The following is a 114,404-nucleotide window of genomic DNA, read 5'->3' as shown; positions in this document are numbered from 1 at the left end:
GCAAGCCAACGGTGATCGCTGAGCCTGACAGCCAGATTGCAATGGTTTACCAGGAACTGGCCCGCCATGTCGGCGCGCGGATTGTGTTGCAGGAAGCGGCGACGCCGGCGATGCCGAACATCACCGTCAGCGACGATTGATGCCTGTCAGATAGCATGCTGAACCTGTGGGAGCGGGCTTGCTCGCGAAGGCGCTAGATCAGTCAACTTATCTGTTGAATGACACACCGCATTCGCGAGCAAGCCCGCTCCCGCATTGGGTTTACGCCAACCTTAAATGCGCAACCCGCCATCCAGCTCCAGAATCCGACCGGTGTAATAGTCGTTCTCGAAAATGTAGGCCGCCGACTGGGCAATCTCTTCGGGTTTGCCCATGCGCTTGAGGGGAATTCCGGACGTCATCTTTTCCAGCGCCTCCGGCTTCATGCTCAGGGTCATTTCAGTTTCGATGAAACCCGGTGCGATACCCGCCACGCGAATGCCGTAGCGTGCCAGTTCCTTGGCCCAGGTCACAGTCGCCGCGGCAACACCGGCCTTGGCGGCGGAGTAGTTGGTCTGGCCGATGTTGCCGGCGCGGGAGATCGACGAGATATTGATGATCGCGCCGCTGTTGTTCAGCTCGACCATTTTTGCCGCGACTTCACGGGTGCACAGGAACACACCGGTCAGGTTGACGTCGATCACCGCTTGCCATTGGGCCAGGCTCATCTTGGTCATTTCGCCGTCCTTGACCTTCAGCAACAGGCCGTCACGCAGAATGCCGGCGTTGTTGATCAGGCCATGGATCGCGCCGAAATCGTCGGCCACCTGGCTGACCATGTGGGTCACTTGCTCTTCATCGGCGACGTTGCACAGGTAGGCGCGGGCGTCGACGCCCCTGGCCTTGCAGGCCGCGACGGCGGCGTCGAGTTTTTCCTGGTTCAGGTCCACCAGCGCCAGCTTCGCGCCTTTGCCGGCTAAATACTCGGCCATGGAGCGGCCTAAACCCTGGCAACCGCCGGTGATAATGATTACTTTGTCAGTGAGTTGCATTCGCATAGCCCCATAGCAGATCGGAGTGGTTTCTCCTTCTAGAGGGCCTCTCGATCTGAGCCTGATGAGGCCTGGCTGCACATGAGAACTGCCCCTATGGCATGCTGGGACTAATACCCAGGCGCCTGTCCGTTTTTTTGACGGATTCTATATAAGGAGTCATAAATTGAGCGTTGTAGTGGCTAAGCATGCCCGAGAATTGCTTCTCAAGGAATACCGTGGATTGCTCTCGACGCATTCCAAAGCGATGCCCGGTTTCCCGTTTGGCTCCGTGGTTCCTTACTGCCTGGACGAGCAGGGCCGGCCGCTGATCCTTATCAGCCGCATCGCTCAGCACACTCACAACCTGCAGAAGGATCCGAAATGCTCGCTGCTGGTGGGCGAGCGCGAGGCCGAAGACGTACAAGCCGTTGGTCGGCTGACCTACCTCGCCGAAGGGGAAAGGCTCGAGGACGTCGCAGCCATCGAAGCGGCAGCCGAGCGTTACTACCGCTATTTCCCTGACTCGCAGAACTATCACAAGGCCCACGATTTCGATTTCTGGGTGCTCAAGCCGGTACGACATCGCTACATCGGCGGCTTCGGCGCGATTCACTGGGTTGATCAACTGACCCTCGCCAACCCGTTCGCCGGCAAGGCCGAAGTGAGCATGGTCGAGCACATGAATGCCGATCACGCCAAAGCCATCGCCCACTATGTCGAGCTGGCGGGCCTGCCGAAAACCGCGCCGGCGCAAATGGTCGGTATCGACTCCGAAGGCATGCACTTGCGCATCGGTCAGGGGCTCTACTGGCTGCCGTTTCAAACCCCCTGTAATACGCCGACACAAGTCCGGGAGGCCTTGGTTTTCCTGGCTCACGCCGAGTTTTGGCCGAAAAATGAAGTGGCCGACGCTTGAATTCACGAAACGGCGACGTCATCTAAGGAACACTGGCAAGGCATTCTTGCGTTGAGGAACCATTTGATGCGCCCTTTTTTGTTGCTCTTTGTACTGTTCCCGGTGTTGGAGCTGTTCGTATTCGTCAAAGTCAGTGGGGCGATCGGGTTTTTCCCGGCCCTGCTACTGATCATTCTCGGCTCGATGCTCGGCGTGTTCGTGCTGCGTATCGCCGGTCTGGCTACTGCGCTGCGCGCCCGTGAAAGTCTTAACCGCGGCGAGTTGCCGGCTCAGACCATGCTCGAAGGCCTGATGCTGGCCCTGGCTGGCGGTCTGTTGATCCTGCCGGGCTTCGTCACCGACGTGCTGGGTCTGATCATGTTGCTGCCGATCTCTCGTCGACTGCTGGCCAACAAAATGCGCCTGCGTGCCGAGGAACAAGCGATGCGTCAGCGTGCGTTCGCCGATGACCTTCAGCCACGGGGCGGTCCTGCTCCACGGCAGCCTCTGGGCCGTGAGCCCAACGTGATCGAAGGCGAATTCGAACACCGCGACTCCAAGTAACACGTCCATCGACACGGCACCTTCGGGTGCCGTGTTCGTTTTCAGGGCATTGACGTAAAAAATTTCGCTCCCCGCCCTTGAAATAAGCTTGCGCGCCCTTATGTAACGGTCACCGCAAGGTTTCTGGCAATTGCGCCAGACAGACTTCCGCGGTTCGCTTGACGAACCGCACCCGGCGCCGCCGGATTTGTTAAACCCGCCGGGACTACACCGGCCGATGAAAACCACAATTAGGAGAGATCGACAATGAAGCTTCGTCCTCTGCATGACCGCGTCGTCGTCCGTCGCAGCGAAGAAGAAAAGAAAACCGCTGGCGGTATCGTCCTGCCAGGTTCGGCTGCTGAAAAGCCTAACCAGGGTGAAGTCCTCGCCGTAGGCCCAGGTAAAGCACTGGACAGCGGTGAAGTGCGTGCGCTGGCCGTGAAAGTGGGTGACAAGGTTGTGTTCGGCCCTTACTCCGGCAGCAACACTGTGAAAGTTGACGGCGAAGACCTGCTGGTCATCGGCGAGAGCGAAATCCTCGCTGTCATCGAAGGCTGATTCCCCGCTCATTTTCCCGCTACTACAAAGTATTTAAGGAATATCGATCATGGCTGCTAAAGAAGTTAAATTCGGCGATTCCGCCCGTAAGAAAATGCTCGCCGGTGTCAACGTCCTGGCTGACGCAGTAAAAGCGACCCTGGGCCCGAAAGGCCGTAACGTGATCATCGAGAAGAGCTTCGGCGCTCCGACCATCACCAAGGACGGCGTCTCTGTTGCCAAAGAAATCGAGCTGAAAGATCGCTTCGAAAACATGGGCGCGCAGCTGGTCAAAGACGTTGCCTCCCGTGCCAACGATGACGCAGGCGACGGCACCACCACCGCTACCGTTCTGGCTCAGTCGATCGTCAACGAAGGCCTGAAAGCCGTCGCTGCCGGCATGAACCCGATGGACCTGAAGCGCGGTATCGACAAAGCGACCATCGCGATCGTCAAGGAACTGAAAGCCCTGTCCAAGCCTTGCGCTGACACCAAGGCTATCGCTCAGGTCGGTACCATCTCGGCCAACTCCGACAACTCCATCGGCGACATCATTGCCGAAGCCATGGAAAAAGTCGGTAAAGAAGGCGTGATCACCGTTGAAGAAGGCTCTGGCCTGGAAAACGAACTGTCGGTTGTTGAAGGCATGCAGTTCGACCGTGGCTACCTGTCTCCGTACTTCGTCAACAAGCCAGAGACCATGACCGCCGAGCTGGATGGTCCGCTGATCCTGCTGGTCGACAAAAAGATCTCCAACATCCGCGAAATGCTGCCAGTACTGGAAGCCGTTGCCAAAGCCGGCCGTCCACTGCTGATCGTGGCCGAAGACGTTGAAGGCGAAGCCCTGGCGACTCTGGTTGTGAACAACATGCGTGGCATCGTTAAAGTCGCAGCCGTCAAGGCTCCAGGCTTCGGCGACCGTCGCAAGGCCATGCTGCAGGACATCGCTGTTCTGACCGGCGGTACCGTGATCTCCGAAGAGATCGGTCTGAGCCTGGAAAGCACTACCCTGGAACACCTGGGTAATGCCAAGCGCGTGATCCTGTCCAAAGAAAACACCACCGTGATCGACGGCGCCGGCGTTGAGGCTGACATTCAGGCTCGCGTGACCCAGATCCGTCAGCAAGTGGCCGACACTTCGTCCGACTACGACCGTGAAAAACTGCAAGAGCGCCTGGCCAAGCTGTCTGGCGGCGTTGCAGTGATCAAGGTTGGCGCTGGTTCCGAAGTTGAAATGAAAGAGAAGAAAGCCCGCGTTGAAGACGCCCTGCACGCTACCCGCGCAGCCGTTGAAGAAGGCGTGGTACCTGGCGGTGGCGTGGCACTGGTTCGCGCTCTGCAGGCTATCTCCGAGCTGAAAGGCGACAACGATGACCAGAACGTTGGCATCCAGTTGCTGCGCCGTGCTGTTGAAGCGCCACTGCGCCAGATCGTTGCCAACTCCGGCGACGAGCCAAGCGTAGTAGTCGACAAGGTCAAGCAGGGTTCGGGTAACTACGGTTACAACGCTGCTACCGGCGAATACGGCGACATGATCGAAATGGGTATCCTGGACCCGGCCAAAGTGACTCGTTCGGCTCTGCAAGCGGCTTCGTCGATTGCCAGCCTGATGATCACCACCGAAGCCATGATCGCCGAGATCAAGGAAGACGCACCAGCTGGCGGCGGTATGCCAGACATGGGCGGTATGGGCGGCATGGGCGGCATGATGTAAGCCAGCCTTACCCCGTACATAAAAACCCCGCCTGCGTTGAGCAGGCGGGGTTTTTTATGGCCTTCAGTTTGGTAGGCCTGGAGACCGAGTCGTGGCCATCGCGGGCAAGCCACGTTCCCACAGGGGATTGCGTAAAACCCGTGGGAGCGGGCTTGCCCGCGATGGCGTCGGTTCAGGCGCTGACCGGTTCTGCCCCGTTCGCCCGCTCGGCCTTGGAGGCCGGCCGATACAGGATGAAGTAATACGACCCCAGACAAAACAGCCAGCAGAAAATCGCCGTCCACACGTTGTGCGAGAAGAAGTGCGCACCCTGCATCATCCGGCCGATGGAAAACACCGAGCCCAACGCGAAAGCGAAGACAAACGCACTGCGTGCCAGCCGCGGGCGTCGGTCACGCAACACAAAGAACAACGCAAACAGGGTGAAACCGGTCGCCGCATGACCACCGGGCCAGCAGCGGCCTGGTTTGTCGGTGTGCGGGCGAGGGCTGAGCAGTTCGCTGTAGGTTTCGTGCCCGCCGAATTGTTCCAGGCTCCATGGGCATTGCACCGCCGTTACCGCTTTGAGCGGGGTGACAAAGGAGGTTGCCAGCGCCAGAGACAACACCAGGCAACCCATTTCACGCTTGAACGGTTTGAGCCTTTCAATGAAAAAGGAGCCGACAAAGCCCAGGATGGAGAACACCGAAAAGGCAATGACCACTTGCTTGGCCCGGTCATGCAGGATGTCTTCCAGGAAGTAACTGTGCCGCCCGATGAACGCACCGGCGACCGGGTCATAGAACAGCTTGGCAAGGTCCATGTCCAGGGACGTCAGCTCGAGCAATAAAAGGGTGATCGCCGCAACGGCGGGTACGCCCAGGCACAGCCAGAAGTTGAGCGGGCGGGAGACGGGACGGACAGCGGTTGATGACATGGTGGATCCTGAAGAATGGAAAAACCCCGGGGCATCAGCCCGGGGCCATTCGGTTAACGTTCGCTGACTTGGCGGGTGCCCTCCGTGGGCGCTTTCCAGCCGAGCAGCTGTTGCTTGAAGCCATGACTGGCAGTTTGGTAATAAGTGATCGCACGGGTGATCAACGGATCATCGAGGGTGGCCCGTGATTCGCGACTGTCGGTCAGTGCATCATCGTGGCGACGCAGCCCCTGACGCGGGCTCAGGATCGCTAAATCCTTGCCATCGAACAAGCCCAGATGTTGATAGTTGCCAACCACCACTCGCGGCGGCAGTGGATTGTCCTGCAACAGATTGCGACCGAAGAACGTCGACTGGTAATCCAGATTCAGCAGTCCGAGCAGCGTTGGCGCAAGGTCGATCTGACTGGCCAGCTGTGCGCTTTCCCGAGCATCGATCAGCTTTGGTGCATAGATGAACAGCGGAATCTGATAGTTGCTGATCGGCAAGTCTTCTTTACCGGCGCTGCCGGCCGTGTGGTCGGCGACGAAGACGAACAGGGTGTTATCGAACCAGGGTTTCTTGCGTGCCTGATCGAGGAACTGACCAATGGCGAAGTCGGTGTACTTCACCGCACCGTCGCGTCCGTTGCCGGATTTGATGTCGATCCGGTTATCCGGGTAGGTGTAGGGGCGATGGTTGGAGGTGGTCATCAGTTGCAGCAGAAATGGCTGTTGCCTGGCGTAGTCGGCATCGGCCAGTTTCAGGGTCTGGTTATAGAGGTCTTCGTCAGCCATTCCCCAGGCATTCTTGAAGTGAATCTCTGATTCATCAACGCTGCTCTGGTCGACGACGCGATAGCCGTTGCCGCTGAAGAACGCGTTCATGTTGTCGAAGTAACCGCGCCCGCCATACACGAACACGCTGTCGTAACCCACGGCGCTGAGTTGCTGGCCGAGGCTGGCGAAACCGCTTTCACGCCCCACGCGCTTGACGATCGAACGCCCCGGCGTTGGAGGAATGGCCAGGGTGATGGCTTCCAGGCCACGATCGGTGCGGGTGCCGGTGGCGTAGAAGTTATTGAAGTACAGGCTTTGTTTGCGCAGGGCATCGAGGTTCGGCGTCAGGTTACGATCGTCGCCATTGCTGCCCATGTACTTGGCACTGAAGCTTTCGATGGTGACCAGCACGATGTTGGGTTTTCGTTCCGTGCCGGGATTATCGATCATCCGGCGGATGTCCTGCGGATCCTCGCCGATGAAGCGGGCGTTGGGCTCGGTCAGTTCAGCGCGAATCTGTTGCGCGACGACTGAGTTCGGCAGGCTACTGTAAAACTGTGGGTAATCCAGTTCGTTGTTACGGAAAGCGGCGAAGAACTGATACGGGCCATTGCTCGCCAGTTCGTTCTGATAAGCATTGCCACCCTGGGCGCGTGGCGCATCCTGGCTGAGCAGTTGCAGGCTCAGGCCCGCGACGACCAGCAGGCCCAGCGCATTCAGCAGGCGCCCGCGCATGGCAGGCAAGGGGGCGTTCAGCGCAATAGTGAAGGGTTTGCGCAAGGCAAAACTCAGGACCACCGCCAGCACGGCAAGCATGCTCAGCAACTTGCCGATCGGGTACGACTCCAGCAGGTTATTCAGCACTTCGTCGGAATACACCAGGTAGTCGACGGCGATGAAGTTGAAACGCACACCGAACTCATCCCAGAACAGCCACTCGGCCACTGAAGTGAATAGCATGGCAAACAGACTGACGGTCAACAGCCCCTGAAGGAACCAGCGATGGCCAGGGCGACGCCACAAGGCTGGCGGGCATAGCAGCAGGTAGAGGCCCATGGGCAGCGCCGCGTAGGCGATGAAACCCAGGTCGTAGAGCAGACCGATGCCAAACACGGAGAGGAATCCGCTGCCGGCCTCATCCAGGTGAGCCAGCAGCAGAACCGTTCGAGTCAGGAAGAAGATCACCAGCCAGACGCTGGTCACGAGCAGCAGAAAGCGCATTGGCGCAATCTTGAAAAAGTCCATTGTGTCTACATTCCTTATAAAGCGCGGGAGTTTAGCCCGACCACTGTAGTCAGGTTGTGAACCGATAGTGAAAAACTTGTTAGCCACATAATTTGGTTGAGCGCATCGATTCTACAACCGGCCGCCCTATCCCTGAGTCACACTTGGCCTTAAGCTGCGCGGGCCAAGACGGCCGCTGCTGTGTACGGAGGAGGTGCCGATGCGAATTCTATTGGTTGAAGACAACCGCGATATCCTGGCCAACCTGGCCGATTATCTGGGGCTCAAAGGTTACACCGTGGATTGCGCGCAGGACGGTTTATCTGGCCTGCACTTGGCGGCTACCGAGCATTACGACTTGATCGTGCTCGACATCATGCTGCCCGGCATCGACGGCTATACCCTGTGCAAACGCCTGCGCGAAGACGCCCGCCGCGACACGCCGGTGATCATGCTCACTGCGCGTGATCAACTGGACGATCGCTTGCAAGGCTTCAAGTCCGGCGCCGACGATTACCTGATCAAACCCTTTGCCCTGTCCGAACTGGCTGCGCGCATTGAGGCCGTCATGCGCCGTACCCAGGGTGGCGGTCGCCGTGCCTTGCAGGTCGGTGACCTGAGCTACGACCTCGATACCCTGGAGGTGACGCGCGAAGGCCGACTGCTGAAACTCAACCCGGTGGGCCTGAAGCTGCTGGCCGTATTAATGCAGAAAAGCCCGCACGTGCTGCGCCGGGAAATTCTCGAAGAGGCCCTTTGGGGTGATGACTGCCCGGACAGCGACAGCCTGCGCAGCCACGTCCATCAACTGCGCCAGGTGATCGACAAGCCGTTCGACAAGCCCTTGCTGCACACGGTGCACGGCGTCGGTTATCGCTTGGCCGAGGGTCGTGATGGAGTTTAAGCAGAGCCTTGCCCAACGGATCATCATCGCCTTTGCGTTGATGAGCGCACTGGTCGCGGGAGCTTTCGCCATCGGCATCATAGCGACCGTGCACCTGGTGGAAGAGAAACTGATTTCGGCAGGTCTGGGCGGCGATTTGCAGCGTCTGTTGCTGATGGACAGCGTGTCGGACTGGAGCCACCGCCCCGAGCCGGATCAGCTGTTCTACTTCAGCGGCGGGCCGGGCGATTTTGAGTTGCCCAAGGATTTACGGCACCTGGACTCGGGTTTTCATGAGGTCTTTCGCGAACATTTGTCTTATCACGCAATGGTCGAGATTGTTGACGGCCGGCGTTATGTGCTGCTGCAGGATCAGAGTGATTTCGAAGAGCGTGAACGGGTGCTGTTTGCCGTGGTGCTGGTGGGGTTCGTCCTAAGCCTGGCATTGGCGGTGTTTCTGGGTTGGGTGCTGGCGCGCAAGGTGATGGCACCGGTGGTGCGACTGGCCCGCCAGGTGCGTCATAGAGATCAGTTGCTGGGGCTGGCGCCGCCACTGGCTCCGGATTATGCCGCCGATGAAGTGGGCGAACTGGCCGTGGCCTTCGACGCCACCCTCGGGCGCTTGCGTCAGGCGTTGACCCGTGAGCGATTATTCACCAGTGACGTCAGCCACGAACTGCGCACGCCGTTGATGGTGTTGGCCAGTTCCTGTGAACTGTTGCTGGAAAACCCCGGCATCGATCAGCGCGGGCGTGCCCAGGTCGAGCGGATCGCCCGGGCTTGCGCAGAGATGCGCGAGCTGGTGCAGACCTTCCTCATGCTGGCCCGTGCTCAACATGAAGACGCCAGCATGGCGCCCCAGCAGAGCCTCAGTCAGGTGGCCGACGGGTTGCTTGGCCAATGGCGTGAACCGATCGAAGCCAAGGGCCTGACGTTGATCGTTGAGTTGGGCAATCCACCGGACACCCGCTATAACGCGACGCTTCTGCACGCGGTAATGGGCAATCTGTTGCGTAATGCGCTGCATTATACCGAGCATGGATTTATCCGCTTGGCCCTGACCGATACGGGGTTCGTGGTCGAGGACAGTGGTGTAGGCATTCCCGAGGAAAAACGCGAGGCGATGTTCGAGCCTTTCGTGCGCGGCAGCGAAAAGCGTGGCGAAGGCCTGGGGCTGGGACTATCGCTGGTGCAGCGGATTTGCGAGAACCAGGGCTGGAGCGTGAGCCTGACGAACATGGAACCCAATGGTTGTCGCTTTCAGGTGGAGTTGGGGGCGTCCCGGGTTTGATCGGACTGGACCGGATCAGGAGCGAAAAGCTCCCAGCCCTGTAATACCCCGAAATGATTCCGGGTTTTACATGACGAAATTTTCACCAAGGCATGACCTGACGCTGACACCACGCTACCTAAGGTAGTTGTCCCAGACGTTCAGGAGATTGCCGTCATGGCTGGCCCGATCAAGCTCGACTTTTCTGAAAAGTACGATGATCAACACGCGCAGAAAAATATGCGCAAGCACCAGCTGGGGCTCGGCCGTCGACTGTCCCACTGGCGTGACGAACACCTGGCGCGAAAGGCCCTGGCGCTGGCGGGTGAACCTGGGCTGATCCTCGATTTGCCTTGCGGCGCGGGGCGTTTTTGGCCGCTGCTCGCGGAAAAACACAATCGTGTGATCATCGGGGCCGACAACTCGGTGTCCATGCTCAAGACCGCCATGCGTACGCAATCCGCCGACGTGGTCAAAAGGGTACAACCCTTGCACACTTCTGCATTCGACATTGCCTTGCCCGATAACGCCGTCGACAGCATTTTCTGCATGCGTCTGCTCCATCACATCGGTGAGGCCGAGCAACGACTGACCATCCTGCGCGAATTCGAACGTGTCACCCGCGACAGTGTGATTATTTCGCTGTGGGTAGACGGCAATTTCAAGGCCTGGAAACGCAAGCGTGCCGAGAAACGACGTGGGCAGCAGGGTTACCGGACTCGATTTGTGTTACCGGCTGCCACGATTGAAAAGGAGTTCGAGCAGGCGGGTTTCCGTATTCAGGGGCAACTGGATTTTTTACCGCTCTATGCCATGTGGCGGGTCTATGTATTACGCAAGGGGTAACAGAATGACAGTGCACTATGCAGCCGCACCCCATGGCCTGAATCAATGGCGTCGCCACTCGTCGTTCAGTGATACAGACGGTGAAAAACTCGTCTATTTTTATGAAACGGCGTTTGGCAGCGCTATCAAAGGCTTATAGCGATGAAACTCGAAATTGCACGAGGTTTGTTTTTAGCCGGAGCCTTGGCAGTTGCTTCTTTGGCAGTCGCTGCCTGGGAGCAGCCCCGTACGCAGGTCCTCAGTTCAGTGCACGGTGACGCGCACTGTCCGTTGCCCAGGGTTGCCAAAGCCCCGGTAGCTACTCAACCCGATCATGACTTGTTACTGTTCATGTTCGGACTTTCTCAGGGACTGAGGCCACAGAGTTGAATAGATTGAAGCCCAAATAAAAAGGCCTCGCGGTTGCGAGGCCTTTTATTTGGCTCTCCATAAACCCAATGTGGGAGCGGGCTTGCTCGCGAATACGGTCTGACATTCACCAGTGATGTCGACTGGGACACCGATTTCGCGAGCAAGCCCGCTCCCACAGGTTATGGGCGTTTTTCAGGTTTATCGGGCTTGGCCAGCAGGGTGTAGATGCACGGCAGCACGAACAAGGTGAACAGCGTCCCGATCGACATCCCCGTTGCGATCACCGTGCCGATGTCGAACCGGCTGACGGCACCCGCGCCCGTGGCGATGATCAATGGCACCATGCCGAACACCATCGCCGCCGTGGTCATCAATACCGGACGCAGGCGAATGGCCGCCGCTTCCTCCACCGCTTCCCGAGGCGACAGCCCCTTTTCCTTGCGTAACTGATTGGCGAACTCGACGATCAGGATCCCGTGCTTGCTGATCAACCCGATCAACGTCACCAATCCCACCTGGGTATAGATGTTCATGCTCGACCAGCCGAGGAACAACGGAATCAGAGCGCCGCAGATCGACAGTGGCACGGTGACCAGAATCACCAGCGGATCGCGGAAGCTTTCGAACTGGGCCGCCAGCACCAGGAAAATGATCGCCAGCGCCAGGGCAAAGGTGACCCACAGCGCACTGCCTTCCTGAACGTATTGCCGAGACGCACCGGCATAGTCGACGGCATAACCCGTCGGTGCTTCTTCCCGGGCGATCTGGCGCACGGTGTCGATGGCTTCACCGATGCTGACCAGTGGCACCCCGGAAAGAATCGCCGAGTTGAGTTGCTGGAACTGATTCAACTGACGCGGTCGTGCCCGGTCGGTCACGGTGATCAGGGTCGACAGGGGCAGCAACTCGCCCTTGGTGTTCTTGACGTAATAATGGTTCAACCAGTCGGGGTTATCCCGGAAGGGCCGTTCCACCTGGGCGATGACTTTGTAGCTGCGACCTTCGATGGTGAACCGGTTGATCTCCGCTTCCCCCAGCATTGTCGCAAGAGTTCCGCCCAGGTCTTGCATGGACACACCCATTTGCGCAGCCTTGGCGCGATCGATATCCACCACGACTTCCGGCTTGTCGAAGGCTAGGTCGACGTCGACAAAAGCAAACTTGCCGGATTGCATCGCTCTTTTTTTCACCCGGTCCATCACTTCCAGCAATGACTCATAGGTGTTGGCCGAGTTGATCACGAATTGGAACGGCAAGCCTTCGCCGGTGCCCGGCAGGGAAGGCAGGTTGAAACCGAAGATCTGCAAGCCCGGAATGCTCGCCAGTTTGCCCTGGACCTCGGGCAGGATCTGCATTTGGGTCCGGTGGCGTTCGTTCCAGGGTTTGAGCAGGAAGCCACCGATCCCTGATTGCACGCCATTGAAGCCGTTGATCTGGAACGAGGAGTAGTACTCGGGGAACTCCTTGAAAATCGCGACGAACTCGTCGGTGTAGGCGTTCACGTAGTCGAGGTTGGCTGGTTGAGGGGCGTTGGCCATCATGAAGATCACGCCCTGGTCCTCGTCCGGCGCCAGTTCCGACTGGGTGAATTTGAGCAGCACCGGAATCAGGCACAACACGATCACTGCGAACACCAGTACCACCGGCCGGGTGTTGAGGGTGCCGTGAAGCATGCTCTGGTAGCGGCGCTTGAGGCCTTCGAAGATCACGTCCAGGCGATGGGCCAGGCCGGTGGGGTTTTCATCGTGGCGCAGCAGCAGGGCGCACATCATCGGCGACAACGTCAGGGCGACGACCCCGGAGATCACCACCGCCCCAGCCAGCGTCAAGGCGAACTCCTTGAACAGCGCCCCCGTCAGGCCGGTCAGGAAACCGATCGGTGCATACACTGCCGCCAGGGTGATGGTCATCGACACCACCGGCATCGCAATTTCCCGGGCGCCCTCGATGGCCGCATCCAGCGGTGTCTTGCCTTCTTCGATGTGCCGGTGGATGTTTTCCACCACCACAATGGCGTCGTCCACCACCAGCCCGATGGCCAATACCATTGCCAGCAAGGTCAGCAGGTTGATCGAGTAGCCCATCATCTGCATGAAGAACATCACGCCGATCATCGACAGCGGAATGGTGACCACCGGGATCACCACCGAACGCAGGGCGCCGAGGAACAGGAACACCACCACGATCACGATCAGCACCGCTTCGAACAGGGTTTTCAACACTTCGTCGATGGAGGCCTGGATGAACAGTGTGGCGTCGTAGGCGATTTCGCCCTTGAGATTGGGTGGCAGCTGGGCTTCCAGGTCCGGCATGATCTTGCGCACTTCCTTGATCACGTCTAGCGGGTTGGCGCCAGGGGTGGCCTTGATGCCGATGTACACCGAGGGCGTGCCGCCGAAGGAACTGACGGAGTTGTAGTTTTCCGCGCCCATCTCGACCCGCGCCACGTCCCGCAACAGCACACGACTGTCACCGTCGACCTTGAGCGGAATTGCGCCAAAGGCCTCGGCGGATTTGAGTTCGGTGTTGGCGTTGATGCTGGTGACCACGTACTCGCCTTTCACTTCGCCGGCGGCGGAGAGGAAGTTGTACTGGCGCACGGCGTTGGTCACATCGCTGGCACTCAGGCCGAAACCGGCGAGCTTCACCGGGTCCAGCCACAGGCGCATCGCGAACACCTGGTTGCCGAGAATCTCGGCTTCGGCCATGCCCGGCAGGGTCGCCAGTTTCGGCTGGATGACCCGGGACAGGTAATCGGTGATCTGCGGGTTACTCAGTTCCTTGCTGAAGAAGCTGATGTACATCAGCGCCGAGGCGCCGGCGGCTTCCTTGCTCAGTACCGGGTCTTCGGCGTCCTGGGGCAGCTTGTTCTTGACCTCGTTGGCCTTGGCCAGCAGCTCGGTGAACAGCCGGTCGCTGTTGGAGCCGATGCGCGCGTAGATCGAGATCACCGAAAAGTTCTGGCGACTGACCGACGTCATGTAGTCGATGCCCTCGGCGCTGGCCAGGCTCTGCTGCATCGGTTGGGTGATGTAACCCTGGATGGTTTCGGCGTTGGCTCCGGGGTAAGCGGTGGTCACCGTGATCAGGGCGTTTTCCATTTGCGGGTATTGGCGTAGCGGCAACTTGCTCCAGGCCTGGAAGCCCAGCAGCACAATCAACAGGCTGATCACGGTGGCGAGCACCGGGCGACGGATGAACGGGTCGGTAAAAGCCATGGGGATTCCTTGATCAGTCAGCGCGGCTGACTGTTCTTCTCGGCTAGGGTCTTGTCGTCGCTGATCGCGATGTGCACCCCGTTATCCAGTTTGATCTGGCCGGCGGTGACCACTTTTTCGCCGTTCTGCACACCTTTGACAATCATGACCATCCCCTCTCGACGCTCGCCGGTTTCGATGAAGCGGCGTTCGGCGATCAGAACCGGCTCGCCCTTGTCGTCTTTTTCGAGGCTGCCGTCTTCGGCCTTTTTCTGCGCGACGACGTACAGCGAGTTGCCATAAAGGGTGTAGGTGATCGCGCTCTCAGGCACGACGATGTGCGGCTGCGGATCAGGCAACAGCACCTGCAGGCTGGCGAACATTCCCGGCAGCAGTTTGCCATCGGGGTTGGCCAGGGTCGCGCGCACCAGCACGTTGCGGGTACTGCTCTCGACCTTGGGGTTGATCGCGCTGACGGTGCCGGGGAAAGTCTCTGTCGGATAGGCCGAGACGATGACCTGTACCGATTGGCCGAGGGTGATCTTCGGGACGGCCTGCTCGGGTACAAAGAAGTCGACGTAGAGGCTGCTGAGGTCTTGCAGGGTGGCGATCATCGTGCCGCTGGCCACGTAGTCGCCGACGTCTACCTGACGAATACCGATGGTCCCGCTGAACGGTGCGAGGATACGTTTTTTCTCCAGCGCCGCCTTGAGCTGATTGACCGTGGCCCGGCTCTTTTGCAATACCGCCGAGAGTCGGTCGAACTCACCTTTGGAAATAGCCTGGCTGCCCACCAGTTGGCTGCCGCGACCGTAATCCAGTTGCGCCAGTCCCAGGTCGGCCTGGGCGGTTGCCAGCAGGGCGGTTTCCACGGCGCTGTCGAGTTGCAGCAGCGGCTGGCCGGCCTTGACCTTCTGTCCTGACTCGAACTGAACTTCCTTGACGGTGCCGTCGACCTCCAGGCTCAGGTCGACCCCTTGCAGCGCCGTGAGGGTGCCGACCGTGGGCAAACGGCTTTGCCACGGACGTTCGGTGGCGGTGGCCACGGCGACGCTGATCGGCGGTTTCGGCACGGAGAATCCCTTCATCATCGTGTAGATGGAGAAGGCTTTGTAACCGGCCAGGGCCAGCACGATCAGCAGAACAACACCCAACATGATCAGCATGCGGCGACGCAGCATATTTCCATTTCCTTGGAGAAAATCAGGTGAGACAGGCGGGAACATTACTCCGAGTATGAGGGGGATTCCAGCTGCTACAGGTTGCGTGTTCAGATCAGGTGAAGGTGGTTGTCCCAGAGCCCCGCAGGCAATTCCAGCGGTTTTGCGACAAGGTTTGTCTGGCGACAATCGTAGAACCGGCAACGGCCTTGACCGGAGGTCACGACAAATCCGTCGGCCACGGCCCCGACACCGGCGCAATCGGGCAGTGGCGCATCCAGGCGTACTTCACCGCTGTCCAGGTCCCAGATAAAAAACCGGTTGCCTCGCGGCGCGGTCAGGGCGACCAGGCGCAATTCGCTGTGCACGGCCACGCTGGCGGTGTAATGCCCCATGGCCTGCAGCTGATGTTCGGGCACCGGGAAGGCCACGAACGGTTGACCGGGACGCTTGATTGCCAGTAGCTCCGATGATTCGTGTGCATCGCCCATGAACTGCTGACCGGCGACGATGGTGCCATCGCTGGCAATCCCCAAGTGCCGCACGCTATTCATCTGCTGGGCCAGCGTTTCCTTGCTCAGCAGCGTGCCGTCGCGTTGCATCAGCACCAGGCTGGGTTCCATGGCGTTGAGGTTCATCTCGACCCGGCTTTCGGCTTCGGTGCGAATGCCGCCGTTGGCCACCACCAGCGTCTCGCCGTCGGGCATCCACGACACCTGATGCGGGCCGACGCCGTGGGTGGAAATCTCGCCGCTGTGCACCAGACGCTCACCTTCGAACTTATACACACCGAGCAGGCCACGGCCCGGATCGGTAGTGTCGTTCTCGGTGGCGTACAGCCAGTCGCCGCTCTGGTGAATTACCGCGTGCCCGTAGAAGTGTCGGTTCGGCTGCGACGTCACGGTTTGCAGCAGCGTGCCGTCGCGCAGGTCGATCAGATAGCTCTCGGTGCCCGGACGCCGGGCGACGAACAGCGCGATCGGCAGCGTCGGGTGGTTGATGATGTCGTGGCAGCGCTGGCCGACCCGGGTGGCAAACACTCGGGTGCCGTCCAGCCGATAACCGACGGCATAGTGCTTGCCGTCAGCGTCGTCCCGCGCCGAGAGCAGCAGCGGGCTTTTGTCCTTGTGCTTGAACAGCGTCCAGCCGCCCAGTGTCACCGCACCCAGCAGCAAACTCCCTAACGTCAGAGCCTGGCGTCGCAGCATGGCACTTGCCCTCATCAGTCACCGTCGTTGGCGTTGAAGCCCAGTTGGATGCCCAGCGCCTTGGCCAGTTCGCCTTCGTGCAGGCGATGGACCGCGTTGAGGCTGTCATAGATGGCGCTGAGCTGTTGGCGGCCGGCATCGTCGGTGAGCATGTCGGTCAGCGAGCGCTGGTTGCCGGCAAGCAGTTTCAGGGACGCTGCGTAGGCCGCGTCGATCTTGTCGGCCAACGGTTTTTGTTCACTCGGCAACAGACCGCGCAGGCCTTTGTTGTCGACACCGACCCAGACGGTTTGCGCCGCGCTCAGGCTGGCTTCCAGGCTTTTGAGCGACGATTGGCTGCGCCAGGCATCGGCCTGGAATGGCTGTGGCATGCCCTTGCTCTGACGGCCCATCGGCGTGCCGAGTTTTTTCTTCAGGGTGTCGAGCGCGGTGACCTGCACACGCAGCAGATCGGCGATCGCTTCGTGGGAGTCGGCGTAGCGCTGGTTGGGGAACTTGCTCATCTGCGCGAGCATGCCGTCGTTGGTGTTCCAGCGTGACAGGATCTCTTCGGCCAGTTGCTTCTGACGTTCGCCGATGGCGGTCAGCAGCGGGCAGTATTTGGCTTTCTGAGCGCTGTCGGCCATGTCGATCTTGCTGTCGAACAGGATGTATTCATAAGCCGAGAGGCCCTGAACCACGACGCTGGACTTGGCCAGGGCGGCGGCATCGATCTGCGGCTGCGCGGTAACCAGTTGCTCGACCTGACGGCCCACGAGGTTTTTTTTGTCCGGCCAGAACTGCACCTGCCACGAACGGTTACCCTCGGCCAGTGGCCCGATCAGCAGCGGTTGCAGCTCGGCCCAGGCTTTCTGCGCGTGCAGGAAGTCGGCACGGGCGGTGTCCAGGGTTTCCTTGCCCTGGCAAAACGCCAAGGCGCTGACCGCCAATTGCCGGTCGGCTTCCACCCAACGACTGTAGCTCGGCAGGATCACTTGCTTGGCGATGGCCGCCGAGGTGACCGCTTGCGGATCCTGGGGCGAACAGGCGCCCAGGGCGAGGGCGGCAAGGCTGGTGAACAACAATTTGGGACGGAACATGTCGGGCTCCCGCTGAAGGAATACGTATTAAAGGGAATTCAAAAACGCCAGCAACGCCGCGCGCTGCTCGGCGTTGAAAGACAAAACCTGTTGCTGCGCCGCTTTTGCCTCGCCGCCATGCCAGAGCACGGCTTCGAGCAGGTTGCGGGCGCGACCGTCATGCAAAAACTGGGTGTGGCCGCTGACCGTCTGCGTCAGGCCGATGCCCCACAACGGCGGCGTGCGCCAGTCGCGGCCGCTGGCCTGGAATTCGCTGCGGTTGTCGGCCAGACCGTCGCCCATGTCGTGCAGCAGCAGGTCGCTGTAAGGGCGAATCACTTGATTGGCCAATTCAGGTTCCGCGGCGTTGGTGGCGGTGGTGTATTGAGGGGTGTGACAGGACTGGCATCCGGCCTGGAAAAACAGATTCTTGCCGGCCAGCACCTGCGGTGCGCCGACGTCGCGACGGGCCGGCACGGCGAGGTTACGGCTGTAGAACAGTACCAGACGCAGAATGTTGTCGCTGACTTCCGGCTCGCCATCCGGGCCATTGCCGTTGGGCGCCTGCTTGCAAGCAGTTTGGGCGTCGGTGCAGTCATCAATAGGCCTCAGGCTGGTCGTCAGGCCCATATCGCCAGAGAACGCATGAACGTTCTGCTGATTGAGGTTCGGTTGCCCGGCCTTCCAGCCAAAGCGCCCGAGAACAGTCTTCTGCTGAGCGTCATCCCAGACCCGGTTCGGCCGCCCGGCGATGCCGTTTTTCTCCCGGGCCTGGGCCTGGGCATTGGCGAGGATGGCTTCGTCGGGGATCGCTTCAAGCAAGCCCAGGCCGATCATTGGCGGTGCGATACGTGCCGAGAAGCGTGTGTCGGGGTGCATCGGGCCATAGCCGAGTTGGGTGATCTGCAAGGTCGGCTTGCGCAACTCGATTTCGCTGCCGTCCTTGAAGCGTACCGGGACCGGCGTGTAATCGACGCGCACCTTGCCTTCCGGGGCGACGCCGGGCACCGACATGTCCTGGAGCTGGCCGCCGTAGACTGGCTCCGGCACCACGCCCAGTTGTTCGATGACCTTGGCGTAGGCTGGCGCATCAGGAATCGACAGGCGTACCAGCATCGACACCGCGTTCGGCGCATCGGGCGTCGGTGGATGACCGCGCCCGTCCTTGATGTGGCAGTTCTGGCAGGCGTTGGTATTGAACAGCGGGCCGAGGCCATCGCGGGCGGTGGTGGTCGACGGCGCAATCACCCAGGGGCTGCGAAAGAAGCTATTGCCGACGCTGAAATCGACGCGCCGTGACGGCGGCAGATTGGCTGAAGGCAAGGAGAATGCGTTCTGATCGGTCTTGCGCACGGTCGCGCTGCCACCAGACCGGGCTTCCCCGGGTTCGGCCTGGGTGAAACGCGGGGCATCATCGCAGGCACTCAGGCCCAGGGCCAGCAACAGTGCAGACAAACGAAGAGGCAGCGAGGGCATCGGACATCCTGCAAGGCGAGCAAAACAAGGGCGCAAAGTCTAACAGGGCAGGGGAGTTTGAATAAGAGGAATTATCGTTTGCTTGATGTGAGGCAATAACTCTCAGCGCGATCCAATGTGGGAGCGGGCTTGCTCGCGAAGAGGGAGTGTCAGTCGACATCAATGTTGCCTGACACACCGCCTTCGCGAGCAAGCCCGCTCCCACATTTTGATCTGCGGTAGGGCAGACCAAAAAAGGCGACCCGAAGGTCGCCTTTCTATTCACTCAGCCAGCGTTGATCAGAACTCGTGATCAGCATTGTCCGGGTTCAGGTCACTGATACCCAGTTTGCCGGCTGCGGCTTCGATCGAACCGGTCTGCTTGACCAGCGAGGCAATGGCGTCGCGCACGATCTGGTTGCCAGCGGTGTTACCAGCGGCGATCAGTTGGTCGTAGTGTTCACCCTTGTTGGCGTGGTCGACCATGACCTGGATCTTGGCTTCGGTCGCCGCCAGGTCGGCTTTCAGCGTGGTGTCGGCAGCCGGGTCGGCCTTGGCCACCAGGGACGACAGGCTGGCGCCGGTCATTTTGGTGCCGTCGACGCGGGTGTATTCGCCCAGGTACACGTTACGCACGCCTTTGGCGTCGTAGAAATGCGAGTTGTGGGTGTTGTCGCTGAAGCAATCCTGTTCGTCTTCCGGGGAGTTGGCTTCCAGGGAAACCTTCATGCGCTCGCCCGCCAGTTCGCCCAAGGACAGGCTGCCCATGCCGAACAGCATTTTGCGCAGGCCGGATTCAGCCGGTTCCGCTTCCAGGGTGGCGCGGTAGTTGTCGGCCACGTTCGGCTTCCAGTTGCCGACCATTTCTTCCAGGTCGTTGACCAGCAGTTGGGTCACGGATTTCAAGTAGGCGCGACGACGATCATTGTGACCGCCGGTGGCACCTTTGCCTTCCAGGTAGTCGGAGGCTGGACGGTTGCCGGCACCAGGGCCGGTGCCGTTCAGGTCCTGGCCCCAGAGCAGGAATTCGATGGCGTGGTAGCCGGTGGCAACGTTGGCCTCGGAACCGCCCAGCTCGTTAAGGCTGGCGAGTTTTTCCGGGGTGATGTCTTGCACGTCGACCTTGTCTTCGCCGACCTGAACCTGGGTGTTGGCGATGATGTTGGCGGTGGCGCCCGGGTTACCCAGTGCGTGTTCGTAGGATTTGTCGACGTAGTCGATCAGGCCCTCGTCCAGTGGCCAGGCGTTCACCTGGCCTTCCCAGTCGTCGATGATGGTGTTGCCGAAGCGGAACACTTCGCTCTGCAGGTAAGGCACGCGGGCCGCGACCCAGGCAGCCCTTGCGGCTTTGAGTGTGTCGGCGTTCGGCTTGGCGAGGAATGCGTCGACGGCGGTTTGCAGGGTTTTTGCGGTGGATTCGGCATCGCTGTAAACGGCAAAGACCATGTCGGCGTAGTGCGCGACCACAGCCTTGGCGGCGGCTTCGTCGACTTTACCGGTGGCAGCAGGTGCAGCCGGGGCAGCGGTGCTGGCGGCCGGAGTCGGCGCTTGTTGAGCGACAGCCTTGTCTTTGCCTTCGCCGCAACCGGCGAGGGAAATAGCGATGGCCAGCAGACTGGCGGTGGCCAGAGGCATACGAATCATGGCAAACATCCTGCTTCGGTGATGGATTGGGCGCGCACGGGCGGCGCGCAAAACTGCGACATAATGCAAATCTTTCGCATTATCTGTAAAGGGTTGCGCCTGTAAATATTTCTTATTCACGGGCGTGTCAGGCCGCAGATCAAAAGATCGCAGCCTTGTAGCAGCAGGCTGCGCCAGCTGCTACAAAGGCTGCATTGTTTCAGAGGATGGCCGCGTTACTGCGCTGGGCCTGCTTGAGGTAGGCACTCAATTCCCGTGCCGGCAGCGGTTTGCTGTAGTGATAGCCCTGACCTTCGTGGCAGCCTTCGGAGATGATGTAGGCCTCTTGCTCGGCGGTTTCCACGCCTTCGGCAATCACCTGCATGCCCAGGCTCTTGCCCAGCTGGATGATGGCCCGGACGATGGTCGCATCGTCGTCGTCATCGAGCAGGTCCTGAACGAAGCTTTTGTCGATCTTGATCTTGTCCAGCGGCAGGCTTTTCAGATAGCTCAATGACGAATAGCCGGTGCCGAAGTCGTCGATGGCAATCAGTGCGCCGGAGCGACGCAGGCTCAGCAGATGCTGGGCGGCGGTGCTGATGTCTTCCATCAGGCCGGTTTCGGTGACTTCCAGCTCCAGGCTGCGTGGTGGCAGGCGGTATATCTGCAGCAGGTTGTTGACCACCCGCGGCAACTCGGCGTGGTGCAATTGCACGGTGGACAGGTTCACCGCCATGCGCAGGTCGACGAAGCCCTGATCGTGCCACTCGCGCAGTTGTTTGCAGGCCTGGTCCAGCACCCATTCGCCAATGGCAATGATGGTGCCGTTCTGCTCGGCCAGCGGGATGAACAGGTCCGGTGGCACCAGCCCATGCTCGGGATGCTGCCAGCGAATCAACGCCTCGACACCTACCACGCGATGATCGCGGTAGCTGATCTGCGGCTGGTAGACGAGGTAGAACTGGTCGCGGATCAAGGCGTCGCGCAGGTCTTTTTCCAGCTCGCGACGCCGCCGCATTTCCGTGTCGACGCTGGCGATATAGAACTGATAGCGGTTGCGCGAGCGCGTCTTGGCCAAGGTCATGGTCTGCTCGGCTTTCTGCAGCAGCTTCTCGGTGCTGTCACCGTCTTCGGGGAACAGGGTGATGCCGATGGTGGCGCGCAGGCGGATTTCCTGATGATCGAGGGCGAACGCCGCTTCCAGATCATCGAGAATGCTTTGGGCCAGTTCGGCGGCTTCGTAGGGTTGTTCGATGTCGGCCTGGACCAGCGCGAACTGGTCGCCGCCTAAACGGGCGAGGGCGCCGAGGCGGCCGCTGTGAGCGCGCAGGCGATCGGCCAGGGCCAGCAGCAATTGGTCGCCGGTCTGGTAGCTGAACTGTTCGTTGACACCTTTGAAATCATCGAGCCCGACACACAACACCGCGACCCGGCGCTGCAATTTGCCGGCATCGACAAGAATCTTGTCCAGCTGTTGCTGCAATTGCTGACGGTTCGGCAGACCAGTGAGAAAGTCGTACTGGGCCATGCGCAGCAGGCTGTTTTCCGCTTCGTGGCGCAGGTGAGTGTTGCGCTCGATGGATTCGAGCAACTGATTGGCGGTGTTGATCCAGATGCCCAGCTCGTTTCTCTCATGGCCCTTGAGTTGCGGAATCTTGTGGGCGCTGGGGCGGTCCGGGTTGATTTCGGTCAGGTGCTCGATGATCCGCGACAGCGGCTTGGTCAGCAGCCAGTGATAGACCAGATACAGCACCAGGGACATGGCCATGGCGCGCAATACGCCAGAGATGAAGATGATCACCGAGCTGACAATGAAGCTCTGCCCGTAGGTGGCGGTGTCGAGGGTAATGCTCAGGTCGCCGTAGTATTCGCTGTAGGGGCCGCGCCCCACCAGTTGGGTGGTGAAGGTGCGTTCCTGGCCGAGGATCAGGTCGGTCAGCCAGCGGCTGTGGGAATGCTGCAACTCGCGGGATTTTTGCGCCAGCATCGCTTCATTGGGGTGGCCGATGGAGGCCTTGCGCACGGCGGCGTCCTGGAACAGGCCTTCGATCACCTGCATGCCCATTTCCCGGTCCAGGCTGTAGACGGCCTGGGTCGAGGGGTCGCGAAACATGTCGAGGATGCGCTGGGCATCGTTGGCAACCGCCTGACGTGTTTTATAGGCATCGAAAACAATCTGTGCGCAGCTCAAGACCACGCCGACGATCAATGCCGACAGGAGCACGACCCGAAGCAACTTCACCGACAAGCTGTTCTTGAGTTCCAGCTTCAAAGGGTTATTCCTTGTTCCGTGCGGGTAGCGTCAAGTTGCCATGAGTATTGGCAATCCCGTGATGGCAGTCAAAGGGACAATCCAACCCGGGGGATATTGCCGGTAGCCCTGGCCGATAGGCTTCTGTTTGGAGTATTTGCCCTATTAACACTGTGTCGGTTGTCGGGGCCTTCAACTTGAGGAGGTTGAGGCAATTTTTCCTTGTGTTGATGTTAGACCGCTGTGCTGTGGGGGCAAGAGGACGAATGCGGCTCGCGTTGTGGGAAAGCACACCCCACGTACGGATTTTCGATGGCATAAAAAACCCGGCATAAAAGCCGGGTTTCTTGACTGGCGCGAAGCTTAAGCGGTGAAGGTTTTGCCTTCGAACTGCTCAGCCACGAATTTCCAGTTGACCAGGTTCCAGAACGCTTCGACGTACTTCGGACGCAGGTTGCGGTAGTCGATGTAGTAAGCGTGTTCCCAGACGTCGCAGGTCAGCAGCGGGGTGTCGCCGCTGGTCAGCGGGTTGCCGGCGCCGATGGTGCTGGCCAGGGCCAGGGAACCGTCAGCCTTTTTCACCAGCCAGCCCCAGCCGGAACCGAAGGTGCCGATGGACGTCTTGCTGAACTCTTCCTTGAACTTGTCGAACGAACCGAAGGCTGCGTTGATGGCATCAGCCAGCGCGCCGGTTGGTTGACCGCCGGCGTTTGGCGCCAGGCAGTTCCAGTAGAAAGTGTGATTCCAGACCTGAGCGGCGTTGTTGAAGATACCGCCCGAGGAAGTCTTGACGATTTCTTCCAGGGTCTTGCCTTCGAACTCGGTGCCTGGCACCAGGTTGTTCAGGTTCACGACATAGGTGTTGTGATGCTTGTCGTGGTGGTATTGCAGAGTTTCCTCTGAAATGTGCGGCTGCAGGGCATTGTGCGCGTAAGGCAGCGGCGGCAATTCGAAAGCCATGATGATTCTCCTAATCAGGTCAGTTGCGGTGAGCGCAAGGCCGATCACGGGCGGCCAGACATGCGCCGGGGAGTTTGTACTCTTTGCGGCGCAGGGATCGGATCATAGCACCGGGGGTGCGGCATAACCACGCAACAACTGTGTGGGATAGAGGTTCCAGAGCCTTTTGGAATAAATCACCCGGCGATGACTAGTTGAATCGCTACGGTGAACATCATCACGGCCACCAACAGGTCGAGAATTCGCCAGGTACTGGGGCGTGCCAACCACGGCGCCAGCCACGCTGCGCCAAGGGCCAGGGTAAAAAACCACAGCAACGAAGCACTGGCCGCGCCCACGACATAAGCACCGGGTTCGGTCTGTTGTGCGCCAAGGGAGCCAATCAGCAACACGGTGTCCAGATAAACGTGCGGGTTGAGCAGGGTCACCGCCAAAGCGCTGAGCAGTACCGCCCGTAGTGAGCGCACGGTCTGGTTCTCGCCTTGTTGCAGGCTTTGTTTCGAGCACGCCCGACGCAGGGCCAGGCTGCCATACCACAGCAGAAACGCCGCGCCACCCCAACGGGCGATGGCCAGCAGGGTCGGGTTCTGCGCCAGCAACGTGGCCAGGCCGAACACACCGGCGGCCACCAGCAACGCATCGCAGGTGACACAGAGCGCCGCCACCGGCAGGTGATGTTCACGCCTCAGGCTCTGAGCCAGCACAAACGCATTCTGGGTGCCGATCGCCATGATCAGCCCGGCGGCCACCAACAGGCCGTTCACATAGCTTTGCCACATAACGTTTACTCCGCGTTGGTTGCCAGATCCCGCAGCACCTGCAGGGCGCGTTCGGCATCGGCCTGGCCGACGAACAAATGGTCGTGGTAGTAGCCGGCGATCACGTTGCAACTGATGCCGGCCTGGCCCAGTGCCGTGGCGAACGCGGCGGTCAGGCCGACGGCTTCGAGCGCCGAGTGCACGTTCAAGGTGATCCAGGCCGCGACGTAGTCGAAGCTGAAACCGGCCTTTTCGGCGTGGGAACGTTGCAGAATCACCGTCAGCCCTTCCTGTTCGCGAAAGCTGCCGACAATCTCAAGGCCAGTGGGCAGCTTGCCGTCGGGCAAGGTGCAGAACACGTATTCGCCGTCGTTGAGTTGCGGGCTCATGCTGCGCAGCAGGGTTGCCAATGAGGTTTCGCCAGCCATGTCGGTGATCCTTGTTCAAGAGTTCTTGCTGGCCATTCTCCGGTGGGAAGCTGTATAAGAAAAACCAATAGTCCTGATCGCTCATTAGGAAAACTGATGTTCGACTACAAATTGCTGTCGGCGCTCGCCGCCGTGATCGAGCAGGCCGGATTCGAACGCGCCGCGCAGGTGTTGGGCTTGTCCCAATCGGCCATCTCCCAGCGCATCAAACTGCTGGAGGCGCGGGTCGGCCAACCGGTACTGGTGCGCGTAACGCCACCGGCCCCGACGGAAATCGGCCGGCGATTGCTCAACCATGTGCAGCAGGTGCGATTGCTGGAGCGCGATCTGCAAAGCCTGGTGCCGGCACTGGACGAAGAAGGCCTGCCGGAACGCCTGCGCATTGCGCTCAATGCTGACAGTCTGGCCACCTGGTGGGCGGCGGCTGTGGGGGACTTCTGCGCGGAACAACATTTGTTGCTCGACCTGGTGGTGGAAGACCAGACCGTCGGCCTCAAACGCATGCGCGCGGGTGAAGTGGCGGGATGTCTGTGCGCCAGTGAGCGGCCGGTGGCTGGGGCGCGCAGTGTGTTGTTGGGGGCGATGCGCTACCGTGCGCTGGCCAGCCCGGCGTTCATTGCCCGGCATTTTCCCCAAGGTGTGCGCGCCGATCAGTTGGCCAGAACCCCGGCCCTGGTGTTTGGCCCGGACGATTTTCTGCAGCATCGTTATCTCGCCTCATTAGGCGTGGACGGCGGTTTCGAACACCATTTATGCCCCTCGTCCGAAGGGTTTCTGCGTCTCACGGAAGCGGGGCTGGGCTGGGGCCTGGTGCCTGAATTGCAGGTGCGCGAGCAACTGGCGCGCGGCCAATTGGTGGAGCTTTTGCCAGATAAGCCGATCGATGTGCCGCTGTACTGGCATCATTGGCGCAATGGCGGTCAGCTATTGGGGTTACTCACCGATCAATTGGTGCGCTCATCCAGGCAATGGCTGGTGCCGTTGGACTGACGGCTGGCGTCAAGACTTCACGCCCTACGCAATATGCAAAGCGCAAAACGCAAAACGAAATATTCGGAGCAATACATGAAGATTCTGGTCACCGGCGCAAGCGGCTTCATTGGCGGGCGCTTTGCGCGTTTCGCCCTGGAGCAGGGCCTGGATGTGCGGGTCAACGGTCGCCGGGCCGAGAGCGTCGAGCATTTGGTTCGCCGTGGCGCCGAGTTCATTCAGGGTGACTTGAGCGACCCGCAGTTGGCGCGCGACCTGTGTTCAGACGTCGAAGCCGTGGTCCATTGCGCCGGCGCTGTCGGTTTGTGGGGGCGCTATCAGGATTTCCATCAAGGCAACGTCGAGGTCACCGAGAACGTGGTCGAGGCCTGCCTGAAACAACGGGTGCGGCGCCTGGTGCACTTGTCGTCGCCGTCGATTTACTTCGATGGCCGCGATCATCTGGGGTTGACCGAAGACCAGGTGCCCAAGCGCTTCAAACATCCCTACGCCGCGACCAAATACCTGGCCGAGCAAAAAGTCTTCGGTGCGCAGGAGTTCGGCCTCGAAACCCTGGCCCTGCGCCCGCGTTTCGTGACGGGCGCAGGCGACATGAGCATTTTCCCCAGGCTGCTGAAAATGCAGCGCAAGGGGCGGTTGGCGATCATCGGCAACGGCCTGAACAAGGTCGACTTCACCAGCGTGCAAAACCTCAATGAAGCATTGCTCAGTAGCTTGCTGGCCACGGGTTCGGCGTTGGGCAAGGCCTACAACATCAGCAATGGGGCGCCGGTGCCGTTGTGGGATGTGGTCAATTACGTGATGCGTAAAATGGATGTCCCACAGGTGACCCGTTACCGTTCCTACGGCTTGGCTTATAGCCTTGCCGCACTCAACGAGGGCGTGTGCAAGCTGTGGCCGGGTCGTCCCGAGCCGACGCTGTCGCGGTTGGGCATGCAAGTCATGAACAAAAATTTCACCCTGGACATCAGTCGTGCCCGGCATTATCTGGACTACGATCCGAAAGTCAGCCTCTGGACCGCCCTCGATGAATTCTGCGCCTGGTGGAAGGCTCAGGACATTCGCTGACACACAAGGGCCGCCCCCAACTGAACCGAGTTCGGGGTTCAGGGTCAACCGGTGCGCCAGCGAGGGTTATACTTCGCCGCATCAAGCCATCACCGCGTTTCACAAAGGTTGACTCCATGTCCATGCGTAACGATGCCAATGACGACTTCGACGATGTCCCGAGCCTGCGTGCCGACAGCCTCGACGACGATGATTTTCCGACCACCGCGCGCACGTCCGTGCATTCGCGCACCACACCGGTGGTCAAGGTCAAAGGCCCGAGCACCGGCCCGCTGTGGGCCTTGGTCGGCGCGTTGTTCTTCGCCTTCGCCGGCCTTGCCTGGTGGAGTTTTCAGCAGATCTCGCTGATGGAACAGCAACTGGTGGCGACCCAGGAAAGTTTCGCCCGTATCAGTGAGGAAGCGGCGGGGCGCCTGCAGGACATTTCCGGCAAGGTCGTGGCCAGCCAATCCACCGTCAACACCGGCAGTGAAGCGCTGAAGCTGCAAATCAAACAGCTGGAAGGCAAGCTCCAGGACCAGAGTAAACAGCTGGAAAGCAAACTTCAGGACCAGAGCAAACAGCAGCAAGGCGTGCTGGGCCAGACCTCCGAGCTGGACAAGCGCCTGGCGCAAATGACCGCGCAAACCACCGAACAACAAGCCGCCAATGTTCAGTTGCAGGCCCAGGTCAAAGCCTTGAGCGGCGAACTGGCCGCGTTGAAGAACGCGTCGGACGACACCAGCAAATTCGACGCCCAACTCAAAAGCCTGGGCGCCGACATCGCCGCGCTGAAGCGCCAAGGCAATCCGAGCGCCGCCATCGAGCGTCTGGAGCAAGACATGATCGTGCTCAAAAGCCAACAGGACAATCGCCCGGCCGCCGCAGCGCAAGGTGGCAACAATACCGCTGAATTCGATGCCTTCCGCGGCCAGGTCACCCGCAACATCAACACCCTGCAGGCGCAGATCCAGAACCTGCAACAACAGCTGCGCACCCGGCCTTAAGTCACACAAGCATGCCGGGGTATTACAGCCCTTGAATGGCGGTGACTGACAGCCCGCTTTCGCGAGCAAGCCCGCTCCCACGTTCGACCGCATTTCATCTGGAAAAACTCGGTCTACTGTGGGAGCAGGCTTGCTCGCGAATGCAGGCGACTCGGTCTTTCTACCGAACCTTGTCTTCCCGCCCCCGCAACACCCTGTTCGGCATGGCCATCGCCGCCGCCAGCCCCAGCAGCGACACCGCCGCGCTGACCATCAGCAAATGCCGGAAGGTCAGCAGCAACTCGGCGCGCAAGGCGTTTTGCGCATCCCCCGGCGCGGCGTTCAAACCATCGAGCAAGACATTCCCTGAATGACCCTCGGCCATCAGCGCCGAGCCGGCCATGTGCGCGAAACCCGAATCCTGTAACAACGCCAGCAACAGCGCCGACATCAACGCCACACCCACTGCGCCGCCCAGAGCGCGGAACAGATTGGTGGTGCTGGTGGCGACGCCGATGTCTCGTTGATCCACCGAGTTTTGCGTGCCCACCAACGACGTCGGGAACTGCATTCCGCCAGCAATGCCGCAGAGCAGCATAAACAGGCTACTCAGCAAAAACGCTTGAGGCGCACTGAACGCCATGCCGAGAATCGCGACTGGCATAAGCAGGGCACCGGTCAGGATCATCGGTTTGTAACGACCCGTCACCGAGGTCCGGCGCCCGGCGAAATACGCGCCTATCGGTAAACCCATGGCCAGCGGCAACAGGTGCATCGCGGCGCTGTCAGCCCCGGCGCCGGTGACACTCTGAAAGCGCAGCGGCATCAGCACGATCAAGGAGATGGCCTGGAAACTGGTGAAGAAAATCGTGCACCAGCAAAGGACTGCATTGCGGTTGGCGAACAAGTGCATCGGCAGCAACGGCTCCCGTGCCCGCCGTTCATGCCAGACGAACACCGCCAGCACCACTACCGCACAACCGAGCAAACCCGCGACTTCGGCACTGCGCCACGAATGCCCCTGGCCAACCTGCGTGATGCCCAGCAACAACGCCGTCAGACCAATGATCATTAACAACGTACCGAGGTAATCGATGATCGGCTTGCGTTGCGGCACCGGTAGCCCGACCAGCGTGCGGTAGGCCACCAGCCAGGCACCCAGGCCCAACGGCAGATTGATCAGAAACACCCAGCGCCAGGACAGGTATTCAGTCATGTAGCCACCGAGTACCGGCCCGGCCACGCTGGCCACTGCGTACATGCTGCTGAAGTAGCCCTGATAGCGACCGCGTTCGCGGGGTGGAATGATGTCGCCGATGATCGCCTGGCTCACCGAAATCATCCCGCCGGCGCCGATGCCTTGAAAGATCCGCGCCAGCACCAGTTGCTCCATGCTTTGCGCCATCCCGCAAAACAATGACGCCAGGGTGAACAAGCCCATGCCGAACAGCATCAACCGGCGGCGGCCATACAGGTCGCCGAGCTTGCCGTAGATCGGCACTGCCACGGTCATCGCTACCATATACCCGGAAATCACCCAGGCCAGCAGGCTGACATCCTTGAACTGCGCGGAAATCGCCGGCATCGACACGGCGACAATGGTCTGATCCAGCGCACCCAGAAAGATCGCCAGCATCAGGGCGATCAGCACACTGCGAATGGCCGGTTTGGGTGTTTCAGGCCGGTTGAGATTGGTCACGGTAAAACCTGCGGGCAGTGATGGACCCGCAAGAGGCAAGGCGAGCGGGGATGCTCGCCAGTGTAAGTCGGTAGCAGGCTATTCGATAGCCTCATAAGGAAGGCCGACGTAATTTTCCGCAATGGTTTTTCGGCCCGCCTCGGAGTCAACGAAATAGGCCAGCTCCGACTCGCTGATGCGCTGGCTGAATGCATCGTGCTCGTCGAAGCGATGCAACATCGAGGTCATCCACCAGGAAAACCGTTCGGCTTTCCACACCCGTCGCAGGCAGACTTCGGAATACTTCTCCAGCAAATCAACACGGCCTTCGCGGTAAACCTTCAGCAGAATATTGAACAACGTACTGACGTCGCTGGCCGCCAGGTTCAGGCCCTTGGCGCCGGTGGGCGGGACGATGTGCGCGGCGTCGCCGACCAGGAACATTCGCCCGTACTGCATCGGCTCGACCACGAAACTGCGCAGCGGCGCGATGCTTTTCTCGATCGACGGACCAGTCACCAGCCTGTCGGCGAGGTCGGCCGGCAGACGGGATTTGAGCTCATCCCAGAAGCGTTGGTCGGACCAGTCATCGACCTGATCCTGAGCCGGCACCTGGAGGTAATAACGGGTGCGTGTCGGCGAACGCATGCTGCACAACGCGAAGCCCCGTTCATGCCGTGCATAAACCAACTCTTCGTGAACCGGCGGAGTGTCGGCGAGAATCCCCAGCCAGCCGAACGGATACACCCGCTCGAACACCTTGAGGCAGTCGGCAGGGATCGACTGCCGCGCCACGCCATGGAAACCGTCGCAACCGGCGATGTAGTCACAATCGAGTCGATACGTTTCGCCGTCCTTGTCGAAGGTCACATAGGGTTCAGCGCTTTTCATGCCGTGGGGGACGACGTTGCCGGCCGAATAAATTGTCTGCGCGCCAGCGTCCCGACGAGCGGCCATCAGGTCGCGGGTGACCTCGGTCTGGCCATACACCATCACGGTTTTGCCACCGGTCAATGTCTGCAGATCGATGTGTACCCGGCGCCCGTCCAGGGCCAGTTCGAAGCCGGTGTGAACCAGCCCTTCGGCGTCCATGCGCTGGCCCACTCCGGCCTGGCGCAACAGCTCTACCATGCCTTGTTCGAGGACACCGGCACGGATGCGTCCCAGCACATAATCCGGGGTCTGGCGTTCGAGAATCAGGGTGTCGATGCCGGCGTTATGCAGCAATTGGCCGAGTAGCAAACCAGAGGGGCCGGCGCCGATGATGGCGACTTGGGTTTTTAGTGTTTTCATTGTTTTTATGACTCGCAAGCTCCACGCGACCAACGCCGGTGGATGATTTTTATGGATCGAGTGCTTGCATTTTTCACTTGCGGGTCTGTCAATTGAAGGTGAAAACTGAGCCGATACCTGTACATTCTGCCAATCGGTGCGATTATCGCCCCGTTACCCTCGAGGCCTGGATTGAAGTGATGAACAAGCCCGCCCTGCCATCGATTCCGGTGTTCAAACTCTACGGTGAAAGCCTGGATTGGCCGACCCCCGATTTGCTCCACTGTGAAACCATTTCCAAACGCAGCCGCGAACATCAATGGGAAATAAAACCCCATCGCCACGCTGATTTGTGTCAGTTGCTCTTCGTCTTCAAAGGTCAGGCAGAGCTTGAGATCGAAGGCAAACGCTCACAATTGGCTGAGCCGGCAATCATCATTCTGCCGCCGTTATCGGTGCATGGTTATCGGTTTTCCGAGGACGTCGAAGGGTTCGTCGTCACCCTGGCCGCGCCGCTGGTCGCCCATCTTCAGGCGCAGTTGGGCAATTCGGTAAATGCCCTGGCCCAAGCCGAAAGCTACCCGGCGGGCAAGGACAGCGAGTACCTCAACAGCCTGTTTTCAGCGCTGCAAAGCGAATACACCGGTCATCAACCGGCGCGGGAAATGCTCATGCATTCGCTGGTCAGCGTGATCATGGTGTGGGTCAGCCGTCAGGTGATTCAGCGCCGCGCGGCCAGTCAGCGTCCGCAGCGTGCCCGGGAATACCTCAACGGTTTTATTCAGTTGGTGGAAGAAACCTATCGCCAGCACGTCAAGGTCGAGGACCTGGCCCATCGGCTGGGGATCTCCGTGTCCCACCTCAACGGCACATGCCGTGAACTGGCGGGGCAACCGGCGTTGCAGATCATGCACGAACGTCAATTGCTGGAGGCCAAGCGCTTGCTGACCTACACCAGCATGACCATTTATGAAATGTCCGACGTGTTGGGGTTTTCCGATCCGACCAACTTCACACGCCTGTTCCGGCGTCGGGTGGGGATCTCGCCCAAGGCTTTTCGCGACCGCTTGAAGGCCGATCAGGGCAGCGAGGCCTGAATCCCTTCGTTAACGCAGAGCGTTGAGGCTTGCGCTGTGGGGGATGCAGCGCTCGAAGTTGCAGCTCGCGAAGTCACGGGGCACTTTGCGCAACTGTTCGACACGCCAGGCAGCCGTGCCATACAGCGCCAGTGTCGCCGCGCAAGTGATGAAAATGGCGAGGTATCTTCTTGTTTTGATGTTCATGGCGTTGACCTCTGAACGAATACCTTTCGGTACTGTTTTGAGCATAGGTCAGCGGGGATGAGTTGCCAGCAAAACCACCCCCGCGTTTAACGCGATATTCAGAACACTGATGACCCAATGTGGGAGCGGGCTTGCTCGCGAATGCGGTGAATCAGTCGACATCATTGTTGAATGTCACACCGCTTTCGCGAGCAAGCCCGCTCCCACATTTTGATCCGGTTATAAGCCGATATCCCACGCCGGTTCTTCGGGAAACCTGAGCACCAGGAAATCCAGCATGCTGCGCAACGCCGCCGGCATGTGCTTGCGTGAGGCATACACCGCGTAGATGTTCATCTGTCGGGGCTCGGCCTGGGGCAGCAGGCGGATCAGTTCGCCGCTGTGGATATGCACGCCGGCCTGGTAACTGGGCAGCATCGCCACACCGGCCCCGGCCATTGCCGCGCGCAGCAGGGTGCTGGCTTCGTTGGCGCTGATGTTGCCCTGTACCGGCACCGAGACCGGTTCGCCATCCTGCTCGAAATGCCAGAGGCTTTTGCCGAAGTAGGAGTGGGTCAGGCAATTGTGCAGGCTCAGGTCTTCGACCCGCTGCGGCGCCGGGTGCTCGCGCAGGTAAGCGGGGGAGGCGCAGATCACCGAGCGGCAGACGGTCAGTCGTCGGGCGATCAGGTTCGGGTCCAGGTCGTTGCTGGTGCGGATGGCCAGGTCGATGCGCTCATCCACCAGGTTCACCGTGCGGTCGAGCATCTGCAGGTCGATGCTCACGCCGGGGTAGCGTTTGACGTAAGCCGCCATGGCGTCCGCCAGTTGCGCCTGGCCGAACGAGGTGCTGACGCTGATCCGCAGCAGGCCGCGCGGTGCTTCGTCCGGCTCGCTGACGGCGGCTTGCATGTCGCTGGACAAATCGAGCATCTGCCGGCAGCGGGGCAGGATTTCGCTGCCGGCGGCGGTCAGGCTCAATTTGCGCGTGGTGCGATGCATCAGGCGCGCGCCGACCCAATCCTCCAGCTCCGCCAGATACCGGGAAACCACCGGCCGTGACAGGTCCAGGTGATCGGCGGCGGCCGATTGGCTGCCCAGGTCCACCACCGTGACGAACACCCGCATTGCTTGTAGACGATCCATGATTTGCCCGCTTTCAGAAACAAACTATGTTCAAGCATCGCATTTTTTGTATCGAACCAGGCAACTAAGCTCTGTCCCATCGCCAAGCACGGCATTCGGACAACGGAGCAACAGATGATCGGCTTCACTTCACTCAAACGCATTCTCCTGGCAACCGCCACACTCGGCTTCGCGGCCCACGCCGCTGCGGCATCCACCCTGACCCTGGACGTCTACAACCCTGGCACCAACGCGATATTTCCGGTGACCTCGGTACTGGTCAGCGGTGAGAAAGAAGCGATTCTGGTGGATGCGCAATTCGGCAAGGCCCAGGCCGAACAGGTGGTGGAAAAAATCCGCGCCAGCGGCAAGCAATTGACCACCATCTACATCAGCCACGGTGACCCGGATTACTACTTCGGCCTCGACACCGTGACCAAAGCGTTCCCGAAAGCCAAGGTACTGGCCTCGCAACCGACGGTTGATCACATCAAGAAAACCGTCGACGGCAAACTGGCGTTCTGGGGGCCGAAAATGGGCGCCGACGTGCCGAACAAAACCATCGTGCCGCACGTGCTCAAGGGCGACAGCCTGATGCTGGAAGGGCAGAAACTGCAGGTGCTCGGCCTGGACGGCAAACAGCCGGATCGCAGCTTTGTGTGGATTCCGTCGATCAAGGCCGTGGTCGGTGGCGTGGTCGTCGCCGAAAACATTCATGTATGGATGGCTGACACCCAGCCCCCGCAATCCCATGCCGATTGGCTGACCACGCTGCATACGATCGAAGCCTTGAAGCCGAACACCATCGTGCCGGGTCACTACCTCGGTGAGAGCGCTCGCTCTCTGGCGGCTGTGCAGTTCACCGCCGATTACATCAAGGCGTTCGACGAAGAAACCGCCAAGGCGAAAGATTCAGCCGAACTGATCGGCGCGATGAAAAAACGCTACCCGACCCTGGGCGAAGAAAGCTCGCTCGAGCTGAGCGCCAAAGTCGCCAAGGGCGAGATGAAGTGGTAACCCGCTGAGCAGTGGCGAGGGAGCGACGAAAATCCTGTGGGAGCGTGGCTTGCCCGCGAAGAACGATGACGCGCACTACCTGAAAAACCGCAGTGCCTTCTTCGCGGGCAAGCCACGCTCCCACAGGTTCTGCGTCGCCCCGCGCCACACAAATCAATACAGATTCACCCAAGCCAACTGGAGAAACGTCATGAGCAAAATCGCAATCATCGGTGCCACCGGTCGTGCCGGTAGCCAGCTGTTGGAAGAAGCCCTGCGTCGCGGTCACAGCGTCACCGCCATCGCCCGCGATACCTCGAAAATCGGCCAGCGCGCCGGTGTCGTCAGCAAAAACGTCGACGTGCTCGATGCTGCCGCTTTGCAAGCCGCCGTCGCTGGCCATGATGCAGTAATTAGTGCTGCACATTTCTCCACCATCCCCGCCAGCGCCATCATCGAGCCGGTGAAGCAGGCCGGGGTCAAGCGTCTGCTGGTGGTGGGCGGTGCCGGTTCGCTGTTGCTGCCCGGCGGCACGCGGGTGATCGACAGCGAAGGTTTCCCGGAGGAATACAAGGCCGAGGCCAGTGCCGGTGCCGACTTCCTCAATACCTTGCGTCAGGAACAGGACCTGGACTGGACCTTTCTGTCGCCGTCGGCGGAGTTTGTCGAAGGTGAGCGTACCGGCACGTTCCGTATCGGCAAGGATGACTTGCTGGTGAGTGCGCAAAGCCGCAGCTGGATCACCTTTGCTGACTTCGCGATTGCGCTGCTCGATGAAGTGGAAACGCCGAAGCATTCCCGTCAGCGGTTTACTGTCGGATATTGATGGCGTTGCTTAAATCATTCGCGAGCAAGCCCGCTCCCACACTGGATCTCCTGAGAGCACAGATTTTGTGAACACCTCAGATCAAATGTGGGAGCGGGCTTGCTCGCGAAGCTTTTCGACGTTCACCGCGCCTGCGCCTGTTCCACCAACCACCCCATCAATTCGCGCAACTTCGGCGAAGGCGCAGGTTTCTCGGGGAACACCAGGTAATACGCCAACCCGGTTTTCACCTTCAAATCAAAGGGCATGACCAGCCGCCCGGCGCTCAGGTCATCGCCGATCAACGACCAGTCGCCGATCGCCACGCCCGTGCCCTGGGACGCCATCGACATCGCCAGGTCCAGGGTTTCGAAATGCTGGCCCTTGCCGACATTGCTCAGATGAATATCCGCCGCTTTCAACCAGGCTTTCCAGTCCCGTTCATCCCGGGTCGGATGCAGCAACAAGTGCTGTTGCAGGTCGGCCGGGGTCTGCAAGGCCAGTGGCCCTTCAAGCATCGGCCGGGAACACACGGGCGTCAGTTGCTCATCGAACAAATGATGGGAGGCCAGTGAGCTCTCCGGCGGCGGGCCATACATCACCGCCGCGTCGAACTGTTCACGATGAAAGTCCACGCCGTGTTTCACCGTGGTGGTCAATTCCACCGGTACGTCCGGGCGTTCCTTTTGCCACTGCAACAGGCGCGGCAACAGCCAGCGCATCACGCAAGTCGGCGCCTTGAGTTGCAAGGTTTCGCGCTTCTCGCCGATCTGCTCCACGGCCTCGTCGATCAGGCCGAAAATCTGCTGCACCCGTGGCAACCACTCACGTCCTTCGGCGGTCAGGCTCAAGCCCCGCGCCTGGCGGATGAACAGCTCATAACCCAGATGATCTTCCAGCCCGGCGATCTGCCGGCTCACCGCGCCTTGGGTGATGTGCAGCTGTTCGGCGGCCCGGGTGAAGTTGCAGCACTGCGCGGTGATCAGAAAAGTGTGCAGCGCCGGCAGGGGAGGCAGTCGTTTCATGGGGATCCAAGGTATGACGTGAGGACATGGCTAGTATGACTTTTTATCCATTGTTGCGGCTACGTGTCGCCCGTTCCAATGAGGCCATTCCCGGGCCTGCCATTCCATCATAAACACTGGGCAGGCCCGGCGTCTCAAACGAACAAAAAGGGCAAACACATGGCGACGTGCGGCGAAGTATTGGTCAAGTTACTCGAAGATTACGGGGTCGAGCAGGTGTTCGGCATCCCTGGGGTGCATACCGTGGAGCTGTATCGCGGGCTGGCCCGTTCGAGCATCAACCACGTCACTCCACGTCACGAACAGGGCGCCGGTTTCATGGCCGACGGTTACGCTCGCACCAGCGGCAAACCGGGTGTGTGCTTCATCATCACCGGCCCTGGCATGACCAACATCACCACCGCCATGGGCCAGGCTTACGCCGACTCGATCCCGATGCTGGTGATCTCCAGCGTGCAATCGCGCAGCCAATTGGGCGGTGGGCGCGGCAAGCTGCATGAGCTGCCGAACCAGAGCGCACTGGTCGGCGGCGTGGCGGCGTTCTCCCATACCTTGATGTCGGCGGCGGAATTGCCGGGCGTCCTGGCGCGGGCCTTCGCGCTGTTCCAGGCCGGGCGTCCGCGTCCGGTGCACATCGAAATCCCGTTGGACGTACTGGTCGAAGAGGCCGATGACCTGCTCGCCAGCGTGCCGGTGAACATCGACCGTGCCGGTGCTTCGCCCAGCGCGATCAGCCGCATGACCGACCTGCTGGCCGGTGCCAAGCGCCCATTGATTCTCGCCGGTGGCGGCGCCATCGATGCGGCGGCCGAGCTGACTGAACTGGCCGAGCTGCTGGATGCGCCAGTGGCCTTGACCATCAATGCCAAAGGCATGCTCGAATCCAGCCACCCGTTGCTGATCGGTTCGACCCAAAGCCTGGTGGCTACCCGTGCACTGGTGGCCGAGGCCGACGTAGTGCTGGCCATCGGCACCGAACTGGCCGAAACCGATTACGACATCACCTTCGCCGGCGGCTTCGAAATCCCCGGCATGCTGCTGCGCGTGGACATCGACCCAGACCAGACCGTGCGTAATTACCCGCCGAAGGTGGCGTTGGTGGCCGACTCGCGCAATGCCGCCCAGGCCCTGTTGAGTGCGTTGTCCCACAAGTCGCTGGCCGAGCGCCGCAACGACTGGGGTCAGGTGCGCGCCGCTCGCTTGCGAGAAGAACTCGCCGCCACCTGGGATGTCCCGACCCTGGCCCAGACCCGTTTCCTGGAAACCGTGCTGCACGAATTGCCGAATGCGGTGTTCGTCGGCGATTCGACCCAACCGGTGTACACCGGCAACCTGACCTTCAACCCGGAACGTCCGCGTCGCTGGTTCAACTCGTCCACCGGTTACGGCACCCTCGGTTACGCCTTGCCGGCGGCGATTGGCGCCTGGCTCGGTGGCAGCGTTGAAGGCGGCGCGCGCCCGCCGGTGGTGTGCCTGATCGGCGACGGCGGCCTGCAATTCACCTTGCCGGAACTGGCCAGCGCGGTGGAAGCCCGCACGCCGGTGATCGTATTGCTGTGGAATAACCAGGGCTACGAAGAGATCAAGAAATACATGGTCAACCGCGCCATCGAGCCGGTGGGCGTGGACATCTATACCCCGGACTTTATCGGTGTGGCCAAGGCCCTGGGCTGTGCGGCCGAAGCGGTCAACAGTGTTGACGGGTTGCGTGAGGCGCTGCGCCTGGCCACCGATCGCCAGGGCCCGACACTGATTGAAATCGACCAGGCCCAGTGGATGAAGGCGGTGTCGAAATGAGTTTTCCAACTACTTTGGACGGCTTGTACATCAATGGCCAATGGTCCGCCGGAGGCGAACATCTGCGCGTGATCAACCCGGCGACCGAAGCCCTGCTGACCACCGTTAATGGTGGCGATGCACACGCTGTCGATCAGGCCGTCACCGCTGCAGCCAGCGCTTTCAAGCAATGGTCGCAAACCACCGGTGCCGAGCGTGGGGCGATCCTGCGCAGAATCGCCGCGGGCGTGCAGGCCGGGCGCGAACAGTTGATGAAGTTGCAGTCGAGCAACAATGGCAAACCGCTGTTCGAAGCAGCCATCGACGTCGACGACGTGATCGCCACCTTCGAGTATTACGCCGGTCTGGCTGAAGGCCTGGACGCGAAACAAGACAGCGCCGTGGCATTGCCGAGCGACGATTTCAGCGCCCGTTTGCGCCGCGAACCGTGCGGCGTGGTCGGCCTGATCGTGCCGTGGAATTTCCCGATGGTCACCACCGCCTGGAAACTCGCCCCGGCCCTGGCCGCCGGTTGCTGCGTGGTGCTCAAACCGTCTGAAGTGACGCCGCTGCCGGAGCTGGAACTGGCGACGATCATTGCCGAGGCCGGCCTGCCAGACGGCGTGTTCAACCTGGTCTGCGGCACCGGCCTTGCGGTCGGCGCACCGCTGTCGGCTGACCCGCGCATCGCCAAGATTTCCTTCACCGGCAGCAACGCGGTGGGCGTGCAGGTGATGCAGCGGGCGGCGGAAACCGTGAAAGGCGTGAGCCTGGAACTGGGCGGTAAATCCTCGCTGCTGGTGCTCGCCGATGCCGACATCGAATTGGCTGTGGAAGTGGCCTGTGGCGGCGGTTTCTTCAACGCCGGGCAGATGTGTTCCGCGACCAGTCGCGTGCTCGTCGCCGATGAACTGGCGGATGAATTTGTCGCGCGATTGAAGGCCCGTGCCCAAGCCATCCGCGTGGCCGACCCGTTCGACCCGAACGTGGAGATGGGCGCACTGGTCAACCAGACGCAATACCAGCGGGTGCTGGGCCACATCGATCGCGGTTTGAGCGCGGGTGCGAAGCTGATCTGCGGCGGCAATCGCCCGGCGGACCTTTCACGCGGATATTTTTTGCAGCCGACCGTTTTCATCGACGCGCCCCTCGACAGTGCGTTGTGGTGTGAAGAGATTTTCGGCCCGGTGATCTGCGTGCGCAGTTTCAGCTCTGAAGCCGAGGCCATTGCCCTGGCCAACGACAGCCCGTTCGGCCTGGTGGCCAGTGTGGTCTCGCGCGACAGCGAGGCCGCCGATCGGGTCGCCAACGCTTTGCAGGCGGGGCTTGTGTGGATCAACGCGCCGCAAGTGATCTTCCCGCAGACCGCCTGGGGTGGCTACAAACAGAGCAGCATCGGCCGCGAATTGGGGCCGTGGGGCTTGCAGGCGTTCCAGGAAATCAAACACGTGATTCGGGCCGTCTGACAGCACGAAAACGGTGAGCGCATGCCTCGAAAGGAGGCATGCACTTACGTCATGGCTTCAATGAGTTTTTATCGATAGTCAGGTGTTTTGCACGACCTCAGGATGAACCCGCCGGTCAAGCTCAAGTCCTTTGAAACCGGGGACTTCAAGCCGATCTGGCCGCGCGGATGCAACGGTTGCGACCAACCTCATACTTAAAAAAACAAAGGGAGTCCTTCATGGGCAAGCATGATCTGAACAGACGTCAATTCATCAAAACCGTGGGTGTGGCGTCGGTAGCCGCGGCAGCCATGAGCATGCCGTTCATCCGGGCCAATGCCAGCGACACGCGCTTTCAGGGCAAGACCCTGCGCCTGCTGACCTGGTCCGATGACACGGGCCTTGCAGCACTGCGCAACATCGCGGCCACCTTTGAAGACAAGTACGGCTGCAAGGTCATCGCTGACCGCACCGGCAGTACCTCGGAAATGGTCGCCAAACTCAAGGCCGGCGGTGATCGTCCACAGTACGACATCATCACCCTGGCCGGCGTCGGTGCCGAAGGTCTGGCCGCCGCCAACCTGCTGGAAAAACCCGACCTCAATCGCATCCCCAACCTGGTGGACGTGCCGGAGAAATACCGCACCGGCGCCAATGGTCACGGTATCGGTTACCTGCTGTGGTGCAACAGCCTGGTCTACAGCACCCGCACCCAGAAAGAAGCCCCGGACAGCTACGCCGCGATGTGGGACGCCGACCTGGCCCCGAACATTTTCCTGCCGCCGCCGAACTGGACCGAGGCCATGGACCTGATCATCATCGCCGCCAAACTGGCCGGTGGTGACGAACACAACATCGAGCCAGGCTTCAAGAAACTCGCCGAGCTCAAGAGCCGCGTAGTGACCCTGGGTGAAAACCCGAACCAGATCGCCGAGCTGTTCCGCACCGGCTCCCTGGACATGGGCGGCTTGTACGCGCCGGCGTTTTTCCCCAAACAGATCCGCGACCCGGCCTACGGTCTGGGCGCCACCTTCGGGATGAAGGAAGGCTTCTACACCGACCTGATGCTGTCGGTGATGCCGAAGAATCGTCCGGGCGATACCGACTTGGCCTACGCCTTCATCAACCACTCTCTGGACCCGCTGGTGCAGGGCAAGATGGCCGAAGACATCTACAACGGCCCGGTCAACGCCAAGGCGATCATCTCCGCCGAAGCGCGCAAGAGCCCGTACATCCTCACGCCGGAGCAGATTGCCGAGAAAGCGATCATGCACGACAACGCCTTCCTGGCCACCGTGCATGACCAATGGATTCGTCGTTACACGGAAATCTTTTCTTCCTGATCGAGTGGCGTACGCAAGCCCTGAGAGCACCACAAATCAAATGTGGGAGCGGGCTTTTGTGGCGAGGGGGCTTGCCCCCGTTGGGGCGCGAAGCGGCCCTGAATCCTGTCATCGCGGTGCATCAGGTGTACCGCATGAGATGGTTTACGACTGCTTCGCAGTCGAACGGGGGCAAGCCCCCTCGCCACAAAGCCCGCTCCCACAGGGTTCGCGGTGGTTTTGAGGACTGTGTTTGCCAGCTGCTTTCCATTGACGAGACCCTTGCTATGGAACACCAACCTCTGACTCATCCGGTAAGCGCGGCCCCCACGCGCGTCACTCGGGGTGTCTCACCGACAGCGCGCGCGTGGCTTTTCCTGTCGCCGTCGATGCTGTTTCTCGGCGTGCTGATTGCCGCCAGCCTCCTGGTGCTGCGCATGAGCGTGGGCACCAAAGGCGCGGAGTGGTCCGGCTTCAGCCTGGCCAGTTACGCGCAATTGCTGGAACCGTACTACCTCAAATCCTTGCTGCTGACCCTGCGCCTGGCGCTGATCAGCGCGGTGATCGCGGTGCTGCTGGCGATCCCGGTGGCCTACACCATGTCGCGGCTGACCTCACCGTTCGTGCGGCGGATTTTCCTGGCGGCGGTGCTGTTGCCGTTGCTGGTCAACCTGTTACTGCAAAGCTACGGCTGGCTGGTGATTCTCGGCCCGGGCGGGATGCTCAATCAGGCGCTGATGGGCCTGGGCCTGATCAAGCGCCCGATCATGCTGCTGTACAACCAGAACGGCGTGTTGATGGGCCTGGTGCAAACCGCGTTCCCGTTGGCCGTGCTGCCGATTGCCAGCGCCATGCGCGGAGTCGCCCGCACTTACGAAGAAGCCGCTGCAACCTTGGGCGCCAGTCGCCTGCAGGTGTTTCGCCAAGTGGTGTTGCCGATGAGTTTTCCGGGGATCATCACCGGCGCGACGCTGGTGTTCGCCTACAACGCCAGCAGCTTCGTGGTGCCTTTGCTGCTCGGCGGTCGGCGCGTGCCGATGCTGGCGGTGATGGTCCATGACCAGATCGCCCCGCTGATGAACTGGCCCGCCGCGTCCGCCGCCGGTGTGGTGCTGATCGTTACCACGCTCGCCATCATGACCTTGTCCGAATACATCACCGGCCGTCGTCGGCGCATGCTGGAGGCTTCCCAATGAGCACCTTGATCAAGAAGCGTCAGTCGCTGCTGCCGGGCGATACCGGCAAGTTCGCCGGCATCCTCTCGGGCTTCATTTTGCTGTTGGCGGTGCTGCCGATCCTGACCATGATCGTCATGTCGTTCAGCGGCGCGTCGAACCTCGACTTTCCGCCCAGCAGCTACAGCCTGCAATGGTACAAGGCCGCCTGGCACACCTTCGTCTCGCCGGACGCCAGCGACGTGCTGAGCCTGGGCAAAGCCATGAGCACCAGTTTGCTGGTGGCCTGCCTGACCATGATCTTCGCCACGATCATCGCGGTGCCGGCCGCTTACGCGCTGACCCGTTGCGAGTTCCGTGGCAAGGCCGTGGCGCTGCAATTGATGTCGCTGCCACTGGTGTTCCCGATGGTGGTGTTGGGCCTGGCCTTGCTGCTGGTGTTCGACAGCCTGCCATTCCAGATCACCACCTCGCGGCTGGTGATTGCCCATGTGATTCTGGCGCTGCCGTTCGTGGTGAAGAATTGCACCGCAGCGATGCTTTCCATCGGCAGCGAAGTCGAAGAGGCCGCGCAAATGCTCGGCGCTTCACCGCTGCGGGCGATTGTCGATGTGGTGGTGCCGTTGATGAAGTCGGGGATTCTGGCGGGCATGCTGCTGGCGTTCATCGTCTCGTTCAACGAATTCACCGTGACCTATTTCCTCTACACCATCGACGTCATGACCGTGCCGATCTGGATGTACAGCCGCACCGTGTCGTCGCTCGACCCTACCGTTTTCTCGTTTGCCGTGCTGATCGTGCTGATCGACTTCGTGCTCATTTGGGCGCTGGAAAAGTTGGTTGGCGAAGGCGGCGTTTCGTTCTGATTTCTTGAGGTGATTCAAATGACTGGTCTGATTCTGGAAAACGTCGAGAAACATTACGGCTCGGCCTGCGCGGTAAAGGATGTGAACCTGCATTTGCCCGAGGGCAAACTGGTGTGTTTCCTCGGCCCGTCGGGCTGCGGCAAAACCACCTTGCTGCGGATGATCGCCGGGCTCGAAACCCTGACCGGCGGCGAGATTCGCCTGGACGGTGAAGACATCGGCCATACCCCTGCGCACCAGCGCAATTTCGGCATGGTGTTTCAATCCCTGGCGCTGTTCCCGCACATGACGGTGGGGGAGAACATTGCCTATCCGCTGAAACTGCGTGGGGTCAGCAAGGCCGATCAGCAGGCGCGGGTGGTGGAGTTGCTGGAACTGATTCAGCTGCAGGAAATGATTGATCGCCCGGTGGCGAAACTCTCCGGCGGTCAGCGTCAGCGGGTGGCGATTGCCCGGGCGATTGCCTCGCGGCCGAAAATCCTCCTGCTCGACGAACCGCTGTCGGCGCTGGACGCCAAGCTGCGCGAGTCGATGCAGGTGGAAATCCGTCAGCTGCAACAGCGCTTGAACATCACCACCATCATGGTCACCCACGACCAGCGCGAAGCCATGACCATGGCCGACATCGTGGTGGTGCTGGGTGAGCATCGGGTGCAGCAGGTGGGTACACCGATCGAGATTTATCGGCACCCGGCCAATGAATTCGTCGCGGACTTTATCGGTTCGGGCAACATTTTCCCGGCCACCGCGCTGGGTAACGGCAAGGTCAGCTTGCCCGGTGGCGATGCGCTGCAAGTGCCGATCTGCAGCAGCATTGTGGTGGGGGAGAAGGTGAAAATGCTGATTCGCCCCGAAGACCTGCAACTGTCGCAACCCCAGGCCACGGCGGGGAATCGCTTGCTGGGTAAGGTGACGTTTGTGCGGGATATCGGTGCCACGATTGAAACCACCGTCGAGTGTTCCGGGGTGTCGTTTACCGCGTTGAGCACGCCGTGTCAGGACGTTGGGTTGAGCATTGGCAATCCGGTGTCGGTGACCTTGCCGGCGGAGGCGTGCCGAGTACTGAGCGCCTGACTTTAGTCTTGGGGTGTTGCTAGCGGCCTCTTCGCGAGCAAGCCCGCTCCCACAGGGGATCTGGGGGGCACAAATTTTGTGTCCACCACATATCCCCTGTGGGAGCGGGCTTGCTCGCGAAGGCGTCAGTAGCCGCACCGAAAAAGTCGGATCAAACCGACAACCGCAACCGCGCCAGATCCCGCAGCGGTGGCGCGCCAAACAATCGGCTGTACTCCCGGCTGAACTGCGAAGGGCTTTCATACCCCACCCGATAACCCGCCGCCGACGCTTCCAGCCCTTCGGCCAGCATCAAGCGCCGCGCCTCTTGCAGGCGCAGCTGTTTCTGATACTGCAGCGGACTCATCGCCGTCATCGCCTTGAACCGGTGATGCAGCGTCGACACGCTCAGGTTCACTTCCCGCGCCAGATCGTCGATGCGCAGCGGTTGTTCATAGTTGCCATTGAGCCATTTGATCGCCTGGCTGATGCGATGGCTCTGGCTGTTGGCGATGGCAATCTCATACAGCCGGTGGCCCTGCTGGCTGCGCAACAACCGATACAGAATCTCCCGGCGAATCAGCGGCGCCAGCATGGCGATGTCTTTGGGAGTGTCCAGCAAACGCACCAGGCGCAGCACGGCGTCGAGCATGGCCGCGTCGATCCGCTCGACATACAGGCCGCGTCCCGTAGGCCGTGTGGGCACGCCGAGGGGGCCGGCGTCGGCAATCAGCGCGGTGATTTCCGCCGGGTCGATGTCCAGCCGCACGGCGAGGATCGGTTCATCAGGCGAGACATTCACTACCCGCCCACTCAAAGGCATCGAGACCGACACCACCAGGTAATTCAGCGGGTCGTAATTGAAGTATTCATCCGCCAGCCGCACTTCCTTGCGCCCCTGGGCCATGATGCACAGCGCAGGTTGGGCCAGCACCGGGGCAAAATTATGGTTCTGGCTATGGCGCGACATGAACAGCGAATCGACGGCAGTGGCATAGGAGCCATCCTCCATCGTGTTGCGGCGTATGAGGGCGGCCAGCTCCGCGCGCTGTTTTTCCATGTCGGCGGGAAGCGGGGCCTGAAAGTGATCGAGCGACGACATGCAGGGCATCCTCGGTGAAGCGTGGGTCATGAGCCGAGCTTAAATTTGTGCAAGCCTCAGCGGTAGACACATCCTGCCCAAAGCTTGCCTGATTCTGCACGGGGTGAATATACGATGCGGTTATGACAGAGCAACAGGGATGAAACTTGCTTGAAAGTCGTGTGACACCGGTGTGACAGCGTTTTACGCACTGTTACAGCGGTTTTCCGCAGTCGCGCAGGATTGTGCAATAAGCCGGCAGAAATCGACTAACGGCGACGGTGACGCGCCGCCTAATCTTGGATCCTGTCGCAGCCCGTCCCACGGCTGCCACTCGACTCCCTGGGAGGGTTGAACATGTCTACGCAGATCCCCGTCAGTCATATGGCCTTCGTTCGCGCCCGCGCCGGGCGTTCGGCGGAACTCGGCGCGCGCCTGAGCGCCCTGATCGAGCCGTCGCGCAACGCGCCGGGTTGCCTGAGCTTCGCCCTGCAGCACTCGCAATGTGATCCCGAGCTGTGGCTGGTGTCCGGTTTCTGGGCCAGCCAACAGGCGATGACCGCTTACTTCGGCAGCCCGGCGATGCAGATTTTTGCCGAGCTGGTGCAGGATCTGGTGGTCAACAGCCTGGATTTCCATACCTTCAAGGAGGTCTCGGCGGCCCAGGCCCTCGGCCAGCCCCAGGCAGCGGTACACAAACTGGCCGGTTGAGGGTTTAATGGCGCAACTCTCCATTAGCCAGGATCCGCGACATGGCACGTAAAGCCTTTGAACACTTCGAAGCCGTTTCAGCAGTAGTACCGGGCGAGGGCGGTTACCACGCCGCGATTGCCGTCAAAGCCCTTGGTGGTGCCGGTGCCCCGCGTTTTCACAAAGTGCTGGAAGGCCAGACGTTCAAGACCGCTCATGAAGCCGACGAGGCAGCCGCCAAAGAGCTGACCCGCCTCAAAGACGTCAAAGAAGACACCGACCTGCTCTGGTAATCACTTGACCGCCCCTGGGCGGAACATCTTGAACAATGCCTCCGGCCCCAGCTGAAAGTAGTCCGCCGGCCCGCCGCCGCGCAGAATCGGTTCTGCCGCGGCGGTGTCGTACACCCCATCCTTCAACAGCCATTTGGCGATATGCACGGCGACCACTTCGCCGAGAATCAGCCAGCTCGGCACCACTTCCTTGTTGGCGCGTTGCAACTGAATGATCTGCGTGACCTTGCACTCGAAGGACACCGGGCTTTCGGCGACCCGTGGCACCTGAATGATTTTCGACGCGGCGGTGGTCAGCCCGGACAGTTCGAACTCATTGACTTCCGGCCCGACCATGGCGCAGCTCTGGTTCATCTGCTCGGCCAGCGGACGCGTCGCCAGGTTCCAGGCGAACTCGCCGGTCTGCTCAATGTTGTTCAGGCTGTCTTTGCGCCCGACACTGGAGAACCCGATGATCGGCGGGATGTAGTTGAAGGCGTTGAAGAAGCTGTAGGGCGCCAGATTCAGGCGACCGTTGGCGTCCTGGGAGGAAATCCAGCCAATGGGACGCGGGCCGACGATGGCATTGAACGGGTCATGGGGCAGGCCGTGGCCGTTGGCGGGTTCGTAGAAATGGATATCGTCGGGCATGAACGGGGTTCCTGGGGCTTTGTTTCGGGATCGATCATAGTGCAAGGACGAGCGGGTTATTTCCAGCGATGAGCTTCAATGTGGGAGCGGGCTTGCTCGCGAAGGCGGTGTATCAGTCAGCATCTCTGTTGAATGTTAAGCCGCTTTCGCGAGCAAGCCCGCTCCCACAGGTTCTTCGTTCTGTCCGATATTTTCTTTGCTCCAGAAAAAGACTAAGCCCGGCCAAAGCCGGGCTGTGGTGTTGCGTTCAGGGATCAGTTGGTGCGGGCGGTGTCGGTGCGATCGGCGCCGTTGGTAGCGACTTTGGCCACGCCGCTGCGGTCGTCGCCAGCAGAAGCGACAAGGGCACTGTTGTCAGTGGTGAAAGCGGCGGAACCGGTGCGGTCGTAACCGTCGGCGGCGAAGGTATTGGCGGCCAGCACGGAGAGGGTCAGGGCGAGCATCAGTTTGGTTTTCATGGTGGTAACTCCAGTGTGCATATCGCAATGAATTGATCAGGCGGGGGCAGGATGCGTACCGGGCATTAACCAGCGATTAATCGGTTCTTTTACCTGAGTGACAGAATTTTCATCCTGCACTTACCTATTTTTCACTGCTCCACCGCCAGTCTGCGCACCGGTAAATAACCCGAAGAAACGGCCGCCATGAACACTGGAGCTCACCTTGCATGAATAAACTTCCTCAGGTCACCCTCGCGTTTTGGATCATGAAAATCTGCGCGACGACCCTGGGTGAAACCGCGGGGGATTTGCTGTCGATGACCCTCAATGTCGGTTACGCCATCAGCTCGCTGATCCTGATCAGTGTGTTTGTACTGACGCTGGTCACGCAGTTGATGTCCAAAACCTACAAACCGGTGCTGTACTGGATCGTGATCCTGGCGACCAGCACGGCCGGCACCACCATGTCCGACTTCATGGACCGCACCCTTGAATTGGGCTACGCCACCGGTTCGATGATCCTGATTGCGATTCTGCTGGGGATTTTCGCGGCTTGGCGCTTGAGCGGCGATTCGCTGAACGTCACCAAGGTCCAGACCTTCCGGGGCGAGATGTTCTATTGGATGGCGATTCTGTTTTCCAACACCCTGGGCACGGCACTTGGCGATTACCTGGCCGACGACTCGGGCCTGGGTTTTGCCGGTGGTGCGCTGCTGATCGGTTCGACCATTGCGCTGGTGGTGCTGTTGAAATACTTCACGAAGATTTCGTCGGTGCTGTTGTTCTGGGTGGCGTTCGTGCTGACGCGGCCGTTCGGCGCGACCTTGGGCGACTTCCTGACCAAACCCCATGCAAAGGGTGGCCTGGATTTCGGCACTGTCGGTTCGTCGCTGGTATTGGCGGGGATTCTGGTGGTGATGATTGCGGGGGCTTCTTACGTGCAGAACAAGTACACGAAGCAGGAAGTTGCCGAGTTGTCTTGAGACCGAGTCGCGGCCTTCGCGAGCAAGCCCGCTCCCACAGGTTGACCGGGTTCTTTCAGAAGAATGCGGTCTGATGTGGGAGCGGGCTTGCTCGCGAAGAGGCCGGTACTGCCTTCCTCGATGTGCCTGTCAGTCCGTCTCGATCCGCGAATGCTTGCGGGTGTCTTTCATGGTCACGTACACCAGCAACGACACCGCGATGCACGCGGTGACATACCAGTAGTAACCGGTTTCCATGCCGATGCTCTTGAACCACAGCGCGATGTATTCAGCGGTGCCGCCGAAGATCGACACGGTCAGTGCGTACGGCAGGCCAACGCCCAGGGCGCGGATTTCGGTGGGGAACAGTTCGGCTTTGACCACCGCGTTGATCGAGGTGTAGCCACTGACGATGATCAGCGCCGCCATGATCAGGAAGAACGCGCCCCACCAGCTCTGGATGGTGTGCAGGGTGGTCAGGATCGGTACGGTGAACAGCGTCCCGAGAATACCGAAGGCGATCAGGATCGGCCGACGACCGACTTTATCCGACAGCCCGCCGATGATCGGTTGCAGGCACATGAACAGGAACAGCGTGGCGGCGGAAATCGTGGTGGAGTCGGAGATGCTCATGCCGACGGTATTCACCAGGTATTTCTGCATGTACGTGGTGTAGGTGTAGAACGCCAGCGTGCCGCCCATGGTCAGGCCGACCACGGTCATCAGTTCCTTGGGATGGCGCAGCAAGGTGCGCATCGCGCTTTCCTTGGCTTTCTCTTTCTTGGTGAACGACTCGGTTTCTTCCATGCCACGACGCAGATACAGCGCGACCACGGCACACAGCGCGCCGATGGCGAACGGAATACGCCAGCCCCAGGCGTACAGCTCTTCGGTGGTCAGGAAGTTTTGCAGCACGATCAGCACACCCAGGGCGATGAGCTGGCCGGAGATCAGCGTCACGTACTGGAAGCTGGAGTAGAAACCCCGACGTTCCTTGGTCGCCATCTCGCTGAGGTACGTGGCCGAGGTGCCGTACTCACCCCCCACCGACAAACCTTGCAGCAGGCGGGCGAACACCAGCAGGATCGGCGCGCCGATGCCGATGGTTTCATAGCCCGGGCTCAGGGCGATCAGCAGCGAGCCGAAGCACATCAGGTACACCGAGGCCATCAAGGCACGTTTGCGACCGGCCTTGTCGGCGTAGAGGCCCATCAGCCAACCGCCGATCGGGCGCATCAAAAAGCCCACGGCGAAGATCGCGGCGGTGTTCAGCAGTTGGGCGGTGGTGTCGCCTTTGGGGAAGAAGACTTTGGCGAAGTACAGGGAGAAGGCGGCGTAGACGTACCAGTCGTACCACTCGACCATGTTGCCGACAGAGCCGCTGAAGATCGATTTGATCCGGCTGGCGGTGCTTCTTTCTTTAGCCGGCACGGCAGCCGACCCAAGGGGCAGGGCGTTGGAGTTATCCATTGAAGGATCCTTCGTTTAATTGTTTTTGTGGAGCGCGTGTAAACGCAGCCTGCAGGGGCTATAGCAGGAGCTGTGCCAAGGGAAGGAGGGCCGGTTTAGAGGGGGTGGCGGGTTTTGTTGAGCGGAAATCCGCTTATTCAGGATCGGGGGCGAGCGGAAATCCGCTTATTCAGGCATAGGGCTGCGTAGTCAGTGCTGGCCCCTTCGCGAGCAAGCCCGCTCCCACAGTTGATTCGGGGTGCAGGGAAAATCTGTGTTCGCCATAGATCCAATGTGGGAGCGGGCTTGCTCGCGAAGAGGCCAGTTCAGGCACCACCCAATCAGCTGTCCTGCACAAACATCTCCCGGCTCAAGCCATGGCGCTGCATCTTTTCATTGAAGGTCCGGCGCGGCAGTTGCAGTTCTTCAAGCACCGCTTTCACGTCGCCCTTGTGCCGGGTCAACGCCGCGCGCAGGCAATGGGCTTCGAAGGCTTCCGCCTGCGCCGCCAGCGACTGGCCGGGATCGATCCCCGCCGGTTCCGGCTCACCAAGTCCCAGCACCTGGCGTTCGGCGACGTTCGCCAGTTCGCGCACATTGCCCGGCCAGTCGTGGCTCAGCAGATGGCTCAACTGCGGCCCGCTCAACGGTGGAAAGGTGCGGCCAAGGCGTTCGGCGGCACTTTGCGCGAAGAACTCGAACAGCAGTGGAATGTCTTCACGCCGCTCGCGCAACGGCGGCAGGCGCAGCTCGGCGACGTTCAGGCGATAAGCCAGGTCTTCGCGAAAACGCCCGGCCCGTGCTTCATCCAGCAAGTCGGGTTTGGTCGCGGCGATGACCCGCAAATCCACACGGATGCTTTGATTGGAGCCCAATCGCTCAAGCTTCTGTTCCTGCAACACCCGCAGCAGTTTCACCTGCTGGGCCAGCGGCATGCTTTCGATTTCATCAAGAAACAGCGTGCCGCCATCGGCGTATTCGAGCTTGCCGATGCGTTTGCCCTGGGCGCCGGTGAACGCGCCACTCTCGTGACCAAACAGTTCGGCCTCGAACAACTGCTCGGGAATCGCCGCGCAGTTCAAGGCTACGAAGGGTTTGTCGGCGCGGGGACCGAAGTCGTGCAGGCAACGGGCAACCAGTTCCTTGCCGCTGCCGGTTTCGCCACGGATCAACACATTGACCGGCAACGTCGCCAGGTCCAGCACCTGCCGGCGCAGCGTCTGCAAACCACGGGATACACCCAGCAGGGTGGCATCGAGTTTGGCGCGATTGTCGGCCTGTTCGTGCAGGGCACGGTTTTCCAGCACCAGACGGCGCTTGTCCAGCGCCCGGCGCAGGCTGCTCAGCAAGGTTTCCGGGCTGAAGGGCTTTTCAAGGAAATCGTAAGCGCCGTCGCGCATCGCTTCGACGGCCATCGGCACATCGCCGTGACCGGTCAGCAAAATCACCGGCAAATCGGCGTCGCGCCGCTGCACTTCGGCCAGCAGCTCCAGCCCGGTCATGCCGGGCATGCGCACGTCGCTGAGGATCACCCCGGGGAAATGCCTGGGCAGTTGCGCCAGGCACTCATCGGCGCGGCTGAACAGCTGCACCTCGAACCCCGACAGACTCAGCCACTGTTCGACGGCGCTGCGGATGCTGCTTTCGTCATCGACCACCATCACCGAATTGAGCATCAGGCAGCTACCTCCAGATCAATGGGCAACGTCAGGGTGAACACCGCGCCTTTTTCGCCATTATCGGCGCTCAGGCGTCCGCCCGCTTCGTGGACGATGGCAAAGGATACGGCCAGCCCGAGGCCCAGGCCATCACCCACCGGTTTGGTGGTGAAGAACGGATCGAACACCTGGCTCAAATGTTCTTCGGCAATGCCGCCGCCATTGTCGATGACGCTCAGGCGCCACAGTTGTTCATCGGCTTCAAGGCGGATCTCCAGGCGCTTGCAGGGTTTGCCCTGCATGGCGTCCAGGGCGTTGCGCAACAGGTTGATCAGCACCTGTTCCAGACGAATCGCATCACCACGCACCCAGGCCGGACGGGTCAGGTGCAGTACCAGGCTGACCTGTTCATCGCGCAGGCGGGCGTCGAGCAATTGCAGGGCCTGATCCACCACCGCCGCCAGATCCAGCCGTTCGCGCAAACCGCTGGGGCTTTTGCGCGCAAAGGTTTTCAGGTGACCGGTGAGGGCGGCCATGCGCGTGAGCATGTCGTCCACCGGTTTCAACGCCTTGTAGGCCTCGTCGACCCGGCCGTGATCGAGCAGCAGCCTCAGCGTAGCAAGCTGCATGCGCTGGGCGGTCAGGGGCTGATTGATTTCATGGGCGAGGGCGGCCGACATCTGGCCGAGGGCCGCGAGTTTGGCCGATTGCACCAGACCGTCCTGAGCGGTGCGCAGGTCACGGGTGCGTTCTTCCACCAGTTGTTCGAGTTCTTCGCGGCTGCGTTGGCGCATTTTGGCCAGGCGCCAGCGTTGATTGAGGAACAGCAACAGAAACACCAGCGCCAGCCACAAACCGGCAGCGGCGAGCGCGGCGTTACGGCTGTCTTCGAAGGCGACTTGCGGGCGGCGCAGCAGGTGCAAGGTCCAGCCTTCAGTGCTCAGCGGCAGCGATTCCCACAGGTAGTTTGCCGTGCCGTCAGGACCGACGACGCGCGCCAGATCACTGTTGTCGTCAAAACGCTGCAGTGATTGGTAATCCAGCGGTGTCAGCGGTTGTTTGTCGTATTGCCGGGTGGCCTTGAGCTCGGCGTGATCGCTGTCGTTCAACGGTTTCAACAAGCGATAGCGCCAGCCCGGCTGATTGGCAATGAAGATGATCCCGCGCGCATCGCTGACCAGCAGTGTGTCGCTGCCCTGACGCCATTCGCGCTCCAGTTCCGGGAACTCGAGTTTGACCACCATGGCGCCGAGGAACTCGCCGCTGTCGCGGGTCACCGCACTGGAGAGAAAGTAACCGGGAATGCCACTGGTCACCCCCACCGCGTAAAAACGCCCGGTGCCCTGGGTACGGGTCTGGCTGAAGTAAGGGCGAAAACCGTAGTTGTGGCCGACGTAACTGCTGGGCAAACGCCAATTGCTGGCGGCCACGGCCAGGCCGGTGCGGTCGAGCAGTTCCAGGGTCGAGGACTGGGCGGCACCGTTGATTTTTTCCAGTTTGCGGTTCAGTGCGTCCTGTTGCTCAAGCGTTACCGGGCCATCGAGCGCGGCGCGCAACTCCGGGTCCAGCGCCAGCACGGCGGGCAGGGCGCGGTAGCGGTCGATCAGGGTATGCAGGGAATTGGCGTACAGCGCCAGTTGCTGGTTGGCGCGGGCGGCGTCTTCTTCCAGCGCCTGGCGTTCGGCGTGACGCAAGGCGAAACCGGCCGCCAGTGCGGCTCCGGCGAGGATCAGCAAGGTATAAAGGGAAATACGCACTGTACGAGAAGTCGGCAGCATACTGTGGAAAACAGGAAGTGATACGGGCGCGCACCATAACATGCGCGCCCTGTATGGGCAGCGCCACATGGCGTAAACACGATGGTTTACGCCGCGACCCGATGACCTTTTCCATGGGCCCGAACCTTCTGCAGCAGATCGCCCAGCAGGCCAACGCTCTCGTTGGTCTTATCCTTCAAGGCCTCTATTTCGATGCCGCCTATCTGGGTGATGGAAAGGGCATTCGCCTTTTCAATAATGTTGTTCATGCCTGAGGTAATAGCGCCTTGCAGCTCAATGATCCCCTGTTCGAACTGATCCATTTTTTCGTCGGATTTTCCTCTGAGAGCACCGCGTGTTTCATTGACGATTTCCGGTATTCCCATCGCAATGCCTACGCCACTGCTCATTGCGCTCACCGCTTCCGAAGGCATGTGCGCCAGGGTCGCCTTCAATATTTCGCTGGCCGCCATAGTGGTGGCCTCTTTCGTGAGTTTCAATTGCGACTTTTGAGAGCTGAGGTTCATGTTCCTGTATTTCGCTGCGATGTAGTCAGTCAGTTCCATCGTTTTATATTCAGCTTTTTTAATGATTTTATCCGCGGTCAGTTTGCTGGTTTTCAGGTTGACCGAGGCACTGAGCCCTGTGCGTTCAGCCACAAAATCGACTGCCGCACTCACGGCGATTTTGGCGGAAAGTCCGATCGCTACGCCCACCGCGTTGCCGACACCCGGAGCTGCGACGCCCAATGCTTGAGCGCCGAGACCGACAAGGATTCCGGCGCCATAACTGAGGGCTTTCCCTGCCACCAGAACCCCCGTTCTGCGGGCAGTCGATAGCGCAACGGCTGAACCTGAGCCCATCGTCTCAAGTTGCTGGCTGGCGTCCTGAGTGCGGCGTTGGGTAAGCCCTAATATATTGATTTGACGAAGGACATCGCTGGCGATCTGACTTTTCAGATGATGTACCGCACGAGATTGCCTTCTTCGGGCATAGCTTGCGTTTTCCGAAGTGATAAGCCTGTCCATTGCCGCATTGAAATCTGCCACTGTGGGCAATTTGATTTCGCCGTTTATGTCGACAAAACAGACAGGGTTGTTGCCGACGAACACATACAGATTCAACCCGTCCACATCGCCCGCCGGGTCGGGACAGATCCAGCGCCACAACCAAGGCGCGTAATACCGGGCGCCATAGTAATAAAGCCCGCAGCGGTCCATTTCCTTCCCTGAATACCGGATGGTCTTGTAATCGGCCTCCACCTCCGAGCGCGCCGCCCACCACGCCGTACCGCCAAACGGGTAATAAAATTCAAGACTGATCAACGCGCCATGGCGATCCAGTTCCCGTGTGCAGGAACCCAGGTGATCGTCGAGGCCGTAGCGCAGCTGATCCGGTTCCAGATCTAACGGCAGGCCTTTGTCCCAGTGCAGACATCGCACGCTGCCGAAGGCCAGTGGCAACGTGATGACATGCAGCACGCGGCCGTCGTCCCGGGTGTGAATGTCCAGCCCTGGCAGGTAAAGAATCTCATGGCTGTGCGTCAGCGACGGGGTATGGGTGATGTGGCGTTTGCACACCCGTTCGCCCTGGCTGTAGAGGTAGGTTTCTTCATCGTCGGCCAGGCCGTTGCTGTGGCTCAGCAGAGTGACCTTGGCCAATTGATCCCGGGCATTCCAGCTCAGGGGTTGTGCGCCGTCCTGCAGGTAGAGCTGGTTGCCATTGGGGTCGAAGCACTTGTCGAATTCCGGCTCCGGGTCGCCCGGTTTCAAGCGCACGCCACGGTTGCTGCCGGGATCGATACGCAGGTGCAGAGTGAAATGATTGCCGTCGCGCTGATGGCAAAGTTTGACCAGATTGTTACCCGCATCGTAGGTGTAGTGTTCGCGGTAGCCATAGCGGCGACCGGGGTCGATGGGATGGACGAGTTCCGGTAAACCGGGTTGCAGGTGGGGGACTTCTGCCTCGAAACCATTGGCGCTGATCAGGCGGTACAGCGAGTCGTAGGCATATTCCCGCAGGCCCTCGACCCGCTGGTTGGCGAAGTAAACGGTGGGTAACGTGTGATCTTCGATACGCAGGATATTGCCCATCCGGTCATAGCTGTACTGCAGATCTTGCTGCAACGCTTGCTGGGGTTTTCCGGACTTGAGGGTGCAGAGACGACCATCGGCCGGATCGTAAGTCCATTGGCTGCACACACCGTTGCCGGCAATTTGCACCTCGATCTGGCCGGCGGCGTTGTACTGCGCATCCTGCAGAACCGATTGTGGCTGACCGTTCTTGAGTTGCAACATCACTCGGTTGAGTTGCCCGGCGATGTCATAGCGCAAGTGTTGCTGATGCTCCCCGGCGTCGGTCTGGGTCAGTAGGGCGCCCAGCGCGCTGTACGTTCGGTGGCTGACAAAAGTGCCCGAATCGGCAATCGTTCGGCGTTCAGCTAGCGACTGGCCTTGCAGGTTGAAACTGTTGAACTCGATCGCCCCGGACACATCGACTTGTCTGATCAGCTGGCCACGCAGATTGTGAGCCGAATCGGCCGAGGCATCGGCATAGGTGAAGGTGTCGACGTCAGGTTGGCCGTTTTCTTCCATGCTCAGCGGGCGCAATTGATCGTCGTAGGTGTTGCGCCAATGATTACCGCGCAGGTCCCAATGGCGCAGCACTTCGCCGGCCAGCCCGAACAGACTCACCCGCGAGCCCGAGTCCACGCTGGCGATCTGCACGGTTTTGCCTGAAAGGCTGTGGATGTGACGCGTGTGGGGTGTGGGCAGCCGCGCATCCCATTGCTCGGTCAATTGTCCGGCAGTGTTGTAGACGTGTCGGGTGATGAGTGATTCAACGTCGCCACCGGCCTCCGTGCGCAGGTAAGCCACTTGCCTGATCGTCAAGCCTTGACAATCGTTGACTATCAGAGTGGGCGTGCGGAGCGAGATGCTCTGGCTCATTCTGTTCCTCGCCTGTTCAAGCGGCTTTTTTTCGTTGGAGATGCTCGGTTGCCCTAGGACGCAGATCCACGACACGCTGCATCTTCCCTTTTATGACTGTTTCAGTTTTCTCCAGCCGATGACGAGTTCCAGCTGCTAGCGCTATGTGCTCGCCACCGAGACTTTCAAGCTCTTCCAAAGCCGAATCGGATTTCTCTTTTTCAGTATTCAGAAAGTCACTCAGCAAATAGACGCCCTGTTCTACCAACTCAAGATCTCTTGGTCCAAGTGTGTCATTAAGCGCCTCGGTCATTTCGATGCTCAGGCGATATAACGCAAGAAATTTTTCCAGGTGAGTACTTTGTTGTGTCAGCGTATCAGCGGCCCCAATCGCCCCTGCCATCAATATTTCTTTGTTTCCGTCCGTTTGCCGTGGGTTGTACTTTCCTAGAATTTTTTTTATTTCGGTTTTTATGCTAAATGGCTTTGCATCTTCTTCTATATTGCGCAAATCGTAGTCGTCGCCTTTCGGTAGGAGCGAGTATCCGAAAGCGTTCTTCTGGCCGACGCTGTCAATTGCATTACCTGATATATCTGCTGCCACGGCAGCCGCCCCGACACCAATTACAAGGCCTACAGGCACATTGCCTAAGGTCACGAACGTGCCGGCAGTTGTCGCTAAACCACCAACGAGGCCTGCGATGAATGCAGACGCCAAGACATTGACCAATGTAAGCGCAGCCCTTTTACCACTGGATTTGTAGATATCCCTGGTACGGTTAAGGTTGTTGAATTGATAAATCGACTTGTCCAGTCTGGGTTCGACCGCTGTAAGCAGATTTGAGTAGCGATCAATGACAGCTTTCAGTTCATCCGGCGTTCGCTGTTGCCCGTCATCATCGAAATAGTTCGTCGGATTATTCCCCACAAACGCATAAAGATTCAGTCCGTCCACAGCCCCGGCCGGATCCGCGCTTACCCAGCACCACAACCATGGCGCATAGTAACGACTGCCGTAGTAGTAAAGCCCGCATTCATCCATTTCCTTGCCTGAATAGCGGATGGTTTTATAACTGACCTCCAGCGCAGAGCTTGCTATCAGCCAGGCGGTGCCGCCGAACGGGTAATAGCCCTCGTGACTGACTATCCGCGCGTTTTGATCCAGTTCCATCACACTGGAGCCCAAGTGATCATCGAGGCTGTAGCGCAGCTGATCCTTATCGATCGCTTCGGGTTTGCCGCTGACCCAATGCAGGCAACGCACGCTGCCTCGTCCGCCCGGTACGGTAATGACGTGCAGTTCCTCGCCGTTGTCGCGGGTGCGGATTTCCAGCCCCGGGAAGTAGAGCACTCGATGAAAATGGGTGAGGGTCGAGGCTTGCCATTCATGGCGTTTGAACACCCGCACACCCTGGCTGTAGCGAAAGTCTTCTACATCGTTGGGGCCGTCACGTTCAACCAGCGTTGCGCTGGCCAGTTGATCGCGGCTGTTCCAGTGCAAGGGTCTTCCCGGGGCCGAGGCCAGGAGATTGCCATGGCGGTCGAACAACTTGTCGAATTCCGGTGGCGGATCACCCGGTTTCCAGCGCACGCCACGATTGCTGTTCGGGTCGATGTACATCTGGTGGGTGTAACCACCCACTGCACGCTGATGGGTCAACTTGATCAGATTGTTGCCGTCGTCGTACGTGAAAAACTGTTTGTAATTGAGGTGGTTTTTCGGGTCGCTCGGCGAGGGGCGACCCGGCAAGTCAGAGCTCGGGACAGCATCATGCCCGGTGGCGCTGGTCAGCTCGTACAGCGAGTTGTAGGTGAATTCGCGGTGGCCATCGATGAGCTGGTTTTTGAAGAACACCGGTTTGAACGCGAGGTCGTCGATGCGCAACACGTTACCGACCCGGTCGTAAAGGTATTCAAAGAACTGCAGCGGGGCCTGCCCGGGTACACCGGCGCTCATGCTGTTGAGACGGCCATCGGCCTCGTCGTATGTCCAGGTGCTGACCACCTGGTTGCTGGCTTTTTGCTCAATGATCTGGCCGGCGGCGTTGTATCGGGTGTCTTCAAGAACGGGCGTCCAGGCCGCCGTGGGTTCGAGTCGCAGGTGTACCTGACGCAGTTGCCCGCTAATGTCGTAGCGCATCCGTTGCTGATGCTCGCCGGCATCCGTCTGGGTCAGCACCGCGCCGAGCGGGCTGTAGGTTCGGCTGCTGGTGAAGGTCCCGGCCTCGCTGAGGGTTCGGCTGTCGCGCAGCGGTTGGCCGTGCAGGCTGAAACTCTTGATCTCAAGTTCGCCTGAGGGGTCGACTTGCTTGATCAACTGGCCACGCAAGTTGTGGGCGGGATCAGCCGATACATTGGCGTAGATGTTGGCTTCGACCGGGCCCTGACCATGCTCTTCAAGCGTCAGCACACGCAGCTGGTTGTCGTAAGTGGTGCGCCAATGATTGCCGCGTTCATCCCAGTGCTGGAGGGTTTCACCGGCCAGCCCCGCCAGGGTTATCCGCACGCCGGCATCGACGCTGTCGACCTTGACCGATTGTCCGGTCAGGCCGTAAACCGTGGCCAGGTTGGGTCTGGGAGCATCGGCCAGTCGCGGGTCCCGTTGCTCCACCAGCTGCCCGATAACGTCATGGCGTAGCCGGGTAATCAAAGGCTTCACAGTGCCCGCCACATTGCACAGGTAGGCAATCTGGCGTATTGGCCGGCCTCGCGCATCATGGGACGTTATTGCCGGTGTATTGCGGTCGACAGTACTCATCATTGCTTGTCCGCCTTGAATTCTTTCGTGTCTGGCGCGACGTAGGTGTCATTAAAGTCCAGCTTGGTTGTGTACCAGGGGTGGATTTTTTCCAGCGCGATATCCCCTTTGGCGTTGATGACCTTGATAAGGCGCCCCAACACATCGTAGAAACTTTTATCGTGATGGCCGAATTCCTTGAGACAATCGTCGTTGATGTAGCCATAAGCATTGGCGAAATAGGGACGATAGGTTCGTACCGGCAATCCTTTGTTGTTGTATTCCACGCGCTCGCTGATGCGCCAGCGACGCTCGGCGTGTGCAACTGTTGGCTTGCCGTTTACGATCGCCAGTTTGCCTTTTTCCACGACATAGGCATCACCAGGCTCGACCTGTTGCTGGGTTTGCAAGGGGCGGCCGAAGCCATCGACGAGGCTGAGGGCGATCTGGATTTTCGGGGGTTCTTCATCGTAAAAGTCGCGATCGGCGCTCAAAGCGACGCTGTGCACCGGAATGCGAGGGACGCTGACCAGCAGGTCCCACAACGCTTGTTCTGCCGGTGTCCGGGACTTGAGTCGGGCCAGGCGCAGGCGGGCACTGGCGCGCAGGTGCAGGCTGGGCAACACGTAACCTTGCGTGATCCAGTCACCCAGCCACTCCGATGTCTGCCCCATGGAGCCTTGGAGCTGGCCCATCCAGCTGAACAGATCCTTGCGAAAGGTGCTGGCCGCGTTTTGCAGCGCTTCCTCGGGGTATTTGATAGCCGTGTCGGGGCTGGCATCTTCAGGACGGTTGTATTTGTCGATGGGCAGGAAGCCGGCGGGAACACCGTTTTCTGTTCCGTGATAGGTGACGGTGTGCGGACCAGAGGGATCGTAAAGGGCCTCTTCAACGTTGTCGTTGGCATCAAAGATGCGCAGCGCTCGCAGTGAGTGGTAATCGTACTCGACGCGAGTGGTGCAGCCATCCGGCTGCTCGACGCTGAGGGGCGCGAGACAGTAAGCGTCGTATGTCGCTTTGGTCACACCATGGCTGCGGGTTTCGTTGTATTCCATCACCCGGTAGAAGCGTTCGAGGCCTGCATACTCGGCAAAGTTGTAGAGCGCGGACCAAAGATTTTTCTGTTTGTCCTCTTCTTTGTCGGCCTCTTCGTCCGTGCCCAGAAACAGCTTCATGGACAGATAACCAATCTTCTCAAGTTCTGCCCGGATATCGATCGCAGGCGTTACGTCGTCGTAGACCTCCAGCGCTTTCTTGTCCAACTGAGCGATTTCCATTGGCCCTGCCAATGCCTCGAATTGGGCATCGCCATCCGGCAACTCGTCGTTGGTCGTCGTGACGTAGCGTTGCACCGATTGCGAGGTCAGTTCCCGCACAGCCGCCCATTCGGCTGATGCGAACAGCTCGAGAAACTGTCCATAACAAATCTCCTTGGGATCAAGGCCTCCAGCTTCCGATTTCTTGGGCAATACCAGCGCATTGCCGCGTTGTTGATAAGGCAGGCCGAGCCGCCAGCCTTGCGGGTCGAGCAAGTGAATGAAACTGGCGCGGGTTTCGCTCAAGTAGTAGAACTGCTGGGCCCGATCATGGGCATCAATCCACCATGTCCCTTCATCGACATCGGTAAAGGGCGGTTCATCCTCCTTGGTCCTGCGCCGGGCATAACTGACCGTGATGCTGTAAGTCGTCAACCCGATCTCGTCCCGTTTCAAGTTAATGACATGGCGGCACAATGGGTCGTCGATGAAGCGTTCATAGTTGTACGTGATGGTTTCCAGCAACGACACCATCAACACCGCGTCGGGATGGTGTTCGCCACGCTCACGCACTTGGCGAACGATGTAGCGGGACTGCTCAACCAGGTAAGGAGTGGTCGGGTCATTTGCCGCGTAGGTTTCCACTCTCAGCACCGAGCCGGCGAGGGCACGCGCGATGGCGTGGGCCATGGCCTCATCGGCAGGCTCGATGAGTTCTTCGCATTCGTCGCTCGGGTGGTATCGACAAAACAGCGTTTCGCCCAACGGGTGTGCCTCATCGTCATGGTCAAAGTAACCGGTGCAAGACATGTCGATCTGTTTGCCGGTATGAAACCAGGTGCAAACCAATGCCGGTTCGGTGAAGCTTTCGTCTTCATCCGAAGCGGTTTCGCTGTCGGTCTGGTGCAGCCGCCCGAAGCCGCGGAATTCCCGGTCCTGATTGTCGTACCAGGCCTCGAAATAGCTGAAAGACTGATTCAGGCAATTGCCGGTGATTTCGTCGAGCTGGGTTTGTTGGCTGACGACCTGCAAAGCGAAAGGCAGGTATGAAACGGCGTGTTGATTGAGGTCGAGAATTCCCTGTTTTTCATCCAGCCATTCCTGCGCCGAACTGCGGTACACCACCTCCGTGCGGCACCCCATGTTGTTGTTGCTGGCGATCATCAAATACGGTTTGGCGCCGACAAAATCATAGCGCCAGTGCCGGGGTTTCATGTGCGGCACGGTCAGGATCAGGCTGGCGCAACCGAGCCCTTGCAGGTCGGCGAGCGAGACCTGGCACAGGTTGTCGTAACGCACGCCTTCGGGCCAAAGGACAGTGATCGGGTCTGTCGCAAACCCATTGCCGCCCTGGTTGAGGTAAATACAGAAGTCATCCGAGTTCAGATAGATGAGCGCAGGGGCGCCCGAGCCGTTCACGTCGGCGATGCGCACCCGCGCCGCGTCGAAAGTCGCGTAATCGAAGGTCGGGCCTTTGATGACAAAACCCGTACCGAATGTTCCGTGCCCATGGTTCGGCCAGCATTTGATTTCGTCGTGGCGGATGCGGCACAAATCGGTCATGTCGTTGCCCAGCAGGTTGCCCAGAAGCACCAGCTCACTGCGGGAGTCGCTGAACGACGGCAAACGGTCATCCAGCGGCTCATGAGTGACTTCCTCGGGGCTGGCAAATCGATCACGCTGGTTGGCGTAAAGGCGTACAGCGTTGGGACCGATCATTGCCAGAGAACTGAGCCCATCGCCGTTGAAGTCACCCAATTGTGAAAGGGCATGGAAAAACTCCAGCGCAAACGCTGTAAACGGAATGAAGTCTGACCAGGTCCTGTCCGGATTCAGCGTAAAACAACCGCACATTCCGGGTTGAGCGATGACCCAATCCAGACGACCGTTGCCGGTCAGGTCTATCAGGGCCTGATGCACTTGCTTGTTCCGGTCGGCCACCGGGATTTTTTCGAGCGCTGTCCACGGGCCATAGCTGATGCGATCACCACCACCACCGGCCTGGTCACGCAACGGCTCCCGGTAGTACCAGCACTGGTCATAGCGGCACAGAAACCCCGGCAGGCCTTCACCGAACAAGTCGACGCATTGATAGAACTGCCCGTCTTCGATACCAGGCTGGGTGTCGAACGGGAAGAACGGTACCGGCTGTGTATTGAGTTCGAAAGCCGAATAATCGAACTCCATCGGCGGCATGGTTTCCACGGCGCCGCTGGCGTCATACGCCTGATAATGCGCCGCTGTGATTTGACTGTAGGACCAGAGCCCGGTATTGCCCGAGTACTCCAGCAGCAAGCGGCGCACCAGCACCGGTTTATCACCCAGTTCCGGAAAATTGTGGAACATCAGCACTTGCCGGCAGAGGCGCCGAGTGCCCACTTCAAAGCCTCGCCCATAGGACGAAAACGGGTCGTTACGGACCAGCCACGGCTTGAGTGTCGCGCCGTCATAAACCGGTTTCTCAGCCAGTTCCAGCGTGCGTTCGCCGTAATCGAATACCAGGTGAAAGAGCCATACGGGTGGTGCCGGCCTCAAGACACTCCAGCCGTACAACTGGTCGCTTGCGTCAACATTGCCATAAAGCACCCGATGCAAATATCGCTGGGCCCGGTAGTCATGCGGGTCAGGAAGCTCGTTCTGTTCCTCTGACAGGTACTCGTAGCAGATGTGTTCGCCATGGGCGTTCATGCTTTCCTGCAGCAGCCACGCTGCCACACGGAGTGGCGCTTGCGGGTCGGCCACGCGGGAGCTGTGGTCTTTGCCGAAAAGGTGCAGGCTGCCGTCGGCTCCGTGCACCAACCAGAAACCCTCTGGCGTGACGTCGGAATACCAGAATTCGATGAGCTCGAACGTCTGTTCGACCCGCGGCCGATACCGCACTACCTTATGGTTGCCGATGGTTTGGCCGCGGTATTCGCTTACGTCCCTGGCCTTGATGTTGCCCTCGTCATCACGCTCGGGCATCAGTTCTTCGCCCGCAGTGTTGAGGAACACGTCATCGCCCAGATAACGCGGCACGCCCTTGGTGGTCTGGCGGGTGATGGCCGGGAGGTCCACCTGCCAGCAAAGACCGAACATACCGTTTCCGGACTGGCTGCTGTAGCTCAGCGAGAGCTGAGGATCCCAGCCACGGCCAGACGAAATAGGCAGAGGCAATACAAATGAAGCGGCCCCCGTCGGACCCACCTTGCCCCAGCTTTTGCCGATGGTGGCGATCGAAGCACTCTTGGCGATAGAGGGTTCAGTGATACTCAGGGACGCTTGCTCTTCCATGGGGCTGATCCTGTATTGGCCTGGCGCTAGCCCTGGCAACGGTGTCGCTGGATGGATCAGACGCTAACAAAGAAGGAACGCTGCGTAACCTGTCAGATCTGACAGGTTGGGAAGGTTTTTGTAGATCAAATAGTTGTAGTTACACAGTTTTTAATGCCGTTGGCATTATTCGTAAGCAAAAAAAAGCCGGCTCGTCCATACAGACGAGCCGGCCGCATTGGCAAACTGAAGCGCTTACTGCACTTCCACCGCCAGGCTTTCACTGATCTTCTGCTGCCAGATCGCAGGGCCGGTGATGTGTACCGACTCACCCTTGCTGTCCACCGCAACGGTGACCGGCATGTCTTTCACGTCGAACTCGTAGATCGCTTCCATCCCCAGTTCGGCGAACGCCACCACGCGGGATTTCTTGATCGCTTGCGCCACCAGGTAAGCCGCGCCGCCGACTGCCATCAGGTAAACGGCCTTGTGGTCCTTGATCGCTTCGATTGCGGTCGGGCCGCGCTCGGATTTGCCGATCATGCCCAACAGGCCGGTTTGCTCGAGGATCTGACGGGTGAACTTGTCCATCCGCGTGGCGGTAGTCGGGCCAGCCGGGCCAACCACTTCTTCGCGCACCGGATCAACCGGGCCGACGTAGTAGATGAAGCGACCTTTCAGGTCCACCGGCAGGGTTTCGCCCTTGTTCAGCATCTCGACCATGCGCTTGTGCGCGGCGTCGCGGCCGGTGAGCATCTTGCCGTTGAGCAGGACGGTTTCGCCCGGCTTCCAGCTCTGCACTTCTTCCGGCGTGAGCGTGTCGAGGTTGACGCGACGGGCCGACGGGCCGGCTTCCCAGACGATTTCCGGGTAGGCGTCCAGTGGTGGCGCTTCCAGCGAGGCCGGGCCGGAACCGTCGAGCACGAAGTGCGCGTGACGGGTGGCGGCGCAGTTGGGGATCATGCACACCGGCAGGGAGGCGGCGTGGGTCGGGTAATCCATGATCTTCACGTCGAGCACGGTGGTCAGACCGCCCAGGCCCTGGGCGCCGATGCCCAGTTGGTTGACCTTCTCGAACAGCTCCAGGCGCATCTCTTCGATACGGTTCTGCGGGCCGCGTGCTTTGAGCTCGTGAATGTCGATGGACTCCATCAACACTTCCTTGGCCATCACGGCGGCTTTCTCGGCGGTGCCGCCGATGCCGATGCCGAGCATGCCCGGTGGGCACCAGCCGGCGCCCATGGTCGGAACGGTTTTCAAAACCCAGTCGACGATCGAGTCGGACGGGTTGAGCATGGCCATTTTCGACTTGTTCTCGGAGCCGCCGCCCTTGGCCGCCACGTCCACTTCCACGGTGTTACCCGGAACGATGGAGTAGTGGATAACGGCCGGGGTGTTGTCCTTGGTGTTCTTGCGAGCGCCCGCCGGGTCGGCGAGGATCGAGGCACGCAGGACGTTTTCCGGCAGGTTGTAAGCCCGGCGCACGCCTTCGTTGATCATGTCGTCCAGGCCCATGGTGGCGCCATCCCAACGTACGTCCATGCCTACGCGCACGAACACGGTGACGATGCCGGTGTCCTGGCAGATCGGGCGGTGGCCGGTGGCGCACATGCGCGAGTTGATCAGGATTTGCGCAATGGAATCGCGGGCTGCCGGCGATTCTTCACGCAGGTAGGCCTCGTGCATCGCCTGGATGAAGTCAACGGGGTGGTAGTAGGAAATGAATTGCAGGGCGTCGGCAACGCTCTGAATCAGGTCGTCTTGCTTGATCACGGTCATCGAGTCGCGCTCCTCTAAAAGACGGGAACATTCAATAAGGTGCCTGCGGCTTGGGTGCATCGGTCGGTCGCAGACACCTTTCAAGGCACGCCGGGCATGCTGGCGCGACGCTAAAAAGGCGCGGCAGTATACCGCGCATCAAAGGCGGGTACATCCGTTGACAGTCAAACGTTGGTCGCATATCCGATGGTGCGGATCAATAGAGCGCTATCGTGGGAGCGGGCTTGCCCGCGAAGGCGGCGTATCAGTCGACATCATGGGTGAATATCAGATCGCTTTCGCGAGCAAGCCCGCTCCCACAAAGGTTCCCCAGCAAGGTTTCAATGAATCGGGCCATGGTTTTGACGCCAGTTTTCTGCCCCAAAAATTGAATGGTCATTTATCAGACTCGCCACTAAAGTGGCATCCGGCCTGTAGAGTAGGACACTCCGACAGCCTCCTTTCGCACGGTGAGTCAACGATTGACCCATAACGCCATCCAGCGGCTTTTGCTCAAGCGCTTTGCCCTCGCGGCCGGCACCTATGCCCTGGCTATGCTGCTGCTGTGGCTGGCGTTTTTTACCGGTCATTACGATGAGTCCATCGCCGGCATGGTGATCGGCAGCGTGTTGGCGGCGCTCAGTCAGGCCGTGTTGTTCGCGGTGTTTTACAGCGGCACTAACCTGCGCTTTTCCGACCCCAGCCTGACCGAAGTGCAAATACTCCTGGGGCTGAGTTGGCAAACCTGGGTGATCGCTCATCTGGACGAGGCCCGCGGTGCGTTTCTGGTGTTTTACCTGCTGATTCTGCTGTTCGGGCTGTTTCATCTGTCGCGCATCGCTTTTGTGCGTTGCGCGTTGCTGGTGTTTTTCAGTTTCAGCGCCATCACGTTATGGGAGCTTTACCACTTCGAGCTCCACGACCCGACGCAAGCCCTGTTGCAGGTCTGCGTGCTGTTTGTGGTGCTCGGCTGGCTGGTGCTTTATGCCCGTTACGTCCAGGTGTCGCGCCAGCGTATGCGGCAGCGGCGGTTCGCCTTGCAGGCGCATCAGGACACCCTGCGCGGAATGATGCGCCAGCTCGAAGGCCTGGTGGCGACCGATGAACTCACCGGGCTGTTCAACCGTCGGCATTTTCTGCGCCTGGCCTCCCGCGAGCTGAACGCCATGGAAGTCGGTGTGGTGCATGGCCTGGCGCTGATCGACCTCGACCACTTCAAACGCATCAACGATGTTCATGGCCATGCCGCCGGCGATCAGGTGCTGCAAGCGTTCGCCGGAGTGGCCACGGCCTGCCTGCGCGATGGCGATATTCTGGCCCGTTATGGCGGCGAAGAATTCGTGGTGCTGTTGCCCGATTGCGATGCCGAGCGCCTGACGGCCTGTTGCGAGCGCTTGCGCATTGCCTTCATGGATGTCGAATTGGTCGGCCTGGAGATCGCCCACCTCAGCCTGTCGGCGGGCATGACTTTGTTGGAGCTGGGCGATGATCTGGATCACGCCTTGCACAGTGCCGATCAGGCGCTGTACCGCGCCAAGCGTGATGGCCGCAACCGTTGCGCGGCGGCCTGGGAGAATGTCGATGCCTGAGTTACGGGTCGGCGAACGCCAATGGACGGTGGCGGCGGGCAGTAACCTGCTCGATGCCTTGAATCAAAACGGCGTGTCGGTGCCCTACAGCTGCCGCGCCGGCAGTTGCCATGCGTGCCTGGTCAAATGCGTCGAGGGCCTGCCCAGCGACAACCGTCCCGATGCCTTGAGCAATGAACAGCGCCAACAGGGTTGGCGGTTGGCCTGTCAGTGCCAGGTGGTCGACGATCTGCAAATCGAAACCTTTGACCCGCTGCGCGATGGCCTTGCCGCGCAGGTGGTCGCCAGCGATTGGCTGAGCGCCAGCGTGTTGCGTTTGCGCCTGACCAGCGAGCGACCGTTGCGCTATCAGGCGGGGCAGCATCTGGTGTTGTGGGCGGGGCAGGTGGCGCGGCCGTATTCCCTGGCCAGCCTGCCGGAAGAAGACCGCTTTCTGGAGTTCCACCTCGATTGCCGCCAACCGGGGGAATTCAGTGACGCGGCGCGTCGCTTGAAAATCGGCGACCCGATCCGCCTCGGCGAGTTGCGCGGCGGGGCGCTGCATTACGACTCGGACTGGCACACCCGACCGCTGTGGTTGCTGGCGGCCGGCACCGGTCTGGGGCCGTTGTTCGGTATTCTGCGCGAAGCGTTGCGTCAGGATCACCAAGGCGCCATCCGGGTCATTCACCTGGCCCATGATGCCGGTGAGCATTATCTGGCCAAACCCCTGCAAGCCATGGCCGAGGGCCGTGAAAACCTTAGCATCGAGCTGTGGACGGCGGCCGAGTTGCCCGCGGCTTTGGCGCAACTGCGCCTTGTTTCCCGGCAAACCCTGGCCTTAGTCTGCGGAGCCCCCGACAGCGTCGACGCCTTTGCCCGGCGCTTGTACCTGGCCGGTTTGCCGCGCAATCAACTGCTGGCGGATGTCTTTCTACCCCGTGGTTGAGCGCTGATTGCTGTGGCGAGGGGGCTCGCCCCCGTTGGGCTGCGAAGCGGCCCCTAAAAACAGACGCCACCTCGGTGTATCAGACAAACCGAGCGTGCCGGTTTTACGACTGCTTCGCAGCCGAACGGGGGCAAGCCCCCTCGCCACAGTGGATCCTCTCAGATCAGGACACGCCATGCCCGACGCCATCCAGTTTGAACGTGAGCGCGGTTTACTGACCCTGCGCCTCAACCGCCCCGAGAAGAAAAACGCCCTGACCCGCGCCATGTACAGCCAGCTGGCGGAGGGCTTGCGGCTTGCCGACAGCGATCCCGACATCAATGCGGTGCTGATCACCGGCAGCGCCGAGTGCTTCACCGCCGGCAACGACATCGCCGACTTCATCCAGCAACCGCCGGGCAACCTCGACAGCCCGGTGTTCCACTTCATGCTCGGCCTTCTTGAGTGCCGCAAGCCGGTGATTGCCGCGGTAGCAGGCGCGGCGGTGGGGATCGGCACGACGATGCTGCTGCATTGCGATCTGGTTTATGTCAGTGCGGATGCAAGGTTGCGCATGCCATTCGTCAATCTGGGGTTATGCCCGGAGTTCGGCTCCAGCCTGATCCTGCCGCGCTTGCTTGGGCCGGCCAAAGCGGCGGAGTTGTTGCTGTTGGGTGAAGGGTTCAGCGGTGAACAGGCTGCGGCGTGGGGCATTGCGACCGAGGCGTTGGGCAGTGGCGAAGCGGCGATGGCCAGGGCGCGGGAGATGGCGTTGCGGTTCGAATCATTGCCACCGGAAGCGGTGCGCATCAGCAAGCAACTGATGAAAGCGCCGGACCGGGAGTCGTTGCGCAAGGTGATAGAAGAAGAGGGCGCATTGTTCACCCAGCGGTTGCGCTCGCCGGAAGCGATGGCGGCGTTGTCAGCGTTTATCAGCCGGCATTGAAGATGCGGTGACTGGGAGGACACCTTCGCGGGCAAGCCCGCTCCCACAGGTTCTTGTGGTGGTCATGTGAAGGGTGAACAACACAAAACCCTGTGGGAGCGGGCTTGCCCGCGAAGAGGCCCGCCAAAACAACACACATCCTGGATCAGAAACCAAAAAGCCCCGCCATTCACATGGCGGGGCTTTTGTTTTTCAGCAACCGGTCACTCAGACCATCGGGTCGCCAACGTGCAGGATTTTCATCCCGTTGGTGCCGCCGGTGGTGTGGTAGCTGTCGCCCTTGGTCAGGATGACCCAGTCGCCTTTCTCCACGACGCCGCGTTTGAGCAACTCGTCGATTGCAGCCTGGCTGACTTGCTCGGCCGGCAAGGACGCCGGGTCGAACGGTACGGTGTAGACACCCCGGAACATCGCCGCGCGGGCCTGGGTTTCACGGTGCGGGGAGAACGCGTAGATCGGCACCGAGGAACGGATGCGCGACATGATCAACGGCGTGTAGCCACTTTCGGTCAGGGCGATGATCGCCTTCACGCCCGGGAAGTGGTTGGCGGTGTACATCGTGGCCAGGGCGATGCTCTCGTCGCAACGTTCGAACGTCTTGCCGATGCGGTGGCTGGAGGTCTTGCTGGTCGGGTGCTTTTCAGCGCCGATGCAGATGCGCGCCATGGCTTGCACCGCTTCCAGCGGATACAGACCGGCGGCACTTTCCGCCGAGAGCATCACGGCGTCGGTGTAGTCGAGCACGGCGTTGGCTACGTCGGACACTTCGGCGCGGGTCGGCATCGGGTTCTGGATCATCGACTCCATCATCTGGGTCGCGACGATCACGGCCTTGTTGTGGCGACGTGCGTGCAGAATGATTTTCTTCTGAATGCCCACCAGTTCGGCGTCGCCGATTTCCACACCCAGGTCACCACGGGCCACCATCACCGCGTCGGAGGCCTTGATCAGGCCGTCGAGGGTTTCGTCGTCGGCCACGGCTTCGGCGCGTTCAATCTTCGCCACCAGCCAGGCAGTACCGCCGGCTTCGTCGCGCAGTTGACGGGCGTATTCCATGTCGGCGGCGTCACGGGGGAAGGACACCGCGAGGTAATCGACTTCCATTTCGGCGGCGAGCTTGATGTCGGCCTTGTCTTTCTCGGTCAGGGCCGGTGCCGTCAGGCCACCGCCGCGACGGTTGATGCCTTTATGGTCCGACAGCGGGCCGCCGATGGTCACGGTGCAGTTCAGTTCGGTGGCGGTGGCGGTATCGACGCGCATCACCACGCGGCCGTCGTCGAGCAGCAGCTCGTCGCCCACGCCGCAGTCTTTCACCAGGTCCGGGTAGTCGATGCCGACCACTTGCTGGTTGCCTTCGGTCAGCGGATGGCTGGTGGAGAAGGTGAACTGGTCACCGATCTTCAGCTCGATCTTCTTGTTGGCGAATTTGGCGATACGGATTTTCGGGCCTTGCAGGTCACCCAGCAGGGCGACGAAGCGGCCGTGCTTGGCGGCGAGGTCACGCACCAGCTTCGCGCGAGCCTTGTGCTCGTCGGGGGTGCCGTGGGAGAAGTTCAGGCGGGCGACGTCCAGGCCAGCCAGAATCAGCTGTTCGAGAACTTCCGGCGAGTTACTGGCCGGGCCAAGGGTAGCGACGATTTTGGTACGACGGACGGACATGCAAAGACTCCTGAGTTCAAGCGCTAGCAGAGGCTACTATGGTCCGGGGGTGTAGTCATTGTTCGTTTGCACTACTTTTTGCTTTCTTTATTGAACGCGACAATCGGCGTAAACGGTTCTGAAGATTTCCGCCAACGGGTCGATACAGAGCGCAAGACAGGAGATTCCCCTATGCGATTCGTGCTCATTGCCGTCCTTGCCCTCAGTGCTGCGGGCTGCACCCGTTGGTCGATGGACCATCATTTGAACAATGCCTACAGCGCCTACGAACGCGGCAACTGCGAGCAGGTGATGCTCGAACTGTCCAAGGTCGATCGTGACAGTCGTTCCCGTCGCTACGTGCAGCCGGAAGTGTCGATGATGCGCGGCCAGTGCCTGGAACGGCAGAAGCTGTTCATCGATGCGGCGCAGACTTATCAGTTCATCATCGCCTCTTACCCGCAAAGCGAATACGCCTACCGCGCCCGCGCCCGTCTGGAAACCTTGCAGAGCCTGGGCCATTACCCGACGCGCAGCGCGGCGGCCGTGCGCCCGACGCAGTTCTGATGGCCGCTGTCATGCAACGGCTGGCCGCCCGGCGGTGGTGAGCTATAGTCGAATAGATCGGTTTTAGAGCCTTGCCTCTAAACCGAGGTGATACCTGTGATCGGCAGCAGTAAGCGTCAGCGTGGTAAGGACTGACGCACCAGGATCGGGGAGAGCGCGTCCAGGCTTATCAAGCAGCCGGCACGTTCCGAAGCATTAGTGCGGCCCTGCTTAAGGGCCTTGCTGGGCCATTTGCGCATGTTTACCGACCGCCGGATCGAGCGGCATCAACTGCCGTATTTTCTGAAAGTGTTCAACAGCGTCACCGACAAACCCATCGGCTTTCTGGGCAACTTGTCCAGCGACGGGCTGATGCTCATCAGCCAGTTGCCGATGATGGTGGGCGTCGACTTTGACCTGCGATTGAAAATCCCCGCCAGCGACGGCTGCCAGCAGGTCATTGACCTGAAGGCGTGTTGCCTGTGGTGCCATGAAGACGCCACGCCCCACCATTACGACTCTGGGTTCAGCCTGCAACGGGCACCGCCGGAGTATGGGCAATTGGTGGAGGCGTTGAAGCAGTACTTCAGTTTTCAGCCGTTGCCTGCTTCGGCCTGAAATTCTGTGGTGCCTGTACTGACGCCTTCGCGAGCAAGCCCGCTCCCACAGGGTTATTCGGTGAACACAAAACCTGCGTTCAACTCGAAACCTGTGGGAGCGGGCTTGCCCGCGAAGACGTCAGCCCAGGCGCCAGCTATTTAAGCCCCGGCCACCTTGATCGCCTTCTCGTTATCCAGCGACCGCTCCACCAACATCAACCCCAACTCACTCATCCGGTAAATCGCCATGGCCAGATGCCGCGGCTTGTCGTCCAGGCTTTCCGCCAGGTCGAGCAGCAGAATGCTGACCGTCGAAAAGGTTTCGTAGGTTTCGATGGTCAAGGCTTCGGGGTTGGCATCAGGGACAACGGCGAACATTTTCATGGATCGTTCCTCGGTGGGGCGTTCGTTGGCGACACACGGCTCAGTGTTTTCCCGTTCTAGATAGTGATCTAGAGCCCTGTTGGCAGCTTCTTGGAGTTTTCTTGAGTCGAGGGTTCCGTAGGGGGAACGCGGGATGGTATTGCGTGGATTGGGTGGAGGCATTAATACGGTTAACTCCTTGTTGGAGCTACCGTCGATTCGGAGGTAGACGAATGGACGGCAGCGAGGGAAGGAGAACCTTATGTCGGGACGGACAGCACCCACAATCAGCCGGGTCGCTGACACTTGTAGGCAAATGCGCTTCATTCTGTAGCCGTTAGCGCTGCTATTCGAGAAGTCGGGAGGAGGACAACAAGCAGATTACTGACCATGAACGTCAGTTGTTACCCGATGAGAGGCATCGGGTAACAACCGAGGAGAATTGCGACTCTTGATGGTTAGTTAGAGTCATTAGGGTCATTCTTTTTTGGAACCTGTGATTCTTTAAAATCGGTGGAGATAGAAATAAGTGCCAAAGAGATGAATTCTTGGTTTCGATCTATCGTTTGCAATGCACATCGGATGTTATCCGCTACTTCGGTAGCCCCCCGTTGCGCCATCCAATTCGATAGTTCTTCTATAGCTGCACCCAAAGCCAGTTGGTTCTCATTGATCTGCGTTAGCACTGAAGCAAATAGGTTCTCGTCCATGATTGATTCCTTGTGATAGAGCTTTCAGGGGATTGGTTTTCGTAAGTACCCGGTTTGAGGGTCCTGTCGTACGTGCTCGCACGTCATACTCATGTAGACATCGTGATATGACGATTTTATATACGATTCGACGTTACATCGTCCCAGCTTTTTTCCACCCCAAATACGCCGTCACCAACTCGGCCCCCAACTCTTGGGGCCGAGCATCCACCACCGGCACTCCATGAGCACTCAACCGCTCATGGAGCTGCGCCCGGTCATTCAAATAATCCACCGTCCCACAATAGGCCAGCGCCTCCGGCAAGGTTTGCACCGGCGTTTGCCGCAGGCTGTCGAGCAAGTCTTCGCGCAGGCTCGCCACCAGCACCCGATGCAGTTTGCTCAGGCGTTTGACGGCGGTCAGCAGTTCTTCATCGTCTTCATCCCGCAGGTTGGTCACCAGCACCACCAGTGCCCGGCGTTTTTGTCGGGCCAGCAGTTGCGTGACGGCAGCCTGGTAGTCGGCCGGGCGTTGGGTGCTGTCGAGGTCGTAGACGGTGTTGAGCAACACGTTGAGCTGGCCCGTGCCCTTGACCGGGGCAAGGTAGTGCGGATGGTTGCTGGCGAAGGTGCTTAAGCCCACCGCGTCGCCCTGGCGCAACGCGATGTAGCTGAGCAACAGACAGGCATTGAGGGCGTGATCGAAATGCGCGAGTTCGCCGTCCTGGCTGCGCATGCGGCGGCCGCAGTCGAGCATGAAGATGATTTGCTGGTCGCGCTCGTCCTGGTACTCGCGGGCGATGGGGGTGCGTTGGCGGGCGGTGGCTTTCCAGTCGATCTGGCGCAGGCTGTCGCCTTCGCGGAATTCGCGCAGCTGATGGAATTCCAGGCCTAGGCCGCGACGTTGGCGCTGGCGTACGCCGAGTTGGCTGAGCCAGTTGTCCACCGCCAGCAACTGGCCGCCGTAGAGGCGGGCGAAGTCGGGGTAGACGCGGGTGGTGTCGGGTATGTTGAGCAGGCGTTTGTCGGACCACAAACCCATGGGGCTCGGCAGGTTGATTTCGCAGTATTCGAAGCTGAAATGGCCGCGCATGAGCGGGCGCAGGCGGTAGCTGATCTGGCTCTGTTGGCCGGGTTGCAATTCGACCGACAGGGGCAGGTTTTCGAAGTTCAGGCCGTCGGGTACGTGGTCGAAGATCTGAATGTTCAGTGGCTGGGTAAAATCATGCTCGACCTCCAGTCGCACGTCGCTCCATCGACCGAGTGCCAGGCTGCCGGGCATTTGTCGCTGGAGGCGTGGTGAGGGCAAACGCTTGAGGCGAATGGCGTCGAGTATCGCCAGGGTCAACAGGGCTAGCAGTAATCCCCAGTTGATCGATAAAAGGCTTGATGGGACGGCGATGTCCAGCGCCCGTAAGGTGCCCAGCACGATGCCGATAGCCAGCAGGATAGTGAGCCAGGTCAAGAGCAGGCGCGAGGGTTTCATGGCGTCGCGACTTCGTGGCAAGGGTTGGTCTGGCACGGTAATTCTGTGGCGAGCGGGCTTGCCCGCGTTCGGCTGCGAAGCAGTCGTAAACCCGACAACCGCGGTGTGTCTGTCGATATGCGATTGCAGGTTTTGGGGTCGCTTCGCAACCCAACGGGGGCAAGCCCCCTCGCCACAGGAGTGGCGTGTAACGAAATAGAGGGGGTCATAACCGTGGCGCCGGCACTTGGTCGAGCAATTGCCGGAGCACCTGATCGACGTCCAGCCCTTCGATGTCCAGCTCCGGGGCAATCCGCACCCGGTGACGCAGTACCGCCAGGGCGCAACCTTTGATGTCGTCGGGAATCACGAACTCGCCCCCGCGCAGCAGCGCCCGGGCTCGGGCGCAACGCACCAGCGCGATGGACGCCCGTGGCCCGGCGCCGAGGGTCAGGCCTGGCCAGGTGCGGGTGGTGCGGGCCAGGCGCACGGCGTAATCGAGCACCTGATCGTCCAGCGGCAGGTCACTGGCGATGCGCTGCAAGGCCAGCACGTCCTTGGCCTGCAACACGGTGCGCAGCGGTTGCACGTCGAGCATGTCGGCGCGGGTCGAGCGGCTGACCTGGCGCACCATGTCCAGCTCTTGCTCGGTGTCGGGGTAGTCCATGCGCACCTTGAGCATGAAGCGGTCGAGTTCGGCTTCGGGTAACGGGTAAGTGCCTTCCTGTTCAATGGGGTTTTGCGTGGCCAGCACCATGAACGGTTGCGCGATGGGCAAAGCGCGGCCTTCGAGGGTGACCTGGCGTTCCTGCATGGCTTCGAGCAGCGCGGCCTGGGTTTTCGCCGGGGCGCGGTTGATCTCGTCGGCCAGCAGCAGGTTGGTGAACAACGGGCCTTTGCGCAGTTTGAATTGCTCGGTCTGCAGGTCGTACACCGCATGCCCGGTGACGTCGCTGGGCATCAGGTCCGGGGTGAACTGGATGCGAGCGTATTCGCCACCGAAGCAACGGGCGAGGGCGCGCACCAGCAACGTCTTGCCCAACCCCGGCACGCCTTCGAGCAGTACATGGCCGCCAGCGATCAGGGCGGTGAGCACGTCGTCGATCACGCCGTTCTGGCCAATCACCGCTTTTTGCAATTCTGTTCTTATCGCCTGGGCCAACTGGCTGGCGCGCTGGCGCTGTTGGGCGGCGTGGGTCTGGGTGCCGGGCTCGATCTGTTCACTCATAAGGCGTTCCTCAAGGTTTGCAGGTGGGCGACCTGACGGCTGAATTCAGCGCTGGACAGCCGCTGTTTCGGTCGCGGGCTCATGGCCTGGCTGATGGCGCGTGTGGGGTGGCCGGTCAGGCGTGCGAGCACCAGCCATTGTTCGGCGACGCCGAGTTGTTCAAAACCGGGGTGTCGGTGGCGGACACGACGCAGGATGTCTTGCTGCAAGGCGTGCAACAGGCTGTGCTGACCGCTGCGGCGCAGCATGAAATCGGCGCTGGCGCGCAGGTGTTCCTGAAGTCGCCGGCGGGCTCTGGGAGCCGGCTCCAGCAACGGGCCATTGCGCACGCCGACGTGCCAGAAACCCAAGGCGATCAAGGCGATCAGCGCTACCAGGGCTTGCGCAAAATAGCGCCACAGCAACGTTAGCAAGCTGTCGTGATCGGTATTGAACAGCAAGGTCACGTCGGTGTCGGCCGCCAGGTACCACAGCAACCAGGCGTTGTCGTACTGGCCGATAGCGGGGCTTTTCCAGAGGTCGGCGTCGGTCACCACCGTGATCGAACCCAGCCCGTGACTCAGCTGCATCATGTGCGTGGCCTTGCCACTGTTGGCCCAGGCCTGGGCAAGGTTTTTCGGGTCGTCGAGGTGGAACGCGGTATCGAAGCTGAAGTAGGCCGGCGCCTCTTCGTTTTCCAGATAGAGCTTGGTCAGTTTGGGGTAGGGGTCGTCGATGAGATCGGGTGGCGGGTCCTTGAGGTCTTTGCTCAGGGACTGGTGCAACTGCACCCGATCGAGCAGCAGGTCATTGCTCTGACCGGTTTTTTCATCCCACAGGGCTTCGGCGACGAATAACAGACGTCCACCGGCCCGGGTCCAGTTCAACACCTGATCCACCTGTCGCGGGGACATGTTCGATCGGTCGCCGAGCAACAGCAAACTGTGCTGACGGGGCTCAAGGGTCGGCAGGATGTCGAGGGTGTCGGCATGGCTGACGGTCAGGCCCTGTTTGCGCAGAAAGTGCTCGGCCGCCAGGTAGGGGTTGGCCTGGGCTTCGGGGGAAGGGCCGTGATCGATTTCTTCCTGATAGGGCATGGCCTTGAAGTACAGGTAAACACTCAACGCGCCCAGGAGCACGGCGATGAACACGCCGACCGCCTGCCACCCCCGGCGGTTCAACGGACTGCTCCCGGGCCGAACAACGCGCGCCAGCCGTCACAGAGTTCCTGTTGCAAATGCGCCGGGGGCAGGCGATGCCCGTAGGCCATGTTCTGCCAGTGCGCGGTCAGGTTTTTGCTGAAGGCCAGCAACGCCGGTTGCTTCAATTGTTCAACGCGCTGAAGCACTTCGCCTTCGGTGTCGGCGGGTTTGAGCGCCATGTTGAAGTCGTGCAACAAGTGACTGAGCAGGGCGCGATAGAGCAAACCGAGGGCTTCACGCGGGTTGGTCTGCCAGAGGCTTTCGGCGCTGGCCGCGATATCGGCGGGCAGGGTTTCGCGGTTGAGGTCCAGGCCGAACGCCTGCTGCGGTAACGGCCGCGTCGCTTGACGGTTTAACGCTGGCCGGCGGCTGACGAACGCCTGCAGCCAGTCGCGGTAACGCCAGATCAACAAGCCGATGGCGGCAATCACCGTGCCCCACAGCACCACTTCGATCAGGCTGGCCAACACGCCGAAACGCTGGCTGTCGAGCAAGCCGAACAGCGCCTTCAACCAGGCGGGTGTTTGACCACCGTGCGCAGTGTCGTCGGCGGGTTTGTCTTCGCCGAACCGATAGCGGGTTACCGTTTCCTTGTTCTTGAACGGTGGTTGATCGAGGATGGCCTTGATGCTGTCTCGGGATGCCTGACTGGTCAGGGGTTGCTCCAGCAGACGCGGGCTGTCCGGTGACATGCCCGGTTCGGCGGCCCAGACGCTTTGCCCCGTCGGCACCAGCACAAACGCCGCCAGCAGCAGCGTAATGACTGCGCTGCTCAAGCGTTGGCGCAAGCGGCGGAATACCAGTTCGATGTCCCAGGCTTCCAGCCATGTGCGCCGGTTCAGATAAAGGCTGAAACCACAGGCGACATAAATCGGTTCCCAGACCACTAGCACCAGAGCGTAAAAAGCATTGGTCAGGTGTTCCAGCCAGCGCCAGTCTTGTGTGGCGGCGGCAATCAAGGTCTGCCAGCCCCAGTCGAGTTCGACCTGCAGTGGCAAGAACATGTAGAACAGCACCATCAGGCCGATCCACAACGCGGTTTCCAGATGCACACCAATGATCGTCAGCCATTGCGCGGCACCGGCGTTGCGCTGCAATAGCACGCGCAAACGCTGTTGTCGCGCCAGGCCTTCCAGGCCTTCGAGTTGCACCACCGGCATCAGAAAACTGCGGCTCAGGCTCAGGCGACGCCAGGTCAGGCTGGCCAGCAGTTGCGGCTTGAGCAGGCGCGGCCACTGGCGCAGGGCCTGTTTCAGCGTGGGCGTTTCGCCGAACATGGCTTTGGACAGGATGTACAGCGGCAGCCGATCGAACGCCGGTTTGAGCCACCAGAACAGGAACACGGCGAGGGAGGGCGAATCCCATAGCAGTAGGGTGAGCAGGGCGAAGACCGGCAAGGTCACGATGGCCCAACTGGTCATCAGCAGGCGCCGATGACGCTGACTCAGCAGCACCCCCAGGTCCATGGCTTCCCAGCTGGTGCGCGGGCGAATCACCGCACTGGCGTCACTCGGGCGCATGGCGGGTCCGTCCGGCAAACAGCAGATAGGTCGCAACCAACACCCAGAGCGCTGCGCCGACCAGGTATTTGGTCAGCGGCGCAGTGGCGCTGCGCGACGACCAGTAGGCTTCGATAAACGCCGCAATCAGCAAAAACAGCATGACCCCGCAAATCAGCGACACGCTTTTGCGCGCGGCCAGTCGCAGGGCCTCGGCCCTTGGCAAGCGCCCTGGGGCGATCAATGCCCAGCCCAGTTGCAGGCCGGCGGCACCGGCCAGGGCAATGGCGCTCAGTTCGAAGGCGCCGTGCCCGATCACGAACGACCAGAAGGTTTGCCCATAGCCGATGTGCGTCAGGTGCCCGGCCACCGCACCGATCATCAAGCCGTTGAAGAACAGGAAAAACGCGCTGCCCAGGCCAAACAGCAAACCGCTGGCGAAGGTCTGAAAGGCGATGCCGATGTTGTGCATGATGTAGTAGCCGAACATCACCCAGTCTTCGCTGGCCGCCCGTTCCGCCAAACGCCCCAGATGACCGGCGTCGGGGTCGTACATGTTTTGCATTTCACTGACCTGTTCGGCCGGGATCAGGCTGTAGACCAGTTCCGGAAACAGATAGACCAACAATGCGAAGCCGCTCAGGCTGCCAAAAAATATCAGGCTGGCAGCCAGTACGAAACGCCACTGTTCGCGAACCAGTCGCGGGAAGTCGGCCAGGATGAAACCCAGCATATTGGCCCCCAGCCGACTGCGATGCCGGTAGAGCTGTTGATGCCCACGCAGCACTTGTTGCTGCAATGAGTCGACCAAAAAACTGCTGTAACCGCGTTCCTGAGCCAGCGCCAGATGTTGGCAGAGCCGTCGGTAATCGCTGGGGAAACTGGCGATTCGTGAGGCCTCCTTGCCGCGCTCCAGCCGTTCAAGCATGAGTGCAAATTGCTCCCATTCGGCCTTATGGCGGTTTTCGAACTGGCTTTGCTTCATAGGGGGCCCAACAGGCCGCGGGCGATGCCGTTGAGTGCGGCCACGGCCTGCGACTTCGGTACCTGCAACGGTTGCGCCAGTATCGAGGCGAGCTCGCCTGCCCGTGCCTCGGAGAGTTCACTCTGGCGCTCGGCAAACCCGAGGATGGCGCGTTGTTCGGTCAGCGTCAGCGCGAAGGCTGCGCGCCGTGGTGGGACATCGGGCAACTGTGGGCGGGTGAGCGGTTGTTCGCTATAGACCACCAGCGTGCCGGCGGCCAGGTCGCCGAGGCGTTTGAACGTGGGATGTTGCAGGCAACTGATCGCCCCGAGAAAGTAGCCGAACGGCAACATGTCGACAAATCGCAACAGGTTGCGCACCAAGGACGCGGACCAGCCGATCGGCGTGCCATCGTCCTGCACTACCCGCAGCCCCATCCATTGCTTGCCGGGCGAGCGCCCTTTATTGAGCACCTCGAACAGCACCATGTACCACCAGCTCACCACGAACAGCAAAATCGAGCCCAGCCCGGCGCCGAGTTGCCCGAGAAACGCCAACACCATAAACAGCAGGCCCAGGATCAACCCGCGCAGGCCCAGGTCGATGGCGAAGGCCAGCGCGCGGACCATCATCCCGGCCGGGCGCAGTGGCAAGTCGATGCCTTCGGGCGTTTCGACGTGATACCGCGTGTCCAGTGGCGGGGCCAGCGTTGCTTTCCCTGGCGGAGCTGTGGTCTCGAGCATGGGCAACCTTGGTGTGGCTGGTTTGCGAATCGATGTTCGTCCGATGCTAGCAGCCTCTCGGGGGCGAACGACATAACTATGTATTGCACGATGAGTGACAAGAGCTGATTGAATGACAAGAATTCTGGTCGGGCGGTGTGCGTGCGCCTAGACTTCGCCGGTCTTCAGTTCAGGAATAACCCGTGACCTCGATCTTCTGGTACGACTACGAAACCACTGGCATCAACCCGCGTTGCGACCGCCCGTTGCAAGTGGCGGGGATTCGCACCGACTTCGATCTCAATGAAATAGACGAGCCGGTCAATCTCTACTGCCAACCCAGTGACGACATCCTGCCGCATCCGGCGGCTTGCGCGATCACCGGTATCACGCCCGGCCTTTTGGCCGAGCAAGGTTTGAGCGAAGCCGATTTCATGACACGGGTTCATGCCCAGCTCGCCGCCCCCGGTACCTGTGGGGCGGGGTACAACACGCTGCGTTTCGACGACGAGATGACCCGTTACAGCCTGTATCGAAACTTCTTCGACCCTTATGCACGGGAGTGGCAGGGCGGCAACAGCCGCTGGGACCTGATCGACGTGGTGCGCGCGGCCTATGCCTTGCGCCCCGATGGCCTCGTCTGGCCCAGGGATGACGAAGGGCGGGTGACGCTCAAGCTAGAACGCCTGACCGCCGCCAACGGCATCGATCACGGGAATGCCCACGAGGCGCTATCGGATGTTCGCGCGACCATCGCCCTGGCACGTCTGATTCGCGAAAAGCAGCCGAGGTTATATGACTGGCTGTTTCAGTTGCGCAGCAAACAAAAGGTGATGGACCAGATTCGGCTGTTGCAGCCCATGGTGCACATTAGCGGACGCTTTTCGGCGGCCCGCCATTACGTCGGCGTGGTACTGCCGTTGGCTTGGCATCCGCGTAATCGCAACGCGCTGATTGTCTGCGATCTGCACCTGGACCCTCAGGGGTTGCTCGATCTGGATGCCGAAACCTTGCGTCAGCGGCTTTATACCCGGCGTGACGATCTGGCCGAAGGCGAACTGCCGGTACCGCTCAAGCTCATCCATATCAATAAATGCCCGGTCGTGGCGCCGTTGTCGGTACTTCGTCCCGAAGATCAGCAACGTTTGGGGCTGGACATGGCGCTCTATCAGGAACGGGCGTTGCGGCTAAGTGACGCACAACAAGTTTGGCAAGATAAAGTGTCGGCGATTTATGCCCGCGAGGATTTCGCCGCGAGCCTGGACCCCGAGCAACAGTTATACGACGGTTTTATCGGTGATCGGGATCGACGTCTATGTGAGCAAGTCCGAGCGGCCGACCCTGCGCAATTAGCACAAGAGCAGTGGCCGTTCGATGACGAACGTTTGCCTGAATTATTGTTTCGTTATCGAGCACGCAACTTTCCCGATACGTTGAGCCTGGAAGAGCAAGAGCGCTGGCGAATATTCTGTCAGCAGCGTTTGTCCGCCCCGGAGTGGGGGGCTCCCAATACGCTGGAAAGTTTTCTGACGGCTGTTGCCCAATTGACGATTAGTCCTGCATCGTTTCAGCAAGAGGTTCTGGATGACTGGCTGATTCATGTCCAGGTATTACGAAAGCGTTTGAATCTTTGAAAATGAAAATGATGTCCGCTTGAATTCCAGACATAAAAAAACGCCAGCATTCGCTGGCGTTCTTTTGGGTCGCGATCAGGCTGCGACAGGCTTGCGGCTTAGCCCAGCAGGGTAGCCCAGCCTTCAACCACGTCACCGCCCCACTTGGCTTTCCACTCTTTCAGAGTCTTGTGGTTGCCACCTTTGGTTTCGATGACTTCGCCGTTGTGCGGGTTTTTGTATTGTTTAACTTTGCGAGCACGCTTGGTGCCGGTAGTTTTTACTGCGCCGCCACGTTGAGGCTTGGTTTTGGAGTCTGGATCCAACAGGGCAATGATGTCGCGCAGGGATTTGGAGTATTCGCCCATCAGGGTGCGCAGTTTGCCTTCGAATTCCAGCTCTTTTTGCAGTTTGTCGTCTTTGGACAGGTCCGCCAGACGCTGTTGCAGTTCTTCAATAGCTTGTTTTGTGGCGTTGTATTCGGTGATCAAGGACATGGGGACTACCTTATGTTGGCGCTGGATGACAGGGTGACAGTGCGACAATAATAGTCAGGGTGTTTCATCAAGTAAACATTTAACCGGAGTTTTATTTAAATTAGTTGCGGAATAGGACACACATTGGAGTGGCAGTTAAATAGCGTCACAAATATTCACAGTTGACCTCTTGAAGACTGGCTACAAGAGCACCATGCACTGGCGTATGGCGCCGCCGGAACCTGTGTCGCGGACCGCAATCGGCGGCCATGCGTCATCAATACTGCAGTTTTGCTGCGCAATCGCTAGAATGGCGGCCTTTGCGAAGTTCTGGAGTTTCCCCCTCATGCGCACTTTTCGGCTGGTGATTGCTTGCCCGGACCGCGTCGGCATCGTTGCTAAAGTCAGTAACTTTCTGGCGTCACATAACGGCTGGATCACTGAAGCGAGCCATCACTCGGACAATCTCAGTGGCTGGTTCTTCATGCGTCACGAAATTCGTGCCGATTCGCTGCCTTTCGGTATCGAAGCCTTTCGCGAAGCGTTTGCACCGATTGCCCAAGAGTTCTCGATGGACTGGCGCATCACCGACACCGAGCAAAAGAAACGCGTGGTGTTGATGGCCAGCCGTGAATCCCATTGCCTGGCCGACTTGTTGCACCGCTGGCACAGCGACGAACTGGATTGCGAAATCGCCTGCGTGATTTCCAACCATGACGATTTGCGCAGCATGGTCGAGTGGCACGGTATTCCTTATCACCATGTACCGGTCGACCCGCAGAACAAGGAACCGGCCTTCGCCGAAGTTTCGCGCCTGGTCAAACAGCACGAGGCCGAAGTGGTGGTGCTTGCCCGTTACATGCAGATCCTGCCGCCCGAGTTGTGCAGCGAATATGCCCACAAGGTCATCAACATTCACCACAGCTTCCTGCCGTCGTTCGTCGGCGCCAAGCCGTATCATCAGGCTTCGATGCGTGGCGTGAAGTTGATCGGCGCCACTTGCCACTATGTCACCGAAGAGCTGGATGCCGGCCCGATCATCGAGCAGGACGTGGTGCGCGTCAGCCACAGCGACAGCATCGAAGACATGGTGCGCTTCGGTCGTGATGTCGAGAAAATGGTGCTGGCCCGTGGTTTGCGTTATCACCTGGAAGACCGGGTGTTGGTGCACGGCAACAAAACCGTCGTGTTCTGACAACCATACGGTTGAAATCCGAAGGGCCTGGGCGTTCAATCGCTTCAGGCCCTTCGCCGTTTCTGCACCGAGGACATGACCATGGCCGATCCGCTGGATAAAGCTGTTTCCAAGGCGCCCGCCACATTGGGCGAGGGCTGTTTGAGCCGCTACGATCCGGACGACCTGAGCCCCGAAGACGGCACGGAGTTTCCCGGCGCCGCCGAGTTGTGGGAGCAGTTGCAGGACGATTCTGAAGATACAGCCAGTGGTGCCTGAAAACCCTGTGGCGAGGGGGCTTGCCCCCGTTGGGCTGCGAAGCGGCCCCGGCACTCTTTCAGGTAGACCTTGCGTGCTGATCTTGCGACGGCTGCGCCGCCGAAGGGGCGGTGCGGCGTTCCGACAAGCCCCCTCGATCTTTCAAGCTTGCTTGAACTTCATCAACTTCTTCAGCAATGGCCGCCCGAGCATCAGCAGAAACACCGGGCCACCGACCACCAGATAGAAGTAATAAGTCACCGTCCGCCAGATCAGAATCGCCGCCGCCGCGGTGGATTTCCCCACCATGGGCGCCAGCAGCGCCGCCGACGTCAGTTCCGCCGCCCCGGCACCACCGGGCAACAGGCTGAATTGCCCCGCACTCAATGACAGCATCTGGATCAGAAAGCACCAGGCCCACTGCAAATCCACGCCCAGCCCGCGCAACGCCAGATACAGCACGCTGTAACGCAAGACCCAATGCAGGCAGGTCAGGGCGAATACCTTGATCAGTGTCTGAAAGGGTAACTTCAAGGTGTCAGTGAACGCCGCCAGGAAGTGCAGGAGCTTTCGTGCCCAGCGGTGTCGAGTCGTTGATTTGACATTGAATCGGGCGAGCAACCGACCGCTCAGACGAATCAGCGAGCGGTGGTAGCGAGCCATCAACACGCAACTGAACAGCCCGCCGAACAACGAAATGGCGCTGACGGTCAGCAGCCATTCCAGGCGCTGGCTGAGGTGCTGGAACAGTGCATAAATCAGAATCCCGCTCAGCGCGCAGAGGAAAAACAGCAGATCGCTCAATTGGTCCATGGCGAACACGGCGCTGCCCCTGGCCGGCCGCACGCCGTGGCGCGCCAACAGGGCCATGATGGTCAGCGGGCCGCCACTGCCGCCGGGGGTGGCGCAGTAGGCGAACTCGGCGGACATCACCACCCCGAGGCTTTTCAGGCGGCTCACCTTGTCACTCTGATCGCCCAGCAACAGGCGCAAGCGCAGGGTGTTGATCACCCAGCACAGCAGGATCATGCCGAACATGATCAGCAGCCATTCCAGCGGAAAGCTTTGCAGGCGCGACCATGTCTCGCCGCCGCCCAGCAACGACGGGATGAGCACCGCGGCGAGCAGCGCGACGATCAGCAGAATTCCCCGGCTCATGCGGCGCGACCGACGGGGTCGCGTTGCAGTTTCAGCCAACCGGCCTTGGTCATCGGCACACGGCCCTCGTCGAGCAGGCGCTTGAGAATATGCAGCCAATACTGCCGCGAGAACTCATGGCGCATGTCCACCGGGTGCAGGCCCAGACGAATCACCGGCGCCTGGCACCAGCGCTGTTCGCGCTGATCGCTGACGATTTTCGACAGGCCACGGCGCCAGGCGCTGCGAGCGCTCCAGACCAGGCCGGGGGCATCGATCGCGGTGAACTCCGGCAAACGATACAGGTGCTGCGAATCGCTGGTGTAACGCAACGGCAACTGGCGCAATGCCTGGCGGGTGCCTTCGCTCATCAGCCAGGCTGGCGCGACGAAACCTTCCAGTGGCCAGTCATAACGCTGGAACACTTCGATTCCAGCGCGCAGGCGGGCGAGGGCGGCTTCCACAGGCAACTTGTAGAACTCGCCTTCATGGGTGTAGATCCGGCGCATGAACCAGTCTCGAGGAGTGATGGGGGTCGGTCCTTCATCGCAATGGTAGTAGCCGTGCAGTGCCAGTTCGTCGCCGAGGGCGACACGGTTGCTGAGCAAATGTCTAAACCCCGGATGCGCGTCAAGGTCGTTATGTTTGTGGAAGTTCGGCACCACCAGCCAGGTCATCGGCACTGTCCCCAGTGCGTCGACGGCTTCGACGAAGGCCTGGTAGTCGGGCCAGGTTTGCGGCGCAACGTCGTGCAGCACCAGCAACAGACCGGGCGCGTTCATGGGCTCAACCATTGGCGATCTGCGGCCATTGCGTGCCGAGTACGGCGTGATAGTGCCCCAGCAGGCTGTGGACCACCGTGTCCCAGGCGTAATGTTGCTCGACATGTCGACGGGCCTGCTTACCCAATGCGGCGCTGCCCTGGCTGAACAGCTCACGTACGGTGTTGGCCATCGCCACTGGATTGTTTGGCGTACAAAGCAGGCCGCATTGATCGGTGACAATCTCCTGGAAAGCCCCGGCCGCCACGGCGACCACCGGAATGCCGCTGGCCATGGCTTCGAGGACGACCAGGCCAAAGGTTTCCTGATCGCCGGCATGCACCAGTGCGTCGGCACTGGCCATCAGGCGCGCGACTTGCGCCGCCGGGCAAAACTCATCGAGGACGGTGACATTGCGCGGCACCAGGGTCGGCATCGACGAGCCTACCAGCAACAGGTGGTAACGACGTCCCAGGCGCTTCATGCAATTGAGCAGCACCGGCAGGTTTTTTTCCTTGGAGCCTCGGCCGGCGAAGATCAGCAGGTGAGTGTTTTCATCGATGCCCAATTCGGCCCGCAGGCCTGGATCCCGTGCAGCGGGGTTGAACGTTTGCAGGTCGACGCCCAGGGGTTGTACGAAAACGTTCTTCACCCCCAGCCCGATCAGTTTGTCGGCCATGACCTGGCTCGGCGCCAGAACCCGGTCGAAGTTGCCATAGAGTTTGCTGACATAAGCTTCGACATTGGGTGTAACCCAGTTGCCCATGCGGTTACTGACCAGCATCGGCAGGTCGGAGTGATAAAAGCCGATCACCGGCACATCGAGTTGCCGCTTGGCGTCCAAAGCGGCCCAGGCGGTCAGGTAAGGGTCGCCGACTTCAATCAGATCGGGCTGTAAATCTCGCAGGACATTGCGCCACGGCCCGAGACGGAGGGGGAAGCGATAACCCTTGCCGAAGGGCAGGGCGGGGGCCGGAACCGTATAGACACCATCCTGTTCACTCAAATGCGCTCCTGGGATCAGCAGGCTATGGCAAATACCGGGTTTGATGCCCAAACGACGGTGTTTGGCATCCAGATAAGTGCGCACGCCACCGCTGGCAGGGGCGTAGAACATGGTTATGTCAGCGATATGCACGATGAACATCCCTCCGGGTTCGATGTGCTCCCTTTGGTTGACCTATATGAAGGATAGATGTTCGGTTGGGTTTTGCGGTGGGGGGACGCAGCGGGATTTTTGGTGCCTGGATGGACGCCTTCGCGGGCAAACCCGCTCCCACAGTGACCGAGTTGTCCAGGCGGACGCGGTCAACTGTGGAAGCGGGCTTGCCCGCGAAGAGGCCAGTTCAGACGCTAGATACGGAAACTGCCCACCAATTGCTTCAAGCGCGAGGCCTGCTGCTCAAGGTCCGAGCAGGCCCGCAAGGTCGATTGCAGGTTTTCCACGCCTTCCTGGTTCAGCGTGTTGATCTCGGTGATGTCCACGTTGATCGACTCCACCACCGCCGTTTGTTCCTCGGTCGCCGTGGCCACCGACTGGTTCATGCCGTCGATTTCGCCGATGCGCAACGTCACGCTGTTCAAGCGCTCGCCGGCCAGGTTGGCGATTTCCACGCTGTCCTGGCTGTGACGCTGGCTGTCGCTCATGGTGCTGACGGACTCACGGGCGCCGACTTGCAGCTCCTCGATCATGGTCTGCACCTGTTGCGCCGACTCCTGTGTGCGGTGCGCCAGGTTGCGCACTTCGTCGGCCACCACGGCAAAACCGCGCCCGGCTTCACCGGCCCGTGCCGCTTCAATGGCCGCGTTGAGTGCCAGCAGGTTGGTTTGCTGGGAAATGCTGGTGATCACTTCGAGAATCTGCCCGATGTTCACGGTTTTGCTGTTCAGCGACTCGATGTTGGTGCTGGAAGCGCTGAGCATGCTCGACAGCTGATTCATCGCGGCAATGCTGCGATCCACCACTTGCTGGCCGTCTTCGGCCAGGCTGCGGGCGTCGCTGGCCTGACTGGACGCTTGCGCTGCGTTGCGGGCGATTTCCTGGGCGGCGGCGCCGAGCTGGTTGATCGCCGCGGCCACGCTGCTGGTGCGCGAGGCTTGCTGGTCGGAGTTGAACATCGACGAGTTCGAGGCCGCCACCACCCGCAAGGCCACTTCGTTGACTTGCCCGGTGGCCGAGGATACTTCGCGGATCGAGGTATGAATCCGTTCCACGAAGCGGTTGAACGCCGTGCCGAGGATGCCGAATTCGTCCTGATTCTGGATGGTCAGGCGCTTGGTCAGGTCGCCCTCACCGTCGGCGATGTCTTCCATGGCCCGGGTCATGACGTGCAGCGGCTGGATCAGGATGCGGATCAGCATGCCCAGCAAGGCGATGATAATGGCCACGGCAATGACCGTCGCGACGACCGCCGAGGCGCGGAATTCGCTGAGCCTGGCGAAAGCTTTGTCCTTGTCCACCGACAGGCCGATGTACCAATTGACCGAAGACAGGCCTTTGATGGGGGTGAACGTGACGATGCGGGTCTTGCCATCGACATCGATTTCACTGAGTTCGCTGCTGATGCGTGGGGTGTTTTTCGGGTACGCCTCGCTCAGGGGCTTCATCACCAGGGCTTTGTCCGGGTGAACCAGGATCTTGCCGTCGGCGCTGACCAGGAACGCATAGCCCATACCGCCGAAGTCCAGGGCGTTGAGGCTGTCGGTAATCACTTGCAGGCTGAGGTCGCCACCGACCACACCGATGTTCTGGCCGTCCTTGAGGACGCTGTCGACGATGGAAATCACCAACTGGCCAGACGCCAGATCGATGTAAGGTTCGGTCAAGGCAGAACCGCTGGTGCTTTGCGCGCTCTTGTACCAAGGGCGAACACGAGGGTCGTAGCCGTCGGGCATCTTGCTGTCCGGGCGGATGATGAACGTGCCATCCTTGTTGCCCAGGTAGGCGCCCATGAAGGTGGATGCGACGGCCTTCTGTTCCAGCAGTTTGGCGACGTTGTCGCTCTCGGCGTTCAGGGCAACGGTCTGTGACAGGTTTTCGATCAACAGGCTGCGGCCAGTCAGCCAAGTCTGAATGTTTTTGGCGGTGACGTTACCCATTTCTTGCAGGTAGTTGTCCAGATCGCGGCGTATCGCATTGCGCTGCAAATAGTCGTTGTACAGTGTGAACGAGGCGAATGCGGCGATAACGATCAGGGCGGCGGCAAGCAGTATCTTATGGCTGAAGCGCAGGTTTTTGTTCATGGCTTGGGGGTCCGCTAAGGTCTTAATGTCCAGGGCGTGCTTTTATAAAGGCACGCAAAATGGGCAGTGTTGAAAGTAAGCTGATATTTCCGTCTCTCCTTAGGGAATTACCGACGCTATTTTCAGTCTGGTCTCTCGGTTGTTATCGGCCATGAAGGATCAAAGATTAACCATGGGTGACAAAATGCCTGACTCATCGCAACTCGTTATCGGCGCCGACCTCGCTGGCCAGCCCATCACCCAGGCCATGCGCCTGGCGAACCGTCACGGTTTGGTAGCGGGCGCTACCGGGACCGGTAAAACCGTTACGTTGCAGCGTCTGGCCGAAGCGTTCAGCGATGCCGGCGTGGCAGTGTTCGCGGCGGACATCAAAGGCGACTTGTGCGGCCTGGGCGCCGCCGGCAACCCTCAAGGCAAGGTTGCGGAGCGGATCGCCGGCATGCCCTGGCTGAACCATAAGCCTCAGGCCTATCCGGTAACCCTGTGGGACATTCACGGTCAATCCGGTCATCCACTGCGCACCACCTTGAGCGAAATGGGGCCATTGCTGCTCGGTAGCCTGTTGGAGCTGACCGATAGTCAGCAGTCGGCACTGTATGCCGCGTTCAAGGTGGCCGACCGCGAAGGGCTGTTGCTGCTGGATTTGAAGGATTTGAAGGCGCTGCTCAATCATCTGCGCGATAACCCCGAATTGCTGGGCGATGACGCCGCGCTGATGACCACCGGCTCCAGCCAGGCCCTGTTGCGCCGATTGGCGACGCTGGAACAGCAGGGCGCCGAGGCGTTGTTCGGCGAGCCGGCGTTGCAACTGGAAGACATGTTGCAACCGGCCGTGGATGGTCGCGGGCGCATTCACTTGCTCGACGCCAGCCGTCTGGTGCACGAAGCGCCGAAGGTCTATGCGACGTTCCTTTTGTGGTTGCTGGCCGAACTGTTCGAGCAATTGCCGGAGCGCGGTGATGCGGAGAAACCGCTGCTGGCGCTGTTTTTCGACGAGGCGCACTTGCTGTTTGCCGGTACGCCCAAGGCGTTGCAGGATCGTCTGGAACAGGTTGTCCGTCTGATCCGCTCCAAAGGTGTAGGCGTATATTTCGTCACCCAATCGCCAGGCGACCTGCCGGATGACGTGCTGGCTCAGTTGGGCCTGCGTGTTCAGCATGGCTTGCGCGCGTTCACCGCCAAAGAGCAGAAATCCCTGCGTGCGGTGGCCGAGGGCTTTCGGCCGAATCCGGCGTTTGACGCCTTGTCGGTGCTGACTGAGTTGGGGATCGGCGAGGCTCTGGTCGGCACCTTGCAAGACAAGGGCACGCCGGGCATGGTCCAGCGGGTATTGGTGGCGCCGCCGCAATCGCGGATCGGGCCGCTGACCGAGACCGAACGCACGGTGCTGATCGCCGGTTCGCCGTTCAAGGGGCGCTATGACAAACCGATCGATCGCGAATCGGCGTATGAAGTGCTGATGGGGCGTAAGGGGTTGGCGCCGGAGCCTGAGGCAGCACCGGGCAAACCTGTACCTGAAGAGCCGAGTTTCACCGAACAGGCCGGGGAATTCCTCGGCACGGCGGCAGGGCAGGCACTGAAATCGGCGATGCGACAGGCGGCAAATCAACTGGGCCGACAATTGGTGCGTGGTTTGATGGGGTCATTGCTTGGCGGCAGCAAACGCCGCTAGCGAGCGTACACAGTCAACATGTGGGAGCGGGCTTGCTCGCGAAAGCGGTTTAACATTCAACAGAAATGTTGATTGATTAGCCGCCTTCGCGAGCAAGCCCGCTCCCACATGGGTTCTATGTCATGACTTGGGTTTGGCGTGCGCCGCCAGGCGTTCGAGGGCCGCCCGCAGGTTCGGGTCGGTAATCCCGTCAGCCGTCGCCTGAATGGTTGCGGCCGCATCCGTCGACAAATTTATCGTATGCCCCGCCGCCCCTTGCTGAACGGTAGGCGGCTGCACCTTGAACAGGATCCGCGTCAGGCTGGCGAATTCATCGAACAGCTGTAACTGCCGTTGCAGACGCTTTTGCTGGTAGCGCAGGCGGGTAGCCCAGTGACCGTCGGTGACGATCAGCAATAGATTGCCTTCACGCCACGACGCCACATGACAATGCTCCCGGGCAGCCGGCTGCAACTGGCTTTCCACCAGGCGTTGTAAATGGCCCAGGCGTTGAGCGTGGCCAAAAATGGCCTTCAGCGGTTTGGCTTCGCGAAGCAGGACGGCGGGTGCTCTGGCCGTGAGAGGGCGAAATGCCATGATCGAACACCTGAAGTAACAGAGCGGCCATGTTAACAGAAAGCACTGGTTGCTCCCGACCCATTGCTTTGTGAGCGTTTTACTCATTAAATCAACGAATAACTTGTGCCCGGAACGGGTTGAAGTTCAGTAAAAAGCCCTTATTTTAGGTGAGCCCCGTCACAGCGCAGTGCATGCATCGTGGAACAACGCCACTTTCCTCACCATCGTTTCCGGGTAGAATGCTCGTTCGCATGCGGCCATGAGGGCTGCACGGGCGACTCACGGGGCCGCCCTCCATCCCTTTAGTGTGGAAGATCCTGCCGATATGTTTGCGCCTTTGTTAAAGAAACTTTTTGGAAGCAAGAACGAGCGTGAAGTCAAACGCATGCTCAAGACGGTGCAGCTCGTCAATGCCTTCGAAGAGCAAATGGTGGCCCTTTCGGACGATCAATTGCGTGCCAAGACAGACGAGTTCAAGGCCCGCCTCGCCAAAGGGGAAACCCTCGACAAGCTGCTGCCAGAAGCCTTCGCGGTCGCCCGCGAAGCCGGTAAGCGCGTCATGGGTATGCGCCACTTCGATGTCCAGCTGATCGGCGGCATGACCTTGCATGAAGGCATGATCGCGGAAATGCGTACCGGTGAAGGCAAGACCCTGGTGGCAACACTGGGCGTTTACCTCAACGCGCTGTCCGGCAAGGGCGTGCACGTTGTGACGGTGAACGACTACCTGGCCCGTCGTGACGCCAACTGGATGCGTCCGCTCTATGAATTCCTCGGCATGACGGTCGGCGTGGTCACGCCGTTCCAGCCACCGGAAGAGAAGCGCGCCGCTTACGCCGCCGACATCACCTACGGCACCAACAACGAATTCGGTTTCGACTACCTGCGCGACAACATGGCGTTCAGCATGGAAGAAAAATTCCAGCGCGAACTCAATTTTGCCGTGATCGACGAAGTCGACTCCATTCTCATCGACGAAGCCCGTACCCCGCTGATCATCTCCGGTCAGGCCGAGGACAGTTCCAAGCTGTACATCGAGATCAACAAACTGATCCCGCAGCTTGAATTGCACGTCGAAGAAGTCGAAGGCGAAGTTACCAAGGCCGGCCACTACACCGTGGACGAGAAGACCCGCCAGGTCGAACTCAACGAAGCCGGTCACCAGTTCATCGAAGAGATGCTCACCCGCGTCGGCCTGCTGGCTGAAGGCGAGAGCCTGTACTCGGCGCATAACCTGGGCCTGCTGACTCACGTCTATGCCGGTCTGCGTGCGCACAAACTGTTCCATCGCAACGTCGAATACATCGTGCAGGACGGTCAGGTGGTGCTGGTCGACGAACACACCGGTCGTACCATGCCGGGTCGCCGTTTGTCCGAAGGCCTGCACCAGGCCATCGAAGCCAAGGAAAACCTGAACATCCAGGCCGAGAGCCAGACCCTGGCGTCGACCACGTTCCAGAACTACTTCCGTCTGTACAACAAGCTGTCCGGCATGACCGGTACCGCGGACACCGAAGCGTTCGAGTTTCACCAGATCTATGGCCTGCAGGTCATGGTCATCCCGCCGAACAAGCCGTTGGCACGTAAAGACTACAACGACCTGGTGTTCCTGACCGCCGAAGAGAAATACGCGGCGATCATCAACGACATCAAGGAGTGCATGACTCAGGGCCGTCCGGTGCTGGTGGGTACCGCCACCATCGAAACGTCCGAGCACATGTCCAGCCTGCTCGTGAAGGAAGGCATCGAACACAAGGTTCTGAACGCCAAGTTCCACGAAAAAGAAGCCGAAATCATTGCTCAGGCCGGTCGTCCGGGGGCACTGACCATCGCCACCAACATGGCCGGTCGTGGTACCGACATTCTGTTGGGCGGTAACTGGGAAGTGGAAGTGGCGTCCCTGGAAGACCCGACCCCTGAGCAGATTGCCCAGATCAAGGCCGACTGGCAGAAGCGTCACCAGCAAGTGCTGGAGTCGGGCGGCTTGCAGGTGATCGCTTCCGAGCGTCACGAATCGCGCCGTATCGACAACCAGTTGCGCGGTCGTGCCGGTCGTCAGGGCGACGCCGGTTCCAGCCGTTTCTACCTCTCGCTGGAAGACAGCCTGATGCGCATCTTCGCCTCTGACCGGGTGAAGAACTTCATGAAGGCGCTGGGCATGCAGTCCGGCGAGGCGATCGAGCACCGCATGGTGACCAATGCGATCGAGAAGGCTCAGCGCAAGGTTGAAGGCCGCAACTTCGACATCCGTAAGCAGCTGCTTGAGTTCGACGACGTCAACAACGAACAACGTAAAGTGATCTATCACATGCGTAACAGTTTGTTGGCCGCTGACAACATTGGCGAAACCATTGCCGATTTCCGTCAGGACGTGCTCAACGCAACCGTCAGCGCACACATTCCGCCACAATCGCTGCCTGAGCAGTGGGATGTGTCCGGTCTGGAAGCGGCGTTGCAGAGCGACTTCGGTGTGGCGCTGCCGATCCAGCAATGGCTCGACGAAGACGACCACCTGTACGAAGAAACCCTGCGCGAGAAGCTGCTCAACGAACTGATCGCCGCGTACAACGAGAAAGAAGACCAGGCTGGTGCCGAAGCACTGCGCTCCTTCGAGAAACAAATCGTGCTGCGCGTGCTCGACGACCTGTGGAAAGACCACCTGTCGACCATGGATCACCTGCGTCACGGCATCCACTTGCGTGGCTATGCGCAGAAGAACCCGAAGCAGGAATACAAGCGCGAGTCCTTCACCTTGTTCTCCGAGCTGCTGGATTCGATCAAGCGCGACTCGATCCGTGTGCTGTCGCACGTTCAGGTTCGCCGCGAAGATCCAGCCGAAGAAGAGCAACGCCTGCGTCAGGAGGCCGAAGCACTGGCCGCCCGCATGCAGTTCGAACACGCCGAGGCTCCTGGTCTGGAGCAGCCGGAAGCATTGGTCGGTGAAGAGGTCGATGTGGCCCTTGCCACCGCGCCGGTACGCAACGAGCAGAAGCTGGGCCGTAACGAGTTGTGCTACTGCGGCTCGGGCAAGAAGTACAAGCATTGCCACGGGCAGATCCAGTAAACCCCGTTTCAAACGCTGAAATACCCGCGCCGCGACCGGCTTCTGCCGTCGCGGCGTTTTGCCATTTAAACCACCGTCCATCGCACTGACGGTGCCAACATTTTTTAAGGAGCGCATTCATGGCTGTTGGTCTTGGTCCTTTGCCAACGTTGCACCCGGTTGCCGGTTTTGAACTCGGTATCGCCTCGGCCGGTATCAAGCGCCCGGGGCGCAAGGATGTCGTGGTCATGCGCTGTGCCGAAGGCTCCACAGTGGCGGGGGTGTTCACCCTGAACGCCTTTTGCGCCGCTCCGGTGATCCTGGCCAAGCAACGCGTGCAAGGCCCGGTGCGTTACCTGCTGACCAACACCGGCAATGCCAACGCAGGCACCGGCGAACCCGGCCTGGCCGCCGCCGAGCGTACCTGCGCCAAGCTCGCGGAGCTGACCGGTGTCGATGCCAGCCTGGTGCTGCCGTACTCCACCGGCGTGATCGGCGAGCCGTTGCCGGTCGAGAAAATCGAAGGTGCACTGCAAGCGGCCCTCGATGACCTGTCGGAGAATAACTGGGAAGCCGCCGCCACCGGCATCATGACCACCGACACCCTGCCCAAGGGCGCCAGCCGTCAGTTCCAGCATGACGGCGTGACCATCACTGTCACCGGCATCAGCAAAGGCGCGGGCATGATCCGTCCGAACATGGCAACCATGCTCGGCTACATCGCCACCGACGCCAAAGTCTCCCGCGAGGTGCTGCAAAACCTGTTGCTGGACGGCGCCAACAAGTCGTTCAACCGCATCACCATCGACGGCGACACCTCGACCAACGACTGCTGCATGCTGATCGCCACCGGCAAGGCGGCGCTGCCGGAAATCACCCGCGCCGAAGGCGAGCTGTTCGCCAAGTTGAAACAAGCAGTATTTGAAGTGTGCATGGACGTGGCCCAGGCCATCGTGCGTGACGGCGAAGGCGCGACCAAGTTCGTTACCGTTGAAGTCAACGGCGGCGGCAATCACCAGGAATGCCTGGACGTCGGCTACACCGTGGCCCACTCGCCGCTGATCAAGACCGCGCTGTTCGCCTCCGACCCGAACTGGGGCCGCATCCTGGCCGCCGTGGGTCGTGCCGGCGTGCCGAACCTGGACGTCAGCAAGATCGACGTGTTCCTCGGCGATGTGTGCATCGCCAGCCGTGGCGCCCGCTCTGCCACTTACACCGAAGCCCAGGGCGCGGCGGTGATGCAACAGGAAGAGATCACCATTCGTATCGAACTGGGTCGCGGCGATTGCAGCGAAACCATCTGGACCACTGACCTGTCCCACGAATACGTGAAGATCAACGCCGAGTACCGTACCTAAACAAGGTTCGGATCGAGTCGCGCCCTTCGCGAGCAAGCCCGCTCCCACAGTTGACCGAGTTGTGCAGATGGATTCGGTTCAATGTGGGAGCGGGCTTGCTCGCGAAGGCGGCCGACCCGACGCTGATATTCTGGCCTGTTCCCTGACTGAAAGGCGCCAAATCATGAGCCTCCACCTGATCATCGGCGACAAACTGCTTTCTTCCTGGTCCCTGCGCGCCGCGCTGGCTCTGGATCTGACTGGCGTGTCCTACACCGAAGAACTGATCAAGCTGAACCAGCTGGACACCCGCGCGCGCGTACTCAAGCATTCACCGACCGGGAAAGTCCCGCTGTTGAAAACCGAACACGGCACCATCGCCGATTCGCTGGCGATTGCCGAGTACCTGGCCGAGCAATTCCCCGATGCCGGCCTCTGGCCCAAAGACACCGCCGCCCGTGCCCAGGCGCGTTCGGCGTGCGCGCAGATGCACAGCGGTTTCTTCGCCTTGCGCGGCAATATGCCGTTTGATCTGAGCCACGATGCGCCGCTGTCGCCGACTCCGCCCGAGGTTCAGGCCGAGATCGAGCGCATGCTGGCGTTGTGGGCTGAATGTCGGGCTGCCTCGACTGAAACCGGCCCGTTCCTGTTTGGCGGTGCAACCCTGGTCGATGGGTTTTTCGCACCGGTCGCGGTCCGCCTGCGCACCTATCAGGTGAAGCTGCCCGAGGTCGACGCAGCTTATGTCGAAACCATTTACCAATGGCCAGCCTTCAAGGCCTGGCAGAAGGCGGGTCTGGAGGAGGTCGGACAGTGAAACGAGTACATGTGGCCGCTGCGGTTATCCGCGATAGCAACGGCAAGATCCTCATCGCCCGGCGTGCCGACACCCAGCATCAGGGTGGCTTGTGGGAGTTCCCCGGTGGCAAGGTCGAGGATGACGAATCCGTCGAAACCGCCCTGGCTCGCGAACTTCACGAAGAGTTGGGCATTGTGGTCAGCGCCGCGCGCCCACTGATCAAGGTTCGCCATGATTACCCGGACAAGCAGGTATTGCTGGATGTCTGGGAAGTCTCGGCATTTACCGGCGAGCCCCATGGCGCCGAAGGCCAGCCGTTGGCCTGGGTGACCTCGCGGGAACTGCTGGACTACGAGTTCCCGGCCGCCAACCAGCCGATTGTCGCCGCTGCACGCTTGCCCGGCGACTACCTGATCACCCCGGACGGCCTGGAAACCCCGGCCTTGCTGCGCGGTATCCAGAAAGCCATCGCGGGCGGCATCAAGCTGATTCAATTGCGCGCGCCCAACGGCTACGACCCGCAATACCGCGATCTGGCGGTGGACGCGGCGGGTCTGTGTGCCGGCAAGGCGCAGTTGATGATCAAGGGGCCGTTTGAATGGTTGGGAGACTTCCCGTCCGCCGGTTGGCACATCACGGCGGCGCAGTTGCGCAAATACGCGGCGGCCGGGCGACCACTGCCGGCATCCCGCTGGTTGGCGGCGTCCTGCCACAATGCTGAAGAACTGGCGCTGGCCGAGCAGATGGGCGTGGACTTTGTGACCCTGTCGCCGGTACAGCCGACGCAGACGCACCCGGATGCGCTGCCATTGGGTTGGGAGCAGGCTTCGACCTTGATCGAAGGCTTCAGCAAGCCGGTGTTTCTGCTCGGTGGGGTGGGGCCTGCGCAGCGGCAGCAAGCCTGGGAAGCGGGAGCTCAGGGTGTGGCGGGGATTCGGGCGTTTTGGCCTGAGGCTTGATTCTGCGGTGTAGCCACTGGCCCCTTCGCGAGCAAGCCCGCTCCCACGGTTGACCGAGTTGTCCAGACGGATGCGGTCCAATGTGGGAGCGGGCTTGCTCGCGAAGGCTGCTTGTCAGACGAAAAATGTCTTCCTGACTAAACCCCTGGTTTCGCCGCCGCTTGCCAAAGAATCTCGGCAACCCCCTGGCGCTTGGCAATCAACCGTGCCGCCACGAACAACAAATCCGATAACCGATTGATATACGCCAGGCCAACCCCGGCCAGCGGTTCGATCGCATTCAACTGCTGGCAGCGCCGCTCGGCACTGCGCGCCAGGCTGCGGCATACGTGGGCCTGGGCAATCAGCGCCGAGCCGCCGGGCAGAATGAAATTCTCCAGCGGCCCCAGCTCTTCATTCCACACATCGATCGCCGCTTCCAGTCGTTCGATTTCTGCCGTGTTCAGTGCCTGATACACCGGCATCGCCAGTTCGCCGCCGAGGTCGAACAACCGATGCTGGCAGGGCGCCAACACCTCGATGACTTCGTTCAACCCCGGATACGCGTTACTTTCCGTCGCCAACCCGGCCAACAGCACACCCACCTGGCTGTTCAGCGTATCGACTTCGCCGATGGCCTCGATCCGTGGATGGTCCTTGGGCACCCGACGGCCGTCGCCAAGCCCGGTTTCGCCTTTGTCGCCAGTGCGGGTGTAGATCTTCGACAAGCGAAAGCCCATGGTTACCTCGACAGCTGATTGAGTTCTTGAGGGGCCACCGCAGTGCCCGACAGCGGCAGGCGCAAGGTGAAGCAAGTGCCTTGGCCCGGCGTCGATTGCACTTCCATCTGGCCCTTGTGGTTGTTGGTGATGATGAAGTACGAGACCGAGAGCCCAAGGCCGGTGCCCTGACCGATTTCCTTGGTGGTGAAGAACGGCTCGAACGTGCGTTTGCGCACGTTCTCGGTCATGCCGATACCGTTGTCCTCGACCTGAATTTCCGCCCATGGCGGGTTCAGTTTTGTACGCAGGATGATCCGCCCCGGTTCGCGGTCGTCCGGGCGCTGGTGAATGGCTTGCGCGGCATTTTTCAGCAGGTTGAGCAGCACCTGTTCCAGTTCGTTGGCGGTGCCGGGCACCGGGCCCAGTGCCGGATCGAACTGCCGGATGATCGCCTGGCCCTTGAAGTCGAAGCCGATGGCCAGGTCGAAGTCGTTGCCGGCGATTTCCACCGCTTGATCGATCAGCGCCGGCAAATCGCACGGCGCCATCTGTCGAGTGCTGCGGCGGCTGAAGCTGAGCATGTGCGTGACGATTTTCGCCGCCCGGGCGCCGGCCTGTTGAATACCGTCGAGCAGCTGCGGTACTTCACGCGCTTGCAGGTACTTATTGACCGTTTCCAGCTGGATGCCTATTTGCTCGGCCTGTTCGAGGTTTTTCGGCAGGTCGGGTGACAGGCGTCGACGTATGTTTTGTACGTTATGCAGGATCGCGCCCAGCGGGTTGTTGATCTCATGGGCCATGCCGGCGGCGAGGCCGCCGACCGAGAGCATTTTTTCCGACTGCACCATCATTTCTTCCAAGGATAGCCGCTGGGTGATGTCGTCGATCCGGATCACCACGCCGCGTCCGGCGCCGCCCATCAACGGGTAGAACGTCAGGGCGTAATGCCGGGGTTCGTCATCCTTGAGCCAGGTGACGCGTTCGATCTTGGCCACTGTGTGCTGTTCGACGGTTTGCTTGAGCTGCGGCAGGAACGGTTTGAGCGGTTCGAAGGCGAGAAAGATCGGCTGGTTCAAGGCTTCGTCCAGGCGTGTGCCGGACAGCGCGCTGGCTTCCTGATTCCATTGGGTCACGTAGAGCTGCTCATCGAGCGCGATCAGGGCCGATGGCATCGAGTCGATGATGCTGTTGAGGTAGTTCTGGAAACCGGTGAGTTTCTTCTCGATCTTGCTCCGCACCTGAACTTCCAGCTCCAGTTTGCGGTTGGTGTGCCGGGTTTCTTCGGCCAGCCCCTGGGCCTGGTCGTACGCTGCCTGGGAATCGTCGCGAGCTCGCTTGAGCTGCTGTTCGCGGGCTTCGATGCGCGAGAGCATGGTATTGAACGCCTCGGCGAGACTGCCGATTTCATCGTGGTTGCCGCGGGAGGCGCGCAGGGCGTAGTTCTCTTCCCGGGTGACTTGTCGGGACAGTTCTTCGAGCTGGTGGATCGGTTGGGTAATCAGGCGTTTGATCTGCCGGGCGATCACCAGCCACAACAGTACGCTGAAAATCAGAATCCCCAGGCTGGCGGTCAGGGTCCCGGTGTAGAACGCCATCGGCAGCTCGCTGCTGGCCACCAGCAGCAGATGCCCCGGAGCGGTGCCGGGGCGGGGCAGGGTGATCACTTGATTGCTGCGAAATTCCGTGGCTTGCCAGGTTTCCAGTTGCCGGTAGTGATCCGGCAGGCTCAACGCATCGCCATGTTGCAGCTGTGCCAGGCGCTCACCCTTGCCGTCATAGAGCGCTGCCGCACGCAGCGGTGAATAGCTGTTGAGTTCGTTGAGCAGGCGTTCGGCGTTTTGCGGTGACTTCAGGGCGTCGGACACCAGGCTGGGGTTGGACACCAGTCGGCCGATCGTCTGCAGGGCCTGGGGAGCCATGCTTTCCTGGGAGATGTAATACGCGGCGCTGATAAAGGTCAGGTTGGCGACCAGCAAAACGGTGGTCAACAGCACCAGCAGGGCGGCCAGCAATTTCTGGCCGACTGGAAGGTTTTCAAGGCGCTGGCGCAATGGCATCAGGTTTATCGCTGAAAAGGAACAAGTCGCCAGCGTAGCCGCTGCTCAGTCGCTGGGCAATCCAAGGCTGTGCAGATGAGCGATCAAGCGCTGCTGCAATTGATTGAGATGGGGCAGGTTCAACCGATGCCGTGACGCGACTTTGCAGGCATGGCCCAACAGGTAACTGATTTCGGTGCGGCGCTGATTCGCGACGTCCTGGTACATCGAGGAGAAATTGGCGGCGGTGGCCTTGATCACTCGTTCGACTTCTTCCTGAAGGTTTTCGGCCGCTGCCGGCTGACCGCAACGCTCCAGCAGCTCGGTGAGTTCGGCGCACAGAGTGGCGACTTCGCAATGATGCTGCTGCAAACCGCCGTTGCGACACTCGTGCAGCACGGTCAACGGGTTGATCGCACAATTGAGCGCCAGTTTCCGCCACAGCCTGGTGAGGATGTCGGTGCTCCATTCATGGGGAATACCGGCCTCGCTCAAGTCGTCCAGCCAGATCGGCGCCACCGGGTGGCCGGCATCGCCCAGCCAGGTGTAACCATGACCGGCGAATACCACACGCCAGTCGCCATCGCGAAACGCGCCTTCGGTACTGGAGGCAAAGATGCAGCGCGCCTGAGGAACCTGCGCGGCGACCGCGTCCTGACTGCCGAGGCCGTTCTGCAAGAGGATCAATTCGGCGTCCGGTGTCAGGCGGTGGGCGAGCCGGGCCACGGCTGTTACGGCGTCGTAGGCTTTGCAGGCCACCAGCAGACGGCTGATGGGCTCGTCGCCGTCGACTGTTTCAGCGGGCACCGGGTACCGCTGCGCTTGGCCATGTTCGACCAGCGTCAACCCGCCTGCGGCCTGATAGGCCTGCAAGCGTGCCGCGTCCCGCACGATCAGCCTGACCGGCACTGAAGCCCGTGCCAGACGGGTGGCCCACAACGTGCCGAGACTGCCAGCGCCCAAAACATGCCAAGGGGTGGACATCAACTTTTTACTCGGTTTGGCGCTGGCATGTGAGGCTCGCAGTATCGGTTGGAAAAGACCCGTTATAATGAGCCCGATTTTAACCGCAAGCCAAGTGCGCTCCATCGTTATCGAGCGCGCCTTTTTATTGGAGAGATTACATGCCGTCGTTCGACGTGGTATCCGAACTGGACAAACACGAAGTCACCAACGCGGTCGAGAACGCCGTCAAGGAACTCGATCGTCGTTATGACCTGAAAGGCAAGGGCAGCTTCGAGTTCAAGGAAAAGGACCTGACCGTCAACCTGACCGCGGAAGCCGATTTCCAGCTCGAAGCGATGATCGAGATCCTCAAGCTGGCCCTGGTCAAGCGCAAGATCGACGTGCAGTGCCTTGAGGTCAAGGATGCCTTCGCGTCGGGCAAGTTGATGAAGCAGGAAGCGGTGCTCAAGGAAGGCATCGACAAAGAGCTGGCGAAGAAAATCGTCGCTCACGTCAAAGACGCCAAGCTCAAGGTCCAGGCTGCCATTCAGGGTGAGCAGGTGCGCATCACCGGCAAGAAGCGTGACGACTTGCAGGAAGCCATCGCCGCTCTGCGCGCCAAGGAATTCGGCATGCCGCTGCAGTTCAATAACTTCCGCGACTGAAGTTTCAAGCGGGAACCTCTCGGTGTTTTCGACGTCCGAGGCCCAAGCAACGGCAGAAACGATCGGGCCTTACGGGTTCGGTCTTTCTGCCGCTCATTTTTCGCGTGCCGGGTAGCCGGAAATCAGGAGAAAGAAGATGGATTTGAATGCTGAAGTGGACAACCTGGTCAAGGCGTCTCAAGCCTGGATTCCGATGATCATGGAATACGGCAGTCGCGTGCTGCTGGCGGTGATCACCCTGGCCGTCGGCTGGTGGCTGATCAACAAGGTCACGCAAAAACTGGGCGGCCTGCTGGCGTTGCGCAACGCCGACCTGGCGCTGCAAGGCTTCATCAGCAGCCTGGCGAACATCATCCTCAAGGTGCTGCTGATCGTCAGCGTGGCGTCGATGATCGGTGTGGAAACCACCTCATTCGTTGCGGCTATCGGTGCGGCCGGCCTGGCCATCGGTTTGGCGCTGCAGGGCAGCCTGGCGAACTTCGCCGGCGGCGTGCTGATTCTGTTGTTCCGTCCGTTCCGTATCGGTGACTGGATCGAAGCCCAAGGTGTTGCCGGTACTGTCGACAGCATCCAGATCTTCCACACCGTGCTGCGTACCGGCGATAACAAAACCATCATCGTGCCCAACGGTAATCTGTCGAACGGCATTATCACCAACACTAACCGTCAGCCGACCCGCAAAGTGGTTTTTGATGTGGGTGTGGATTACGAGGCGGACTTGCAGAAGGCCCGTGAAGTGTTGCTGGAACTGGCCAAGGATCCGCGAGTGTTGACTGAGCCGGCACCGGAAGCGGTGATTTCCACACTGGGCGACAGTTCGATCACTGTTTCTCTGCGGGTGTGGGTGAAGACTGCCGACTACTGGAATGTGATGTTCATGTTTAACGAGCAATCGCGTGATCGCTTGAAGAATGCCGGTATCGATATTCCGTTTCCGCAGCGGGTTATTCGCGTGGTGCAGGAGTCTGCAACGGTTTAATGATCGGTCTGTCAACTAATGTCTGACCATTTGGTCAGGCATTTCGCAAGACCTAGTGCTGTAGCCAATAAAAAAGGCCCATCCGAAGATGGGCCTTTTTTTGATTACCGCGAACTGGCTTTCGGCAATTACAGAACCGAAATCGGGTAGTCGACGATCAGGCGGAACTCTTTGATATCGCCTTCACCTTCGTCGGCGTTAGCGTAGTGCCATGCTTGACGAATGCGGAAGGAAAGATCTTTTGCCGGGCCAGACTGAACAACATACTTGGCTTCGAAGTTGGTTTCGTTGTGCTTGCCGTCTTCACCGTAAAGCGGGTCACCGGTACGGGTACGGTACTGGCTATTGGCAGCAAGACCAGTGCCGTCAATGTCCCAACCTTTCACGTAACGGGTCATGAAGCTCAGACCTGGAACACCGTACTCGGCCATTTTCAGGTCGTAGCGAATCTGAGCAGATTTCTCGCCAGGAGCGTTGAAGTCAGAGTACTGGATGGAGTTAGCGAGGAAGATCGAGTCGCCGCCGCGGTTGTTTTTGCCCACACCGATGTAGTCGAACGGAGTGTCACCGTTGACCTTCTGGAAGGCGACGGTAATGGTGTGCGCTTTCAGGAAGGAGAAAGCGGCTGCCAGGGAGTAGGCAGTGTTGCTGATGTCACCAGCCTTGGCGCTGCCGGTATCGGTAGTACGGTAGATGTTACCGTCCAGATTCAGCGACTCGGTACCACCCATTGGGATGGTGTAGTTCAGGTTGGCGTAGTACTGGTTCCAGATGTCTTCCAGCTTGGCGCCGTACAGAGAAGCGCTCAGGTTGTCGGTGATGCCATACTTGCCACCGAAGTAGTCGATAGAGTTGGCTTCGACGCCTGCGTAGGTTGCATACAGACCGCCGTCACGACCGTTTTTGTCCTGGCTGGTACCCGAGTAGAAGTGACCGGCTTCGAGGTCAAGGTCTTTGACTTCACTGCTCTGCAGTTGGAAACCGCTGGCAGTTTGAGGAAGGACGCGGGAACCGCCAACAGCGAACACTGGAGCAGTGCTTGGCTGCATGTCACCGACTTTCAGCTCGGTTTTGGAGATGCGGAATTTAACCGCAGCACCGGCTTTGCCCTGGCTGTCGTTGACGTCGTGGGCATAACCGTTGGCCTTAACGGTGTCGCTACGGCTCATGTTGCCCGTACCGGAGGTGCCATCACCGCCATCCAGTTTGACGGCCAGGTAACCGAACGCATCAACGCCAACGCCAACAGTACCTTGGGTGTAACCGGAGCTGAAATTGCCCCAAAAGCCCTGGGTCCAGTCTTTTTGGTCGTGAGCGCCATCTTTGTTGTCACGGTTGAAGTAATAGTTGCGAAGCAGCAAGTTTAGCTTGGCGTCTTCAACAAAACCTTTGGCTTCAGCCTGGTCACTTACGAAAGGTGCGGCCGTAGCCAATTGAGTACTGGCTGCTGCAGCAACTGCCAGTGCGATCATGCTCCACTTCATCACGCGCATCGTGATTTGCTCCTTTGGTTTTAGAAGAGTACTGCCGTCCCACCTGTTTTATTATCTGGGCGGCTCTTTCTTTTTGTGTCGGCGCAAACTTATATCACGCCGACCCTATTGGCGATACTTGCACATCTAACCTTTCAGCTTCTTTACGACCCTGTCGCAAATGGCTGGGTAGATGTCGCAAATTCACAGTCCCGACGCAATCGGACTGACAACTTCAGCGCTGTTTTCCAGGGCTTGAGCATCGGTAAATAAGAGTCCCTGGTCCTGCACTTGAATCTCCATCGGGCAACCCTGCCACTGTTTTTATTGGTCTTAAGGCTTCCACTTCCAGTGGAGCACTTATAGACGATACGGGGGTGAATGCAACAAGCGTGCACAAACCGGAATTCTGTTGCTGTTTTTTTCCGCAGGCCTGTCTGTTGCTGTAAAAACCTCATAAAACCGGGGGGTACAAGCTCATTTGGTGTGGGCTTGACGCCATGCTTTGCATCGTGGTTACCACATCGAAGCGGCGGGGGTGACAACCAAAAACGTTACCGGTTCACCCCGCCAGTGAGTAATTGGCGGATGCTGACGCACTGAGCGTAGACGCGTTGTGCGGTTTTGGTGCAAAAAATTTTATTTCCTGTACTGAATTCACACATTGCGGCTTTGTCGTGGATTCGAGCAGCGCATTGTTTATTGGTCATTTCGGCACTTTTTCCATGACGGCCAGCTCTGTCATGGTGCGTCACGGATCAGAATGGTTCATGTCGGGGCGGCTGGAGGCCGGTGCAGCCCGGTACTTCGTCGTGATGCGCGTGGCGTTCGCAGGTATGCTGCCGTCCTGTCGCTTGGCGCGCCGACTTTCGGTATGGGCGCTAAGCTGAAAAAAGATGACCAGACGGGAGTGTGCGCTGTGTTCGCTTTAGATCCACGACTTCAACAAGACACGTTGCCAATCGGCGATTTCCCGCTCTGCCGGTTGCTGCTGTCCAATGATTCGAACTACCCCTGGTTCATCCTCGTGCCACGCCGCGAGGATATCAGTGAAATATTTCAGCTCGATGGCGCAGATCAACAGCAGTTGTGGCGCGAAACGACGGAGCTGGCGGAAATCCTCAAGGACTCGTTCGACGCGGACAAGTTGAACGTCGCGACCCTGGGTAACGTCGTCAGTCAGTTGCACATGCATGTGATTGTGCGCAAGCGTGAGGATGCCGCCTGGCCAGCCCCGGTCTGGGGAAAGCAGGAGGCCAAACCATACAGCCCAGAGCAGATCGCGACGATTCGCGAACGACTGCGTCTGGTGTTGACCGATGATTTCACGTTTCTGGAGGGTTGAGTCATGAGCCTGGAAGAGCGCGTTACCGATCTGGAAAGCCAGTTGGCGTTTCAGGATGACACCATCCAGACATTGAATGATGTGCTGGCGGCGCAGCAGCGGATGGTCGAACGTCTGCAATTGCAAATGGCGGCATTGCTCAAGCGGCAGGAAGAAATGGCCGGCCAGTTTGCGACCCTTGAAGAAGAAGAGGCACCACCGCCCCATTACTAAGAGCCAGGCAATAAAAAACCGCGAACAGCCAAGCTGGCTGTCCGCGGTTTTTTTTCAGCCTTTAATCAGCGACGCGGCAGTGCGGCGATCACATCTTCGGCTTGCAGGCCTTTGTCACGATTCATGACAGAGAACTCCACGCGCTGGCCTTCGACCAGAACACGGTGGCCTTCACCGCGAATCGCCCGGAAATGCACGAAAATATCATCGCCGGAGTCACGGGAAATAAAGCCGAAGCCTTTGGAAGTGTTGAACCATTTGACGGTGCCAGTATCGCGGTTGCTCATGTCGTAGCTTGGCGAGGCGGCGGCCGGTGAAGATTTGTAGAAGCTGATGGCCAGGTGCAGAAGAACGGCGATCAGGGCAACGACCAGGCTGAACAGAACGGCAGGTTGACCGGCGATGACAGGCATCGGGGCGATCAGTGTCAGGGTTTGCAGCACGACAGCCAGCACCAGCAAAGCGCTGACCAGGTTTTGCAACTGATGACGTGGACCTTTGTTCCAGTAAGGGATAACAGGCGCGAGGGTGAGGTTGAGCAAGCCCAGAAAGGCCAGGTACAGCGCATCGGGTTGTTGCAGGTAAGGTACCGCTTCGGATCGCAGGCTAGGGATGAAGGACAGCAGCAAGGCTGCTGCGCCCATTAGCAGGTGGACGATTTTCAACATTTTGATTAACTCACGTTAAGACGGATCACAAGGAAGAGCTGATAGAGCACGGTTCGCTTCAGAACAATAAGAGGCGTTGGGCACGTACCTGATATCAGCCTATGCGCAGCCCCCGGAAAATAGGCGGTAGCGACACACTGCCTATTTAACAGCAAAGCCCTCGGCTACTCAAATCAGGCGGTCCGGCGGTGCTTCCATTGGCACATGCGCGGGCGACGCTTGCCGAATGTTGTTCGCGCGTGGTGTTTTCGAGGTCTTTTTCCTTCTCGTTGCGTGACGTTGCGTCAGCTTTTGTAGGAAATCGTCCGGCCTAGGACGAGCTCCATGATCGCCCCTCCGTTGTTGGCTTATCCTACGTTGATGGTCATAAAGTCGTCTGGATATACCGTTGCGCCTGCGCTTTTATAAGGAAACAGAATATGGCTTTCAAAAGCAGCAAGGATGACAAAGGAGTGTCAACGGTATGGTTCATGAAGACAGACAAGGCGAGGGGAGGATCGGTCCATTCAAGGATATAAGGATTGATTCACTTGTCAGCGAATTCGATATGGGGCTGGCCCAGCCCTTGTCCCGGTCAGTGCGTTTGAATGGCTTTGCGACCTGTTTGCGGCTTGAACAGGTCTATTGGGATATTTTGGGTGATATGGCCAAGGTCAACTGCTGCTCGGTCAATGCGCTGCTGTCCCATGTGGACCGCGAGGTGCATTTGCGCCATGGCGGGGTGAAGAACTTCACCGGGCTGGTACGGGTTGTGTGCGTCGTGCACAGCCTGAAGGAGGGTAGCTGCCTCATCATGGCTTAGCGGTGGGGCGGATGGAGTCGAGTGCGGTCTGTGCAGTCTTACGGCTGCACAGGCAGCATTTAATGGATATAATCCCGCTCTTTGCCGCAAAGCCCAGCGTGCGCGGTAGCAATCTGATCGCCGAGACAACCCCCATGCCGATGTACGACTACCAATGTGCTTCCTGTGGTCATCAGTTGGAAGCCATTCAAAAGATCAGCGCAGCACCGCTGGTCGACTGCCCTGCCTGCCAGGCGCCAGAGCTTAAAAAGATGCTGTCCATGCCCGGTTTCCGCCTCAGTGGCACCGGCTGGTACGAAACCGACTTCAAGACCGGTTCCAAGAAAAATCTGGCCGGTGGCGACAAAGCTGACTAGGGTCTAGCGCCCGGGTTGAACGACACGCGCGAGCTCTTGCATCATCTGGCACCTTATTCAAGTGTGGTGGTGCGGCAAGGCCTCCAACCGAATTTCGAATTACGAGAAGTGAAACCACTACCATGATGCGCAGCCATTATTGCGGCCAACTGAACGAAAGCCTGGAAGGCCAGGAAGTTACCCTTTGCGGATGGGTCCACCGTCGCCGTGACCATGGCGGGGTGATTTTCCTCGATATCCGTGATCGTGACGGTCTGGCCCAGGTGGTGTTCGATCCGGACCGCGCCGAGAGCTTCGCCGCCGCCGATCGCGTGCGCAGCGAGTACGTCGTGAAGATCACCGGCAAGGTTCGCCTGCGTCCGGCCGGTGCAACCAACGCCAACATGGCGTCGGGCATGATCGAGGTCCTGGGCTACGAGCTGGAAGTGCTGAACGAATCGGAAACCCCGCCGTTCCCGCTGAACGAGTTCTCCGACGTTGGCGAAGAAACCCGCCTGCGTTATCGCTTCCTTGATCTGCGTCGCCCTGAAATGGCCGAGAAGCTGCGTCTGCGTTCGCGCATGACCACCAGCATCCGCCGCTATCTGGACGAGAACGGTTTCCTCGACGTCGAAACGCCGATCCTGACCCGTGCTACCCCCGAAGGCGCGCGTGACTATCTGGTGCCGAGCCGTACTCACGCCGGTTCGTTCTTCGCCTTGCCGCAATCGCCTCAGCTGTTCAAGCAGCTGCTGATGGTGGCCGGCTTCGACCGCTACTACCAGATCGCCAAGTGCTTCCGCGACGAAGACCTGCGTGCCGATCGTCAGCCTGAATTCACCCAGATCGACATCGAAACCAGCTTCCTCGATGAAAAAGACATCATGGGCCTGACCGAAGGCATGATCCGCAACCTGTTCAAGGAAGTGCTGGGTCTGGAGTTCGGCGAATTCCCGCACATGACCTTCGAAGAAGCCATGCGCCGCTACGGTTCCGACAAGCCAGACCTGCGTAACCCGCTGGAACTGGTGGACGTTGCCGACCAGCTCAAGGAAGTCGACTTCAAGGTGTTCAGTGGCCCGGCCAATGACCCGAAATGCCGTATCGCCGCCTTGCGCGTTCCAGGCGGGGCGAGCATGCCGCGCAAGCAGATCGACGATTACACCAAGTTCGTCGGCATCTACGGTGCCAAGGGCCTGGCGTACATCAAGGTCAACGAGCGTGCCGCCGGTGTTGAAGGTCTGCAGTCGCCGATCGTGAAGAACATCCCGGAAGCCAACCTGAATGTGATCCTCGATCGCGTGGGTGCGGTCGATGGCGACATCGTGTTCTTCGGCGCCGACAAAGCCAAGATCGTCAGCGAAGCCCTGGGCGCGCTGCGGATCAAGCTGGGCCATGACCTCGAGCTGCTGACCTGCAAGTGGGCGCCGATGTGGGTCGTCGACTTCCCGATGTTCGAAGAGAACGACGACGGCAGCTTCAGCGCCTTGCACCACCCATTCACCGCGCCGAAGTGCACTCCTGAAGAGCTGGAAGCCAACCCGGCTGGCGCTTTGTCCCGTGCCTACGACATGGTCCTGAACGGCACCGAGCTGGGTGGCGGTTCGATCCGTATCCACCGCAAGGAAATGCAGCAATCGGTCTTCCGTCTGCTGGGTATCAATGAAGCGGAACAGGAAGAGAAATTCGGCTTCCTGCTCGACGCCCTGAAATACGGCGCGCCGCCGCACGGTGGTCTGGCCTTCGGTCTGGACCGTCTGGTGATGCTGATGACCGGCGCCCAGTCGATCCGTGAAGTGATCGCCTTCCCGAAAACCCAGAGTGCTGCGGACGTGATGACGCAGGCTCCAGGCGTGGTAGATGCCAAGGCGCTGCGCGAATTGCACATTCGTCTGCGCGAAGCACCAAAGGCAGAGTAAAGCTGACCGCAAAGGCGCATCCTTTTGGGATGCGCCTTTTCTTTAGGTCGAGATTTTTTGTTGCTGGCCCACACTCCCTGTGTGGCGGGCGATGTTTCAAAGAGAAATTCGGAGCGAGTTATGGCGGGTCATTCCAAGTGGGCGAACATCAAGCACCGCAAAGAACGTCAGGATGCCAAGAAGGGCAAGATTTTCACCAAGTGGATTCGTGAACTGACGGTCGCTGCCCGTCAGGGCGGAGCTGATCCGGGCTCCAACCCGCGCCTGCGCCTGGCGCTGGATAAAGCGCTGGGTGCGAATATGAGCCGTGACATCATCGACCGCGCGGTGGCCCGTGGTGCCGGCGCTGCCGATACCGATGACATGGTCGAACTGACCTACGAAGGTTACGGTCCGGGCGGCGTGGCGGTGATGGTCGAATGCATGACAGACAACCGTAACCGCACCGCAGCCGCTGTTCGCCACGCGTTCAGCAAGTGCGGCGGCAACCTCGGCACCGACGGTTCGGTGGCTTATCTGTTCGAACGCAAAGGGCAGATTTCCTTCGCCCCGGGGGTTGATGAAGACGCGCTGATGGAAGCGGCCATGGAAGCCGACGCCGATGACGTGGTGACCAACGAAGACGGCTCCATCGACGTGTTCACCTCGTTCGCCGGTTTCTACTCGGTGCGTAACGCGCTGGAAGCGGCAGGTTTCAAGGGTGATGACGCGGAAATCGTCATGTTGCCGACCACCAGTGCCGAACTGGATCTGGAAGGCGCCGAGAAGATCCTCAAGCTGATCGATATGCTCGAAGACCTTGATGACGTGCAGAACGTGTATTCCAACGCGGATATCCCGGAAGCGGTGGCCGCGCAGCTCGGTTAAGGGCGACTAAAGTTCATTGTGGGAGCTGGCTTGCCTGCGATGGCGGTGTGTCAGGCTGCATCATTGTTTGATGAGCCTGGGTCATCGCAGGCAAGCCAGCTCCCACATTTGTTATTCGCTGTCTTGAATAATGTGCTCTTACCTAACCCGCAGGCGTTATGACTTTAATTCTTGGAATTGACCCCGGTTCACGTATCACCGGTTATGGCGTGGTACGTGATACCGGGCGGGGCTGCGTGTACGTGGCGTCGGGCTGCATTCGTACGGGTTCCGGCGAGCTGCACGAGCGCCTGCAAATCGTCTATCGGGGCGTGCGCGAAGTCATTCAGACCTATGGTCCGGTGACCATGGGCATCGAAAAAGTCTTCATGGCCCGCAACGCCGACTCGGCCCTCAAGCTCGGCCAGGCCCGTGGCGCAGCCATCGTGGCCGGAGCCGAAGAAAGCCTGGAAATCGCTGAATACACCGCGACCCAGGTCAAGCAAGCGGTGACCGGCACCGGCGGGGCGAACAAGGAACAAGTGCAGATGATGGTCATGCACATGTTGAAGCTGACCAGCAAGCCGCAAATCGATGCCTCGGATGCCCTGGCCATCGCGATTTGCCATGCTCACACCCGTTCCAGCCTGTTGCCCCATGGTCTGGGCACGGCACGCAGTCGTGGCGGGCGCCTGCGTCTCTGATAGCATCAGCAATCATTTTTTGTGGAATGAGGGTTTTGCGCCTGTGTTGTCGGCGCAAAACCCTTGTTCTGTCAGTCGCCAGCACTGATCTGGCCAACGCTCAAGGATCTGAAACGTGATTGGACGCTTGCGCGGCACTTTGGCTGAAAAACAGCCGCCGCACCTGATTCTGGATGTAAACGGTCTGGGGTATGAGCTGGAAGTGCCCATGACCACGCTTTATCGCTTGCCGTCGGTCGGTGAACCGCTGACCTTGCACACCCATTTGGTCGTACGCGAAGACGCGCAGTTACTCTATGGCTTCTTCGGCAAGCGTGAGCGAGACTTTTTTCGCGAACTGATCCGTCTCAATGGGGTAGGGCCGAAACTGGCGTTGGCCTTGATGTCGAGCCTGGAGGTCGACGAACTGGTTCGTTGCGTGCAGTCTCAGGATACTTCGGCGTTGACCAAGGTGCCGGGCGTTGGCAAGAAGACCGCCGAGCGTTTGCTGGTGGAGCTCAAGGATCGCTTCAAGGCCTGGGAAACCGTGCCGGCGATGTTCGCGTTGGTGCCAAACCAGCCGGGTGGGCCAGATATGCCTCCGGTCGCTACCGCCGAAAATGACGCGGTCAGCGCGCTGATTTCCCTGGGTTACAAGCCGCAGGAAGCCAGCAAGGCGATTTCTGCGATCAAGGAGAAAGGTTTGAGCAGTGAAGACATGATTCGTCGTGCCCTGAAGGGAATGATCTAAGTGATTGAAGCTGATCGTCTGATCGCCGCCACGGGTGGACCCCGTGACCGCGAGGAAGTCCAGGACCGGGCGATTCGTCCCGTCAGCCTGGCCGAATACATCGGCCAGCCAACCGTTCGCGAGCAAATGGAGTTGTTCATCCAGGCCGCGCGCGGGCGCAATGAATCGCTCGATCACACCCTGATTTTCGGCCCGCCGGGCCTGGGTAAAACCACCCTGGCCAATATCATTGCCCAGGAAATGGGCGTGTCGATCAAAAGCACTTCGGGGCCGGTCCTTGAGCGTCCGGGTGACCTGGCGGCGTTGCTGACCAACCTTGAGCCCCATGATGTGCTGTTCATCGACGAGATCCATCGGTTGTCGCCGATCGTCGAAGAGGTGCTGTACCCGGCCATGGAAGATTTCCAGCTCGACATCATGATTGGCGAAGGGCCGGCCGCCCGCTCGATCAAACTCGACCTGCCGCCGTTTACCCTGGTCGGCGCAACCACCCGTGCCGGCATGCTGACCAACCCGTTGCGCGACCGTTTCGGGATCGTCCAGCGCCTGGAGTTCTACAGCACCGCCGACCTGGCAACGATTGTCAGCCGTTCGGCCAATATTCTCGGTTTACCGCTGGACCCGGAAGGCGCCTTTGAAATCGCCCGCCGTGCCCGTGGCACACCGCGGATCGCCAACCGCTTGCTGCGCCGGGTCCGGGATTTCGCCGAGGTCCGAGCCAAAGGCCACATCACCAAGCCCATCGCCGACCTGGCCTTGAACCTGCTGGATGTCGACGAGCGTGGTTTCGACCACCAGGACCGACGTTTACTGTTGACCATGATCGAGAAGTTCGACGGTGGGCCGGTGGGGGTGGACAGCCTGGCCGCTGCAATCAGTGAAGAACGCCACACCATTGAAGATGTGCTGGAGCCGTACCTGATCCAGCAGGGCTACATCATGCGTACTCCACGGGGGCGAGTGGTGACGCGGCATGCGTATCTGCATTTCGGTTTAAACATCCCGTCACGATTGGGTGAGATGCCCGTGGTAGACGAGTTCCTCGATGCCGTGGACGATTAATCAACTTTTGCGTGCTGATTTATTCGGGGTTTGTGCTGTCTCAGGACGGTGCTTTCGCCGGAAAGCCGCGAATCAATGAAAAACAGTTGCCTGGCCGGATTGGCAACCCGAGGAGTAAGCACTAGAGTATGCGCGCGCAAAACGGGCTTGAGCCGTTCGCACATCGTTGTCGCGTTTATTACGAGGACACCGATGCCGGCGGCATCGTGTATTACGTCAATTACCTCAAGTTTATGGAACGGGCTCGAACCGAGCGGCTCCGGGAGCTGGGCTTTGCCCAGTCGGCGCTGGCAGGGGAGGACCTGTTGTTCGTCGTGCATTCCAGCGAAGCGCGTTACCACGCGCCGGCGCGACTGGACGACGAACTGCTGGTAAGTGCTGAGGTGATTGAGTTGAACCGGGTCAGCCTGCGCTTCAAACAGCAGGTCAGGCGGGCTACGGATAATGTGCTGCTCTGCGAAGGGCAGTTTCTGGTGGCCTGTGTGCGCACTAACAGTTTGAAACCCCGGGCCATTCCCGAAACTCTACGTGCGGCCTTCGCCGACGTGAGCGGCGCGGGTACACACTTAAAGCAGGAGATAAAGCGTGGAAGCTAACGTCGTCGACCATTCCTCCATGTGGAGCCTGGTCAGCAATGCCAGTGTCGTGGTGCAACTGGTAATGCTGATCCTGGTAGCCGCATCGGTGACCTCGTGGATCATGATCTTTCAGCGCAGCAACTTGCTGCGCGCCGGTCGACGTGCCCTAGAGAGCTTTGAAGAGCGCTTCTGGTCCGGTATCGACCTGTCCAAACTCTACCGTCAGGCCGGCAGCAACCCTGATCCGGATTCCGGCGTCGAGCAAATCTTCCGTGCCGGCTTCAAGGAATTCTCCCGTCTGCGTCAGCAGTCGGGCGTTGATCCGGAAGCGGTCATGGAAGGCGTGGCGCGTGCCATGCGCGTAGCCATCTCCCGCGAGGAAGAAAAACTCGAGCAGAGCCTGCCGTTCCTCGCCACCGTCGGTTCCGTCAGCCCGTACATCGGTCTGTTCGGTACAGTCTGGGGCATCATGAACTCCTTCCGTGGTCTGGCGACCGCCCAGCAAGCGACCTTGGCCACTGTGGCTCCAGGTATCGCCGAAGCACTGGTTGCTACCGCGATCGGTCTGTTTGCCGCCATTCCGGCCGTTATCGCCTACAACCGTTTTGCTGCCCGCAGCGAAACCCTGCTGGGCCGCTATTACACCTTCGCCGATGAATTCCAGGCGATCCTGCACCGCAAAGTGCACACCAGCGAAGAATAAGCAGGTAATTTCCAATGGCTTTAATCGCTCGAGCTCGCAAAAAGCGCAAGCCGGTTGCCGAGATGAACGTGGTGCCTTACATCGACGTGATGCTGGTACTGCTGGTCATCTTCATGGTGACCGCGCCGATGCTCAATCAGGGCGTGAAAGTTGATCTGCCCAAGGTTTCCAGCGAAGCCTTGCCGCAGGACAACAACACTCAGGTCCTGACCATTTCGATCAAGGCTGACAAGACCTACTACTGGAACCTTGGCAGCGAAGTCGACACCGAAAAGCAGCAGGACAAGGCCATGACCTTGCCGCAAATGACCGACGCCGTGACCAAGATCATTCGCGTTGGCAACGATAACGGCAAGCGTACCCAGGTATTCATCCGCGGTGACAAGACCGTCGATTACGGTGCCGTCATGGGCGCCATGGGCGGGTTGCAGAAGGCCGGGGTCGGTAATGTTGGCTTGATTACCGAGGCGCCCTGATGCAGCAACTGCGAGAGCCGTCCGCCTCGGAAAGCTACTTCTGGCCTAGTGTCTGGGCGATTGTCTTGCACGTGCTGGTGTTCGGCATGCTGTTTGTCAGTTTCGCCTTCACACCGGAACTGCCGCCGGCCAAGCCGATTGTCCAGGCAACCCTGTACCAGCTGAAATCGAAAAGTCGGGCGACCACCCAGACCAATCAGAAGATCGCGGGTGAGGCGCAGAAATCTGCTGCGCGTCAGACCGAAGTCGAGCAGATGGAACAGAAGAAGGTCGAGCAGGAAGCGGTGAAGGCTGCGGAACAAAAGAAAGAAGAAGCGGCTCAAAAGGCCGAGGAAGCCAAGAAGGCCGACGAGTCGAAGAAAGCGGAGGAGGCGAAGAAGGCTGATGAAGCCAAGAAAGCCGACGAAGCGAAGAAGACCGCCGAAGCCAAAAAGGCCGAAGAGAAACAATTGGCTGATATAGCCAAGAAGAAAGCCGAAGAAGAAGCCAAAAAAGCTGCTGAAGAAGAGGCCAAGAAAGCGGCCGCTGAAGAAGCGAAGAAAAAGATCGTCGAAGACGCGAAGAAGAAAGCCGCGGAAGACGCCAAGAAGAAAGCTGAAGCGGAAGAGGCGAAGAAGAAAATCGCCGAAGACGCGAAGAAGAAAGCGACTGCCGATGCTGCGAAGAAGAAAGCGCAGGACGCGGCTCGCAAGTCGGTAGAGGACAAGAAGGCTCAGGCTCTGGCTGACTTGCTGTCCGATAAGACCGAGCGTCAGCAGGCTTTGGCGGATGAGCAAGGCGATGAAACCGCGGGCAACTTTGATGATCTGATTCGTTCGCGAGCATCTGAAGGTTGGGCGCAGCCACCGTCGGCCCGCAAGGGCATGAAGGTGATTCTGCAAATCAACATGCTCCCTGACGGAACGATCTCCGGTGTTTCGGTTGCTCATTCCAGCGGTGACGCGCCGTTCGACAGTTCTGCAGTCGCGGCTGTAAAAAATATTGGTCGATTGACCGAAATGCAGGGTCTGAAGCCAGCTGATTTCGCACCCTATCGTTCATTCAAGATGACATTCACACCTGAGGATCTAGCCTTGTGAGAAACCTTCTTCGAGG

At 59.9% G+C, this 114,404-nt stretch carries 102 protein-coding genes (1 of these 102 cut by a window edge); 53 read left to right on the top strand and 49 right to left on the bottom strand.

All coding sequences use genetic code 11. The features are described 5' to 3' along the window. Positions 1–140: the final stretch of an iron-sulfur cluster carrier protein ApbC gene (gene apbC, locus PSH64_RS24105; RefSeq protein WP_105345104.1), read on the top strand. The gene continues 955 nt to the left of window position 1, outside the view; 140 of the gene's 1,095 nt are visible here — the last part of the coding sequence; its start codon lies beyond the left edge, outside the window; it ends in the stop codon at positions 138–140. 132 nt (positions 141–272) lie between these two features. Here apbC and PSH64_RS24095 read toward each other — a convergent pair whose 3' ends face one another. Continuing rightward, complete coding sequence (locus PSH64_RS24095; RefSeq protein ID WP_105345107.1) at positions 273–1,031, bottom strand: SDR family oxidoreductase; 759 nt, start codon at positions 1,029–1,031, stop codon at positions 273–275. A 166-nt stretch (positions 1,032–1,197) separates the two neighbouring features. Between PSH64_RS24095 and PSH64_RS24090 the strand changes: the two genes are divergently transcribed. The 4 genes from PSH64_RS24090 (at position 1,198) to groL (ending at position 4,705) form a co-directional block, all read left to right on the top strand. After that, the gene (locus PSH64_RS24090) at positions 1,198–1,929 is read left to right on the top strand and encodes a HugZ family protein (protein ID WP_305478916.1); all 732 of its coding nucleotides are present in this window, start codon (positions 1,198–1,200) and stop codon (positions 1,927–1,929) included. Positions 1,930–1,995: 66 nt separating this feature from the next. Further along, the gene (locus PSH64_RS24085; protein ID WP_008069522.1) at positions 1,996–2,472 is read left to right on the top strand and encodes an FxsA family protein; all 477 of its coding nucleotides are present in this window, start codon (positions 1,996–1,998) and stop codon (positions 2,470–2,472) included. A gap of 246 nt (positions 2,473–2,718) precedes the next feature. Further along, positions 2,719–3,012 (top strand): co-chaperone GroES, encoded by a 294-nt coding sequence (locus PSH64_RS24080; RefSeq protein ID WP_030128183.1) that lies wholly within the window; start codon positions 2,719–2,721, stop codon positions 3,010–3,012. Positions 3,013–3,061: 49 nt separating this feature from the next. After that, positions 3,062–4,705 carry a chaperonin GroEL gene (groL, locus tag PSH64_RS24075; RefSeq protein WP_105345112.1) on the top strand — a complete coding sequence of 548 codons (1,644 nt, stop codon included), beginning with the start codon at positions 3,062–3,064 and terminating at the stop codon, positions 4,703–4,705. 172 nt (positions 4,706–4,877) lie between these two features. Here groL and PSH64_RS24070 read toward each other — a convergent pair whose 3' ends face one another. Next, positions 4,878–5,621 (bottom strand): phosphatase PAP2 family protein, encoded by a 744-nt coding sequence (locus PSH64_RS24070; RefSeq protein WP_105345114.1) that lies wholly within the window; start codon positions 5,619–5,621, stop codon positions 4,878–4,880. Between the two features lie 53 nt (positions 5,622–5,674). Beyond that, on the bottom strand, positions 5,675–7,624 hold the full coding sequence (locus PSH64_RS24065; protein WP_305478915.1) for an LTA synthase family protein: 1,950 nt from the start codon (positions 7,622–7,624) through the stop codon (positions 5,675–5,677). Positions 7,625–7,823: 199 nt separating this feature from the next. Between PSH64_RS24065 and colR the strand changes: the two genes are divergently transcribed. From colR to PSH64_RS24045, 4 genes are all read left to right on the top strand, one after another. Beyond that, a complete protein-coding gene (colR, locus tag PSH64_RS24060; RefSeq protein ID WP_105345119.1) occupies positions 7,824–8,507 on the top strand; it encodes a two-component system response regulator ColR in 684 nt (227 codons plus the stop codon). After that, positions 8,497–9,777: a HAMP domain-containing sensor histidine kinase gene (locus PSH64_RS24055; protein ID WP_105345121.1), complete on the top strand. Its 1,281-nt coding sequence runs from the start codon at positions 8,497–8,499 to the stop codon at positions 9,775–9,777. The genes colR and PSH64_RS24055 overlap by 11 nt, the downstream gene beginning before the upstream one ends. 156 nt (positions 9,778–9,933) lie before the next feature. Beyond that, complete coding sequence (locus tag PSH64_RS24050) at positions 9,934–10,602, top strand: class I SAM-dependent methyltransferase (RefSeq protein WP_305478914.1); 669 nt, start codon at positions 9,934–9,936, stop codon at positions 10,600–10,602. Positions 10,603–10,743: 141 nt separating this feature from the next. Beyond that, a complete protein-coding gene (locus tag PSH64_RS24045; RefSeq protein ID WP_026331876.1) occupies positions 10,744–10,971 on the top strand; it encodes a hypothetical protein in 228 nt (75 codons plus the stop codon). A gap of 161 nt (positions 10,972–11,132) precedes the next feature. On the opposite strand, the gene PSH64_RS24040 is transcribed toward PSH64_RS24045, so the two are convergent. The 10 genes from PSH64_RS24040 to PSH64_RS23995 form a co-directional block, all read right to left on the bottom strand. Continuing rightward, complete coding sequence (locus PSH64_RS24040) at positions 11,133–14,171, bottom strand: multidrug efflux RND transporter permease subunit (protein ID WP_305478913.1); 3,039 nt, start codon at positions 14,169–14,171, stop codon at positions 11,133–11,135. Positions 14,172–14,188: 17 nt separating this feature from the next. Beyond that, complete coding sequence (locus PSH64_RS24035; protein ID WP_105345130.1) at positions 14,189–15,331, bottom strand: efflux RND transporter periplasmic adaptor subunit; 1,143 nt, start codon at positions 15,329–15,331, stop codon at positions 14,189–14,191. An 89-nt stretch (positions 15,332–15,420) separates the two neighbouring features. Next, positions 15,421–16,518, bottom strand: a complete 1,098-nt coding sequence (locus PSH64_RS24030) for a DUF1513 domain-containing protein (RefSeq protein WP_305478912.1) — start codon at positions 16,516–16,518, stop codon at positions 15,421–15,423. 14 nt (positions 16,519–16,532) lie between these two features. Continuing rightward, positions 16,533–17,597: an imelysin family protein gene (locus tag PSH64_RS24025; protein ID WP_305478911.1), complete on the bottom strand. Its 1,065-nt coding sequence runs from the start codon at positions 17,595–17,597 to the stop codon at positions 16,533–16,535. A gap of 27 nt (positions 17,598–17,624) precedes the next feature. Then, the gene (locus tag PSH64_RS24020) at positions 17,625–19,052 is read right to left on the bottom strand and encodes a di-heme oxidoredictase family protein (RefSeq protein ID WP_305478910.1); all 1,428 of its coding nucleotides are present in this window, start codon (positions 19,050–19,052) and stop codon (positions 17,625–17,627) included. Between the two features lie 279 nt (positions 19,053–19,331). After that, the gene (locus PSH64_RS24015; RefSeq protein WP_305478909.1) at positions 19,332–20,675 is read right to left on the bottom strand and encodes an imelysin family protein; all 1,344 of its coding nucleotides are present in this window, start codon (positions 20,673–20,675) and stop codon (positions 19,332–19,334) included. Positions 20,676–20,874: 199 nt separating this feature from the next. Further along, positions 20,875–22,926: a bifunctional diguanylate cyclase/phosphodiesterase gene (locus PSH64_RS24010; protein WP_105345140.1), complete on the bottom strand. Its 2,052-nt coding sequence runs from the start codon at positions 22,924–22,926 to the stop codon at positions 20,875–20,877. A gap of 342 nt (positions 22,927–23,268) precedes the next feature. Continuing rightward, entirely contained in the window at positions 23,269–23,865 is a 597-nt protein-coding gene (locus tag PSH64_RS24005) for a superoxide dismutase (protein WP_007938876.1), read from the bottom strand. 176 nt (positions 23,866–24,041) lie between these two features. Next, a complete protein-coding gene (locus PSH64_RS24000) occupies positions 24,042–24,644 on the bottom strand; it encodes a LysE/ArgO family amino acid transporter (protein WP_305478908.1) in 603 nt (200 codons plus the stop codon). A gap of 5 nt (positions 24,645–24,649) precedes the next feature. After that, a complete protein-coding gene (locus PSH64_RS23995) occupies positions 24,650–25,051 on the bottom strand; it encodes an ACT domain-containing protein (protein WP_105345143.1) in 402 nt (133 codons plus the stop codon). Positions 25,052–25,147: 96 nt separating this feature from the next. On the opposite strand from PSH64_RS23995, the gene PSH64_RS23990 reads away from it, so the two are divergent. The 3 genes from PSH64_RS23990 (at position 25,148) to PSH64_RS23980 (ending at position 28,095) form a co-directional block, all read left to right on the top strand. Further along, a complete protein-coding gene (locus tag PSH64_RS23990) occupies positions 25,148–26,041 on the top strand; it encodes a LysR family transcriptional regulator ArgP (protein WP_105345145.1) in 894 nt (297 codons plus the stop codon). Positions 26,042–26,116: 75 nt separating this feature from the next. Then, positions 26,117–27,109, top strand: coding sequence for an NAD(P)-dependent oxidoreductase (locus tag PSH64_RS23985; RefSeq protein WP_105345147.1), 993 nt, complete (start codon positions 26,117–26,119; stop codon positions 27,107–27,109). 116 nt (positions 27,110–27,225) lie between these two features. Then, positions 27,226–28,095, top strand: coding sequence for an ATPase (locus PSH64_RS23980; protein ID WP_181150694.1), 870 nt, complete (start codon positions 27,226–27,228; stop codon positions 28,093–28,095). 160 nt (positions 28,096–28,255) lie between these two features. Here the strand turns inward: PSH64_RS23980 and PSH64_RS23975 are convergent, their stop codons facing one another. After that, positions 28,256–29,773 (bottom strand): MDR family MFS transporter, encoded by a 1,518-nt coding sequence (locus PSH64_RS23975; RefSeq protein ID WP_305478906.1) that lies wholly within the window; start codon positions 29,771–29,773, stop codon positions 28,256–28,258. 78 nt (positions 29,774–29,851) lie between these two features. Beyond that, the gene (gene pobA, locus PSH64_RS23970) at positions 29,852–31,045 is read right to left on the bottom strand and encodes a 4-hydroxybenzoate 3-monooxygenase (RefSeq protein ID WP_105345152.1); all 1,194 of its coding nucleotides are present in this window, start codon (positions 31,043–31,045) and stop codon (positions 29,852–29,854) included. Positions 31,046–31,224: 179 nt separating this feature from the next. On the opposite strand from pobA, the gene PSH64_RS23965 reads away from it, so the two are divergent. Beyond that, positions 31,225–32,121, top strand: coding sequence for a helix-turn-helix domain-containing protein (locus PSH64_RS23965; RefSeq protein ID WP_105345154.1), 897 nt, complete (start codon positions 31,225–31,227; stop codon positions 32,119–32,121). Between the two features lie 9 nt (positions 32,122–32,130). On the opposite strand, the gene PSH64_RS23960 is transcribed toward PSH64_RS23965, so the two are convergent. Together PSH64_RS23960 and PSH64_RS23955 are read right to left on the bottom strand one after the other, a co-directional pair. Beyond that, entirely contained in the window at positions 32,131–32,307 is a 177-nt protein-coding gene (locus tag PSH64_RS23960; protein WP_181150695.1) for a hypothetical protein, read from the bottom strand. Positions 32,308–32,526: 219 nt separating this feature from the next. Further along, on the bottom strand, positions 32,527–33,432 hold the full coding sequence (locus PSH64_RS23955; RefSeq protein WP_219847843.1) for a LysR family transcriptional regulator: 906 nt from the start codon (positions 33,430–33,432) through the stop codon (positions 32,527–32,529). Positions 33,433–33,546: 114 nt separating this feature from the next. Between PSH64_RS23955 and PSH64_RS23950 the strand changes: the two genes are divergently transcribed. Further along, a complete protein-coding gene (locus PSH64_RS23950; RefSeq protein WP_305478902.1) occupies positions 33,547–34,428 on the top strand; it encodes an MBL fold metallo-hydrolase in 882 nt (293 codons plus the stop codon). 190 nt (positions 34,429–34,618) lie between these two features. Continuing rightward, positions 34,619–35,233, top strand: coding sequence for an NAD(P)-dependent oxidoreductase (locus tag PSH64_RS23945; protein WP_105345164.1), 615 nt, complete (start codon positions 34,619–34,621; stop codon positions 35,231–35,233). A gap of 122 nt (positions 35,234–35,355) precedes the next feature. Here the strand turns inward: PSH64_RS23945 and PSH64_RS23940 are convergent, their stop codons facing one another. Further along, complete coding sequence (locus PSH64_RS23940) at positions 35,356–36,237, bottom strand: LysR substrate-binding domain-containing protein (protein ID WP_018926562.1); 882 nt, start codon at positions 36,235–36,237, stop codon at positions 35,356–35,358. 159 nt (positions 36,238–36,396) lie between these two features. Between PSH64_RS23940 and PSH64_RS23935 the strand changes: the two genes are divergently transcribed. The 6 genes from PSH64_RS23935 (at position 36,397) to PSH64_RS23910 (ending at position 43,895) form a co-directional block, all read left to right on the top strand. Next, positions 36,397–38,034, top strand: a complete 1,638-nt coding sequence (locus PSH64_RS23935) for a 5-guanidino-2-oxopentanoate decarboxylase (RefSeq protein WP_305478901.1) — start codon at positions 36,397–36,399, stop codon at positions 38,032–38,034. Next, entirely contained in the window at positions 38,031–39,479 is a 1,449-nt protein-coding gene (locus tag PSH64_RS23930) for an aldehyde dehydrogenase family protein (RefSeq protein WP_305478900.1), read from the top strand. Before PSH64_RS23935 ends, PSH64_RS23930 begins: the two co-directional genes overlap by 4 nt. Before the next feature lie 218 nt (positions 39,480–39,697). Then, positions 39,698–40,801, top strand: a complete 1,104-nt coding sequence (locus PSH64_RS23925) for an extracellular solute-binding protein (protein WP_105345173.1) — start codon at positions 39,698–39,700, stop codon at positions 40,799–40,801. A 266-nt stretch (positions 40,802–41,067) separates the two neighbouring features. Further along, positions 41,068–41,976 (top strand): ABC transporter permease, encoded by a 909-nt coding sequence (locus PSH64_RS23920; protein WP_305478899.1) that lies wholly within the window; start codon positions 41,068–41,070, stop codon positions 41,974–41,976. After that, positions 41,973–42,821: an ABC transporter permease gene (locus PSH64_RS23915; RefSeq protein WP_019581521.1), complete on the top strand. Its 849-nt coding sequence runs from the start codon at positions 41,973–41,975 to the stop codon at positions 42,819–42,821. Before PSH64_RS23920 ends, PSH64_RS23915 begins: the two co-directional genes overlap by 4 nt. 18 nt (positions 42,822–42,839) lie before the next feature. Then, positions 42,840–43,895 carry an ABC transporter ATP-binding protein gene (locus PSH64_RS23910; protein ID WP_018926556.1) on the top strand — a complete coding sequence of 352 codons (1,056 nt, stop codon included), beginning with the start codon at positions 42,840–42,842 and terminating at the stop codon, positions 43,893–43,895. 151 nt (positions 43,896–44,046) lie between these two features. Here PSH64_RS23910 and PSH64_RS23905 read toward each other — a convergent pair whose 3' ends face one another. Further along, a complete protein-coding gene (locus PSH64_RS23905) occupies positions 44,047–44,976 on the bottom strand; it encodes an AraC family transcriptional regulator (protein ID WP_105345179.1) in 930 nt (309 codons plus the stop codon). Positions 44,977–45,312: 336 nt separating this feature from the next. On the opposite strand from PSH64_RS23905, the gene PSH64_RS23900 reads away from it, so the two are divergent. After that, positions 45,313–45,666 (top strand): putative quinol monooxygenase, encoded by a 354-nt coding sequence (locus tag PSH64_RS23900; RefSeq protein WP_105345181.1) that lies wholly within the window; start codon positions 45,313–45,315, stop codon positions 45,664–45,666. Positions 45,667–45,707: 41 nt separating this feature from the next. Then, complete coding sequence (locus tag PSH64_RS23895) at positions 45,708–45,938, top strand: hypothetical protein (protein WP_105345184.1); 231 nt, start codon at positions 45,708–45,710, stop codon at positions 45,936–45,938. On the opposite strand, the gene PSH64_RS23890 is transcribed toward PSH64_RS23895, so the two are convergent. After that, positions 45,939–46,568: a flavin reductase family protein gene (locus PSH64_RS23890; RefSeq protein ID WP_018926552.1), complete on the bottom strand. Its 630-nt coding sequence runs from the start codon at positions 46,566–46,568 to the stop codon at positions 45,939–45,941. It lies immediately after the preceding gene. Between the two features lie 254 nt (positions 46,569–46,822). Beyond that, on the bottom strand, positions 46,823–47,026 hold the full coding sequence (locus PSH64_RS23885) for a hypothetical protein (protein WP_305478898.1): 204 nt from the start codon (positions 47,024–47,026) through the stop codon (positions 46,823–46,825). Between the two features lie 209 nt (positions 47,027–47,235). Between PSH64_RS23885 and PSH64_RS23880 the strand changes: the two genes are divergently transcribed. Then, positions 47,236–47,991, top strand: coding sequence for a hypothetical protein (locus tag PSH64_RS23880; protein WP_305478897.1), 756 nt, complete (start codon positions 47,236–47,238; stop codon positions 47,989–47,991). 129 nt (positions 47,992–48,120) lie between these two features. Here PSH64_RS23880 and PSH64_RS23875 read toward each other — a convergent pair whose 3' ends face one another. From PSH64_RS23875 to PSH64_RS23840, 8 genes are all read right to left on the bottom strand, one after another. Beyond that, on the bottom strand, positions 48,121–49,440 hold the full coding sequence (locus tag PSH64_RS23875; protein ID WP_305478896.1) for an MFS transporter: 1,320 nt from the start codon (positions 49,438–49,440) through the stop codon (positions 48,121–48,123). Between the two features lie 320 nt (positions 49,441–49,760). Beyond that, a complete protein-coding gene (locus tag PSH64_RS23870) occupies positions 49,761–51,095 on the bottom strand; it encodes a sigma-54 dependent transcriptional regulator (protein ID WP_305478895.1) in 1,335 nt (444 codons plus the stop codon). Then, on the bottom strand, positions 51,095–52,855 hold the full coding sequence (locus tag PSH64_RS23865; protein WP_305478894.1) for an ATP-binding protein: 1,761 nt from the start codon (positions 52,853–52,855) through the stop codon (positions 51,095–51,097). The genes PSH64_RS23870 and PSH64_RS23865 overlap by 1 nt, the downstream gene beginning before the upstream one ends. An 86-nt stretch (positions 52,856–52,941) precedes the next feature. Next, positions 52,942–55,725 (bottom strand): RHS repeat domain-containing protein, encoded by a 2,784-nt coding sequence (locus PSH64_RS23860; protein WP_305478893.1) that lies wholly within the window; start codon positions 55,723–55,725, stop codon positions 52,942–52,944. Positions 55,726–55,798: 73 nt separating this feature from the next. Then, entirely contained in the window at positions 55,799–58,522 is a 2,724-nt protein-coding gene (locus PSH64_RS23855; RefSeq protein ID WP_305478892.1) for an RHS repeat domain-containing protein, read from the bottom strand. Further along, positions 58,519–63,027, bottom strand: coding sequence for a SpvB/TcaC N-terminal domain-containing protein (locus PSH64_RS23850; RefSeq protein ID WP_305478891.1), 4,509 nt, complete (start codon positions 63,025–63,027; stop codon positions 58,519–58,521). Before PSH64_RS23850 ends, PSH64_RS23855 begins: the two co-directional genes overlap by 4 nt. A 234-nt stretch (positions 63,028–63,261) precedes the next feature. After that, a complete protein-coding gene (locus PSH64_RS23845; RefSeq protein WP_007938826.1) occupies positions 63,262–64,785 on the bottom strand; it encodes a fumarate hydratase in 1,524 nt (507 codons plus the stop codon). A 244-nt stretch (positions 64,786–65,029) separates the two neighbouring features. Next, positions 65,030–65,164, bottom strand: coding sequence for a hypothetical protein (locus PSH64_RS23840; protein WP_280523901.1), 135 nt, complete (start codon positions 65,162–65,164; stop codon positions 65,030–65,032). An 82-nt stretch (positions 65,165–65,246) separates the two neighbouring features. Between PSH64_RS23840 and PSH64_RS23835 the strand changes: the two genes are divergently transcribed. The 3 genes from PSH64_RS23835 (at position 65,247) to PSH64_RS23825 (ending at position 68,206) form a co-directional block, all read left to right on the top strand. Beyond that, positions 65,247–66,353 (top strand): diguanylate cyclase, encoded by a 1,107-nt coding sequence (locus PSH64_RS23835; RefSeq protein ID WP_305478890.1) that lies wholly within the window; start codon positions 65,247–65,249, stop codon positions 66,351–66,353. After that, a complete protein-coding gene (locus PSH64_RS23830; RefSeq protein ID WP_105345203.1) occupies positions 66,346–67,281 on the top strand; it encodes an iron-sulfur-binding ferredoxin reductase in 936 nt (311 codons plus the stop codon). Before PSH64_RS23835 ends, PSH64_RS23830 begins: the two co-directional genes overlap by 8 nt. Before the next feature lie 175 nt (positions 67,282–67,456). Then, positions 67,457–68,206, top strand: coding sequence for an enoyl-CoA hydratase-related protein (locus PSH64_RS23825; protein WP_105345206.1), 750 nt, complete (start codon positions 67,457–67,459; stop codon positions 68,204–68,206). Positions 68,207–68,413: 207 nt separating this feature from the next. Here the strand turns inward: PSH64_RS23825 and pyk are convergent, their stop codons facing one another. Beyond that, a complete protein-coding gene (gene pyk / locus PSH64_RS23820; RefSeq protein ID WP_105345208.1) occupies positions 68,414–69,865 on the bottom strand; it encodes a pyruvate kinase in 1,452 nt (483 codons plus the stop codon). A 171-nt stretch (positions 69,866–70,036) separates the two neighbouring features. Here pyk and PSH64_RS23815 point away from each other — a divergent pair, with 171 nt between their 5' ends. Both PSH64_RS23815 and PSH64_RS23810 read left to right on the top strand, forming a co-directional pair. Continuing rightward, entirely contained in the window at positions 70,037–70,411 is a 375-nt protein-coding gene (locus PSH64_RS23815) for a tol-pal system YbgF family protein (RefSeq protein ID WP_105345210.1), read from the top strand. A gap of 237 nt (positions 70,412–70,648) precedes the next feature. Next, a complete protein-coding gene (locus tag PSH64_RS23810) occupies positions 70,649–71,008 on the top strand; it encodes a PilZ domain-containing protein (protein WP_305478889.1) in 360 nt (119 codons plus the stop codon). A 140-nt stretch (positions 71,009–71,148) separates the two neighbouring features. On the opposite strand, the gene PSH64_RS23805 is transcribed toward PSH64_RS23810, so the two are convergent. The 8 genes from PSH64_RS23805 to PSH64_RS23770 form a co-directional block, all read right to left on the bottom strand. Then, positions 71,149–71,535: a DUF6124 family protein gene (locus PSH64_RS23805; RefSeq protein ID WP_105345215.1), complete on the bottom strand. Its 387-nt coding sequence runs from the start codon at positions 71,533–71,535 to the stop codon at positions 71,149–71,151. Positions 71,536–71,810: 275 nt separating this feature from the next. Beyond that, positions 71,811–72,062 carry a hypothetical protein gene (locus tag PSH64_RS23800; RefSeq protein ID WP_105345218.1) on the bottom strand — a complete coding sequence of 84 codons (252 nt, stop codon included), beginning with the start codon at positions 72,060–72,062 and terminating at the stop codon, positions 71,811–71,813. Between the two features lie 133 nt (positions 72,063–72,195). Beyond that, entirely contained in the window at positions 72,196–73,527 is a 1,332-nt protein-coding gene (locus tag PSH64_RS23795; protein WP_305478888.1) for a DUF58 domain-containing protein, read from the bottom strand. A gap of 205 nt (positions 73,528–73,732) precedes the next feature. Beyond that, on the bottom strand, positions 73,733–74,734 hold the full coding sequence (locus tag PSH64_RS23790) for a MoxR family ATPase (RefSeq protein WP_105345223.1): 1,002 nt from the start codon (positions 74,732–74,734) through the stop codon (positions 73,733–73,735). Next, positions 74,731–75,894, bottom strand: a complete 1,164-nt coding sequence (locus PSH64_RS23785) for a DUF4350 domain-containing protein (protein WP_305478887.1) — start codon at positions 75,892–75,894, stop codon at positions 74,731–74,733. The genes PSH64_RS23790 and PSH64_RS23785 overlap by 4 nt, the downstream gene beginning before the upstream one ends. Further along, entirely contained in the window at positions 75,891–77,435 is a 1,545-nt protein-coding gene (locus PSH64_RS23780; protein ID WP_305478886.1) for a DUF4129 domain-containing protein, read from the bottom strand. Before PSH64_RS23780 ends, PSH64_RS23785 begins: the two co-directional genes overlap by 4 nt. Next, positions 77,422–78,399 (bottom strand): stage II sporulation protein M, encoded by a 978-nt coding sequence (locus tag PSH64_RS23775; RefSeq protein ID WP_305478885.1) that lies wholly within the window; start codon positions 78,397–78,399, stop codon positions 77,422–77,424. The genes PSH64_RS23780 and PSH64_RS23775 overlap by 14 nt, the downstream gene beginning before the upstream one ends. Then, positions 78,396–79,121, bottom strand: coding sequence for an RDD family protein (locus PSH64_RS23770; protein WP_105345233.1), 726 nt, complete (start codon positions 79,119–79,121; stop codon positions 78,396–78,398). Before PSH64_RS23770 ends, PSH64_RS23775 begins: the two co-directional genes overlap by 4 nt. A gap of 182 nt (positions 79,122–79,303) precedes the next feature. Here PSH64_RS23770 and sbcB point away from each other — a divergent pair, with 182 nt between their 5' ends. Continuing rightward, the gene (sbcB, locus tag PSH64_RS23765; RefSeq protein WP_105345235.1) at positions 79,304–80,734 is read left to right on the top strand and encodes an exodeoxyribonuclease I; all 1,431 of its coding nucleotides are present in this window, start codon (positions 79,304–79,306) and stop codon (positions 80,732–80,734) included. A gap of 98 nt (positions 80,735–80,832) precedes the next feature. Here sbcB and mvaT read toward each other — a convergent pair whose 3' ends face one another. Beyond that, on the bottom strand, positions 80,833–81,210 hold the full coding sequence (mvaT, locus tag PSH64_RS23760; RefSeq protein ID WP_105345238.1) for a histone-like nucleoid-structuring protein MvaT: 378 nt from the start codon (positions 81,208–81,210) through the stop codon (positions 80,833–80,835). A gap of 325 nt (positions 81,211–81,535) precedes the next feature. Between mvaT and purU the strand changes: the two genes are divergently transcribed. Both purU and PSH64_RS23750 read left to right on the top strand, forming a co-directional pair. Next, positions 81,536–82,384 (top strand): formyltetrahydrofolate deformylase, encoded by an 849-nt coding sequence (gene purU / locus PSH64_RS23755; RefSeq protein ID WP_105345240.1) that lies wholly within the window; start codon positions 81,536–81,538, stop codon positions 82,382–82,384. A gap of 81 nt (positions 82,385–82,465) precedes the next feature. Next, entirely contained in the window at positions 82,466–82,642 is a 177-nt protein-coding gene (locus tag PSH64_RS23750; protein WP_181150696.1) for a hypothetical protein, read from the top strand. A 141-nt stretch (positions 82,643–82,783) separates the two neighbouring features. Here the strand turns inward: PSH64_RS23750 and PSH64_RS23745 are convergent, their stop codons facing one another. The 4 genes from PSH64_RS23745 to PSH64_RS23730 all read right to left on the bottom strand — a co-directional run bounded on the left by PSH64_RS23745 (position 82,784) and on the right by PSH64_RS23730 (position 87,762). After that, positions 82,784–83,779, bottom strand: coding sequence for a lysylphosphatidylglycerol synthase transmembrane domain-containing protein (locus tag PSH64_RS23745; protein WP_305478884.1), 996 nt, complete (start codon positions 83,777–83,779; stop codon positions 82,784–82,786). Next, entirely contained in the window at positions 83,776–84,552 is a 777-nt protein-coding gene (locus PSH64_RS23740; RefSeq protein ID WP_305478883.1) for a polysaccharide deacetylase family protein, read from the bottom strand. Before PSH64_RS23740 ends, PSH64_RS23745 begins: the two co-directional genes overlap by 4 nt. Continuing rightward, a complete protein-coding gene (locus tag PSH64_RS23735) occupies positions 84,545–85,666 on the bottom strand; it encodes a glycosyltransferase family 1 protein (protein WP_105345247.1) in 1,122 nt (373 codons plus the stop codon). The genes PSH64_RS23740 and PSH64_RS23735 overlap by 8 nt, the downstream gene beginning before the upstream one ends. 206 nt (positions 85,667–85,872) lie before the next feature. Next, complete coding sequence (locus PSH64_RS23730; RefSeq protein ID WP_305478882.1) at positions 85,873–87,762, bottom strand: methyl-accepting chemotaxis protein; 1,890 nt, start codon at positions 87,760–87,762, stop codon at positions 85,873–85,875. A 184-nt stretch (positions 87,763–87,946) separates the two neighbouring features. Here PSH64_RS23730 and PSH64_RS23725 point away from each other — a divergent pair, with 184 nt between their 5' ends. Beyond that, on the top strand, positions 87,947–89,434 hold the full coding sequence (locus PSH64_RS23725) for a helicase HerA-like domain-containing protein (protein WP_105345270.1): 1,488 nt from the start codon (positions 87,947–87,949) through the stop codon (positions 89,432–89,434). A 120-nt stretch (positions 89,435–89,554) separates the two neighbouring features. On the opposite strand, the gene PSH64_RS23720 is transcribed toward PSH64_RS23725, so the two are convergent. Beyond that, entirely contained in the window at positions 89,555–90,010 is a 456-nt protein-coding gene (locus PSH64_RS23720) for a DUF721 domain-containing protein (RefSeq protein WP_105346640.1), read from the bottom strand. A gap of 307 nt (positions 90,011–90,317) precedes the next feature. Between PSH64_RS23720 and secA the strand changes: the two genes are divergently transcribed. The 4 genes from secA (at position 90,318) to PSH64_RS23700 (ending at position 96,130) form a co-directional block, all read left to right on the top strand. Then, positions 90,318–93,056: a preprotein translocase subunit SecA gene (gene secA / locus PSH64_RS23715; RefSeq protein WP_105346637.1), complete on the top strand. Its 2,739-nt coding sequence runs from the start codon at positions 90,318–90,320 to the stop codon at positions 93,054–93,056. 119 nt (positions 93,057–93,175) lie between these two features. Further along, on the top strand, positions 93,176–94,393 hold the full coding sequence (argJ, locus tag PSH64_RS23710; protein ID WP_105346635.1) for a bifunctional glutamate N-acetyltransferase/amino-acid acetyltransferase ArgJ: 1,218 nt from the start codon (positions 93,176–93,178) through the stop codon (positions 94,391–94,393). A 163-nt stretch (positions 94,394–94,556) separates the two neighbouring features. Further along, positions 94,557–95,189: a glutathione S-transferase family protein gene (locus PSH64_RS23705; protein WP_305478881.1), complete on the top strand. Its 633-nt coding sequence runs from the start codon at positions 94,557–94,559 to the stop codon at positions 95,187–95,189. Beyond that, complete coding sequence (locus PSH64_RS23700) at positions 95,186–96,130, top strand: Nudix family hydrolase (RefSeq protein ID WP_105346629.1); 945 nt, start codon at positions 95,186–95,188, stop codon at positions 96,128–96,130. Before PSH64_RS23705 ends, PSH64_RS23700 begins: the two co-directional genes overlap by 4 nt. A 137-nt stretch (positions 96,131–96,267) precedes the next feature. On the opposite strand, the gene PSH64_RS23695 is transcribed toward PSH64_RS23700, so the two are convergent. From PSH64_RS23695 to PSH64_RS23685, 3 genes are read right to left on the bottom strand one after another with little or no spacing between them, the layout of a single operon-like run. Further along, entirely contained in the window at positions 96,268–96,849 is a 582-nt protein-coding gene (locus PSH64_RS23695) for a cob(I)yrinic acid a,c-diamide adenosyltransferase (RefSeq protein WP_305478880.1), read from the bottom strand. A gap of 2 nt (positions 96,850–96,851) precedes the next feature. Beyond that, positions 96,852–98,888 carry an ATP-binding protein gene (locus tag PSH64_RS23690; protein WP_105346623.1) on the bottom strand — a complete coding sequence of 679 codons (2,037 nt, stop codon included), beginning with the start codon at positions 98,886–98,888 and terminating at the stop codon, positions 96,852–96,854. Between the two features lie 45 nt (positions 98,889–98,933). Further along, positions 98,934–99,851, bottom strand: a complete 918-nt coding sequence (locus tag PSH64_RS23685) for a putative 2-dehydropantoate 2-reductase (protein ID WP_105346620.1) — start codon at positions 99,849–99,851, stop codon at positions 98,934–98,936. Positions 99,852–99,991: 140 nt separating this feature from the next. Here PSH64_RS23685 and PSH64_RS23680 point away from each other — a divergent pair, with 140 nt between their 5' ends. Continuing rightward, positions 99,992–100,477 (top strand): YajQ family cyclic di-GMP-binding protein, encoded by a 486-nt coding sequence (locus tag PSH64_RS23680; RefSeq protein WP_053155306.1) that lies wholly within the window; start codon positions 99,992–99,994, stop codon positions 100,475–100,477. 136 nt (positions 100,478–100,613) lie between these two features. After that, the gene (locus tag PSH64_RS23675; protein ID WP_105346617.1) at positions 100,614–101,456 is read left to right on the top strand and encodes a mechanosensitive ion channel family protein; all 843 of its coding nucleotides are present in this window, start codon (positions 100,614–100,616) and stop codon (positions 101,454–101,456) included. Between the two features lie 128 nt (positions 101,457–101,584). Here the strand turns inward: PSH64_RS23675 and PSH64_RS23670 are convergent, their stop codons facing one another. Then, the gene (locus PSH64_RS23670; RefSeq protein ID WP_096480967.1) at positions 101,585–102,949 is read right to left on the bottom strand and encodes an OprD family porin; all 1,365 of its coding nucleotides are present in this window, start codon (positions 102,947–102,949) and stop codon (positions 101,585–101,587) included. A gap of 560 nt (positions 102,950–103,509) precedes the next feature. Between PSH64_RS23670 and PSH64_RS23665 the strand changes: the two genes are divergently transcribed. From PSH64_RS23665 to PSH64_RS23655, 3 genes are read left to right on the top strand one after another with little or no spacing between them, the layout of a single operon-like run. Beyond that, entirely contained in the window at positions 103,510–103,818 is a 309-nt protein-coding gene (locus PSH64_RS23665) for a hypothetical protein (protein WP_146114710.1), read from the top strand. A gap of 29 nt (positions 103,819–103,847) precedes the next feature. Further along, on the top strand, positions 103,848–104,273 hold the full coding sequence (locus PSH64_RS23660) for an HIT domain-containing protein (protein ID WP_105346615.1): 426 nt from the start codon (positions 103,848–103,850) through the stop codon (positions 104,271–104,273). Between the two features lie 3 nt (positions 104,274–104,276). Next, positions 104,277–104,486, top strand: coding sequence for a SlyX family protein (locus PSH64_RS23655; protein WP_105346612.1), 210 nt, complete (start codon positions 104,277–104,279; stop codon positions 104,484–104,486). 65 nt (positions 104,487–104,551) lie between these two features. On the opposite strand, the gene PSH64_RS23650 is transcribed toward PSH64_RS23655, so the two are convergent. Continuing rightward, positions 104,552–105,154, bottom strand: coding sequence for a cold-shock protein (locus PSH64_RS23650; protein ID WP_105346609.1), 603 nt, complete (start codon positions 105,152–105,154; stop codon positions 104,552–104,554). A 463-nt stretch (positions 105,155–105,617) separates the two neighbouring features. Here PSH64_RS23650 and PSH64_RS23645 point away from each other — a divergent pair, with 463 nt between their 5' ends. The 11 genes from PSH64_RS23645 (at position 105,618) to tolA (ending at position 114,388) form a co-directional block, all read left to right on the top strand. Beyond that, on the top strand, positions 105,618–105,956 hold the full coding sequence (locus tag PSH64_RS23645) for a ribbon-helix-helix domain-containing protein (RefSeq protein WP_305478879.1): 339 nt from the start codon (positions 105,618–105,620) through the stop codon (positions 105,954–105,956). Between the two features lie 134 nt (positions 105,957–106,090). Next, positions 106,091–106,312 carry an FmdB family zinc ribbon protein gene (locus tag PSH64_RS23640; protein WP_010457489.1) on the top strand — a complete coding sequence of 74 codons (222 nt, stop codon included), beginning with the start codon at positions 106,091–106,093 and terminating at the stop codon, positions 106,310–106,312. A 122-nt stretch (positions 106,313–106,434) separates the two neighbouring features. Continuing rightward, on the top strand, positions 106,435–108,210 hold the full coding sequence (gene aspS / locus PSH64_RS23635; RefSeq protein WP_105346603.1) for an aspartate--tRNA ligase: 1,776 nt from the start codon (positions 106,435–106,437) through the stop codon (positions 108,208–108,210). A 120-nt stretch (positions 108,211–108,330) separates the two neighbouring features. Beyond that, complete coding sequence (locus PSH64_RS23630) at positions 108,331–109,077, top strand: YebC/PmpR family DNA-binding transcriptional regulator (protein ID WP_105346600.1); 747 nt, start codon at positions 108,331–108,333, stop codon at positions 109,075–109,077. A gap of 158 nt (positions 109,078–109,235) precedes the next feature. Continuing rightward, positions 109,236–109,760, top strand: a complete 525-nt coding sequence (gene ruvC, locus PSH64_RS23625) for a crossover junction endodeoxyribonuclease RuvC (RefSeq protein WP_007897036.1) — start codon at positions 109,236–109,238, stop codon at positions 109,758–109,760. A 115-nt stretch (positions 109,761–109,875) separates the two neighbouring features. Beyond that, on the top strand, positions 109,876–110,490 hold the full coding sequence (gene ruvA, locus PSH64_RS23620; protein WP_105346598.1) for a Holliday junction branch migration protein RuvA: 615 nt from the start codon (positions 109,876–109,878) through the stop codon (positions 110,488–110,490). Further along, positions 110,491–111,552, top strand: coding sequence for a Holliday junction branch migration DNA helicase RuvB (gene ruvB / locus PSH64_RS23615; protein ID WP_034149142.1), 1,062 nt, complete (start codon positions 110,491–110,493; stop codon positions 111,550–111,552). Positions 111,553–111,680: 128 nt separating this feature from the next. After that, on the top strand, positions 111,681–112,148 hold the full coding sequence (gene ybgC / locus PSH64_RS23610; protein ID WP_305478877.1) for a tol-pal system-associated acyl-CoA thioesterase: 468 nt from the start codon (positions 111,681–111,683) through the stop codon (positions 112,146–112,148). After that, entirely contained in the window at positions 112,138–112,833 is a 696-nt protein-coding gene (gene tolQ, locus PSH64_RS23605; RefSeq protein WP_018926498.1) for a protein TolQ, read from the top strand. The genes ybgC and tolQ overlap by 11 nt, the downstream gene beginning before the upstream one ends. Before the next feature lie 23 nt (positions 112,834–112,856). After that, positions 112,857–113,309, top strand: a complete 453-nt coding sequence (gene tolR / locus PSH64_RS23600) for a protein TolR (RefSeq protein ID WP_181150713.1) — start codon at positions 112,857–112,859, stop codon at positions 113,307–113,309. Continuing rightward, positions 113,309–114,388: a cell envelope integrity protein TolA gene (tolA, locus tag PSH64_RS23595; protein WP_018926496.1), complete on the top strand. Its 1,080-nt coding sequence runs from the start codon at positions 113,309–113,311 to the stop codon at positions 114,386–114,388. Before tolR ends, tolA begins: the two co-directional genes overlap by 1 nt. Positions 114,389–114,404: the final 16 nt, after the last annotated feature.

This window comes from Pseudomonas sp. FP1742, from assembly GCF_030687145.1.
Classification (GTDB): domain Bacteria; phylum Pseudomonadota; class Gammaproteobacteria; order Pseudomonadales; family Pseudomonadaceae; genus Aquipseudomonas; species Aquipseudomonas frederiksbergensis_D.
Note: the sequence above shows the minus strand (reverse complement) of the source record. Positions and strands in the feature narration are given on the sequence as shown.

What these genes read in the sequence shown, in the direction of transcription:
- PSH64_RS24095 (WP_105345107.1), bottom strand. Translation starts at nt 1,031, where the DNA reads ATGCAACTCACTGACAAAGTAATCATTATCACCGGCGGTTGCCAGGGT.
- PSH64_RS24085 (WP_008069522.1), top strand. Translation starts at nt 1,996, where the DNA reads ATGCGCCCTTTTTTGTTGCTCTTTGTACTGTTCCCGGTGTTGGAGCTG.
- PSH64_RS24080 (WP_030128183.1), top strand. Translation starts at nt 2,719, where the DNA reads ATGAAGCTTCGTCCTCTGCATGACCGCGTCGTCGTCCGTCGCAGCGAA.
- groL (WP_105345112.1), top strand. Translation starts at nt 3,062, where the DNA reads ATGGCTGCTAAAGAAGTTAAATTCGGCGATTCCGCCCGTAAGAAAATG.
- PSH64_RS24070 (WP_105345114.1), bottom strand. Translation starts at nt 5,621, where the DNA reads ATGTCATCAACCGCTGTCCGTCCCGTCTCCCGCCCGCTCAACTTCTGG.
- PSH64_RS24065 (WP_305478915.1), bottom strand. Translation starts at nt 7,624, where the DNA reads ATGGACTTTTTCAAGATTGCGCCAATGCGCTTTCTGCTGCTCGTGACC.
- colR (WP_105345119.1), top strand. Translation starts at nt 7,824, where the DNA reads ATGCGAATTCTATTGGTTGAAGACAACCGCGATATCCTGGCCAACCTG.
- PSH64_RS24055 (WP_105345121.1), top strand. Translation starts at nt 8,497, where the DNA reads ATGGAGTTTAAGCAGAGCCTTGCCCAACGGATCATCATCGCCTTTGCG.
- PSH64_RS24050 (WP_305478914.1), top strand. Translation starts at nt 9,934, where the DNA reads ATGGCTGGCCCGATCAAGCTCGACTTTTCTGAAAAGTACGATGATCAA.
- PSH64_RS24045 (WP_026331876.1), top strand. Translation starts at nt 10,744, where the DNA reads ATGAAACTCGAAATTGCACGAGGTTTGTTTTTAGCCGGAGCCTTGGCA.
- PSH64_RS24040 (WP_305478913.1), bottom strand. Translation starts at nt 14,171, where the DNA reads ATGGCTTTTACCGACCCGTTCATCCGTCGCCCGGTGCTCGCCACCGTG.
- PSH64_RS24035 (WP_105345130.1), bottom strand. Translation starts at nt 15,331, where the DNA reads ATGCTGCGTCGCCGCATGCTGATCATGTTGGGTGTTGTTCTGCTGATC.
- PSH64_RS24030 (WP_305478912.1), bottom strand. Translation starts at nt 16,518, where the DNA reads ATGCTGCGACGCCAGGCTCTGACGTTAGGGAGTTTGCTGCTGGGTGCG.
- PSH64_RS24025 (WP_305478911.1), bottom strand. Translation starts at nt 17,597, where the DNA reads ATGTTCCGTCCCAAATTGTTGTTCACCAGCCTTGCCGCCCTCGCCCTG.
- PSH64_RS24020 (WP_305478910.1), bottom strand. Translation starts at nt 19,052, where the DNA reads ATGCCCTCGCTGCCTCTTCGTTTGTCTGCACTGTTGCTGGCCCTGGGC.
- PSH64_RS24015 (WP_305478909.1), bottom strand. Translation starts at nt 20,675, where the DNA reads ATGATTCGTATGCCTCTGGCCACCGCCAGTCTGCTGGCCATCGCTATT.
- PSH64_RS24005 (WP_007938876.1), bottom strand. Translation starts at nt 23,865, where the DNA reads ATGGCTTTCGAATTGCCGCCGCTGCCTTACGCGCACAATGCCCTGCAG.
- PSH64_RS24000 (WP_305478908.1), bottom strand. Translation starts at nt 24,644, where the DNA reads ATGTGGCAAAGCTATGTGAACGGCCTGTTGGTGGCCGCCGGGCTGATC.
- PSH64_RS23995 (WP_105345143.1), bottom strand. Translation starts at nt 25,051, where the DNA reads ATGGCTGGCGAAACCTCATTGGCAACCCTGCTGCGCAGCATGAGCCCG.
- PSH64_RS23990 (WP_105345145.1), top strand. Translation starts at nt 25,148, where the DNA reads ATGTTCGACTACAAATTGCTGTCGGCGCTCGCCGCCGTGATCGAGCAG.
- PSH64_RS23985 (WP_105345147.1), top strand. Translation starts at nt 26,117, where the DNA reads ATGAAGATTCTGGTCACCGGCGCAAGCGGCTTCATTGGCGGGCGCTTT.
- PSH64_RS23980 (WP_181150694.1), top strand. Translation starts at nt 27,226, where the DNA reads ATGTCCATGCGTAACGATGCCAATGACGACTTCGACGATGTCCCGAGC.
- pobA (WP_105345152.1), bottom strand. Translation starts at nt 31,045, where the DNA reads ATGAAAACACTAAAAACCCAAGTCGCCATCATCGGCGCCGGCCCCTCT.
- PSH64_RS23965 (WP_105345154.1), top strand. Translation starts at nt 31,225, where the DNA reads ATGAACAAGCCCGCCCTGCCATCGATTCCGGTGTTCAAACTCTACGGT.
- PSH64_RS23960 (WP_181150695.1), bottom strand. Translation starts at nt 32,307, where the DNA reads ATGAACATCAAAACAAGAAGATACCTCGCCATTTTCATCACTTGCGCG.
- PSH64_RS23955 (WP_219847843.1), bottom strand. Translation starts at nt 33,432, where the DNA reads ATGGATCGTCTACAAGCAATGCGGGTGTTCGTCACGGTGGTGGACCTG.
- PSH64_RS23950 (WP_305478902.1), top strand. Translation starts at nt 33,547, where the DNA reads ATGATCGGCTTCACTTCACTCAAACGCATTCTCCTGGCAACCGCCACA.
- PSH64_RS23945 (WP_105345164.1), top strand. Translation starts at nt 34,619, where the DNA reads ATGAGCAAAATCGCAATCATCGGTGCCACCGGTCGTGCCGGTAGCCAG.
- PSH64_RS23940 (WP_018926562.1), bottom strand. Translation starts at nt 36,237, where the DNA reads ATGAAACGACTGCCTCCCCTGCCGGCGCTGCACACTTTTCTGATCACC.
- PSH64_RS23935 (WP_305478901.1), top strand. Translation starts at nt 36,397, where the DNA reads ATGGCGACGTGCGGCGAAGTATTGGTCAAGTTACTCGAAGATTACGGG.
- PSH64_RS23930 (WP_305478900.1), top strand. Translation starts at nt 38,031, where the DNA reads ATGAGTTTTCCAACTACTTTGGACGGCTTGTACATCAATGGCCAATGG.
- PSH64_RS23925 (WP_105345173.1), top strand. Translation starts at nt 39,698, where the DNA reads ATGGGCAAGCATGATCTGAACAGACGTCAATTCATCAAAACCGTGGGT.
- PSH64_RS23920 (WP_305478899.1), top strand. Translation starts at nt 41,068, where the DNA reads ATGGAACACCAACCTCTGACTCATCCGGTAAGCGCGGCCCCCACGCGC.
- PSH64_RS23915 (WP_019581521.1), top strand. Translation starts at nt 41,973, where the DNA reads ATGAGCACCTTGATCAAGAAGCGTCAGTCGCTGCTGCCGGGCGATACC.
- PSH64_RS23910 (WP_018926556.1), top strand. Translation starts at nt 42,840, where the DNA reads ATGACTGGTCTGATTCTGGAAAACGTCGAGAAACATTACGGCTCGGCC.
- PSH64_RS23905 (WP_105345179.1), bottom strand. Translation starts at nt 44,976, where the DNA reads ATGTCGTCGCTCGATCACTTTCAGGCCCCGCTTCCCGCCGACATGGAA.
- PSH64_RS23900 (WP_105345181.1), top strand. Translation starts at nt 45,313, where the DNA reads ATGTCTACGCAGATCCCCGTCAGTCATATGGCCTTCGTTCGCGCCCGC.
- PSH64_RS23895 (WP_105345184.1), top strand. Translation starts at nt 45,708, where the DNA reads ATGGCACGTAAAGCCTTTGAACACTTCGAAGCCGTTTCAGCAGTAGTA.
- PSH64_RS23890 (WP_018926552.1), bottom strand. Translation starts at nt 46,568, where the DNA reads ATGCCCGACGATATCCATTTCTACGAACCCGCCAACGGCCACGGCCTG.
- PSH64_RS23885 (WP_305478898.1), bottom strand. Translation starts at nt 47,026, where the DNA reads ATGAAAACCAAACTGATGCTCGCCCTGACCCTCTCCGTGCTGGCCGCC.
- PSH64_RS23880 (WP_305478897.1), top strand. Translation starts at nt 47,236, where the DNA reads ATGAATAAACTTCCTCAGGTCACCCTCGCGTTTTGGATCATGAAAATC.
- PSH64_RS23875 (WP_305478896.1), bottom strand. Translation starts at nt 49,440, where the DNA reads ATGGATAACTCCAACGCCCTGCCCCTTGGGTCGGCTGCCGTGCCGGCT.
- PSH64_RS23870 (WP_305478895.1), bottom strand. Translation starts at nt 51,095, where the DNA reads ATGCTCAATTCGGTGATGGTGGTCGATGACGAAAGCAGCATCCGCAGC.
- PSH64_RS23865 (WP_305478894.1), bottom strand. Translation starts at nt 52,855, where the DNA reads ATGCTGCCGACTTCTCGTACAGTGCGTATTTCCCTTTATACCTTGCTG.
- PSH64_RS23855 (WP_305478892.1), bottom strand. Translation starts at nt 58,522, where the DNA reads ATGATGAGTACTGTCGACCGCAATACACCGGCAATAACGTCCCATGAT.
- PSH64_RS23850 (WP_305478891.1), bottom strand. Translation starts at nt 63,027, where the DNA reads ATGGAAGAGCAAGCGTCCCTGAGTATCACTGAACCCTCTATCGCCAAG.
- PSH64_RS23845 (WP_007938826.1), bottom strand. Translation starts at nt 64,785, where the DNA reads ATGACCGTGATCAAGCAAGACGACCTGATTCAGAGCGTTGCCGACGCC.
- PSH64_RS23840 (WP_280523901.1), bottom strand. Translation starts at nt 65,164, where the DNA reads ATGACCATTCAATTTTTGGGGCAGAAAACTGGCGTCAAAACCATGGCC.
- PSH64_RS23830 (WP_105345203.1), top strand. Translation starts at nt 66,346, where the DNA reads ATGCCTGAGTTACGGGTCGGCGAACGCCAATGGACGGTGGCGGCGGGC.
- PSH64_RS23825 (WP_105345206.1), top strand. Translation starts at nt 67,457, where the DNA reads ATGCCCGACGCCATCCAGTTTGAACGTGAGCGCGGTTTACTGACCCTG.
- pyk (WP_105345208.1), bottom strand. Translation starts at nt 69,865, where the DNA reads ATGTCCGTCCGTCGTACCAAAATCGTCGCTACCCTTGGCCCGGCCAGT.
- PSH64_RS23815 (WP_105345210.1), top strand. Translation starts at nt 70,037, where the DNA reads ATGCGATTCGTGCTCATTGCCGTCCTTGCCCTCAGTGCTGCGGGCTGC.
- PSH64_RS23810 (WP_305478889.1), top strand. Translation starts at nt 70,649, where the DNA reads ATGTTTACCGACCGCCGGATCGAGCGGCATCAACTGCCGTATTTTCTG.
- PSH64_RS23805 (WP_105345215.1), bottom strand. Translation starts at nt 71,535, where the DNA reads ATGCCTCCACCCAATCCACGCAATACCATCCCGCGTTCCCCCTACGGA.
- PSH64_RS23800 (WP_105345218.1), bottom strand. Translation starts at nt 72,062, where the DNA reads ATGGACGAGAACCTATTTGCTTCAGTGCTAACGCAGATCAATGAGAAC.
- PSH64_RS23795 (WP_305478888.1), bottom strand. Translation starts at nt 73,527, where the DNA reads ATGAAACCCTCGCGCCTGCTCTTGACCTGGCTCACTATCCTGCTGGCT.
- PSH64_RS23790 (WP_105345223.1), bottom strand. Translation starts at nt 74,734, where the DNA reads ATGAGTGAACAGATCGAGCCCGGCACCCAGACCCACGCCGCCCAACAG.
- PSH64_RS23780 (WP_305478886.1), bottom strand. Translation starts at nt 77,435, where the DNA reads ATGCGCCCGAGTGACGCCAGTGCGGTGATTCGCCCGCGCACCAGCTGG.
- PSH64_RS23775 (WP_305478885.1), bottom strand. Translation starts at nt 78,399, where the DNA reads ATGAAGCAAAGCCAGTTCGAAAACCGCCATAAGGCCGAATGGGAGCAA.
- PSH64_RS23770 (WP_105345233.1), bottom strand. Translation starts at nt 79,121, where the DNA reads ATGCTCGAGACCACAGCTCCGCCAGGGAAAGCAACGCTGGCCCCGCCA.
- mvaT (WP_105345238.1), bottom strand. Translation starts at nt 81,210, where the DNA reads ATGTCCTTGATCACCGAATACAACGCCACAAAACAAGCTATTGAAGAA.
- purU (WP_105345240.1), top strand. Translation starts at nt 81,536, where the DNA reads ATGCGCACTTTTCGGCTGGTGATTGCTTGCCCGGACCGCGTCGGCATC.
- PSH64_RS23750 (WP_181150696.1), top strand. Translation starts at nt 82,466, where the DNA reads ATGGCCGATCCGCTGGATAAAGCTGTTTCCAAGGCGCCCGCCACATTG.
- PSH64_RS23745 (WP_305478884.1), bottom strand. Translation starts at nt 83,779, where the DNA reads ATGAGCCGGGGAATTCTGCTGATCGTCGCGCTGCTCGCCGCGGTGCTC.
- PSH64_RS23740 (WP_305478883.1), bottom strand. Translation starts at nt 84,552, where the DNA reads ATGGTTGAGCCCATGAACGCGCCCGGTCTGTTGCTGGTGCTGCACGAC.
- PSH64_RS23735 (WP_105345247.1), bottom strand. Translation starts at nt 85,666, where the DNA reads ATGTTCATCGTGCATATCGCTGACATAACCATGTTCTACGCCCCTGCC.
- PSH64_RS23730 (WP_305478882.1), bottom strand. Translation starts at nt 87,762, where the DNA reads ATGAACAAAAACCTGCGCTTCAGCCATAAGATACTGCTTGCCGCCGCC.
- PSH64_RS23725 (WP_105345270.1), top strand. Translation starts at nt 87,947, where the DNA reads ATGCCTGACTCATCGCAACTCGTTATCGGCGCCGACCTCGCTGGCCAG.
- PSH64_RS23720 (WP_105346640.1), bottom strand. Translation starts at nt 90,010, where the DNA reads ATGGCATTTCGCCCTCTCACGGCCAGAGCACCCGCCGTCCTGCTTCGC.
- secA (WP_105346637.1), top strand. Translation starts at nt 90,318, where the DNA reads ATGTTTGCGCCTTTGTTAAAGAAACTTTTTGGAAGCAAGAACGAGCGT.
- argJ (WP_105346635.1), top strand. Translation starts at nt 93,176, where the DNA reads ATGGCTGTTGGTCTTGGTCCTTTGCCAACGTTGCACCCGGTTGCCGGT.
- PSH64_RS23705 (WP_305478881.1), top strand. Translation starts at nt 94,557, where the DNA reads ATGAGCCTCCACCTGATCATCGGCGACAAACTGCTTTCTTCCTGGTCC.
- PSH64_RS23695 (WP_305478880.1), bottom strand. Translation starts at nt 96,849, where the DNA reads ATGGGCTTTCGCTTGTCGAAGATCTACACCCGCACTGGCGACAAAGGC.
- PSH64_RS23690 (WP_105346623.1), bottom strand. Translation starts at nt 98,888, where the DNA reads ATGCCATTGCGCCAGCGCCTTGAAAACCTTCCAGTCGGCCAGAAATTG.
- PSH64_RS23685 (WP_105346620.1), bottom strand. Translation starts at nt 99,851, where the DNA reads ATGTCCACCCCTTGGCATGTTTTGGGCGCTGGCAGTCTCGGCACGTTG.
- PSH64_RS23680 (WP_053155306.1), top strand. Translation starts at nt 99,992, where the DNA reads ATGCCGTCGTTCGACGTGGTATCCGAACTGGACAAACACGAAGTCACC.
- PSH64_RS23675 (WP_105346617.1), top strand. Translation starts at nt 100,614, where the DNA reads ATGGATTTGAATGCTGAAGTGGACAACCTGGTCAAGGCGTCTCAAGCC.
- PSH64_RS23670 (WP_096480967.1), bottom strand. Translation starts at nt 102,949, where the DNA reads ATGCGCGTGATGAAGTGGAGCATGATCGCACTGGCAGTTGCTGCAGCA.
- PSH64_RS23655 (WP_105346612.1), top strand. Translation starts at nt 104,277, where the DNA reads ATGAGCCTGGAAGAGCGCGTTACCGATCTGGAAAGCCAGTTGGCGTTT.
- PSH64_RS23650 (WP_105346609.1), bottom strand. Translation starts at nt 105,154, where the DNA reads ATGTTGAAAATCGTCCACCTGCTAATGGGCGCAGCAGCCTTGCTGCTG.
- PSH64_RS23645 (WP_305478879.1), top strand. Translation starts at nt 105,618, where the DNA reads ATGGTTCATGAAGACAGACAAGGCGAGGGGAGGATCGGTCCATTCAAG.
- PSH64_RS23640 (WP_010457489.1), top strand. Translation starts at nt 106,091, where the DNA reads ATGCCGATGTACGACTACCAATGTGCTTCCTGTGGTCATCAGTTGGAA.
- aspS (WP_105346603.1), top strand. Translation starts at nt 106,435, where the DNA reads ATGATGCGCAGCCATTATTGCGGCCAACTGAACGAAAGCCTGGAAGGC.
- PSH64_RS23630 (WP_105346600.1), top strand. Translation starts at nt 108,331, where the DNA reads ATGGCGGGTCATTCCAAGTGGGCGAACATCAAGCACCGCAAAGAACGT.
- ruvC (WP_007897036.1), top strand. Translation starts at nt 109,236, where the DNA reads ATGACTTTAATTCTTGGAATTGACCCCGGTTCACGTATCACCGGTTAT.
- ybgC (WP_305478877.1), top strand. Translation starts at nt 111,681, where the DNA reads ATGCGCGCGCAAAACGGGCTTGAGCCGTTCGCACATCGTTGTCGCGTT.
- tolA (WP_018926496.1), top strand. Translation starts at nt 113,309, where the DNA reads ATGCAGCAACTGCGAGAGCCGTCCGCCTCGGAAAGCTACTTCTGGCCT.